112 protein-coding genes (2 of these 112 cut by a window edge) are annotated in these 113,268 nt (G+C 63.9%); 65 read left to right on the forward strand and 47 right to left on the reverse strand.

The window, feature by feature from the left end; genetic code table 11:
• The 5 genes from ahcY to Q8R61_RS11420 form a co-directional block, all read left to right on the forward strand.
• Positions 1-225, forward strand: partial view of an adenosylhomocysteinase gene (ahcY, locus tag Q8R61_RS11400; RefSeq protein WP_305537303.1) — the end only. The gene continues 1,209 nt to the left of window position 1, outside the view; the window shows 225 of its 1,434 coding nt (coding positions 1,210-1,434); its start codon lies beyond the left edge, outside the window; the stop codon is at positions 223-225.
• A 26-nt stretch (positions 226-251) separates the two neighbouring features.
• Positions 252-599: a phage holin family protein gene (locus tag Q8R61_RS11405; protein WP_305537305.1), complete on the forward strand. Its 348-nt coding sequence runs from the start codon at positions 252-254 to the stop codon at positions 597-599.
• A gap of 3 nt (positions 600-602) precedes the next feature.
• The gene (gene metF, locus Q8R61_RS11410; protein WP_305537307.1) at positions 603-1,433 is read left to right on the forward strand and encodes a methylenetetrahydrofolate reductase [NAD(P)H]; all 831 of its coding nucleotides are present in this window, start codon (positions 603-605) and stop codon (positions 1,431-1,433) included.
• Positions 1,434-1,672: 239 nt separating this feature from the next.
• Positions 1,673-2,059, forward strand: coding sequence for an AF1514 family protein (locus Q8R61_RS11415; RefSeq protein ID WP_305537309.1), 387 nt, complete (start codon positions 1,673-1,675; stop codon positions 2,057-2,059).
• A 107-nt stretch (positions 2,060-2,166) separates the two neighbouring features.
• Entirely contained in the window at positions 2,167-2,325 is a 159-nt protein-coding gene (locus Q8R61_RS11420) for a DUF3309 family protein (RefSeq protein WP_305537311.1), read from the forward strand.
• 96 nt (positions 2,326-2,421) lie between these two features.
• On the opposite strand, the gene Q8R61_RS11425 is transcribed toward Q8R61_RS11420, so the two are convergent.
• Together Q8R61_RS11425 and Q8R61_RS11430 are read right to left on the reverse strand one after the other, a co-directional pair.
• Positions 2,422-3,198, reverse strand: a complete 777-nt coding sequence (locus Q8R61_RS11425; RefSeq protein ID WP_305537313.1) for an EAL domain-containing protein — start codon at positions 3,196-3,198, stop codon at positions 2,422-2,424.
• A gap of 103 nt (positions 3,199-3,301) precedes the next feature.
• Complete coding sequence (locus Q8R61_RS11430; protein WP_305537315.1) at positions 3,302-4,417, reverse strand: alanine--glyoxylate aminotransferase family protein; 1,116 nt, start codon at positions 4,415-4,417, stop codon at positions 3,302-3,304.
• Between the two features lie 176 nt (positions 4,418-4,593).
• Between Q8R61_RS11430 and Q8R61_RS11435 the strand changes: the two genes are divergently transcribed.
• Entirely contained in the window at positions 4,594-5,103 is a 510-nt protein-coding gene (locus Q8R61_RS11435) for a hypothetical protein (protein ID WP_305537317.1), read from the forward strand.
• Between the two features lie 10 nt (positions 5,104-5,113).
• Here Q8R61_RS11435 and Q8R61_RS11440 read toward each other — a convergent pair whose 3' ends face one another.
• The 6 genes from Q8R61_RS11440 to Q8R61_RS11465 all read right to left on the reverse strand — a co-directional run bounded on the left by Q8R61_RS11440 (position 5,114) and on the right by Q8R61_RS11465 (position 11,179).
• On the reverse strand, positions 5,114-5,869 hold the full coding sequence (locus tag Q8R61_RS11440; protein ID WP_305537319.1) for an ATP-binding protein: 756 nt from the start codon (positions 5,867-5,869) through the stop codon (positions 5,114-5,116).
• Positions 5,866-7,608: a lipid A export permease/ATP-binding protein MsbA gene (gene msbA / locus Q8R61_RS11445; RefSeq protein ID WP_305537321.1), complete on the reverse strand. Its 1,743-nt coding sequence runs from the start codon at positions 7,606-7,608 to the stop codon at positions 5,866-5,868. The genes Q8R61_RS11440 and msbA overlap by 4 nt, the downstream gene beginning before the upstream one ends.
• Positions 7,605-9,047, reverse strand: coding sequence for a magnesium transporter (mgtE, locus tag Q8R61_RS11450; RefSeq protein WP_305537323.1), 1,443 nt, complete (start codon positions 9,045-9,047; stop codon positions 7,605-7,607). The genes msbA and mgtE overlap by 4 nt, the downstream gene beginning before the upstream one ends.
• An 88-nt stretch (positions 9,048-9,135) precedes the next feature.
• Positions 9,136-9,837: a monofunctional biosynthetic peptidoglycan transglycosylase gene (mtgA, locus tag Q8R61_RS11455; RefSeq protein ID WP_305537325.1), complete on the reverse strand. Its 702-nt coding sequence runs from the start codon at positions 9,835-9,837 to the stop codon at positions 9,136-9,138.
• On the reverse strand, positions 9,834-10,631 hold the full coding sequence (gene aroE, locus Q8R61_RS11460) for a shikimate dehydrogenase (RefSeq protein WP_305537327.1): 798 nt from the start codon (positions 10,629-10,631) through the stop codon (positions 9,834-9,836). Before aroE ends, mtgA begins: the two co-directional genes overlap by 4 nt.
• Positions 10,632-10,723: 92 nt before the next feature.
• A complete protein-coding gene (locus Q8R61_RS11465; RefSeq protein ID WP_305537329.1) occupies positions 10,724-11,179 on the reverse strand; it encodes a rhodanese-like domain-containing protein in 456 nt (151 codons plus the stop codon).
• Positions 11,180-11,453: 274 nt separating this feature from the next.
• Between Q8R61_RS11465 and glnA the strand changes: the two genes are divergently transcribed.
• The 4 genes from glnA (at position 11,454) to ntrC (ending at position 16,075) form a co-directional block, all read left to right on the forward strand.
• On the forward strand, positions 11,454-12,863 hold the full coding sequence (gene glnA, locus Q8R61_RS11470) for a type I glutamate--ammonia ligase (RefSeq protein WP_305537331.1): 1,410 nt from the start codon (positions 11,454-11,456) through the stop codon (positions 12,861-12,863).
• Positions 12,864-12,979: 116 nt separating this feature from the next.
• Positions 12,980-13,447 carry a DUF4124 domain-containing protein gene (locus Q8R61_RS11475; protein WP_305537333.1) on the forward strand — a complete coding sequence of 156 codons (468 nt, stop codon included), beginning with the start codon at positions 12,980-12,982 and terminating at the stop codon, positions 13,445-13,447.
• Positions 13,448-13,598: 151 nt separating this feature from the next.
• Entirely contained in the window at positions 13,599-14,654 is a 1,056-nt protein-coding gene (glnL, locus tag Q8R61_RS11480) for a nitrogen regulation protein NR(II) (protein WP_305537335.1), read from the forward strand.
• 8 nt (positions 14,655-14,662) lie between these two features.
• Entirely contained in the window at positions 14,663-16,075 is a 1,413-nt protein-coding gene (ntrC, locus tag Q8R61_RS11485; protein ID WP_305537337.1) for a nitrogen regulation protein NR(I), read from the forward strand.
• 63 nt (positions 16,076-16,138) lie between these two features.
• On the opposite strand, the gene grxD is transcribed toward ntrC, so the two are convergent.
• The 14 genes from grxD to Q8R61_RS11555 form a co-directional block, all read right to left on the reverse strand.
• Positions 16,139-16,459, reverse strand: coding sequence for a Grx4 family monothiol glutaredoxin (grxD, locus tag Q8R61_RS11490; RefSeq protein ID WP_305537339.1), 321 nt, complete (start codon positions 16,457-16,459; stop codon positions 16,139-16,141).
• Positions 16,460-16,521: 62 nt separating this feature from the next.
• Positions 16,522-17,619 (reverse strand): nucleotidyltransferase family protein, encoded by a 1,098-nt coding sequence (locus tag Q8R61_RS11495; RefSeq protein ID WP_305537341.1) that lies wholly within the window; start codon positions 17,617-17,619, stop codon positions 16,522-16,524.
• A gap of 1 nt (position 17,620) precedes the next feature.
• The gene (locus Q8R61_RS11500) at positions 17,621-18,541 is read right to left on the reverse strand and encodes an HprK-related kinase A (protein ID WP_305537343.1); all 921 of its coding nucleotides are present in this window, start codon (positions 18,539-18,541) and stop codon (positions 17,621-17,623) included.
• Complete coding sequence (locus Q8R61_RS11505) at positions 18,538-18,810, reverse strand: HPr-rel-A system PqqD family peptide chaperone (RefSeq protein ID WP_305537345.1); 273 nt, start codon at positions 18,808-18,810, stop codon at positions 18,538-18,540. The genes Q8R61_RS11500 and Q8R61_RS11505 overlap by 4 nt, the downstream gene beginning before the upstream one ends.
• 4 nt (positions 18,811-18,814) lie before the next feature.
• Entirely contained in the window at positions 18,815-19,453 is a 639-nt protein-coding gene (locus Q8R61_RS11510) for a hypothetical protein (RefSeq protein ID WP_305537347.1), read from the reverse strand.
• 135 nt (positions 19,454-19,588) lie between these two features.
• Positions 19,589-20,431 (reverse strand): peptide chain release factor N(5)-glutamine methyltransferase, encoded by an 843-nt coding sequence (gene prmC, locus Q8R61_RS11515; protein ID WP_305537348.1) that lies wholly within the window; start codon positions 20,429-20,431, stop codon positions 19,589-19,591.
• A gap of 43 nt (positions 20,432-20,474) precedes the next feature.
• Entirely contained in the window at positions 20,475-21,554 is a 1,080-nt protein-coding gene (gene prfA / locus Q8R61_RS11520) for a peptide chain release factor 1 (protein WP_305537350.1), read from the reverse strand.
• A 13-nt stretch (positions 21,555-21,567) separates the two neighbouring features.
• Complete coding sequence (hemA, locus tag Q8R61_RS11525) at positions 21,568-22,821, reverse strand: glutamyl-tRNA reductase (protein WP_305537352.1); 1,254 nt, start codon at positions 22,819-22,821, stop codon at positions 21,568-21,570.
• A gap of 50 nt (positions 22,822-22,871) precedes the next feature.
• Complete coding sequence (locus Q8R61_RS11530; RefSeq protein ID WP_305537354.1) at positions 22,872-23,828, reverse strand: TauD/TfdA family dioxygenase; 957 nt, start codon at positions 23,826-23,828, stop codon at positions 22,872-22,874.
• A 4-nt stretch (positions 23,829-23,832) separates the two neighbouring features.
• Positions 23,833-24,453, reverse strand: coding sequence for a hypothetical protein (locus Q8R61_RS11535; protein ID WP_305537356.1), 621 nt, complete (start codon positions 24,451-24,453; stop codon positions 23,833-23,835).
• 28 nt (positions 24,454-24,481) lie between these two features.
• Complete coding sequence (locus Q8R61_RS11540; protein ID WP_305537358.1) at positions 24,482-25,330, reverse strand: sulfurtransferase; 849 nt, start codon at positions 25,328-25,330, stop codon at positions 24,482-24,484.
• Between the two features lie 91 nt (positions 25,331-25,421).
• Positions 25,422-25,754, reverse strand: a complete 333-nt coding sequence (locus Q8R61_RS11545; RefSeq protein WP_305537359.1) for a TusE/DsrC/DsvC family sulfur relay protein — start codon at positions 25,752-25,754, stop codon at positions 25,422-25,424.
• A 55-nt stretch (positions 25,755-25,809) separates the two neighbouring features.
• Complete coding sequence (gene cas6, locus Q8R61_RS11550; RefSeq protein ID WP_305537361.1) at positions 25,810-26,466, reverse strand: type I-MYXAN CRISPR-associated protein Cas6/Cmx6; 657 nt, start codon at positions 26,464-26,466, stop codon at positions 25,810-25,812.
• Positions 26,463-26,684: a hypothetical protein gene (locus Q8R61_RS11555; protein ID WP_305537363.1), complete on the reverse strand. Its 222-nt coding sequence runs from the start codon at positions 26,682-26,684 to the stop codon at positions 26,463-26,465. The genes cas6 and Q8R61_RS11555 overlap by 4 nt, the downstream gene beginning before the upstream one ends.
• 359 nt (positions 26,685-27,043) lie before the next feature.
• Between Q8R61_RS11555 and dsrA the strand changes: the two genes are divergently transcribed.
• The 16 genes from dsrA (at position 27,044) to Q8R61_RS11635 (ending at position 42,071) form a co-directional block, all read left to right on the forward strand.
• Entirely contained in the window at positions 27,044-28,348 is a 1,305-nt protein-coding gene (gene dsrA / locus Q8R61_RS11560) for a dissimilatory-type sulfite reductase subunit alpha (protein WP_305537365.1), read from the forward strand.
• 82 nt (positions 28,349-28,430) lie between these two features.
• Positions 28,431-29,501, forward strand: a complete 1,071-nt coding sequence (gene dsrB, locus Q8R61_RS11565; RefSeq protein WP_305537367.1) for a dissimilatory-type sulfite reductase subunit beta — start codon at positions 28,431-28,433, stop codon at positions 29,499-29,501.
• A gap of 88 nt (positions 29,502-29,589) precedes the next feature.
• Positions 29,590-29,949: a sulfurtransferase complex subunit TusD gene (gene tusD, locus Q8R61_RS11570; RefSeq protein WP_305537369.1), complete on the forward strand. Its 360-nt coding sequence runs from the start codon at positions 29,590-29,592 to the stop codon at positions 29,947-29,949.
• A gap of 24 nt (positions 29,950-29,973) precedes the next feature.
• Positions 29,974-30,369, forward strand: a complete 396-nt coding sequence (tusC, locus tag Q8R61_RS11575) for a sulfurtransferase complex subunit TusC (RefSeq protein WP_305537371.1) — start codon at positions 29,974-29,976, stop codon at positions 30,367-30,369.
• A 10-nt stretch (positions 30,370-30,379) separates the two neighbouring features.
• Positions 30,380-30,679, forward strand: coding sequence for a sulfurtransferase complex subunit TusB (gene tusB / locus Q8R61_RS11580; protein WP_305537373.1), 300 nt, complete (start codon positions 30,380-30,382; stop codon positions 30,677-30,679).
• Positions 30,680-30,702: 23 nt separating this feature from the next.
• A complete protein-coding gene (locus Q8R61_RS11585) occupies positions 30,703-31,038 on the forward strand; it encodes a TusE/DsrC/DsvC family sulfur relay protein (RefSeq protein WP_011312992.1) in 336 nt (111 codons plus the stop codon).
• Positions 31,039-31,185: 147 nt separating this feature from the next.
• The gene (locus tag Q8R61_RS11590; protein WP_305537737.1) at positions 31,186-31,911 is read left to right on the forward strand and encodes a respiratory nitrate reductase subunit gamma; all 726 of its coding nucleotides are present in this window, start codon (positions 31,186-31,188) and stop codon (positions 31,909-31,911) included.
• A 50-nt stretch (positions 31,912-31,961) separates the two neighbouring features.
• Positions 31,962-33,485 (forward strand): sulfate reduction electron transfer complex DsrMKJOP subunit DsrK, encoded by a 1,524-nt coding sequence (gene dsrK / locus Q8R61_RS11595; RefSeq protein ID WP_305537377.1) that lies wholly within the window; start codon positions 31,962-31,964, stop codon positions 33,483-33,485.
• Between the two features lie 60 nt (positions 33,486-33,545).
• The gene (locus Q8R61_RS11600; protein WP_305537379.1) at positions 33,546-35,504 is read left to right on the forward strand and encodes an NAD(P)-binding protein; all 1,959 of its coding nucleotides are present in this window, start codon (positions 33,546-33,548) and stop codon (positions 35,502-35,504) included.
• 14 nt (positions 35,505-35,518) lie between these two features.
• Positions 35,519-36,004: a hypothetical protein gene (locus Q8R61_RS11605; RefSeq protein WP_305537381.1), complete on the forward strand. Its 486-nt coding sequence runs from the start codon at positions 35,519-35,521 to the stop codon at positions 36,002-36,004.
• Positions 36,001-36,780: a sulfate reduction electron transfer complex DsrMKJOP subunit DsrO gene (gene dsrO, locus Q8R61_RS11610; protein WP_305537384.1), complete on the forward strand. Its 780-nt coding sequence runs from the start codon at positions 36,001-36,003 to the stop codon at positions 36,778-36,780. Before Q8R61_RS11605 ends, dsrO begins: the two co-directional genes overlap by 4 nt.
• A 6-nt stretch (positions 36,781-36,786) precedes the next feature.
• Positions 36,787-37,989, forward strand: coding sequence for an NrfD/PsrC family molybdoenzyme membrane anchor subunit (nrfD, locus tag Q8R61_RS11615; RefSeq protein WP_305537386.1), 1,203 nt, complete (start codon positions 36,787-36,789; stop codon positions 37,987-37,989).
• Between the two features lie 92 nt (positions 37,990-38,081).
• Positions 38,082-39,452 carry a cobyrinate a,c-diamide synthase gene (locus tag Q8R61_RS11620; RefSeq protein WP_305537388.1) on the forward strand — a complete coding sequence of 457 codons (1,371 nt, stop codon included), beginning with the start codon at positions 38,082-38,084 and terminating at the stop codon, positions 39,450-39,452.
• A gap of 19 nt (positions 39,453-39,471) precedes the next feature.
• Positions 39,472-39,798 (forward strand): iron-sulfur cluster assembly accessory protein, encoded by a 327-nt coding sequence (locus tag Q8R61_RS11625; protein WP_305537389.1) that lies wholly within the window; start codon positions 39,472-39,474, stop codon positions 39,796-39,798.
• 4 nt (positions 39,799-39,802) lie between these two features.
• Positions 39,803-41,242, forward strand: a complete 1,440-nt coding sequence (gene cysG, locus Q8R61_RS11630; RefSeq protein WP_305537391.1) for a siroheme synthase CysG — start codon at positions 39,803-39,805, stop codon at positions 41,240-41,242.
• A gap of 7 nt (positions 41,243-41,249) precedes the next feature.
• Complete coding sequence (locus Q8R61_RS11635; RefSeq protein ID WP_305537393.1) at positions 41,250-42,071, forward strand: hypothetical protein; 822 nt, start codon at positions 41,250-41,252, stop codon at positions 42,069-42,071.
• Between the two features lie 17 nt (positions 42,072-42,088).
• Here the strand turns inward: Q8R61_RS11635 and ybaL are convergent, their stop codons facing one another.
• Positions 42,089-43,825, reverse strand: a complete 1,737-nt coding sequence (gene ybaL, locus Q8R61_RS11640; protein ID WP_305537395.1) for a YbaL family putative K(+) efflux transporter — start codon at positions 43,823-43,825, stop codon at positions 42,089-42,091.
• 184 nt (positions 43,826-44,009) lie between these two features.
• On the opposite strand from ybaL, the gene nifJ reads away from it, so the two are divergent.
• The 6 genes from nifJ (at position 44,010) to Q8R61_RS11670 (ending at position 54,704) form a co-directional block, all read left to right on the forward strand.
• Positions 44,010-47,615: a pyruvate:ferredoxin (flavodoxin) oxidoreductase gene (gene nifJ / locus Q8R61_RS11645; protein ID WP_305537739.1), complete on the forward strand. Its 3,606-nt coding sequence runs from the start codon at positions 44,010-44,012 to the stop codon at positions 47,613-47,615.
• Between the two features lies 1 nt (position 47,616).
• A complete protein-coding gene (locus Q8R61_RS11650; protein WP_305537397.1) occupies positions 47,617-48,630 on the forward strand; it encodes a dihydroorotate dehydrogenase-like protein in 1,014 nt (337 codons plus the stop codon).
• 233 nt (positions 48,631-48,863) lie between these two features.
• Complete coding sequence (locus tag Q8R61_RS11655) at positions 48,864-51,881, forward strand: tetratricopeptide repeat protein (protein ID WP_305537399.1); 3,018 nt, start codon at positions 48,864-48,866, stop codon at positions 51,879-51,881.
• Entirely contained in the window at positions 51,878-52,999 is a 1,122-nt protein-coding gene (gene vioA, locus Q8R61_RS11660) for a dTDP-4-amino-4,6-dideoxy-D-glucose aminotransferase VioA (RefSeq protein ID WP_305537401.1), read from the forward strand. The genes Q8R61_RS11655 and vioA overlap by 4 nt, the downstream gene beginning before the upstream one ends.
• Entirely contained in the window at positions 52,999-53,958 is a 960-nt protein-coding gene (locus Q8R61_RS11665) for a hypothetical protein (protein ID WP_305537403.1), read from the forward strand. The genes vioA and Q8R61_RS11665 overlap by 1 nt, the downstream gene beginning before the upstream one ends.
• A complete protein-coding gene (locus Q8R61_RS11670; protein WP_305537405.1) occupies positions 53,955-54,704 on the forward strand; it encodes a WbqC family protein in 750 nt (249 codons plus the stop codon). Before Q8R61_RS11665 ends, Q8R61_RS11670 begins: the two co-directional genes overlap by 4 nt.
• A gap of 26 nt (positions 54,705-54,730) precedes the next feature.
• Here the strand turns inward: Q8R61_RS11670 and Q8R61_RS11675 are convergent, their stop codons facing one another.
• Together Q8R61_RS11675 and Q8R61_RS11680 are read right to left on the reverse strand one after the other, a co-directional pair.
• Positions 54,731-55,699, reverse strand: a complete 969-nt coding sequence (locus Q8R61_RS11675) for a hypothetical protein (protein WP_305537407.1) — start codon at positions 55,697-55,699, stop codon at positions 54,731-54,733.
• A gap of 42 nt (positions 55,700-55,741) precedes the next feature.
• Positions 55,742-56,440, reverse strand: coding sequence for a DapH/DapD/GlmU-related protein (locus Q8R61_RS11680; protein WP_305537409.1), 699 nt, complete (start codon positions 56,438-56,440; stop codon positions 55,742-55,744).
• A gap of 187 nt (positions 56,441-56,627) precedes the next feature.
• Here Q8R61_RS11680 and Q8R61_RS11685 point away from each other — a divergent pair, with 187 nt between their 5' ends.
• Genes Q8R61_RS11685 through Q8R61_RS11705 form a run of 5 tightly spaced genes read left to right on the forward strand, consistent with a single transcriptional unit; the run spans position 56,628 to position 61,362 of the window.
• Positions 56,628-57,644 carry a class I SAM-dependent methyltransferase gene (locus Q8R61_RS11685; protein ID WP_305537411.1) on the forward strand — a complete coding sequence of 339 codons (1,017 nt, stop codon included), beginning with the start codon at positions 56,628-56,630 and terminating at the stop codon, positions 57,642-57,644.
• 18 nt (positions 57,645-57,662) lie between these two features.
• Entirely contained in the window at positions 57,663-58,748 is a 1,086-nt protein-coding gene (locus tag Q8R61_RS11690) for a class I SAM-dependent methyltransferase (RefSeq protein WP_305537413.1), read from the forward strand.
• A gap of 57 nt (positions 58,749-58,805) precedes the next feature.
• Positions 58,806-59,033 (forward strand): acyl carrier protein, encoded by a 228-nt coding sequence (locus Q8R61_RS11695; protein ID WP_305537415.1) that lies wholly within the window; start codon positions 58,806-58,808, stop codon positions 59,031-59,033.
• Positions 59,030-59,782 carry an SDR family NAD(P)-dependent oxidoreductase gene (locus Q8R61_RS11700; RefSeq protein ID WP_305537417.1) on the forward strand — a complete coding sequence of 251 codons (753 nt, stop codon included), beginning with the start codon at positions 59,030-59,032 and terminating at the stop codon, positions 59,780-59,782. The genes Q8R61_RS11695 and Q8R61_RS11700 overlap by 4 nt, the downstream gene beginning before the upstream one ends.
• A gap of 14 nt (positions 59,783-59,796) precedes the next feature.
• Entirely contained in the window at positions 59,797-61,362 is a 1,566-nt protein-coding gene (locus Q8R61_RS11705) for an AMP-binding protein (protein WP_305537419.1), read from the forward strand.
• Between the two features lie 57 nt (positions 61,363-61,419).
• Here the strand turns inward: Q8R61_RS11705 and Q8R61_RS11710 are convergent, their stop codons facing one another.
• The 10 genes from Q8R61_RS11710 to glcF all read right to left on the reverse strand — a co-directional run bounded on the left by Q8R61_RS11710 (position 61,420) and on the right by glcF (position 70,638).
• Entirely contained in the window at positions 61,420-61,908 is a 489-nt protein-coding gene (locus tag Q8R61_RS11710) for a DUF6644 family protein (protein WP_305537421.1), read from the reverse strand.
• Entirely contained in the window at positions 61,908-62,258 is a 351-nt protein-coding gene (locus Q8R61_RS11715) for a DUF6152 family protein (RefSeq protein ID WP_305537423.1), read from the reverse strand. Before Q8R61_RS11715 ends, Q8R61_RS11710 begins: the two co-directional genes overlap by 1 nt.
• 208 nt (positions 62,259-62,466) lie before the next feature.
• Complete coding sequence (locus Q8R61_RS11720) at positions 62,467-63,912, reverse strand: mechanosensitive ion channel family protein (protein WP_305537425.1); 1,446 nt, start codon at positions 63,910-63,912, stop codon at positions 62,467-62,469.
• Positions 63,905-64,315 (reverse strand): DUF4259 domain-containing protein, encoded by a 411-nt coding sequence (locus Q8R61_RS11725; protein ID WP_305537427.1) that lies wholly within the window; start codon positions 64,313-64,315, stop codon positions 63,905-63,907. The genes Q8R61_RS11720 and Q8R61_RS11725 overlap by 8 nt, the downstream gene beginning before the upstream one ends.
• 88 nt (positions 64,316-64,403) lie before the next feature.
• A complete protein-coding gene (locus Q8R61_RS11730) occupies positions 64,404-64,961 on the reverse strand; it encodes a DUF1444 family protein (RefSeq protein ID WP_305537429.1) in 558 nt (185 codons plus the stop codon).
• A 556-nt stretch (positions 64,962-65,517) separates the two neighbouring features.
• Positions 65,518-66,183, reverse strand: a complete 666-nt coding sequence (locus Q8R61_RS11735; RefSeq protein WP_305537431.1) for a response regulator transcription factor — start codon at positions 66,181-66,183, stop codon at positions 65,518-65,520.
• 44 nt (positions 66,184-66,227) lie between these two features.
• The gene (locus tag Q8R61_RS11740) at positions 66,228-67,433 is read right to left on the reverse strand and encodes a GAF domain-containing sensor histidine kinase (protein WP_305537433.1); all 1,206 of its coding nucleotides are present in this window, start codon (positions 67,431-67,433) and stop codon (positions 66,228-66,230) included.
• A 127-nt stretch (positions 67,434-67,560) separates the two neighbouring features.
• Positions 67,561-68,442, reverse strand: coding sequence for a PhzF family phenazine biosynthesis protein (locus Q8R61_RS11745; protein WP_305537435.1), 882 nt, complete (start codon positions 68,440-68,442; stop codon positions 67,561-67,563).
• A gap of 104 nt (positions 68,443-68,546) precedes the next feature.
• A complete protein-coding gene (locus Q8R61_RS11750; RefSeq protein ID WP_305537437.1) occupies positions 68,547-69,341 on the reverse strand; it encodes a transporter in 795 nt (264 codons plus the stop codon).
• Positions 69,331-70,638: a glycolate oxidase subunit GlcF gene (glcF, locus tag Q8R61_RS11755; RefSeq protein ID WP_305537439.1), complete on the reverse strand. Its 1,308-nt coding sequence runs from the start codon at positions 70,636-70,638 to the stop codon at positions 69,331-69,333. Before glcF ends, Q8R61_RS11750 begins: the two co-directional genes overlap by 11 nt.
• A gap of 252 nt (positions 70,639-70,890) precedes the next feature.
• On the opposite strand from glcF, the gene Q8R61_RS11760 reads away from it, so the two are divergent.
• Together Q8R61_RS11760 and Q8R61_RS11765 are read left to right on the forward strand one after the other, a co-directional pair.
• Complete coding sequence (locus Q8R61_RS11760; RefSeq protein ID WP_305537441.1) at positions 70,891-71,358, forward strand: nuclear transport factor 2 family protein; 468 nt, start codon at positions 70,891-70,893, stop codon at positions 71,356-71,358.
• A gap of 3 nt (positions 71,359-71,361) precedes the next feature.
• Positions 71,362-71,922, forward strand: coding sequence for a TetR/AcrR family transcriptional regulator (locus Q8R61_RS11765; protein WP_305537443.1), 561 nt, complete (start codon positions 71,362-71,364; stop codon positions 71,920-71,922).
• Between the two features lie 56 nt (positions 71,923-71,978).
• On the opposite strand, the gene cynR is transcribed toward Q8R61_RS11765, so the two are convergent.
• Entirely contained in the window at positions 71,979-73,085 is a 1,107-nt protein-coding gene (cynR, locus tag Q8R61_RS11770) for a transcriptional regulator CynR (RefSeq protein ID WP_305537445.1), read from the reverse strand.
• 291 nt (positions 73,086-73,376) lie between these two features.
• Between cynR and Q8R61_RS11775 the strand changes: the two genes are divergently transcribed.
• From Q8R61_RS11775 to Q8R61_RS11845, 15 genes are all read left to right on the forward strand, one after another.
• The gene (locus Q8R61_RS11775; protein ID WP_305537447.1) at positions 73,377-74,030 is read left to right on the forward strand and encodes a HupE/UreJ family protein; all 654 of its coding nucleotides are present in this window, start codon (positions 73,377-73,379) and stop codon (positions 74,028-74,030) included.
• Between the two features lie 117 nt (positions 74,031-74,147).
• Positions 74,148-74,588: a cyanase gene (cynS, locus tag Q8R61_RS11780; RefSeq protein WP_305537449.1), complete on the forward strand. Its 441-nt coding sequence runs from the start codon at positions 74,148-74,150 to the stop codon at positions 74,586-74,588.
• A gap of 193 nt (positions 74,589-74,781) precedes the next feature.
• Positions 74,782-75,603, forward strand: coding sequence for a methyltransferase domain-containing protein (locus Q8R61_RS11785; protein WP_305537451.1), 822 nt, complete (start codon positions 74,782-74,784; stop codon positions 75,601-75,603).
• 344 nt (positions 75,604-75,947) lie between these two features.
• Positions 75,948-76,355, forward strand: coding sequence for an SH3-like domain-containing protein (locus tag Q8R61_RS11790; protein ID WP_305537453.1), 408 nt, complete (start codon positions 75,948-75,950; stop codon positions 76,353-76,355).
• Between the two features lie 19 nt (positions 76,356-76,374).
• A complete protein-coding gene (locus Q8R61_RS11795; protein WP_305537455.1) occupies positions 76,375-76,746 on the forward strand; it encodes an SH3-like domain-containing protein in 372 nt (123 codons plus the stop codon).
• 37 nt (positions 76,747-76,783) lie between these two features.
• Positions 76,784-77,512, forward strand: coding sequence for a thiocyanate hydrolase subunit gamma (gene scnC, locus Q8R61_RS11800; RefSeq protein WP_305537457.1), 729 nt, complete (start codon positions 76,784-76,786; stop codon positions 77,510-77,512).
• 31 nt (positions 77,513-77,543) lie between these two features.
• Entirely contained in the window at positions 77,544-77,969 is a 426-nt protein-coding gene (locus tag Q8R61_RS11805; protein WP_305537459.1) for a hypothetical protein, read from the forward strand.
• A gap of 123 nt (positions 77,970-78,092) precedes the next feature.
• The gene (locus Q8R61_RS11810) at positions 78,093-78,881 is read left to right on the forward strand and encodes an ABC transporter ATP-binding protein (RefSeq protein ID WP_305537461.1); all 789 of its coding nucleotides are present in this window, start codon (positions 78,093-78,095) and stop codon (positions 78,879-78,881) included.
• Between the two features lie 201 nt (positions 78,882-79,082).
• Entirely contained in the window at positions 79,083-80,393 is a 1,311-nt protein-coding gene (locus tag Q8R61_RS11815) for an ABC transporter substrate-binding protein (protein WP_305537463.1), read from the forward strand.
• The gene (locus Q8R61_RS11820; RefSeq protein ID WP_305537465.1) at positions 80,390-81,202 is read left to right on the forward strand and encodes an ABC transporter permease; all 813 of its coding nucleotides are present in this window, start codon (positions 80,390-80,392) and stop codon (positions 81,200-81,202) included. The genes Q8R61_RS11815 and Q8R61_RS11820 overlap by 4 nt, the downstream gene beginning before the upstream one ends.
• A gap of 189 nt (positions 81,203-81,391) precedes the next feature.
• Positions 81,392-82,234: an ABC transporter permease gene (locus Q8R61_RS11825; RefSeq protein ID WP_305537467.1), complete on the forward strand. Its 843-nt coding sequence runs from the start codon at positions 81,392-81,394 to the stop codon at positions 82,232-82,234.
• A 56-nt stretch (positions 82,235-82,290) separates the two neighbouring features.
• A complete protein-coding gene (locus Q8R61_RS11830; protein ID WP_305537469.1) occupies positions 82,291-82,677 on the forward strand; it encodes a DsrE/DsrF/DrsH-like family protein in 387 nt (128 codons plus the stop codon).
• A gap of 41 nt (positions 82,678-82,718) precedes the next feature.
• Entirely contained in the window at positions 82,719-82,949 is a 231-nt protein-coding gene (locus tag Q8R61_RS11835) for a sulfurtransferase TusA family protein (protein ID WP_305537471.1), read from the forward strand.
• Positions 82,950-83,029: 80 nt separating this feature from the next.
• Positions 83,030-84,163, forward strand: a complete 1,134-nt coding sequence (locus Q8R61_RS11840) for an NAD(P)/FAD-dependent oxidoreductase (protein WP_305537473.1) — start codon at positions 83,030-83,032, stop codon at positions 84,161-84,163.
• Positions 84,164-84,173: 10 nt separating this feature from the next.
• Positions 84,174-84,596 (forward strand): hypothetical protein, encoded by a 423-nt coding sequence (locus Q8R61_RS11845; protein ID WP_305537477.1) that lies wholly within the window; start codon positions 84,174-84,176, stop codon positions 84,594-84,596.
• 123 nt (positions 84,597-84,719) lie between these two features.
• Here Q8R61_RS11845 and Q8R61_RS11850 read toward each other — a convergent pair whose 3' ends face one another.
• The 7 genes from Q8R61_RS11850 to dusB form a co-directional block, all read right to left on the reverse strand.
• Entirely contained in the window at positions 84,720-87,935 is a 3,216-nt protein-coding gene (locus tag Q8R61_RS11850; protein WP_305537479.1) for a transglycosylase domain-containing protein, read from the reverse strand.
• 3 nt (positions 87,936-87,938) lie between these two features.
• Positions 87,939-88,850, reverse strand: coding sequence for an oxygen-dependent coproporphyrinogen oxidase (hemF, locus tag Q8R61_RS11855; RefSeq protein WP_305537481.1), 912 nt, complete (start codon positions 88,848-88,850; stop codon positions 87,939-87,941).
• On the reverse strand, positions 88,850-89,398 hold the full coding sequence (locus Q8R61_RS11860) for an L-threonylcarbamoyladenylate synthase (protein WP_305537483.1): 549 nt from the start codon (positions 89,396-89,398) through the stop codon (positions 88,850-88,852). Before Q8R61_RS11860 ends, hemF begins: the two co-directional genes overlap by 1 nt.
• A gap of 10 nt (positions 89,399-89,408) precedes the next feature.
• Positions 89,409-90,686, reverse strand: a complete 1,278-nt coding sequence (gene purD, locus Q8R61_RS11865; RefSeq protein WP_305537485.1) for a phosphoribosylamine--glycine ligase — start codon at positions 90,684-90,686, stop codon at positions 89,409-89,411.
• Positions 90,687-90,806: 120 nt separating this feature from the next.
• Entirely contained in the window at positions 90,807-92,366 is a 1,560-nt protein-coding gene (purH, locus tag Q8R61_RS11870; protein ID WP_305537487.1) for a bifunctional phosphoribosylaminoimidazolecarboxamide formyltransferase/IMP cyclohydrolase, read from the reverse strand.
• A 62-nt stretch (positions 92,367-92,428) separates the two neighbouring features.
• The gene (locus Q8R61_RS11875; RefSeq protein ID WP_305537489.1) at positions 92,429-92,668 is read right to left on the reverse strand and encodes a helix-turn-helix domain-containing protein; all 240 of its coding nucleotides are present in this window, start codon (positions 92,666-92,668) and stop codon (positions 92,429-92,431) included.
• Between the two features lie 14 nt (positions 92,669-92,682).
• Positions 92,683-93,735: a tRNA dihydrouridine synthase DusB gene (dusB, locus tag Q8R61_RS11880; RefSeq protein WP_305537741.1), complete on the reverse strand. Its 1,053-nt coding sequence runs from the start codon at positions 93,733-93,735 to the stop codon at positions 92,683-92,685.
• Positions 93,736-93,866: 131 nt separating this feature from the next.
• Between dusB and mscL the strand changes: the two genes are divergently transcribed.
• On the forward strand, positions 93,867-94,289 hold the full coding sequence (gene mscL, locus Q8R61_RS11885; protein WP_305537491.1) for a large conductance mechanosensitive channel protein MscL: 423 nt from the start codon (positions 93,867-93,869) through the stop codon (positions 94,287-94,289).
• 161 nt (positions 94,290-94,450) lie between these two features.
• Positions 94,451-95,662 carry an OmpA family protein gene (locus Q8R61_RS11890; RefSeq protein ID WP_305537493.1) on the forward strand — a complete coding sequence of 404 codons (1,212 nt, stop codon included), beginning with the start codon at positions 94,451-94,453 and terminating at the stop codon, positions 95,660-95,662.
• 65 nt (positions 95,663-95,727) lie between these two features.
• Here the strand turns inward: Q8R61_RS11890 and polA are convergent, their stop codons facing one another.
• Positions 95,728-98,484, reverse strand: a complete 2,757-nt coding sequence (polA, locus tag Q8R61_RS11895) for a DNA polymerase I (RefSeq protein WP_305537495.1) — start codon at positions 98,482-98,484, stop codon at positions 95,728-95,730.
• A 13-nt stretch (positions 98,485-98,497) separates the two neighbouring features.
• On the opposite strand from polA, the gene Q8R61_RS11900 reads away from it, so the two are divergent.
• The 3 genes from Q8R61_RS11900 (at position 98,498) to Q8R61_RS11910 (ending at position 100,442) form a co-directional block, all read left to right on the forward strand.
• Positions 98,498-99,226 (forward strand): TIGR00730 family Rossman fold protein, encoded by a 729-nt coding sequence (locus tag Q8R61_RS11900; protein ID WP_305537497.1) that lies wholly within the window; start codon positions 98,498-98,500, stop codon positions 99,224-99,226.
• Between the two features lie 45 nt (positions 99,227-99,271).
• A complete protein-coding gene (locus Q8R61_RS11905; RefSeq protein ID WP_305537499.1) occupies positions 99,272-99,595 on the forward strand; it encodes a DUF2782 domain-containing protein in 324 nt (107 codons plus the stop codon).
• 70 nt (positions 99,596-99,665) lie between these two features.
• Positions 99,666-100,442 (forward strand): BPSS1780 family membrane protein, encoded by a 777-nt coding sequence (locus Q8R61_RS11910; protein WP_305537501.1) that lies wholly within the window; start codon positions 99,666-99,668, stop codon positions 100,440-100,442.
• Here the strand turns inward: Q8R61_RS11910 and uvrD are convergent, their stop codons facing one another.
• The gene (gene uvrD, locus Q8R61_RS11915; protein ID WP_305537503.1) at positions 100,443-102,563 is read right to left on the reverse strand and encodes a DNA helicase II; all 2,121 of its coding nucleotides are present in this window, start codon (positions 102,561-102,563) and stop codon (positions 100,443-100,445) included.
• Between the two features lie 47 nt (positions 102,564-102,610).
• Here uvrD and Q8R61_RS11920 point away from each other — a divergent pair, with 47 nt between their 5' ends.
• From Q8R61_RS11920 to Q8R61_RS11930, 3 genes are all read left to right on the forward strand, one after another.
• Positions 102,611-102,862: a MoaD/ThiS family protein gene (locus Q8R61_RS11920; RefSeq protein WP_305537505.1), complete on the forward strand. Its 252-nt coding sequence runs from the start codon at positions 102,611-102,613 to the stop codon at positions 102,860-102,862.
• 34 nt (positions 102,863-102,896) lie between these two features.
• Complete coding sequence (locus tag Q8R61_RS11925; RefSeq protein ID WP_305537506.1) at positions 102,897-106,247, forward strand: EAL domain-containing protein; 3,351 nt, start codon at positions 102,897-102,899, stop codon at positions 106,245-106,247.
• Between the two features lie 181 nt (positions 106,248-106,428).
• Positions 106,429-107,967, forward strand: coding sequence for an alkaline phosphatase PhoX (locus tag Q8R61_RS11930; RefSeq protein ID WP_305537508.1), 1,539 nt, complete (start codon positions 106,429-106,431; stop codon positions 107,965-107,967).
• An 87-nt stretch (positions 107,968-108,054) separates the two neighbouring features.
• Here Q8R61_RS11930 and Q8R61_RS11935 read toward each other — a convergent pair whose 3' ends face one another.
• Both Q8R61_RS11935 and Q8R61_RS11940 read right to left on the reverse strand, forming a co-directional pair.
• On the reverse strand, positions 108,055-108,942 hold the full coding sequence (locus Q8R61_RS11935; RefSeq protein ID WP_305537510.1) for a phosphoribulokinase: 888 nt from the start codon (positions 108,940-108,942) through the stop codon (positions 108,055-108,057).
• Positions 108,943-109,207: 265 nt separating this feature from the next.
• Positions 109,208-109,702 carry a heme-binding protein gene (locus Q8R61_RS11940; protein ID WP_305537512.1) on the reverse strand — a complete coding sequence of 165 codons (495 nt, stop codon included), beginning with the start codon at positions 109,700-109,702 and terminating at the stop codon, positions 109,208-109,210.
• 131 nt (positions 109,703-109,833) lie between these two features.
• Between Q8R61_RS11940 and leuS the strand changes: the two genes are divergently transcribed.
• The 3 genes in view from leuS to holA are tightly spaced (each overlapping or abutting the next) and all read left to right on the forward strand, a layout consistent with a single transcriptional unit that may run on beyond the window.
• On the forward strand, positions 109,834-112,464 hold the full coding sequence (leuS, locus tag Q8R61_RS11945; protein ID WP_305537514.1) for a leucine--tRNA ligase: 2,631 nt from the start codon (positions 109,834-109,836) through the stop codon (positions 112,462-112,464).
• Complete coding sequence (gene lptE / locus Q8R61_RS11950; RefSeq protein ID WP_305537515.1) at positions 112,461-112,961, forward strand: LPS assembly lipoprotein LptE; 501 nt, start codon at positions 112,461-112,463, stop codon at positions 112,959-112,961. The genes leuS and lptE overlap by 4 nt, the downstream gene beginning before the upstream one ends.
• Positions 112,958-113,268, forward strand: partial view of a DNA polymerase III subunit delta gene (holA, locus tag Q8R61_RS11955; protein ID WP_305537517.1) — the 5' portion only. 715 nt of this gene lie beyond the right edge of the window; only the first 311 of its 1,026 coding nucleotides appear in the window; its start codon is at positions 112,958-112,960; its stop codon lies off the right edge, out of view. The genes lptE and holA overlap by 4 nt, the downstream gene beginning before the upstream one ends.

The following is a 113,268-nucleotide window of genomic DNA, read 5'->3' on the forward strand; positions in this document are numbered from 1 at the left end:
TCGTTCGCCAACCAGACCATCGCCCAGATCGAACTGTGGCAGGAGCGCGATTCCGGCAAGTATCCGGTCGGCGTCTATACCCTACCCAAGCACCTCGACGAGAAGGTCGCGCGCCTGCAGCTGAAAAAGCTCAACGCGCAGCTGTCCGAGCTGACCGACCAGCAGGCTGCCTACATCGGCGTGCCCAAGACCGGTCCGTACAAGGGCGAGCAGTATCGTTATTGATCGATCTCACCTGAAAGGAGCGCACCGTGCGTTTGCTGCTGCTGTGGATTCTGAATGCCGTCGCCCTGCTGGCGGTGACGTATCTGTTGCCCACCATCCAGGTGGACGGCTTCGGCACGGCACTGATCGCCGCGCTGGTGCTCGGCTTCATCAATACGCTGGTGCGGCCGGTGCTGGCGATACTCACGCTGCCGATCACGGTGCTGACGCTGGGGATTTTCTACCTGGTGTTGAACGGGCTGCTGTTCTGGCTCGCCAGTGCGCTGCTGCCCGGATTCCACGTCGAAGGGTTTGTCTCGGCGATGGTCGGCGCCATTCTTTATGGTGTGATCGCCTGGGCGCTGTCTGCGCTCATCCCGGATAAAAAAGGCTGATTCATGACCGAACGCACTTACAGCTTCGAGTTCTTTCCGCCGAAGACGGCGGAAGGCGCCGAAAAACTGCGCGCCACGCGCAAGCAACTGGCGCAGCTCAATCCCAAGTTCTTTTCCGTCACCTTCGGTGCCGGCGGCTCCACTCGCGACCGTACCCTGGAAACCGTGCGCGAGATCCAGGCCGACGGCAGCGAGGCCGCACCGCACCTGTCGTGCATCGGTTCGACCGAAGAGAACATTCGCGAGATTCTTAACGAATACAAAAGCCAGGGCATCCGCCATCTGGTCGCGTTGCGCGGCGACCTGCCGTCGGGCAGCATGGACGCGGGCGCATTCAACTTCGCCAACGAGCTGGTGGCCTTCATCCGCAAGGAAACCGGCGACTGGTTCGAGATCGAAGTGGCCGCGTATCCCGAAGTCCATCCGCAGGCACGCTCATGGACCGACGATCTGGCCAACTTCAAGCGCAAGGTCGACGCCGGGGCGGACTCCGCGATCACGCAGTATTTCTTCAATGCCGATGCGTATTTCCAGTTTGTCGACAGCGTGCGCGATCAGGGCGTCAGCATCCCCATCGTCCCCGGCATCATGCCGATCGGCAACTATGTGCAGCTGGCGCGCTTCTCGGATGCCTGCGGTGCGGAAATCCCGCGCTGGCTGCGAAAGAAGCTGGAAACCTATGGCGACGACTTGCCGTCGCTGCGCGCCTTCGGCCTCGACGTGGTGACCGATCTGTGTGACCGCCTGCTGGCCGGCGGCGCGCCGGGCCTGCATTTCTACACCATGAACCAGGCGGGGCCGACCACCACGATCTGGCAGCGGCTGGGCCTGTAGGCGCAGTCTCCTTACCCGCGGGCGGGGGTCGTTGACCGCCCGCCCATTTTTTCGGTTTCTCCGCGGGCCGTCCTGGCCACTTCAATACAGTCCGCTTTCAGCGGATGCCTTCCTGCGCATCGGCCAAATCCTACGTACACGCTTCGAACAATCGACCACGATGACAGCGTTCCTCCCTGTGCACGCGCGGGCAGGGCGACCCACCCATCGAACGACTTTAGAGCGCAGAGGAGATCGGCATGCAAACAATCACATTGGCAGATATGGAAGTAAGGGACTTTTCGCAGGCGCGTCGCGCGGCCGTCGATAAGGCAGGGGAAGTGCTGGCCCGTCCCACAATCGTCGCCTGGAAGGATGACAAGAGCGGCAAGATGGCCCCCGAAATCCCCGGCGGGAAAGGGGATCGCTGGCACGACTATGGCGAAAGCAACGAGGGCGTTCTGGAATTGCAGATCGGCAAGGCCTATCACTTCATTTTCACCGACGCGGACGGGTTTACCGAACCCGACATGAACCTCGCCACGCTGGACGACAACGGCAAGGCCTTTCTGTGCCTGAACGACGCCTGTACCGAAGAGGACAAGCAGAAACTGGGCTATTTCCCGGGCGGTGGAATGGGCGGCTAACGCGTGACCCGTCCTGACCCCGTGTCTGAATGCGATGGCAATCGATTCGGATCACGGTCAGCGCATCCCCCGTTTTTTGTTACCACCCTGATAACGAGGAGTAGACCATGAGCATTGGAACCATCCTGTTAATTGTGTTGATCCTGATCCTGATTGGCGCCATCCCCCTGTGGCCACACAGCCGCGCCTGGGGCTATGGTCCCAGCGGCGGCATTGGTCTGATCGTCGTCATCCTGATCATCCTGCTGGTCATGGGCGTGATCTGACGGGTTTTCTTGGGGGCGGTATGGCCGCGGGTCCATGCTCAACGCGGGCTGAGCGGCACGCACCGACGCAACAGACAGCTGCGTCGGGGAGGGTGTTCAAGCCAGGCTGTCGTACGCTTCGACCGGCACTGTCGCCTGCGCACGGAATGCCGGCCGGGCGAAGTAATAGCCCTGAAATAGCACCACGCCAAGGTCGCGCAGAACCAGGACTTCCTCCCGGGATTCGACGCCTTCGGCGATGACGCGAATCGACAGGTCGCTGCACACCTGCATGATCCCGCGGGTGATGGCCTGGCGACCCTTGTGCTTGTCGATGTCGCGGATCAGCGCCATGTCCAGTTTGATCAGATCGGTTTGCAGTTCGGCCAGCAGATTGAGCCCCGAGTAGCCTGCGCCAAAATCGTCGATCGCGGTCAGAAATCCGCGCTGCTTGTAGTGCTCCACGATGTCGCGCAGGTGCTCGTGGTCTTCCACCTTTTCGGCTTCCGTGATCTCGAAAATCATGCGCTCGATCGGAAAGCCGTAAGTCTTGGCGGCCTCCAGCGTCGTGCGGATGCAAAGCTCGGGGCGGTAGACCGCGTTGGGCATGAAATTGATGCTGAGCAGGGAGCGCATCCCAAGCTGCGCGGCAAGCTCAATCGCCTTGACACGGCAGGTCTGGTCGAAGCGGTAGCGGTTGCTGTCGTTGACGTGGGTGAACACCTCACCGGCGGATTCGTTGTTGAGACCGCGCACCAGGGCTTCCTGGGCATAGACCTCGCGGGTATCGATGTTGACGATCGGCTGGAAGGCCATCGTGAACTCGAAATCCAGTCCGGAACCGCCGGCGCACTCCGCGCAGCCGAGTTCCCTGAAATCTTTCTGAACGATCATTCTGTGTCATCCTGAATTTTGGCGGGGCGGGTGGTAAAGGCCCAGTATAGCCAAGCTCATTCGACGTCCTGCCGGGATGGCCCGGCAGGACGTCCGCAGGGGATCAGGACAGGCAGGCTTTCAATGCCTTCAGGCAGTAGTCGACGTTTGCCTGCTTCGCCGAATAACCCATCAGGCCGATACGCCAGATCTTGCCCGCCATGTCGCCGAGGCCGGCGCCGATTTCGAGGTTGAACTCGTTCAGCAGGCGCGCGCGGATCGCCGCTTCGTCGACACCCTCCGGCACGTAGATTGAGTTGAGTTGTGGCAGACGGGCGGATTCTTCGACTACGTATTTGAGGCCCATGCCTTCAAGGCCGGCCTTGAGTTTTTCGTGCATCGCACGGTGGCGTGCCCAGGCGTTTTCCAGGCCTTCCTCTTCCAGGATCACCAGCGCCTCGTGCAGCCCGTACATCGGGTTGATCGGCGCGGTGTGGTGGTAGGTGCGCTTGCCGGCCGATTGCCAGTAGCCGAGCACCAGGTTCAGATCGAGGAACCAGCTTTGCACCGGCGTCTTGCGCGCCTTGATCCGTTCAATGGCCCGCTCGGAGAATGACACCGGCGAGAGTCCCGGGGTGCACGACAGGCACTTCTGGCTGCCGGAATACGCGGCGTCGATGCCCCACGTGTCCAGATACAACGGCGTGCCGGCGAGGCTGGTGACGCAGTCCATGATGGTCAAGGCGCCTGCCTCCTGCGCGATCCTGCCGAGCGTTTCGGCGTCCGACTGCGCGCCGGTCGAGGTTTCGGCATGCACGAAGGCAAGAATCTTCGCGTCCGGATTCGCCTTGAAGGCATCGCGCACTTTCTGCGGATCGACCGGCGCCCCCCAGGCGTCGTCGACGACCACCGGCACGCCGCCGGTGCGCTTGACGTTTTCCAGCATGCGGCCGCCGAACACGCCGTTGCGGCAGACGATCACCTTGTCGCCGGGTTCCACCAGATTGACGAAGCACATTTCCATCCCCGCCGAGCCGGGCGCTGACACCGGGAAAGTCAGCGCGTTCTGGGTTTGGAACGCCATGCGCAGCATGGACTTGATCTGCTCCATCAGGTCGACGAAAGCCGGATCGAGGTGGCCGATGGTCGGCCGTGCCATCGCGTCGAGCACGCGCTGCGGCACGTCGGAGGGGCCGGGGCCCATGAGGATACGTTTGGGGGGGATGAAAGACGCCGTCATAACCTTGTTCTCTTTGTGGAAGGTTCAATTAAAACAAAGGCTTGATTCTACGGGCAAATGGCGTGGTGAGAAACGACTGCCGGAGCCGCGCCACGGCGAGCGCGTGACGGCGATGGCCGCTTGCAGCTGCGCTTGCCGAGTCTATGTTTAGGCTTTGGCAGTGAGGGAGGTGAGGCATGAACAGGCTTTCAGTATCCGTGCTCGGCGGGCTCTGTGTGGTGGGCCTGCTGATGAGTGGAGTGCCGCGAGCAGCGGCGTCCGCGGAATTGACGCTGACCGATGCAGACAAACGGGCGGTGTTCAAGGCGGCGGGCGCAATGCAGCGAAAAGGCATGTGGGTGATGTGCGCCGACGACCCCAACAGCAGCGGCGCGACCATCGACACCGTACGCGACCTCAACGGTGATGGTCGTCCCGAAGCGGTGGTCAGCGAAGGCGGCACGTTTTGCTACGGCCATACCGGAATGGGCTACCAGCTGCTGAGCAAGCAGGCCGACGGAACGTGGCGCGCGATGAGCGGCGGCATCGGCATCCCCGAATTTCTCAAGTCGAAAGGCATCGGCGGCTGGCCGGACATCTCGATCGGCGGGCCGGGCTTCTGTTTTCCGGTCGAACGCTGGAACGGCAAGGCCTACGCATTGCACCGGTACGAGTACGAAGGCAAGCGCTGCAAACCGTCGCGCTGAATGGCCGGTCTCAGGCCGGCGGTTCGCCCATCAGCGGACGCATCGCCGTCAGCAGGCTGTTGAAAATGCGCGGGTGCGTTTTTTCCTGCTCGGCCAGCATCTGCTTCATCGCGTAGCGCTGCTGCGGCTTGGCGAAGCAGGCCGGGCAGTTCTCGAAGATCACCGGCAGGCCGGCATCTGCGGCAAATGCGCGGGTCTGACGCTCGCGCGCGTAGGCAAACGGCCGGATGATGCGCAGGTCGCCGGCGTCGTTCAGATAATGCGGCGACATGGTGCGCAGCTTGCCGCCGAACAGCATCGACATCATCAGCGTCTCGGCAAGGTCGTCGAGGTGTTGCGCCAGCGCGATGACGTTGCAGCCCTGCTCGCGTGCGACGCGATACAGGATGCCGCGCCGCATGCGCGAACAATAGGCGCAGTAGGAATCGGAATCCTTGGTCAGCGTCTTTTGCGCGTCTTCAAGGATGGGCTGCGACTCCAGAAAATAGGGGACGCCAAGCCCGGCCATGTAAGCCTTGAGCGGCGACGGATCGTATTGGTCGGATTGCGGGTCGACGGTGGCTGCCAAGAGTTCGAACTTCACCGGCGCCTTCTGCTGCAGGTGATGCAGCGTATGCAGCAGCGACAGCGAATCCTTGCCGCCCGACAGTCCCAGCAGGATGCGGTCGCCGCTGCGGATCATGCGGTAGTCGCCGATCGCGCGCCCGGCGGCGGTGGCCAGCGAACGGGCGGGCTTGACCCAACCGCTGGGGAGGTCGGGACTCATGCAGAAAACTGCAGCGCGTGCAGCTGCGCGTAGCGGCCTTTTCTGGCGATCAGTTCGGCGTGGCTACCGATCTCGACGATGCGGCCGCCTTCGAGCACCACGATGCGGTGGGCGCGTTCGATGGTGGACAGTCGATGCGCGACGACCAGCGTGGTGCGGTTCTCCATCAGCGTTTCGAGCGCGGCTTGCACGTGGCGCTCGGATTCGTTGTCGAGCGCCGAGGTGGCTTCGTCGAGGATCAACAGCGGCGCGTTTTTTAGAATTGCGCGGGCAATCGCAATGCGTTGACGCTGGCCGCCGGACAGTCGCATGCCGTTCTCGCCGATCAGGGTTTGCAGGCCGTCGGGCAGCGCCTGGATGAACTCCCAGGCGTGCGCCGCGACGCAGGCGGCGCGGATTTCTTCCGCGGTGGCGTCGCGTCGGGTGCCGTAGGCGATGTTGTGCGCCAGCGTGTCGTTGAACAGCACCACGTCCTGCGACACCAGCGCAATGTGGCCGCGCAGATTCTGCAGGCGCAGGTCGCGGATGTCGATGCCGTCGAGGGTGATCGTGCCGTCGTCGGGGTCGTAGAAACGCGGCACCAGATTGGCCAGCGTGGTCTTGCCCGAGCCCGAAGCGCCGACCAGCGCCACGGTTTCGCCGGGCGCGATGTCGAGCGTGATGCCGTCGAGCGCCGGGGTGGTCTTGCCGGGGTAGGTCAGGCTCACGCCGTGCAGTGTCAGGCGTCCCTCGACCCGGTCGAGGCTGCGGGTGCCGCTGTCGCGTTCAGCGTCCTGGTCGAGCAGCGTGAAAATGGTTTCGGCCGCGGCGAGGCCGCGCTGCAGCTGGTCGTTGACGGCGGTGAGCCGTTTCAGTGGCGCGAACAGAAGCAGCATGGCCATGAAGAAGGCAACGAAGCCGCCCACGGTCGTGGTGTTCGCGCTGGCCTGGCCGGCAGCGATGTAGACGATGATCGCCAGCGCCACCGCCGCGATGAACTGGATCACCGGCTCGTACACCGCGTTGGCGGCGACGCGCTTCATTTCAAACACGCGCGCCAGATTCGCGGCGTGGCGGAAGCGCGTCTGCTCGTAGTCCTCGCCGCCGTACAGCTTGACGACGCGGTGTCCACCCACGGCCTCGTCGACCACCTGGGTGAGGTCGCCAATATTTTGTTGCGCCTTGCGCGACAGGCCGCGCAGGCGCGTGCTGGCCATGCGGACGATCCACAGAGTCAGCGGCACCATCGCGAACACGATCAGCGTCAGCTGCCAGTTCAGCCACAGCAGGTAGCCCAAGAGCCCCAGCACCGTGACCGTGTCGCGCACCAGCGTGGTGAGCGAACTGGTGGCCGACTGCGTGACCTGGGTGACATTGAACGCCAGATGCGCAATCAGCTGCCCGCTCGGGTTCTGGTCGAAGTAGCGCGTCGGCAGCGTCATCAGCTTGTCGAACATCGCGGCGCGCAGGTCCATCACCAGCCGGCTGCCGACCCACGCCATGCAATAGGTGCTGACGAAGCTGGTGATGCCGCGCACCAGGAACAGCGCCAGCAGCAGGATCGGAATCCAGCGGATGAAGTCGGGGTCCTTGGCGACGAAGCCCTGGTCCAGCAGCGGCTTGAACAGCGCGGGCAGCATCGGCTCGGTGGCAGCGGTGAGCACCAGCGCGACCAGCGACAGCGCGAACATGCGCCAGTAGGGCTTCACATAGCCCAGCAGGCGCAGGTAGAGGGCACGGCTGTCCGGTGTCGGCGTCACAGCAGCAGCAGGGTGGCGAGCCCGAGAAAGATGAAGAAGCCCATGCTGTCGGTGGTGAAGGTCAGCAGCACCGACGAGCCGACCGCCGGGTCGCGCTTCATGCGCTCCAGCGTCATCGGAATGAAAATGCCGGCCAGCGCGGCGACGATCAGGTTGAGCAGCATCGCCAGCGCCATCACCCCGCCCAGCGCCATGTTGTCGTACAGCAGCCAGGCGAACACGCCGACCACCGAGCCCCACAGCAGGCCGTTGAACAGGGCGACGCCCAGCTCCTTCACGATCAGGCGGCGCGCGTTGGCCTGGGTGATCTGGCCGAGCGCGAGGCCGCGCACGATCAGCGCGATGGTCTGGTTGCCGGAGTTGCCGCCGATGCCGGCGATGATGGGCATCAGCGCCGCCAGCGCCGCCAGTTTTTCGATCGATCCTTCGAAGGCGCCGATCACACGCGAGGCGATGAAGGCCGTGGCAAGATTGATCGACAGCCACATCCAGCGGTTCTTCGCCGAACGCCACACCGTGGAGAACAGGTCTTCCTCTTCCTTCAGACCGGCCATCGACAGCATGTCGGCGTCGGCCGATTCGCGGATGTAGTCGACCACCGCGTCGACCGTGAGACGTCCGATCAGTCGCCCCTGCGCATCCACCACCGGCGCCATCACCAGGTCATAGCGTTCGAAGGCCTGCGCCGCCTCCTGCGCCTCGTCCTCCGGGTGGAACCTGACGAAATCCTCGACCATCACCGCCGCCACCGAGGCTTCGGGGTCGGCGGTCAACAACCTTTTCAGCGGCAGCACGCCGATGATCTCGTCGATCCGGTCCACCACGAACAGCTTGTCGAGCTGGTCCGGCAGCTCGCCCAGGCGGCGCAGGTAGCGCAGCGCGACTTCGAGCGTGACATCGGCGCGGATCGTCACCATCTCGAAATCCATCAGCGCGCCCACCGTGTCCTCCGGATAGGCCAGCGCCGACTGCAGGTGCGCACGCTTTTGCGCGTCGAGACTGATGAGCAGTTCTTCGATCACGTCGCGCGGCAGGTCGGCCGCGATGTCGGCGATCTCGTCGGTGTCGAGTGATTCGGCCGCGGCCAGGAGCTCCGCCTTGTCCATGGTCTGGATCAGCGATTCGCGCACCGAGTCGGAGACTTCCAGCAGAATTTCGCCGTCGTTTTCCGCGTTGACCAGACTCCACACCAGCCGGCGTTCGTCCAGCGGCAGGGCTTCCAGGATGTAGGCGATGTCGGCCGGATGCAGGTCGTCCAGCTTGCGCTGCAACTCCGTCAGGTTCTGCTTGTGCACCAGGTTCTCGACCAGGCTCTGGCGCGGCCCGCCCTGCTTGTGGACGAGCTCCTCCACCAGCCGCATCCGGGCGAGCAGGTCCTGCACCTGCGCGAGGTGGGCTTCGAGGTTGTCCTGCGACTGAGTTTCGAGCGTATCGGTCATGATCGGGCCGGGTGCGAACGCCCGATTGTAGCGCGTTACCGCGGTTATCCGGGTCGAACGCCGGGGTGCGCGCGGTCGGGCCGCGAGGTCAGCGCGGCACCTGCGCGTGATGCATGTAGCGCAGGATGACCGCGACGCGACGCTGATAGGTGCGCGAGCCGCGGTTGTATTCGTACAGCCGCGGGTTGGGCACCATTGCGGCCATGCGGGCGGCCTGGTCGCGGCTGAGCTTGGCGGCCGAGGTCTTGTAGTAGCGGCGGGCGGCGGCTTCGGCGCCATAGATGCCGTTGCCCCACTCGATCACATTCAGATACACCTCGAGGATGCGGCGCTTGCTCCAGGTGGATTCGATCATCAGCGTGATGATGGCTTCCTGACCCTTGCGGATGAAGCTGCGTTCGCCGGAGAGGAACAGGTTCTTGGCGAGCTGCTGGCTGATGGTGGAGCCGCCGGCGACGAGCCTGCCCTTCTTCAGATTCTTTTCGACGGCTTTCTGGATGCCTTCGACGTCGAAGCCATCGTGCTCGAGGAATTTCGCGTCTTCGGCGGCGACGATGGCGCGTTTCAGATGGGGCGAAATCTGGTCGTACGGCACCCATTTGTGACGCAGTTCGGCGTCGGGATTCTTGTCCTGCTGGCGCGCCAGCCCGGCGGCCATGAAAGCGGTCGATTTGGGATTGTGATCGATCCACCACAACACATGGGCGAAGATCCACAGCTGATAGATCAGCACCAGCGCGATCGCCGCCGCCACGCCCTTGCCGAGCCAGCGCAATGCGGTGCGGATCATGTGCGCAAGGCCGCGATGACCGGGGCGGTGTCGGGGCGCACGCCGCGCCACAGGGTGAACGCCTCTGCGGCCTGTTCGACCAGCATGCCCAGCCCGTCGGCGGTGGCGGCGCCGTGGCTGCGCGCGAAATCGAGGAAGGGCGTGTCGCGGCCGTACATCATGTCGTAGGCCAGCGTGTCGGCGGTGAAGACGCGCGGCGACAGCGGCGGCAATTCGCCGGCGAGACTGGCAGCGGTGGCATTGATGACAATATCGAAAGGGGCGTCCGCCGCATCGAAACTGCACGCGCGGACCCCGCGGCCGAACAGCGCGGCCAGGTCCTGTGCGCGGCTGACCGTGCGGTTGGCGATCACCACCTCGGCAGGCTGCTGGGCGAGCAGGGGCTCGATCACACCGCGTGCCGCGCCACCCGCGCCGACCAGCAGGACGCGCTTGCCTGCCAGCACGCAGCCCAGATTGCGGGTGAGGTCGGCCACCAGCCCGGCGCCATCGGTGTTGTCGCCAAAGATGCCATCAGCATCAAAGCGCAACGTGTTGACCGCCCCGGCACGCTCGGCGCGCGAGCTCAAGCGGCCGGCCAGCCGGAAGGCCTCTTCCTTGAACGGCACGGTGACGTTGGCGCCGCGTCCGCCCGCGGTGATGAACGCGGCCACGCTGTCTGCAAAGCCGTCCTTCGGTGCGAGGATCGCCTCATACGTCATGTCCTGCACGGTCTGGCGGGCAAAAGCGGCATGAATCTGCGGGGATTTGGAGTGGGCAATCGGGTGCCCGAATACGGCGTAGCGGTCTGTCATGGCCGCGCTATTTTAATCGAGGCGAGTCTAATCGAGGCGGCTCAAACCGAGGCGGCTCCAATCGCGGCCGATCCAACTGGGGCGCATCTTGATCAGCTTTGTGTCCACGGCAGGCCGTGGAACTTCCAGCCGTTGATTTCGTTGCGGTGGCCGGTGGTCTTGTTGAGATCGCCCTCGAAGCCTTCCAGCATGTTGTAGCAGCTGCCGCGCCCCACTTCGGCGCAGGCTGCAGCAGCCCGATGCGAACGCACGTTGGTGCGGCACATGAAAATCAACAGTGACTCCGGATCGGTGGCCTGGGCCAGCTGAGTGAAAAAATGCGGATTCTGCACCCAGCCCGGCCAGGATTGCCACTCGACATGGACTGCGCCCGGTATCACGCCATTGAGATCGATTTCCGCGCGCGAACGCACATCCACCAGGCGCGCGCCGGGGGCCAGCTGCAGCAGTTCGTGCGCCTCGTGCGGCAGGAGGGCGCCGGCATACGGCCAGGCGTGATCCTGGCTGCGCCCGTGAGCGGTATCCAGCAGCGCGGTGATGCGTCCCATGATGATTTCCTTGTAGGGCTCAGTTCAGTATATGAAAGACGCTCTCCGATGCAATCCGCACCAAAATAGTGCGGTAGCGGTCTCCGGCGCACGATTAAAGTGCAAGCTAAAGGGCGCGCGCTGCACTATCCTGCTGCATGGGCCTTATGGCACAATGATTTGCGTCCGCATTCGTACATGGCATGGTTGCTGCTAAGTTAAGTTCATCACGGCACGCAGGCAGGTGCCGTCAATAGTTTCGTTACCCTTTTTATTCAGATCGAGGAGATTCAGCATGGCCGTGGCCGATGTGCTCAAAAGAATTCAGGACGATGAAGTCAAGTTCGTCGACCTGCGCTTTACCGATACCCGTGGCAAGGAACAGCACGTTTCGATTCCCGCCCGCATTGTGACCGAAGACTGGTTTGAGGACGGCCATCCCTTCGATGGTTCTTCGATCGCCGGCTGGAAGGGCATTCAGGCATCCGACATGCTGCTCAAGGCAGATCCGGATACAGCCTACATGGATCCCTTCTTCGATGAGCCCACGCTGATCCTGACCTGCGACGTGATCGAGCCGTCCGACGGCAAGGGTTACGAGCGCGATCCGCGTTCGGTGGCGCGTCGTGCCGAGGCCTACCTGAAGTCGACCGGCATCGCCGATACCGCCTACTTCGGCCCCGAGCCCGAGTTCTTCATTTTCGATTCCATCACCTGGCACGACGACCTGTCGGGCTGCGGCGTGAAGATCAATTCCGAGGAAGCCTCGTGGTCGTCCGCTGAAAAATTCGAGAACGGCAACACCGGTCACCGTCCCGGCGTCAAGGGCGGCTATTTCCCGGTGCCCCCGGTCGACAGCCTGCAGGACATTCGTGCCGCCATGGTGCTGGCACTGGAAGAAGCCGGCGTCCCGGTCGAAGTGTTCCACCACGAAGTGGCGACCGCCGGCCAGTGCGAAATCGGCACCATGTTCAGCACGCTGACCAAGCGCGCCGACTGGACGCAGATCCTGAAGTACATCGTGCACAACGTCGCCCACGCCTACGGCAAGACCGCGACCTTCATGCCCAAGCCCATCGTTGGCGACAACGGCTCCGGCATGCACGTTCACATGTCCTTGTGGAAAGACGGCAAGAACCTGTTCGCGGGCAACGGCTACGCCGGACTGTCCGAACTGTGCCTGTACTACATTGGCGGCGTCATCAAGCATGCCAAGGCGCTGAACGCGATCACCAACCCGTCGACCAACTCGTACAAGCGTCTGGTGCCTGGTTTCGAAGCCCCGGTGATGCTGGCCTACTCGGCCCGCAACCGTTCGGCCTCGATCCGCATCCCGATCGCCGCTTCCGAGAAGGCGCGCCGCATCGAGACCCGTTTCCCGGACCCCACTGCTAACCCGTATCTGTGCTTCGCTGCACTGATGATGGCCGGCCTCGACGGCATCCAGAACAAGATCCACCCCGGCGATCCGTCGGACAAGGATCTGTACGACCTGCCGCCGGAAGAGGACGCCAAGGTTCCGAAGGTCTGCCACAGCCTGGAAATGGCGCTGGACGAGCTCGACAAGGACCGCGAGTTCCTGACTCGTGGCGGTGTGTTCACCAACGACATGATCGACGCCTACATCGAACTGAAGATGCAGGATGTCACCAAGTTCCGCATGACCACGCACCCGGTCGAATTTGCGATGTACTACTCGCTGTAAGGCCTGCGCAAGCAGCACAGAAGGGCGGCCGTCGGCCGCCCTTTTTCATGGGCGGCCGACGGTCAAGATTGCCGCCCTGTGTCCGTTAAATGAGGGGTACGCTACACTCGTTGCCCATGCCCATTGTCCGCCTTTCCCTTCTGCTGAGCCTGATTCTGTCTGCCCCTGCGCAGGCGGAAATCTATAAATACGTCGACGAGAACGGCCAGGTGACGTTTACCGATGTCTACAAGAAGGGCGCCCAGCGGATCGATCTTCCGGGCGCGCCGAAGCCGCTGGCGCCCGCCGGCAAGGCACCGGCCCGGGCCTCCACGCCCAGTCCCGCGAATTTCCCGCGCATCGATGCCGGCACCCAGAAGCGCCGTGACGACATCCGCCGCCAGGTGCTGCAGGACGAAATCGACGGCGAGCGCCGCAATGCCGAAGAAGCGCGGCGTCAGCTGACGCTGGGCGAACGCCTGCAGCCGGGTGAGCGCGCCAACGACACCAGCTATGTCAATCGGGTGAACCGGCTGCGCGCCGCGCTGCAGCAGCACGAACAGAACGTCACCGCGATCCAGCGCGAACTCGCCAACCTGCGCTAGCCTGAGTGCCTCGCAGCGCGGGGGCACTGCCTGATCGATCCGGCCGCATTCTGCCGTATGCGGGGCGCTGCGCCGGCCCGCCCGTCATCATCCGTAGCAGTCCGACACCCGCAATACGCACGCTGGCACAATCAGTGCTTCAATAGAGTGCATGAGCATGTCGTCCTCCCCCCCAACCGACTTTTCCGGGCTCGATTGCCTGTCGACCGGCACCCTGGTGCTCGATGCCGAAGACGGCATCGTCTACGTCAACCCGGCGGCGGAAACCCTCTTGGGCATGTCCGGCGTGCTGCTGGTGGGCGACCACGCGGACCGCGTGTTCGAGCGCAGCCCCGAGCTCCTGGCCGCGATCCGGACCGTGCGCGATGCGCAGGAAACGGTGATCGAACATGAACTCGACGTGGTGGTGGGCGGGCATCCGCCGATCCGCCTGGGCTGCAACCTGTCGCCGCTGGAGGCGCCGCAGCTGGGCGTGCTGATCGAAATGCGCGCGGTCGATCCGCACCTGCGTATCGCCCGGCTGGAGCAGGCGCGCCTGCAGCAGGAGGCCAATCGCGAATTGCTGCGCAATCTGGCTCACGAAATCAAGAATCCGCTCGGCGGCATCCGCGGCGCCGCACAGTTGCTGGAGCACGAACTGCCGCGCGAGAGCCTGCGGGAATACACCCAGGTCATCATCAAGGAATCCGACCGCCTGCAGTCGCTGATGGAGCGCTTGCTGACGCCGCACCGAATGCCCCGTTTTGGTGCGGTCAATATTCACGAAGTACTGGAACGGGTTCGCAGCCTGATTCTGGCCGAAACGCCAAGCGTGACGCTGCGGCGCGACTATGACATCAGCCTGCCCGAAATCCGCGCCGACGCCGAACAGCTGATCCAGGCCACGCTGAACATCGCGCGCAACGCCGTACAAGCCATGCACGGTAACGGCGAGATCATCTTCAAGACCCGGGTCGCGCGGCAGATCACGCTGGAAAGCCGGCGCTACCGGCTGGGCCTGCGAATCGAGATCATCGACAACGGCCCGGGCATTCCCGATGACATCCGCGAGCAGATTTTCTATCCGCTGGTCTCGGGCCGTGAAGGCGGCAGCGGACTCGGTCTCGCGGTCTCGCAAACCCTGGTTGCGCAGAACCACGGCACCATCGACTGCGAGAGCCGCCCGGGCCGCACTGTGTTTGCCATTTTTCTTCCCTTGCCCGACTGAACCCCGCCATGACGAAATCAAGCTGTGTCTGGATCATCGACGACGACCGTTCCATCCGCTGGGTGCTCGAAAAAGCCCTGCTGCGCGAGGACATTCCGTGCATGACCTTCAGTGCGGCGAGCGACGCGCTGCGCGAGTTGGAACGCAGCACGCCTACCGTGGTGCTGTCCGATATCCGGATGCCGGGCGTCACCGGTCTGGAGCTGCTGCAGGCCTTGAAGGAGCGCCTGCCCAAGGTGCCGGTCATCATCATGACCGCGTATTCCGACCTCGACAGCGCGGTGGCGGCGTTCCAGGGCGGGGCGTTCGAATACTTGCCCAAACCCTTCGACGTCGACCAGGCGCTGGAACTGGTGCGGCGTGCTCAGGCCGAGAGCGCCAGCCGCGACACGCCGGTACCGAGCGAAGCGCCGATGACTGAAATGCTCGGTCAGGCGCCGGCCATGCAGGAGGTGTTCCGCGCGATCGGGCGCCTTTCGCAGTCGCACGCCACCGTGCTGATCACTGGCGAATCGGGCAGCGGCAAGGAGCTGGTCGCGCGCGCGCTGCACCGGCACAGTCCGCGTGCCAGCGGGCCGTTCATTGCACTCAACACCGCGGCGATTCCGAAGGATCTGCTCGAATCCGAACTGTTCGGCCACGAGCGCGGCGCCTTCACCGGCGCGGCGGCGCAACGGCGCGGCCGCTTTGAGCAGGCCGACGGCGGCACGCTGTTCCTGGACGAAATCGGCGACATGCCGTCCGAACTGCAGACGCGCCTGCTGCGCGTGCTGTCGGACGGCCAGTTCTATCGCGTCGGCGGGCATACGCCGATCAAGGTCAACGTGCGGGTGATCGCCGCCACCCACCAGGACCTCGAAGTACGGGTGCGTGAAGGCCTGTTCCGCGAGGACCTGTTCCACCGCCTCAACGTGATCCGTCTGCGCCTGCCGGCGCTGCGCGAGCGGCGCGAGGACATTCCTTTGCTGGTGCGGCACTTCATGCAGAAGAGCGCGCGTGAACTGGGGATGGAAGCCAAGGGCGTGTCGGATGCGGCGCTGAAGACGCTGGTCGGTCTGTCGTGGAGCGGCAACGTGCGTCAGCTCGAAAACGTCTGCCATTACCTCACCGTGATGGCGCCGGGGCAGGTGGTCGAAGTGGGCGATCTGCCGTCCGACCTGATGCAGGGGCCGGCCGAGCCGGTGGGCGGCGACTGGCTGCAGAGCTTGGCGGCCGAGGCGGGGGCGCGTTTGGCGCGCGGGGAGGCGGCGATTCTGGACGAGCTGACCCAGGCCTACGAGAAAACGCTGATCGAAGTGGCGCTGCGCCATACCGGTGGGCGCCGCATCGAGGCCGCGCATCTGCTCGGCTGGGGGCGCAACACCCTGACCCGCAAGATCCACGAGCTGGGCATGGACGGCGATGCCGAGACGGACGCCTGATGCTGCGTGCAGCAATAAAAAAGCCGACCCTGTGGGTCGGCTTTTTTACGCGTGTGGGTTGCTTCAGGCGGCTTGCGCTTCTTCCAGCAATTTCTGGATTTCGCCCTTCTGGTACATCTCGATCATGATGTCGGACCCCCCGATCAGCTCGCCCTTGACGTAGAGCTGCGGGAAGGTCGGCCAGTTGGCGTAGTACTTCAGGTTCTCGAAAATTTCCGGATCGGCGAGCACGTTCACCGCCAGAAAATCCTTCACGCCGCAGGCCTGCAGCACTTGGGCCGCGCGCGACGAAAAGCCGCACTGCGGAAACTGGGGGGTGCCTTTCATATACAGCACGACGGTATTGCTGGTGACTTGCTCACGAATGCGGTCTAGCGCGGTCATCTTGGGCTCCTGATAATACTTGACTGGAATAGTCGGGAATTATACCCGTGACGGGGCTGCCGTCAAGCGGCTTTGGGGGTGCGCTGCAACGGGCTGATGAACGCCTTGTGGAACAGATGCGGAATCAGCAGGTACGCGGGCATGCGCAGCCAGTGGGCACGGACGAAGGCGGCCAGCCGTGCGGCGGGGGTGTAGGCATCGGCGCAGCTCGCATGGTCGGGCGCCAGCACGCGGGTGAAAATGCGGTCCATCAGCGCGCGGGTGACGCGGCCGGGCGCATGGACATCGAGTGCGACTATCACGCTGTCGGGCACCGGCGTATCGAGGAAATGCCGCGCATAGCGCAGCGCGTAATACAGCGAACGACCGAGCTGCAGTTCATCGGCGCGCGTGACCAGGCGCGTCCAGAAGCCCGCGTCGTCGGACGCATCGCGCAGCAGCAGATCGAGGTCGGTCAGGTCGCGCAGGCCGTGCGGCAATTCGCCGTCATGGAACACATGGGTGGCCGAATGCAGGATGCGGTCTTCCGGTGCCAGCACCTGGACGCCCGGCAGGCCGTCGACGGGGACGGCGCGTCTGTGCAGCAGTGCCGTGTCCGGGTGGTAGCGCGCGGTCTCGGGCAGGATGGCATGGTGCAGGTCGATCACGGTGTCGCGCTGCACATGCTGCAGCGGCGGGATTTCATGCATCCAGCGGCGGTAGTAGCGCTTGTCGTATTCGGACAGGCCGCTGGCGTGCCAGCCGGCCAGCATCAGCGCCGACTCTGCCCGCGCCAGCTGTTCGCGCGGCACCAGCAGGTCGATGTCATTGAACAGGCGGCCCTCGGCCGCGGGCAGGCCGGCGGCGACATAGGCTGCGCCTTTCAGCACGATCAGCGGACAGTCGAGATCACGCAGCGCGCGGCGCACTTGCTGCAGTTCCCAGCGTACGGCGACTTGCTGCTTGGCGGCCAGCGTTTCGGCGGCCTCGAAATGCCAGCGTGCCGCCGCCGGAATGGCGGACGTCAGTTCGTTCCGGCGGAAGCGATGCGCCAGCCGCGCCAGCAGGCCGGCAGCGCGCGCCTGCCGCACCAGCACGTCCCACTCGCTCATGGAATAGCGGGCGATCGACCCGGGCGTGCGCAGCGTACGGGCCAGCAGGGTGTCGGAGAGGGGCAACATGTCAGGGGGCGCGCCGCTCGGCAAGGCGATCAAACTCGGCGACCGCCTCGCTCAGATCGCCATAGTGGAAATCGAAGCACTGCGTCTGGTCGATCAGGGCGGCGCCGACGCGGAAACCGTCGGCGCCCAGGTGGCTGTAGTTGAACGCGTTCTGCGCCAGAAACATGAAGGTCTGCGCCTGCGAGCGCGGTGTGAGCGTGGCCGGTGCGCCGGCTTCCCATTTTGGAAAGATCACCCAGCCGGGACGCGCCGTTTCGTGCTGGCGCAGCACGCTGTCGCGTGGCGGACGCATGTGGGCGACCGTGCCCTTGATGGTGTCGTGTGAGGCGCGGTTGATGTAGACGTTCGGCTCAAACTGGCGGATTACGTCAATCGACTGGTTCTTCAGGCTGACCGGACGCGGCAAGGGCTGGATCAGGCCAGTCTTGCGATTGATCAGGGTCAGTTCGTCGGAGAGCAGGCGCCAGCCCGACAGCACCAGACCTGCGGTCAGCGTGCTTTTGCCAGATCCGGGTGGCGCCGGCAGGATCGCCGCCATGCCGTGCTTCTCAACGACGGCGGCATGAATGATGAGGTACTGGTGCGCCTGGGTCGACACGCACCAGTTGAGCCCCCATTCCAGCATCGGAAACGCCTGGTCGCGCGGCAGCGGTTTGAACGGCTGCCTGCCGTCAAAGTTGAACGCAACCTGCGGCCGCAGCCAGCGGCGCAGCGTGGGCGGCGGGTTCACGCTGACGTGAAAATCGGCGAAGGCCTCGTGGGCGTTGCGCACCTCGAATTGGCCGTAGAGTTCGGTCAGGCCTTCGGCTACAAAAGGAATGCGCGACTGCACGCGCAGCGAGAATGGTCCGGTGCGCAGCCAGACACCGGCGCCGGCCAGTTGCCGACGCAACTCGGCAGGAGGCAGTTGCAGCAGTTTCATGCGGATTCCAGCAGACCGGCTTTGCGCAGGCTGTCGAGTGTGTCTGAAACCACCTCATGCAGCTGCGGCGTGTTTTCCACGCTCAGCCGTTCTGCAAGCAGCCCGGCAAGCATTGTTGCATGGCAGCCGGGGTGGTCGCGACAGATCTGGTAGAGCGTCAGGGTCAGCGGCTTGAGATAGTGGGTGTCGCCCGACGCCGCATCGTAGACGACCGCTTCATCCCCCCAGCATTTCAGCAGGCGTGGCGGGGCCGTTGCAGCCTGCGTCATCGCATCAGTTCAGCGGGCAGCCGCGCTCGTTCAGCATCACGAGCGAATCCATCAGTGCTGCGCCGTTGTGCATGTTGGCTTGGAACAGGTTGATGATTTCACCGGAGGTGTAGCCGTAATTGACGTTCGGGTGCGCAGCATTCAGCAGCGCGGCCACGGCATGGAATCCCAGGTTGGGGGAAATGGGATCGGGGCCGATCTTGCCGATCGCATTGCCATTCGGCTTAGCCTGGCAATTGCCGCCATCGGCGTCGCCGTAACCTTCGCCGCCGCCACGCAGCCCCAGCACCTGAAGCAGCGTATAGGGCTTGTTGTTTTGGGGGTTGATGTATTGCGTCACCCCAAACACCGTATTGAAGATGTCATCCGGGCTGAAACCGGTGGCAGCCCAGGAATCGAGGTGCTGGCATTGCATCCAGTAGCCCGGGGTGCAGCCATCGCAGGTGACCTTGGGTGCCGACAGGTTGCCGGATGCCATGCCGGAGATGGTGCACTGGTTGGCCCACACCGGCCGGCTGGCCAGCGTGAACACGGCGCCGGCGCCGAGCGCAGCGCCTGCCAGTTTGCGGCGACCGGGGTTGATGGCGTCGCTTTGCGGTGCCTCGGACGGGTTATCCTGGTTTTCGGGTGTGCGGTCAGACATGACTAGCCTCGATATGATCTTGGGTTCAATGTAGATGCAGCAAGAATCGCACCAATATACAGTGAACCGTCCAAAATGCCCATTACACGCGGCCTTGATCGGTGCGAACCGGATCGGCAGCGGATCAAGTGTAAATTATTCCGACACTACCGCGCCGCTGACGCGCAGGATGCCAGCGAGGTCCGGCCAGCTCTGCACGCAGACGTAGCCGCCACACTCCAGCAGGGCGACGACCGCCTCCGCCTGGTCGTGACCGTGCTCCAGCAGCAGGGTGCCGCCGGGTTCGAGGTGGGTCCGCGCGGCGGTAATCAGATGTCGCAGGTCGTCGAGCCCGTCATTGCCGGCGGCGAGCGCGCCGATTGGCTCGAAACGCACGTCGCCGCGCGTCAGATGCGGGTCGGCGGCAGGGACGTAGGGCGGGTTGCTGACAATGAGGTCGAAGTGCCGGCCGGCGAGCGCGTCAAACCAGTCGCTGGCCAGAAACGCGACGCGGGCGTCGAGGATTCCGGCATTGTGTCGGGCGATGGTCAGCGCCGCTGCCGAACGGTCCACCGCCGTCACACGCGCATGCGGACGTTCCAGCGCCAGCGTGATGGCGATGCAGCCGCTGCCGGTGCCGAGATCGAGCACGTTCAGGGCCTGGTTGGCCGGAATGCGCGCCAGTGCGAGGTCGACCAGCAGTTCGGTGTCGGGGCGTGGAATCAGCACGTCGGGCGAAACCTGGAAAGGCCGCCCATAGAACTCGCGTGTGCCCACAAGGTAGGCAATGGGTTCGCCCGCCAGTCGACGGGCCAGCAGGCCCTCGAAGGGCGTGATCTGCGTTTCGGCCAGCGGGTCGGTGTCGTGCGCGATCAGCCAGGCCGGCGTCACATTCCAGGCAAACGCCGCCAGCACGCGGGCTTCCAGCCGCGCTGTCCGTGTGTCCAGACCGAGCGCAGCGGCGAGTTGACGGCTGGCGGCGCCGAGGCAGTCGGCCACCGTTAGCGGCCCTGACCCCTGACCCCTGACCCCTGAATCCTGCTTACTCACCCGACAGCGTGGCCAGCAGCTCGGCCTGATGCTCGGCCGCCAGCGCATCGAGCAGCTCGGTCAGGTCGCCGTCCATCACTGCGTCGATCTTGTACAGCGTGAGGTTGATGCGGTGGTCGGTGATGCGGCCCTGCGGAAAATTGTAAGTGCGGATGCGGTCGGAGCGGTCGCCGCTGCCGATCAGGCTTTTGCGGGCGCTCGCCTCGGCGGCGTGCTGCGCCTGCAGTTCGCGGTCCTTCAGGCGCGCGGCCAGCACGCTCATGGCTTGCGCCTTGTTCTTGTGCTGCGAGCGGTCGTCCTGGCATTCGACCACCAGCCCCGTGGGCAGGTGGGTGATGCGCACCGCCGAATCGGTCTTGTTGATGTGCTGGCCACCCGCGCCGGACGCGCGGTAGGTGTCGATGCGCAGGTCGGCCGGATTGATGTCGATTTCGCCGACCTCGTCGGCTTCCGGCATCACGGCCACGGTGCAGGCCGAAGTGTGGATGCGGCCCTGCGATTCGGTTTCCGGCACGCGCTGCACGCGGTGGCCGCCGGATTCGAACTTCAGCCGCGAATACGCGCCGTGGCCGACGATGCGGATGATGGCTTCCTTGTAGCCGCCGACTTCGCCGGGGTTATCCGACACGATCTCGACCTTCCAGCCGCAGCGCTCGGCGTAGCGGGTGTACATGCGCAGGAGGTTGCCGGCGAACAGCGCCGACTCGTCGCCGCCGGTGCCGGCGCGGATTTCCAGGAAGATGTTGCGCTCGTCGTTGGGGTCTTTCGGCAATAGCGCGGTTTGCAGTTCAGTTTCCAGTCGGCCGATTTTTGCCTCGCAGTCGGCCAGTTCGGCTTCGGCGAGTTCGCGCATGTCCGGGTCTTCGAGCATGCCGCGGGCGGATTTCTGGTCCGCTTCAAGCTCTTTGTAAGTGCGGTAAAGCGCCACCACCGGGGTGAGGTCGGCGTGCTCGCGGGTCAGCTTGCGGTAGCGGTCCATGTCGCCGGCGATTTCCGGTTGCGACAGCAAGGCGTCGAGTTCCTCCAGTCGCTCGTCGGCACGAGCGAGCTTGTCGGCCAGCGAGGCCTTCATTTCTCAGTCTCCCTCAATTGTCTCGGCTCAGCCCGTACAGCTGGCTGATCAGGCGGGCGATCTGGTCGCGCTCGTCGCGCGGGGCGTGGCTGAGCGCGTGGGTCGGCGCGTGCAGCAGCTTGTTGGACAAGGCGTGGCTCATCGCCTCGATCACCGCGCGCGGGTCTTCGCCGCGCGCCAGCGCCTTTTCGGCCTTCTCGATTTCATGGCGGCGATGACGCTCGGCGCTGTCGCGCAAGGAACGGATCACCGGCACCAGTTCGCGGCCTTCCATCCAGTGCACAAAATTCTCGACGCTGGTTTCAATAATGGCCTCGGCCTGCGCCACCTGCGCCACGCGGTTGTCCATGCCTTCGCGCACCACCTGGCCGAGGTCGTCCACGCTATACAAAAACACATCATCCATGTCGGCGACTTCGGCCTCGACGTCGCGCGGCACGGCGAGGTCGACGATGAAGATCGGCCGGTGGCGGCGCTGCTTGATCGCACGCTCCAGCATGCCCTTGCCGAGGATGGGCAGCGGGCTCGCGGTCGAGGTGATGATGATGTCGTAATGGGGCAGCTCATCCGGCAGGTCGGTGAGCGGAATGACTCCGGCGTTGAAGCGTTCGGCCAGCGGGCGTGCGCGCTCGGCGGTGCGGTTGGCGACGGTCATCTTGCGCGGATGCTGCCCGGCGAAGTGGGTGATGCACAACTCGATCATCTCGCCGGCGCCGATGAACAGGCAGGCCTGGTCCCGGATGCTGGGGAAGATGCGCTCGGCGAGCCGCACCGCGGCGGCGGCCATCGACACCGAATTGGCGCCGATTTCGGTGCTGCTGCGCACTTCCTTGGCGACCGAGAAGGTGCGCTGAAACAGCTTGTGCAGCAACAGGCCCAGCGTGCCGGCGTCCTCGGCCGCCTGCACGGCCTGCTTCATCTGGCCGAGGATCTGTGTTTCGCCGAGCACCATCGAGTCGAGTCCGGCGGCGACGCGGAAGGCGTGCTGCGCGGCTTTCTCGCGCGGCAGCGCATACAAGTAAGGTGCGAGCTCGCGCCGTTCGATATGGTGGAAATCGGCCAGCCATTGCGCCACCTCGTCGGGGGCGGGCGTGTTGACATACAGCTCGGTGCGGTTGCAGGTCGACAGGATCGCGACTTCGGACGCGCGCCGGCTTTGCGTCAGTTCATGCAGCGCCTGCACCAGCTTTTCGGGGCCGAACGCGACCTGCTCGCGGATCGCGAGCGGTGCGGTGTGGTGGTTGACCCCGAGGGTGAGAAGCTGCATGACGGCAGATGGCCGAAAAATGAAGACCGCTATTTTACTTTACCCGCCGCCTAAGCTGGGCGCGCAGGGAAGTTCAGGCGGTCGTAATAGCGGCCGCGATAGAGCAGGCGGCGGTGTTCCGGCGAATCGGAAAATGCGCTACGGGTGTGCAGCACGTTGTTGCAGAGGAGGCCCATGCCGGGTTGCAGGCGCGCGGTCAGGATGTATTCGGAGCCGGCGAGGATGTCGGCCAGGACCTTGACTGCCGCTTGCGTCGCCGTGTCGGCCTTCCACACGATCGAGCGGGTGCGTGCAGTGTAGCGCATGGTCAGAAAGCCCAATTCGGGATCGACCGCGAACACCGGGCCGCTCTGCTCGGCACGGGCAATTGATGGATTATGGCCCGGCGATTGCTCCCTCGCCCCCTGGGAGAGGGTTGGGGAGAGGGGTGACTCGTCCATGCGCGCGGGAATGGTCATCGCGTCGGGCTGCATCAAGGCGGCGATGTAATCGGGATTGGCGTCACGCAGCTGGATGTAGGCGATCTCGTGGTCGAGCAGCGCGTTCTCACCGCCAGCCTCGGCGTCCTGCACGCAGTGCAGCATCATCCCAAGAATGCGGCGGTCGAGCGTGTTGTAGTAGCCGTCGGTGTGCCAGTTGATCGGCTTGTGGGTGTAGGGAATAAAGTCGCCGCGCACGCCGCTGTCTTCGTCGGCGGCCGGGGTGATGCTGGACAGCCCGTCTTCGTCGGCCAGGTAGTTGCCTTCGAGCCGCACCAGGCCGAGTTGCTGGCCGAGTTGTCTGGGGATCGACTTGTCGGCGGCGGCCAGGTGCGGCGCGCTGTAGATCACCATGTTGGCGCGTGCGCAGCACGCTTCGAGGGCGGAAATTTCCGCGGTCGTGAGATGGCGTGGATCGGCCAGCGGCACGATCAGTTCGTCAACGCTGCGCGGATATGCGGCGAGCCTGGCGTCGCGCCAGGCGCGGTAGCCGGATTCGTTGGCGAGATCGAAAGGGGACGCGGCCAAGGATTTATTCCGGCGGCAGCATGTCCGGTGAACCAAAGCCCCGCTTGACTGGTGCATCGGACAGCAGGCCCTTGAAGCTTTTGCGCACCGTGCCCATCATTTCGGGCATCTCGATGTCCATGATCTGGTCCATGATCCAGGTCTTGTCGCTATCGCCCATCTCGTCGCGGATCTGCAGGCTGAGGAAGCGCAGCGCCGGGAAGCTGGCTTTTTCCTCATCCGGGAACTCGAACTCGGCGTAGTCGTTGAAGCGGCGGTTCAGAAAGTCGATGAACTCCGCCTTGAAATTGCGATTGCCGTCCGGGCCGACCACGCTGATGATGTTTTCTTCCATCAGTTCGCCCAGCCGCTTGGCCACCGCCTGCAGCACCGCGGTGCGGCGCTCCGGCGTCAGCGTAGCGTAGGCCATACGGTCGCAGTAGTGCACCAGGAAAGCGAGGAATTCGGCGATCAGCTTGAAGCCGCGCGCCGGCGTGATGATGTCGTAGTTTTCGCGGCCGAGGTTGTCCACCGCCTTGTCGGCGACGCGCCAAGTGGTGGTGGCCACCGCAGTGGCGATTTCCTCGGCGCTGCGCTCGCCGTCTTTCTTGAACCAGATGGTGCGGACTCTGACGGGTTTGACCATGGTGTGCTCCTTACTATGCAGCGGTGCGTTATTCGCCGGTGGCGACGGGGCGGGCGGGTTCGGTGATCCACTCGCTCCACGAGCCGGGATACAGCCGTGAACCGGGAAGCCCGGCGATTTCCATCGCCAGGATGTTGTGGCAGGCGGTGACGCCCGAGCCGCACATGTGGAGCACCTGCCAAGCCGGCTTGCCCTTGAGCAAAGCCTGGTAGTTCTCGCGCAGCGCCTCGGGCGGCAGGAAGGTGCCGTCGACGTCGAGATTCTCGTCGAACGGGTAGTTGATGGCGCCGGGAACGTGGCCGGCAACGGGGTCGAGCGGCTCGAACTCGCCGCTGAAGCGGCGATCCGGTCGCGCGTCGATGATGAGTTGTTCGCCGGTCTTCGATGCGTGCAGAACGTCATCGGCGGCCACGATTTGAGTCGGCTCGGGCAGGCAGGCGCAAGCGCCCCGGTGCGTTGCCGGGATGTCGGCATCGACCGGGCGTTTTTCGCGTGTCCATTTCGGGTAGCCGCCGTCCAGCAGGGCGACGCCGGGGTGGCCGAGCCAGCGCATCATCCACCACAGGCGGACGGCCATGGCGCCGTAGCTGTCGTCATACACCACCACCTGCTTGTTGACGCCGACGCCCCACGCGCAGAGTTTTTCGGTCAGCACGCGCGGATCGGGCAGCGGATGCCGTCCGGTGCCCGATCCGACGGGGGCGGACAGGTCGTCGTCCAGATGCACGTAGCGTGCACCCGGGATGTGTGCTTTCTCGTAGGCCTGTCGACCGGCGCTGGGGTCGGTGAGGGTGAAACGGCAATCCAGAACGATCCAGTTCGGATCATCCAGATGCGCGGCCAGGTCTTCAGTGGTAACGAGGGTGTTGGAAAACATAGGTTGGGAACTAGGCGCTAGGAAATAGGAATTAGGGGCTAGGGCCAGCGCTGAGCCCCCTGGATCCTAGCCCCTAGATCCTAGTCCCTAATCAGTATCCGCCCTTGCCGAAAGGCTTGGGCAGGCCGGCGACGCGGCAGCCCTGGCGGGCAGGCATGTTGGGGAACAGCTCGTACAGCTTCTTCTTCCAGTCCACGCCTTCATGCATCTCGTCGAGTTCGGCGACCATGTTGCGGAAGTTGGGGGTCTGGCCGTCTTCACGGTACTTGTCGCGCAGGTAGTTGATGACCTGCCAGTGCTCGTCGGTCAGCGTGATTTTTTCAGCCTCGGCGATGACCGGGGGGACATCGTCGCTGAAGTTGGCTTCCAGCAGGAAGTTCTCTTCACCGGTTTCGAGCTCTTCGCCGTTAACAACATAAGACATGCTTTCTCCTTTCAGGGTGGGTGGTTAAAGATTCGCCGGCAAGCCGGCTAGGGGTTTAATGGTTGACCGGCATGACCGGTGCAATGGATTTATGCGGGATGAAAATCCCGCAGCCTAACAAACGGTTGCGTCCCATGCCTTCGTCCTGCAGCTGCAGGGACTTGTGCGGCGGCACGTCGTGCAGCATCAGACTATAGCCATGGATCGGGCCGGACGTGGTTTGCAGGGTTTGCAACCTGCCGCAGATAAACCCGCAGCGGATCTGGAAATGGCCGTCCAGTTCGCGCATCACGTCCTGCACGAATTGTTCTTCAGTGGCGCTGCCGGTGTCAACGAAATGCGCGTAGATATTGGCGAACGCGGTGAACGCGCGGGTCTTGAAGCTGCCGAGCTGCAGGGTATGCCCGGCCAGATCGAGCGTCTGCCCGATCATTTTCTGCATGTCGTCGACCCGGGTCTTGGGCACGCGCAGGTACAGCTTGGTGCGCCGGTTGATGTTCAGCGTCGCGTCGCCTTTGTTGGTTTCGGCGCCTTTCAGGTGCTGGATGCCGGTGCCGCCCTCTTCGCCCAGCCATGGCAGCAGGTGCAGCAACGCGTCGGACAGCAGTTGCGCATTGTCGGTCGGGATGGTCGTGCCGACCAGATCGAACTGCAGGTCGATCATGTGGGGGGTGTATTCCTCCGGCTTGTTTTCAGGCCAGTCCCAGGTCACGGTGCATCCCCGGCGTTGTCCTTCGCCCAGGCCTGCATCAGGTCGGCCCACTTCTGTGCGCTGACCGGGTCGACGTCGAAAATGGTGAAACGCTTGTTTTCGCGGATGCGGATGCGCAGAAACGGCACCCCGCCCGACTCGTGGGTCAGGTGCTGGAACTCGATTTCCTGACCGCCAAACGGCAGTCGCATCTTGTCTAGGGGCGTAATTTCGGGCATGGATTCAATTCGTGTCGCGTCTAAAGGTGGCGGATGCACTGCATGCCATGCGTCCAGATGGGTGCAGCGCCCGGCGCTTCAACCCTGCTGAGCACAGGGGCTTGCGTTTGCAACAATATTTTAATACTCTTATCGATTCTTGTGACCGGGCTGTAATGTCTCACCCTTTGCGAGAATGAGGCATTACCGCGTTGGGGCAAATGATCTACTCCTTTTGGGTAGGTTCATACCTACCTCAAGGGAGTAACCGATTTACCCATGAGAATGATGGTGGCGTCGGTGCCAAGTCAATACGATGTTGGAATACCGTTGGGCCATTCGGCTGAGCGGGCATTTCGAAATGTTCTAGGAGAGAAGAGATGGCAAAGCAAATGATTGATACGCCCAATCTGGACGAGCTCGAGAAAGGCCCGTGGCCCAGCTTCGTGACCGGCCTCAAGCGTCTGGCTAAAGATAACGACATGATGGTTGACCTGATGGGTCAGCTGGAAACCTCCTACAAGACCAAGTTCGGTTACTGGAAGGGCGGTACGGTCGGTGTGTTCGGCTACGGCGGCGGCGTGATCCCCCGTTTCACCGAACTGAAGGACGAGAACCACAAGCCCCTGTTCCCCGAGTGTGCTGAGTTCCACACGCTGCGTATCCAGCCGCCTGCCGGCATGCATTACAGTTCCGACCTGCTGCGCAAGATGTGCGACGTCTGGTCCGCCACCGGTGGTTCGGGCCTGATCGCGTTCCACGGCCAGTCCGGCGACATCATGTTCCAGGGCATCAAGACTGCTGACGTGCAGCCCGCGTTCGACGCCTTCAACGAAATGGGTTTCGACCTCGGCGGTGCCGGTCCCGCACTGCGTACCTCGATGTCCTGCGTTGGCGCTGCCCGCTGCGAAATGTCCTGCTACGACGAAGCCAAAGCTTTGCGCACCGTCATCAACAACAACCTGGACGACATGCACCGTCCGTCCCTGCCGTACAAGTTCAAGTTCAAGTTCTCCGGCTGCCCGAACGACTGCGTCAACGCGATCCAGCGTTCCGACATGGCAACGATCGGCACCTGGCGCGACAACATCCGCGTCAACGAAGGTCAGGTTCAGGCCTACTACAAGGCCCACGGCATGAACGATCTGGTCAACGACGTGATCAGCAAGTGCCCGACCAAGGCCATCACCCTGGTGGCTTCCGACAAGTTCAAGGCCAGCGCAACCGTTTCCGCTGCCAGCCTGGGCGACGGCAACACCCTGTGCATCGACAACAAGAATTGCGTGCGCTGCATGCATTGCCTCAACGTGATCCCCGGCGGCCTGCTGCCCGGTAACGACAAGGGTGTGTCGATCCTGGTCGGTGGCAAGGGCGTGCTGAAGATCGGCGCGACCATGGGCACCGTGGTGATCCCGTTCATGAAGCTCGAGTCCGACGAAGACTTTGAAAAGCTGAACGAGCTGGCCCGCAACATTCTCGACTTCTTCGCGGAAAACGCGCTGGAGCACGAGCGTACCGGCGAAATGATCGAGCGTATCGGCCTGACCAACTTCCTCGAAGGTCTGGACATCCCGGTTGATCCCAACATGATCAAAGAGCCGCGTTCCAACCCCTACTTCCGTTCCGACGACTGGGACGAGCAGGTCGAGAAATGGAACGAGTACAAGCAGTCGACTGCTGCTTGAGTTTCGCTTGCCGCGGGTCTCGGTGCGAGCCCGGACCCGCGGATTAATTAGCTTCGCGCATTAAACCAGTTGGAGATAAATCATGGCAGAACTACGTCCGCCTATCGAATCCGGCGCACCGGATCCGATGCCCTACATGCACCCCGTGATGGTGAAGAACTATGGCAAGTGGGCTTTCCACAGCCATCCGAAGCCGGGTGTCCTGTATCACCGCGCTGAATCCGGCGACGAAATCTGGACCGTCAAGGCCGGTACGGCACGCCAGATGGACCACTACACCATCCGCGAGCTGGCCGACATCGCCGACCAGTTCGGTGACGGTTTCGTGCGTTTCACCGCGCGTTCCAACATCGAATACATGGTTGCCGACGGTTCCAAGGTCGAGCCGCTGATCAAGGCACTGAACGACAAGGGCTACCCCATCGGCGGTACCGCCAACTCGGTGTCGATGATTGCGCACACCCAGGGCTGGCTGCACTGCGACATTCCCGGCACCGACGCTTCCGGCGTGGTGAAGGCGCTGATGGACGAACTGTACGATGACTTCGTCAAGTGCGAGATGCCCAACCGCGTCAAGCTGTCCACCTCCTGCTGCGAAATCAACTGTGGCGGCCAGGCCGACATCGCGATCATCGTTCAGCACACCAAGCCGCCGAAGATCAACCACGATCTGGTCGCCAACGTCTGTGAGCGTCCCTCCGTCGTGGCACGTTGCCCGGTGGCTGCAATCCGTCCCGCACTGGTGAACGGCAAGCCCTCGCTGGAAGTCGACGAGAAGAAGTGCATCTGCTGCGGCGCCTGCTTCCCGCCCTGCCCGCCGATGCAGATCAACGATCCCGAGCACTCCAAGATTGCGATCTGGGTGGGTGGCAAGAACTCCAACGCCCGTTCCAAGCCGACCTTCCACAAGCTGGTCGCTGCCGGCCTGCCGAACAACGCACCGCGTTGGCCGGAAGTGGGCGAAGTGGTCAAGAAGATCCTCGCCACCTACAAGGAAGACGGCAAGCCGTGGGAGCGCATGATCGACTGGATCGACCGCATTGGCTGGCCCGCATTCTTCGAGAAGACCGGCCTGCCCTTCACCAAGTATCACATCGATAACTGGCGTGGTGGTCGTGCCAACCTGAACGCGTCCGCGCACATCCGCTTCTAAGCGATTTGGATGCTGTCAGCGCCGCCGCAGCCTGTCTGCGGCGGCCGCTTGATAACAATGACTGGATTTTTCGGAGTTAGAGCTAGCCATGCAATTCGGCATTCTTGTAAACGAAGGGCCTTACACCCATCAGGCCAGTGACACCGCTTATCTCTTCGCCCGTACGGCGATCGAGAAGGGCCACACCGTCCCGCGCGTTTTTTTCTACCACGACGGCGTGAACAACTCCACGCGTCTGGCAACGCCCCCGCAGGATGATCGCAACGTTTCGGCACGCTGGTCCAAGCTGGCTGCAGAACACGGCGTCGATCTGGTTGTCTGCGTGGCGGCTGCGCAGCGTCGCGGCATTAACGACGATGTGCTGGCACCGGGTTACCGGATTTCCGGTCTGGGTCAGCTGGTTGAAATGGGCATTCAGTACGACCGTCTCGTGACGTTCGGCGATTGATGGCCAAAGATTGAGATATTCGAAATGAGCGATATGGACGAAATGGACGACGGCTCCGGCATCGTCAAGAAATTCATGTTCCTGAACCGCAAGGCGCCGCACGGTACCGTGTATGCGCTGGAAGGTCTGGAAGTGGTTCTGATTACGGCTGCTTTCGATCAGGATGTAAGCATGGTCTTCACCGATGACGGTGTCTTCCAGCTGATGAAGGGCATCGACAGCAAGGGCATCGAGGTCAAGGATTTCTCCAAGACCTACCGTGCGCTGGAAGGCTACGACATCGAGAAGCTGTATGTCGACCAGGCGTCGATGGATGCACGCGGCCTGACCGAAGATGACCTGATTGTGGATGTGACGGTGCTCTCCGTCGATGAGATGGCAAATCTCATGGCCGAGCAAGACGTCGTGATCAGCTTCTAAGGGGATAGACATGCTGCATATTGTGAATAAATCGGCCACAGAGCGCAGTTCGCTGGACAGCTGCCTGCGCATGGCCACCAAAGGTTCTGCTGTATTGCTGATCGAAGACGCGGTGTACGCGGCGACGAACGGCAACACGGCAGCGGCGAAAATCCAGGCGGCGGCGGCTGACCTCAAGATTTACGCACTCGGTCCTGATCTGGCGGCGCGCGGCATGGCCGGGCGCGTGCTGGACGGAGTCAATGTCGTGGATTACGGCGGTTTTGTGGATCTGGTCGCAGAGCACAGCAACTGTCAGTCTTGGCTGTAACTTTTAATCAAAGGAGTATTGCTATGCCCATGGTGAACATCGCCGGTAAGGAAGTCGAAGTCGACGAGGAAGGCTATCTGGTCGACCTGTCGCAGTGGAACGAAGACATCGCCAAGTACATGGCTGTCGAAGAGAAGGTCGAACTGACCGACAGCCACTGGGAAGTGGTCAACTTCCTGCGTGAGTACTACGCCGAATACCAGATCGCTCCCGCTGTTCGCGTTCTGACCAAGGCAATCGGCAAGAAGCTCGGCCCTGAGAAAGGCAACAACAAGTACCTGTACGAGTTGTTCCCCTACGGCCCCGCCAAGCAGGCTTGTAAGATCGCCGGCCTACCCAAGCCGACTGGCTGTATCTAAGTTCCAGTAATGCCTTCGGGTCGCCCCGGTCTGTTCGGGGCGATTCGATTTTCGGGCTGTGTTTCCCAATCGAATGCGGACGGCCATGTCAGGTCGTGCGTTTGATTCGCAAACACAACGTTGTTTAGGGGATAGCGCTTGTCTACAGTGACGATGATTTATGCCGGGATGTTCTACATCGCCACCCTCTTGCTGGTGGTCGGCCTGGCTTACAAGATTTTCGACTACAGCCGCACACCTGCGCCGCTGAAGATCCCGACCACGCCTGCGCCGACGACGCAAACAGGCGTGGTGTACCGGATGGCGAAGGAAGTCGTGCTGTTCGAGTCGCTGTTCAAATCCAACAAGTGGATCTGGGTGTTCGGCTGGCTGTTCCATTTCGGACTGCTGCTGGTGCTGCTGCGTCATCTGCGCTATTTCACCGAGCCGGTATGGTTCTGGGTCGGCATCATCCAGCCGTTCGGCAAATACGCCAGCATCATGATGGTGGTGGGTCTGCTGGGTCTGCTGGCACGCCGTTATCTGGTCGACCGCGTGCGTTACATTTCGACGCCGTCCGACATCCTGATGCTGGTGCTGCTGATTGCGATCGGCGTGACCGGCATGCTGATGACCTTTGTCGTGCATACCGACATCGTCGCGCTCAAGGCCTTCTTCATGGGGCTGATGTACCTGGATGTGCAACCGGTTCCGCAGGATCCGATCCTGCTGATTCATCTGGCCCTGGTGGCGCTGCTGATGGTGATTTTCCCGATCAGCAAGCTGCTGCATGCGCCGGGCCTGTTCTTCAGTCCCACGCGCAACCAGGCGGACAATCCGCGCGAGCATCGCCATGTGGCGGCGTGGGCAGCCCGTCTGGATCAGAAAAACTGATTCGTTGACATCGATTAACGAACACCGAAGTACGGACAGAGGACTCTCAAGTGGCTGCTGCTGAATTTGACATTCCGGAAATCAAGGACGAGATCGAGATTCCCAAGCTGCGGGAAGGCGCGACTGCGCACGCGAAGAGCTTCATCGCGCCGCAGGCGGTCCAGGATGCAATGGGATACCCGCACGAACTGGGCGAGGACTGGAAAGAGCGTGCCATCGACAAGATGGGCGATCTGCTGGGCAAGTACCGTTCGCTCAAGGTCTTCCTCGACGCCTGCGTGCATTGCGGCGCGTGTACCGACAAGTGCCATTACTACCTCGGCACCTCCGATCCCAAGAACATGCCGGTGGCGCGCCAGGATCTGATGCGCCAGGTCTACCGCCGCTACTTCACCACCGCGGGCAAGCTGTTCCCCAAGCTGGTGGGCGCCAAGGACCTGACCAAGGACATCCTCGACGACTGGTACAACTACTACCATCAGTGTTCGGAATGCCGTCGCTGCTCGGTGTTCTGCCCGTACGGCATCGACACCGCCGAGATCACCATGGCCGGCCGCGAGATTCTCAACCACGTCGGCATGGGGCAGAAGTATTCCAACGAAATCCTGAACAAGGTTCACCGGATCGGCAATAACCTCGGTCTGCCCGGCCCCGCGCTGGAAGACACGCTCGAAGGTCTGGAAGAAGACATCGAAGCCGACACCGGCGTGGCGGTGAAAATGCCGATTGACGTCAAGGGCGCCGAAGTGCTGCTGGTCACCCCGTCGGCCGACTTCTTCTCAGAACCGCACGTCGAGTCGCTGATCGGCTACGCCAAGGTGTTCCACGCCGCCGGCATCAACTGGACGCTGTCCTCGCATGCATCGGAAGCCGGCAACTTCGGCCTCTTCAACGGCAACTACGAGAACATGCGCAAGGTCGCCCTGCGCATTCGCGATGCCGCGCTCGAACTCGGCGTCAAGCGCATCGTGGTCGGCGAGTGCGGCCATGCCTGGCGAGTCGCCTACAGCTTCTGGAACACGCTGACCGGTATCGGCTATGGCGGCAACGACCCGTTCTCGATCGAACTGCAGAAGCAGCTCGACCCGACCTACCCGCAGCCGCAGCACATCTGCGAGCTGACCAACGACCTGATCAAGTCGGGCAGGATCAAGGTCGATCCGTCGCTGAATGACGATCTGATCGTGACCTATCACGACTCGTGCAACGTCGCCCGCGCCTCGCGCATGGGCACCGAGCCGGGCGGTCAGTTCACGATTCCGCGCGAGCTGATCCAGTCGGTGGTGAACAACTTCCACAACATGGCGGATGACACCATTTACGAATCCACCTTCTGCTGCGGCGGCGGCGGTGGCCTGCTGACCGACGACCTGATGGAAGTCCGGGTCAAGGGCGCACTGCCGCGCGCCACGGCGCTGAACAACGTAGTCAAGGAACACCAGGTCAATTTCATGGCCACCATCTGCGCCATCTGCAAGGCGCAGTTCACCAAGGTTTTGCCCAAGTATGGCTTCGACATGAGCATGGTGGGCGGTGTGCATCAATTGGTTAGCAAAGCGATCAAGCTGGACTAAGTCCGGGGCCCTGATTGCGATTTATCTATCTTTAGTAACGTAGGCGTTAGGAGAACCAACATGGCTGTCACGACGAACAAAGCAAAAACCGAAGGCTTGGAATGGCGTCGCTATAAGGAAGGCGAGAAAGAAGGCAGCTTCCGCTCTTCCCAGGACAAGATTTTCCAGTCGAGCTGGACGCACAAGTGTCCGGAATACATGCTTTCCACGCCGCCCTGCCAGGGCTCCTGCCCGGCCGGTGAAGACATTCGCGGTTACCTGAACATCGTGCGCGGCATCGAAAAGCCGCCGGCAGGCGTGACCTGGCAGGAATACGCCTTCCGCCGCGTCACCGAAGCCAACCCCTTCCCCGGCGTGATGGGCCGCGTCTGCCCGGCACCGTGTGAATCCGGTTGTAACCGCAACATGGTCGAAGACCATGTCGGCATCAACGCAGTCGAGCACTTCGTGGGCGACTGGGGTATCGAAAACAACATGACCTACACGTCGACCGCTGCCGAAACCGGCAAGAAAGTCGCGATCATCGGCGCCGGTCCTGCCGGCCTCGCCGCTGCCTACCAGCTGCGCCTGCGCGGCCATGGCGTGACCATTTTCGACGAGCACGAAGAGCTCGGCGGCATGATGCGCTACGGCATTCCCGGCTTCCGCACCCCGCGTGAAATGCTCGATGCCGAAATCAAGCGCATCATCGACCTCGGTGTCGAAACCCGTCTGAAGACCCGCATCGGTTCTGACGTGACCTTCGACGAGATCGAAAAGCAATACGACGCCATCTTCATGGCGATGGGTGCACAGGCGGGCCGTCCGCTGCCGGTGCCCGGCGCCGAAGCCCCCAACTGCGTGACCGCCGTCGCCTTCCTGCGCGCCTTCAACGAAGGCCGCCTGCAGCATGTCGGTAACCGCGTCGTGGTCATCGGCGGTGGCGACACCTCGATCGACGTCGCCACCGTTGCCCGTCGTCTGGGCAATGTCACCAAGAGCGGCACCCATGACGACCGTCCGGAAGCCGTCATCGCCGGCCACATGGCGTCCGACGTCGCCTCGATCTCCGCCCGCGAAGGCGCCGAAGTGGTGCTGGTGTCGCGTGCCACCATCGACAAGATGGCTGCGAACAAGCACGAAGTCGAACATGCCCAGCAGGAAGGCATCGAAATCATCGGCGGCGTCACCCCGGTCGGTGTGGTGGTCGACGACAAGGGCCGTGCCACCGCCCTGCGCGTGGCCGACTTCGTGATGGAAGGCAAGGAAACCAAGATCGTCGAGGGCACCGAGCGTGACCTGCCGGCCGACCTGATCGTGTCCGCAATCGGCCAGGGCGTCGACTTCACCGGCCTCGAGCAGTTCAACAACAACAACGGCCTGATGAAAGCCGACAAGAACTACCGCTTCCCCGGCAAAGAGCACATCTTCGTCGGCGGCGACGTGCTGCGTCCGCACCTTTTGACCACCGCAATCGGCCATGCTTCGATTGCTGTGGACGGTATCGATGCCTTCCTGAAAGGCAAGGAACTCGACAAGCGCCCGAAAGTGGACGTTCACCACTTCGACGAAATCCGCAAGTGGCTCGAAACCGGTCACGAGTACAAGGAAGTCAAGGGCCAGATCTGGGGCACCGATGACCGCAAGGACATCCTGCACAACTTTGAAGACCGCTCGGCGCGCCACATCATTCCGCACGACGACCTGTTCCTCGGCCACTTCCCCAACGTGCCGCGCAACATCCGTGAGGTGACCGTGCTCGACAAGGAAGGCGCGCTGGGCAACTTCGAGGAGCGTCTGCACGCACTGTCCGAAAAGGACGTGGTTGTCGAAGCCAAGCGCTGCATGTCCTGCGGTCAGTGCTTCGAATGCGACAACTGCGTGGTGTACTGCCCGCAGGTCGCGGTGTTCAAGGTGAAGAAGAAGGACAACCCCACCGTGGGTCGTTACGTCGACACCGATTACGCCAAGTGCATCGGCTGCCACATCTGTGCCGACGTCTGCCCGACCGGCTACATCATCATGGGTATGGGTGACTAAGCGTGGCAGGCAAAATGAAACGTCTCCTGGTGCTGGGCGCGGTCGTTCTGACGACTGCGGCGCTGGCCTGGGCCGGGTCCGAGACCCAGCCGAAGGCCGGCGGCGCGCCCAAACCGGTGATCGAAAAAGCCGTCAAGGGCGAGCAGTGCGTTGAAGACACCGACTACATGCGGCGCAACCACATGAAGGTTCTCGACGGGCACCGCGACAAGACCGTGCACGAGGGGATTCGCACCCCGAAGCACAGTCTCAAGGAGTGCATAAACTGCCACGCCAGCGAAACGACGGGCAGTGTTGCAGCGTCGAAGGACGATTTCTGCATCAGCTGTCACAGCTATGCATCGGTGAAAATCGACTGTTTCGATTGCCATTCCACCAAGCCACAAGGCTCGGCGGCGATGCATCCGCTGAATGCCGAAACGGCACACTACAAGCACAAGCTGGCTGCACAGGCGGCAAGCAAGATCAGTGCTGAAGAGATGGCGGGGGTAGCACCATGAGCGAATTGAAACCAATGTCCGAACAGGCGCCGGCATCGCCCGAGCGCCGTCGTTTTGTGGGAACGGCTGCGGCAACCGCGGCCGGTCTCGCGATCGCGCCCGGCGTCGTCCTGGTCCAGGTGGCGCATGGCCGCCCCGAAGATCAGGCTGTCAGCAGCGCGGTGCGCTGGGGCATGCTGATCGACGCGACAAAATGCGCCAACGGCTGCAACGACTGCGTCACCGCATGCAGCACCGAAAACGGCTGGACGCCGGTGGCCGAAAGCAAGCATCCGAGACAGGCGCCGCAATGGATCCGCAAGCTGGAACTGCAGGACCCGCTGACGCAGATGGAAACCAGCCTGCCGATGCTGTGCCAGCACTGCGCCGAACCGCCCTGCGTGGACGTGTGCCCGACCGGCGCGTCGTTCAAGCGCGCCGACGGCATTGTGCTGGTCGACCGCCACACCTGCATCGGCTGTCGCTACTGCATGATGGCCTGCCCGTACAAGGCGCGCTCGCTGGTGCACGAGCACCTGAACGACACGCAGAAGGCCGACGTGCCGCGCGGCATCGGCTGCGTCGAGTCGTGCACGTTCTGCGTGCAGAAGGTCGATCGCGGCGACGGCAACACGGCGTGCGCCGAGGCGTGTACCGCCGCCGGCCACAATGCGCTGCTGTTCGGTGACATGAATGACCCCGACAGCGAGATTTCCAGGCGCCTGCGCGAACTGCCGACCAAGCAGGTGCGTGCCGACCTCAATCTCAATCTTGGCGTTCGCTACCACGGAATCTAAATCAACATGGCAAGCATCACTTTCCGCGAAGTAGAAGGCAGCAGCATGAAATACTGGCTGCTGCTCGGGGGCCTGGGTCTGTTCGTGCTGTTCGGCGCACTGGCCTGGAACCACATGCACCACTACGGCCACGTCGTCACCGGCATGGACAACCAGATCGTCTGGGGCCTGCCGCACGTGTTCGCGGTGTTCCTGATCGTCGCCGCCTCCGGTGCGCTCAACGTCGCCTCGATCGCCTCGGTGTTCAACAAGCCGATGTACAAGCCGCTGGCGCCGCTGTCCGCGATCCTGTCGCTGGCGCTGATGCTGGGCGGCCTGCTGGTGCTGGTGCTCGACCTTGGCCGCTCCGATCGCCTGATCGTGGCGATGACGCACTTCAACTTCAAGTCGATGTTCACCTGGAACGTGTTCCTGTATTCCGGGTTCTTCGCGCTGGTCGGCATCTACCTGTGGACCATGCTCGACCGCAACGTCAAGTCCTGGTCCAAGGCGGCGGGCACCGCGGCCTTCATCTGGCGCCTGACGCTGACCACCGGTACCGGTTCGCTGTTCGGCTTCCTGATCGCGCGCGACCTGTACGGCTCCGCGATGCTGGCGCCGATGTTCATCATCATGTCGTTCGCCTACGGCCTGGCGATCTACCTGATGGTGCTGGCCGCGTCCTATGCCTGGACCAGCCGTCCGCTCGGCGACGTGGTGATGATGCGCCTGAAGACCCTGCTGGTGGTATTCGTCTCGGCGGTGCTGTATTTCGTCGTCGTCCACCACATGACCAACCTCTACTTTGCCAAGTACCACGCGGTGGAAGCCTTTGTCCTGCGCGACGGCGGCATCATCACCGCGCTGTTCTGGGTGGGCCAGATCCTGATCGGCTGCGTCGCGCCGCTGGTCATCCTGCTGAGTCGCCTCGGCAGCCAGCGCAACTGGATCATGATTGCGTGCGCGCTGGTCATCCTCGGCGGCATGGCGCAGATGTATGTCACCATCATCGGCGCACAGGCCTTCCCGCTGGACATGTTCCCGGGGTTGATCGAGTCGAGCAGCTTCTATGACGGCGTCGTGCACAGCTACGCGCCGAGCATGGCCGAACTCTTCCTCGGTCTCGGCGGCGTCGCGATTGCACTCCTGGTGACCGTGTTCGCGATCAAGGTGCTGCGCCTGCTGCCGGCCAGCCTGGACGACGCGACAGTCGCCAAGCTGGAGCACTGATCCATGGCCCTGCCGGGCGAACGCCGGGCAGGGGATTGCCTGGCATGAACCAGCAGACCGGATCAAACGACATGGCAAAACGCGGGGCTCGCATGCCCCGCGTCTTCATTTCGGCTGCGCATAAATCGTCCGGCAAGACCACGCTCACGCTTGGCCTGGCGGCCGCCCTGCACGCGCGGGGCCATGCGGTGCAGCCGTTCAAGAAGGGCCCCGACTACATCGATCCGCTGTGGCTCGGCATGGCGGCGCAGCGGCCCTGCTACAACCTCGATTTCCACATGATGCAGCGTGCCGAAATCGAACAGCAGTTTGCCCGCGCCGCGGCCGACGCCCGCATCAGCCTGATCGAGGGCAACAAGGGCTTGTACGACGGGCTTGATCTCGACGGCAGCAACAGCAATGCTGCGCTCGCCAAGCTGCTGGATGCACCCGTGGTGCTGGTGATCGACGCGCGCGGCATGACACGCGGCGTCGCGCCGCTGATCCTGGGTTACCAGGCCTTCGATCCTGACATCCGCATCGCCGGCGTCATCCTCAACAATCTTGGTGGCAGCCGTCACGAATCCAAATTGCGGGCGGTCATCGAGCATTACACCGATGTCGACGTGATCGGCGCCGTGCAGCACGACGCCAGCATGCAGATCGCCGAGCGCCACCTCGGGCTGGTGCCGGCCAACGAGCAGAACGCCGCGCGCGCGCGCATCCAGCACGTCGGTGAGCGCGTGGCCGCGCAGGTCGATCTGGCGCGGCTGCTGGCGATTGCCGACAGCGCGTCGGCAATGCACGTTTCACCGCCGGCCGACACGGCTTCTACCGCCGCACCGGTGCGCATCGGCATTGCGCACGATTCGGCCTTCGGCTTTTACTACAGCGAGGACCTCGACAGCCTGCGCGCCGCCAACGTCGAGCTGGTCGACATCGACACCCTGCATGCGCAGGCATTGCCCGACGTCGACGGCCTCATCATCGGCGGCGGTTTTCCGGAAATGTTCATGGCCGAACTGGAAGCGAATGACCCGCTGCGCAAGGCGATACGCTGCGCCATCGAAGCGGGGCTGCCGACCTATGCCGAGTGCGGCGGCCTGATGTACCTGTCTCGGCAGCTCAGCTGGCAGGGGCAGACGCACGAGATGGTGGGCGTGGTGCCGGGCGACACCGTGATGCACGAGCGGCCGGTGGGACGCGGCTATGCGCGTCTGCAGCCGACCGGCGCCGACCGCTGGCAGGAGACCGCGCCGATTCCCGCACACGAATTTCACTATTCGTCTCTGGAAAACCTGCCGGCCGACGCCATCTATGCTTATCAGGTGACGCGTGGCCATGGCATCGACGGCCGGCATGACGGCTACCAGCAGCACAATCTGCTGGCCGCTTATGTGCATCGCCGAGGCAGTGGCGCGCAGGGCTGGATCGCGCCGTTTTTGAACCAGGTGCGTGCGCACAAGGCGCGCGCCGCCGCTTAACCACTTTGAGGGAACACCCATGATCAAGATCACCGACGCCGCAGCCGAGCAGATTCGCGTTGCCAACAACAACCCCGACGTGTTCGACATGGTCTTGCGCGTTGCTGCCTATCAGGAAGACGACGGCAGTGTGAACTACGGCATGGGCTTCGACATCGAGCGCGAGGCCGACGAGCACCTGATCATCAACGGCATCGAAGTCCTGATCGCCGCATCCAGCACGCCCTACCTGCAGGGCGTCACGCTCGATTTCGTTGAGATGAATCCGGGCGACATGCGCTTCATTTTCATCCCACCGCTGTCCGCCGAACCCGAACCCGAAGACGACACCCCCGCCGCCGAGTGAACCCATGAACTACCTGCCCATCTTTCTCGATCTGCGCGACCGCCACTGCCTGGTGGTGGGCGGTAGCGAAACCGCTGCACGCAAGTCCGAGCTGCTGCTGCGCGCCGGTGCCTATGTCGACGTTGCTGCACCCGCGCTGCACGAAGGCTTTGCGCGGTTGCCGCATGCCGATCATCTGAAGCGCATCGCGGATGCCTTCACGCCCGCGCTGCTCGACGGCAAGGACGCGGTGATCGTGGTCGAGGAGGACAAGGCTGCTGCCAAAGTCATCGCCGATGCAGCGCGCGCGCGCCACATTCCGGTCAACGTGGCCGACAAGCCGGCGCTGTGCAGCTTCATCCTGCCGTCGATCATCGACCGCTCGCCGATCATGGTGGCGGTCTCCAGCGGCGGCGAATCGCCGGTGCTCGCGCGCATGCTGCGCGCACGGCTGGAAACGATGATCCCCGCCGCCTACGGTCGCCTCTCTGCGCTGGCGTCTCGTTACAAGGACCGCGTGCGCGCCGTCATCAAGCCGGAACAACGCCGCGCCTTCTGGGAAAAAGTCTTCCTGTCGCCGGTTGCCGAAATGGTGTTCTCCGGACGCGACGTCGAGGCCGAGCAGGAACTCGACGCCATGATCAAGGACGGCGCCGAACACGACATCCCGCGCGGCGAGGTATATCTGGTCGGCGCCGGCCCCGGCAATCCTGACCTGCTGACCTTCCGCGCGCTGCGCCTGATGCAGCAGGCCGACGTCATCGTTTACGACCGTCTGGTCTCGCAGCCGATACTCGACATGTGCCGACGCGATGCCGAGCGCGTCTACGTCGGCAAGGAGCGCGACGACCATGCTGTGCCGCAGGAAGAGATCAACCTGATGCTGGTGCGCCTGGCCAAGGAGGGCAAGCGCACGCTGCGCCTGAAAGGCGGCGACCCCTTCATCTTCGGCCGCGGCGGCGAGGAAATCGAAACCCTGGTCGAGCACGGCGTGCCCTTCCAGGTGGTGCCGGGCATCACCGCCGCCGCCGGCGTGGCGTCCTACGCGGGCATCCCGTTGACGCACCGCGACTACGCGCAGTCGGTCGCCTTCGTCACCGGCCATCTGAAGGAAAACACCTTCAACATGAACTGGGAAGGCATCGCGCGCCGCGACCAGACCATCGTCATCTACATGGGGCTGAAAGGCCTGCCGCTCTTGTGCGAGGCGCTGATCAAGCACGGCCTCACCGCCGACACTCCGGCCGCCATCATCCAGCACGGCACGCTGCCCACGCAGCGCGTCATCACCGGCACCCTCACCACGCTGCCGGCGCTGGCGGAAGCGGCCCAGCTCAAGGCCCCCACGCTGATCATCGTCGGCAATGTCGTCAAGCTGCGCGAAAAGCTCGGCTGGTACCAGCCCGAACTGCACAGCGAGCAGGCCCACCGCACGCCGCTCGAAACGCCGGACCACCTGCGCTGATCGCGGGATGAACTCCGCCGCCCTGCAGCTGGCCAGCCGGGCCGATATCGAAGCAGAAATCGCGACCCTGCGGCAGTCCGGGCGCCACATCGTGCCGGTGCGCTGGCAGGGCCAGCCCGCCTGGCTCAAGCTCAGCGTGCCGCAGCCGCCCGCCTGGCGTTATCAGCTGCTGGCCGGCATGGCCCGGCTGCTGCAGCATCCCGCGATGCAGCCGGTGCGGCCGCACGGCGGCGCCACCGGCATCCGCAACGAAGCGCGCCGCCTCGACAGCCTGGCCGATGCCGGCCTGCGGGTGCCGCAGCTGCTGGCGCATGACGAGCACTGGCTGCTGATCTCCGACATCGGCCACACCACGCTCGAAATGCTGCTGCGCCGCAGCGAAGCGGAAACACAAATGGAACACTGGCAGCACGGCGCCGGCTACATCCTGCAGGCGCATCGGGCGCGCCAGTATCTGAGTCAGGCGTTTGCGCGCAATCTGGTGTGGTCGCCCGAACACGGCTTCGGTGCGATCGACTTCGAGGACGATCCGATCAGCGCGATGACGCTGGCGCAGGCGCAAATCCGCGACTGGCTGCCGTACTTCTTCTCCACCGCCATTCACTTCAAGGATCGGCTGCCCGAACTGTGCGCAGCGATCCAGTCGGTGCTGGCGCAGGAAGACAGCACCGTGCGCGCCGGCGTGATCACCGCGCTGCGTCGCACCGCCTGGCTGCGCGCATTGCGCTGGCTGCCGGCGCGGATGCAGCGGCGCGACGTGTTGAAGACCCAGTGCTATGGCGAGCTGGCGCGCCTGTGCAGCAGGGCGTCCGCCTCCGCGCCGGCATAAACCCTGCGCCGCCACGTTCAGGAGTGGGACGGCGCGGTCTCCTGCGCCGCTTCCTTCGCCCGCATCTGGATTTCGATGTGTTCGCCGACATGGCGCACCATGCTGTCGGCCAGCTCGCGTTCGCCCACCCGCACTTCGACCGCATGCTCGCGGCGTAGCAGGTCGGCTTCGTCCTCGCTGTGGCTGCGCACCACGATATGGATGCGCGGGTTGAGCGTGCGCGCAATCTCGATCATCTTGCGTGCCTTGAAGGCGTCGGGCGTGGCAATCACCAGCATCTGCGCGCGGGCGACATGCGCCTGGATCAGCACCGCTGGCTCGAACGCATCGCCGACCACGGCGTGGATGCCGCGGCGGCGCAGCTTTTCGACCGCCTCGCGCTGCTGCTCGGCCACCACATAGGGCACGCCGCGCGCATCAAGCGTTTCGGCAATGCGCTGGCCCACGCGGCCATAGCCCACCAGCACCACGTGGCCGCTCAGCGTATGCGAGGCCACGTCGGCAGGCAGCTCGGACAAGGGGTCGTCGGGATGCTCCAGCTTGCGCGCCAGCGCCGAATAGCTGCGAATCCAGGCCTGCGCCGGCTCCACCGCCTGGAACAGCAACGGGTTGAGCGCAATCGAGATCAGCGCACCGGCCAAGATCAGGCTGTGGCCTTCGACCGGCAGCACGCCGAGTGCCATCCCGAGGCCGGCCAGAATGAAGGAGAACTCGCCGATCTGCGCCAGGCTCGCCGAGACGGTCAGCGCAGTATTGAGCGGATAGCGAAACGCCAGCACCAGCAGAAACGCTGCCAGCGACTTGCCGAACACGATAATGGCCACCACCGCCAGCACCTGCAGCGGCTGTTCCAACAGAACATTGGGGTCGAACAGCATGCCGACCGAGACGAAGAACAGCACCGCAAAGGCGTCGCGCAGCGGCAGGGATTCTTCGGCTGCGCGATAGCTCAGCGCCGATTCGCGCAGCACCATGCCGGCGAAAAACGCCACCACCGCAAACGACACGCCGAACACCGCCGACGAACCATAGGCAATTCCCAGCGCTGCCGCCACCACGCATAGCGTGAACAATTCGCGCGAACCGGTGCGCGCCACCTGCCACAGCAGCCAGGGAAACACGCGCCGCCCCACCACCAGCATCAGCACAATGAACAGTGCCACCTGGCCGAGCGTGATCGCCAGCGTGGTCAGCAGCGAGGATACGTCGGTTGCGCCGGCGGCGCTGCCCAGCGTCGCGGCCAGCGGCGGCAGCAGCACCAGCACCAGCACCATCACCAGGTCTTCCACCACCAGCCAGCCCACCGCAATGCGGCCGTTCGGCGTGGCCAGCACGCCGCGGCTTTCCAACGCCTTCAGCAGCACCACCGTGCTCGCCACCGACAGCGACAGCCCGAACACCACGCCCGCCATCAGGTCCCAGCCCCACCAGTGGGCCAGGCCCATGCCCATTGCGGTGGCCACGGCAATCTGCACCACCGCCCCGGGCAGCGCGATCTTCTTCACCGACAGCAGGTCGTCTAGCGAGAAATGCAGTCCCACGCCGAACATCAGCAGCATCACGCCGATCTCGGCCAATTGCCCGGCCAGCGCGGTGTCGGCCACAAATCCCGGGGTGTAGGGCCCGAGCACGATGCCGGCCAGCAGATAGCCGATCAGCGCAGGCAGCTTCAGGCGCACCGCAACGAAGCCGAAAATCAGCGCCAGCCCGAGCGCGGCGGCAATCGTGGTAATGAGGTCGACGCTGTGGGGCATGGTTGGGAAGAGGCGGGCACCTATGACTTTCGACGCTGCGATTTTACAGGACGCCTGATGTCGCCGACTTGAGACGACTCATTCCCGAGTCGGGACTAGAATGAAAGATGAACCTGTCAGGTAAATGCCCGCCATGACCATCAAGCTCCACCCGCAAGGGGTAGGCCGTGGTTTTAAAGACGCTATCCCAAGGGATACACCTTCGGATAAAGCGTCAACAACCACGCTCACCCTCGATGGCAACGAAGCCGTCGCCCGCATGGCCTATCTCGCCAACGAGGTGATCGCGATCTATCCCATCACGCCGGCGTCCGCCATGGGCGAATGGGCCGACGAATGGGCCGCCCAGGGCAAGCCCAACCTGTGGGGCGCGGTGCCGAAAATCATCGAGATGCAGTCCGAAGGCGGTGCCGCTGGCGCGCTGCATGGCGCGCTCACCGCCGGTGCGCTGGCGACCAGCTTCACCGCGAGCCAGGGTTTGCTCCTGATGATCCCCAACCTCTACAAGATTGCCGGCGAGCTCACGCCCTTCGTCCTGCACGTCGCCGCGCGCGCGGTCGCCACCCACGCGCTGTCGATCTTCGGCGACCAGTCCGACGTCATGGCGTGCCGCGCTACCGGCTGCGCGCTGCTCGCGTCCAATTCGCCGCAGGAAGCGCAGGACATGGCAGTCATCGCGCAGGCGGCGACGCTCGCCGGGCGCATCCCGGTGATCCACTTCTTCGACGGCTTCCGCACCTCGCACGAAGTGGCCAAGATCGCCGCGGTCGAGGCCGACACCGTCGCCGCCCTGCTCGACGCCGAGCTGATTGCCGCGCACCGCGCCCGCGCGCTGTCGCCCGAGCATCCGGTGCTGCGCGGCACCTCGCAGAACCCGGACGTGTTCTTCCAGTCGCGCGAGCGCGCCAACCCCTACTACGATGCGTTTCCGCAGATCGTGCAGGATGCGATGGACCGCTTCGGCGAACTCACCGGCCGCCATTACACGCTGTTCGACTATGTCGGCGCGGCGGATGCCGAGCGGGTGATCGTGCTCATGGGATCGGGCGCCGAAACCGTGCACGAGACGGTCGAGCACCTGCTTGCCCGTGGCGAAAAAGTGGGCGTGCTGAAGGTGCGCCTGTACCGGCCGTTTTCGCCCGGCGCGCTGCTCGCTGTGCTGCCCGCCACGGCAAACGCCATTGCCGTGCTCGACCGCTGCAAGGAGCCGGGATCGGACGGCGAGCCGCTGTACAAGGACGTGGTGACGGCGCTGGCACAGGCCGCGGCGGATGGCGTTCGCGTTATGCCGCGCGTGATCGGCGGCCGCTACGGCCTCGCCAGCAAGGAATTCACCCCCGGCATGGTCAAAGCCGTTTTCGACGAACTGTCGAATGCCGCGCCCAGGCGCGAATTCACGGTCGGCATTCTCGACGACTTGACGCATCTCTCGCTGCCGTGGGATGCGGACTTCCGCACCGACGCCTCGTGCCAGTTGCAGCACGCTGTGTTCTGGGGCCTGGGCGCCGACGGCACGGTGTCGGCCAACAAGAACTCGATCAAGATCCTCGGCGAAGCGACCGATCTGCAGGCGCAGGGCTACTTCGTCTACGACTCGAAGAAATCCGGCGCAGTCACCGTGTCGCACCTGCGCTTCGGCCCGGCGGTGATCCGTTCCACCTATCTGGTCGAGCCCGGCATGGCCGGCTTCGTCGCCTGCCACCAGCCGATGTTCGTGGACCGCTACGCACTGCTTGAACACGCCGCGCCCGGTGGGGTTTTCCTGCTCAACACCCCGGCCATGCCCGATGCGGTGTGGGATACGCTGCCGCACACGCTGCGCGTGCAGATCGTCGAGAAGCACCTGCAGCTGTGGGTGATCGACGCCTACGCTGTCGCCGCCGAGGCAGGCATGGGACGGCGCATCAACACCATCATGCAGACCTGCTTCTTCGCCATTTCCGGCATCCTGCCGAAGGAGCAGGCGATTGCCGCGATCAAGCAGGCGGTCGACAAGACCTATGGCAAGAAGAGCAAGCGACTGGTCGAGCTCAACTACAAGGCAATCGACATGACCCTGGCGGAGCTGCATCAGGCCAGCATCCCGGCAGAGACGGAAAGCGTCGAAACAGAGCGCGCTTCCGCCGCAACGGTGGATACCCCCGACTTCGTGCGCGACCTCACGCTGCCGATCTACCACGGCGACGGCGACGCGCTGCCCGTGTCGCGCTTTCCCGCCGATGGCACCTATCCCCTCGGCACCGCGCGTTTTGAAAAGCGCAACATCGCGCTGGAAATCCCGGTGTGGGACGCCGACCTTTGCACCCAGTGCGGCAAATGCGTGTTCGTCTGTCCGCACAGCGCGATCCGCGCGCGGGCCTTCAAGGCCGAGGACGCGGCCGAGGCACCGCCGACCTTCAAGCACGTGCCGGCGAAGAGCAAGGACTTCCCCGCCGGCACCCATATCAGCTATCAGGTGGCGCCGGAGGATTGCACCGGCTGCGGCGATTGCGTCGAGGCCTGTCCGATCCACGACAAATCCAATGTCAGCCACCGCGCGGTGAACATGGCGCCGATCGACCCGCTGCGCGATCCCGAGCGCGACAACTTCGCCTTCTTCCTGCGCCTGCCCGAATTCGACCGTAGCGCGATCAAGCACGGCACCATCCCAGGATCGATGCTGCTCGACCCACTGTTCGAGTTTTCCGGGGCCTGCGCCGGCTGCGGCGAGACGCCCTATATCAAGCTCGCCACGCAACTGTTCGGCGACCGCATGCTGATCGCCAACGCCACCGGCTGCTCGTCGATCTACGGCGGCAACCTGCCGTCCACGCCCTACACGGTGAACGGCGCCGGCCGCGGCCCGGCGTGGAGCAATTCACTGTTCGAGGACAACGCCGAATTCGGTCTCGGTATGCGGCTCAGCTCAGATCAGTTGATGGACTACGCGAAGCAACTGGTGCGTGAACTCGCCACGGACATCGGCGGCGATCTCGTCGAAGCGCTGGTCAACGCCGACCAGCGCGAGGAAGCCGGCATCGTCGACCAGCGCGGTCGCGTCGCGGCGCTGGTCGACAAACTGGCGGCCTCCCAGCACCCGCGCGCGAAGGAACTCGCCAGCGTCGCCGAATGGCTGATCCGCCGCTCGGTGTGGATCATCGGCGGTGACGGCTGGGCCTACGACATCGGCTACGGCGGCCTTGACCATGTGCTGGCGCTGCCCTACGACGTCAACATCCTGGTGCTCGACACCGAGGTCTATTCCAACACTGGCGGGCAGACCTCCAAGGCCACCCCGATCGGCGCCGTCGCCAAGTTCTCCGCCGGCGGCAAGGCCACCGCGAAGAAGGATCTGGCCAAACTGGCATCCGACTACGGCCACGTCTATGTCGCCACCGTCGCCTACGGCGCCAAGGACGTGCAGACCCTGCGCGTGTTCCACGAGGCCGAGGCCTACCCCGGCCCCTCGCTGATCGTCGCTTACAGCCCGTGCATCGCCCATGGCTACGACATGCTCTACAACCAGCGTCAGCAGGAACTCGCGGTGAAAAGCGGCCACTGGCCGCTGATCCGCTTCGACCCGCGGCTGGCGGAGGCGGGCGGCAATCCCTTCAAGCTCGATTCCGCCGCGCCGAGCCAGCCGATCAAGACCTTCATGGAATCCGAAACCCGCTTCGCCATGCTGCAGCGCAGCCATCCGGAGGCGGCGCAGCGTTTCCTCGAACAGGCGCAAGCTGACGCCGAGCGGCGCTTCAAGGCCTACCAGGACATGGCAGAGGGCCATGCCGACGCATCCAAAAAGGACGCCTGACATGATCGACCTCTCCACCGATTACCTCGGACTCAAGCTGAAGAACCCGCTGGTGCCTTCCGCCTCGCCGCTGTCGCGCGACCTCGATACCGCGCTGCGGCTGGAGGATGCCGGCGCCGCGGCGCTGGTGATGTATTCGCTGTTCGAGGAGGAACTGCAGGCGGAGGACGCGATGCTCGACCGCTTCCTCACGCACGCCGACCTCGGTCACGGCGAAGCGGACAGCTTTCTGCCCGACCACGGCGAATTCCGGGGCGGGCTCGAGCGTTACCTGTCGCACCTGCACCAGCTCAAGCGGCGGCTCGAAATTCCCGTGGTAGCCAGCCTCAACGGCGTGTCGCCCTCGGGCTGGGTGGCGCTTGGCCGCGAACTGGAGTTGGCTGGCGCCGATGCGCTGGAACTCAACGTCTACCATGTCGCCGCCGACATGCAGCAGTCCGGCCACGCAGTGGAAGCGCGCTACCTGGAGCTGCTGGCCGACCTGCGCCGCGTCGTCAGCCTGCCGATCGTGATGAAGCTCTCGCCCTATTTCTCGTCGCTGCCCAATTTCGTCAAGCAGCTGCAGACCGCCGGGGCGCAGGGTGTCGCGCTGTTCAACCGCTTCTACCAGCCTGATATCGACCTCGACGAATTGCGCATGACCGACCAGCTGCATCTGTCGTCCGCCGACGAAGCGCTGCTCCGCATCCGCTGGATCTCCATCCTGCATGGCCGCACGCAACTCACGCTCGCCGCCACCGGCGGCGTTCACAGCGAGAGCGAGGCGCTCAAGCTTTTGCTGGCCGGTGCCGACGTCGTGCACCTCGCTTCCTGCCTGCTCGCGCACGGCCCCGGCAAGCTCACCGACATCCTGGCGGGCCTGCAGCACTGGATGGAGGAAAGGGAATATGAATCGGTCGCCCAGATGAAGGGCAGCATGAGCCAGCAGAACCTGCCCGACCCCTCGGTTGTCGCGCGTGCCAGCTATCTAAGGGTATTGGACAGCTTCACGGCGAAACCGGGCGTGTGGTCATAGGGTTTGGGGCAGGGCTGTCGCAGAAGGAGTCGGCAGTGTCCTGCAGGCAAGCGTGAACGCGCGTGCCCTCCACGCTAGATCCGATCCGGACCGTCGCGCCCTCGAGGGCGGAGCCAGACCGCGCTTCGTAGTGAGCCTGCGTGCAAAGCAAGACAGGAAAAGCACTGTAAAAACAGGGCTTTTCTCTGTTTGGGCTACGTCTCAGGTCCCCATAATACAAATGGAATTCCACTATGACCGAGCCAAGCCCGATGCCGACCCATGCCACCCTGCAGCATTCCGAGCCCGATGCGATCGCGCAGCTGCTGCAGCAGGCGCTCACGCATCATCACGCTGGCCGCTTGCTTGAGGCCGGGACGCTTTACCAGACCCTGCTGCAAAGCCAGCCCGATCACGCGGAGGCCAATTACAACCTGGGCGTAATCGCAGTACAGGCGCAGCAGCCCGAGGCCGGCTTGCCGTATTTCGTGGCGGCACTGAATGCCGATCCGACGCATGGGCGCTACTGGGTGAATTACATCGATGCCCTCGTGCAGGCCGGCCAGCAGGACGAGGCGCGTACCGTGCTGGCGCTCGCCCGGCAGCAGGGTCTGGAAGGCAGCGAAGTGGATACGCTGGCGGCGCGGCTGGGCGACGACGCATTGGTCACAGCACAAGCGGGCCCGGTGGGGCAGGCCGCGTCAGGCGCTGCACCGACCGGTGCTGCATCCGGCGACAGCCCCGGGCGCGAGGACATGGAAGCACTGATGGCGCTGTATGCGGAAAGGCAGTACGCGGCGCTTGCAGAACGCGCACAACGCATGACTGCGCAGTATCCGCTACACGCGTTCGGCTGGAAGATCCTGGGCGTTGCGCTGAAGCTGCAGGGCAAGGGCGAGCAGGCACTGGAACCCTTGCAGCAGGCTGCGGCGCTGGCGCCCGCCGACGTCGAAGCTCACTACAACCTGGGCGTCACCCTGCAGGAACTGGGTCGTCTCGACGCAGCCGAGGCCCGCTACCGTCAGGCGCTGGAGATCGAACCGGTCTACGCCGACGCCTACCTCAATCTGGGCGTGACGCTGAGCAAACTGGGCCGGCTGGACGAGGCCGAGGCGCGTCTGCGACAGGCACTCCTGCTCAGGCCGAATTACGCCGAAGCGCACAGTAACCTCGGTGCCACGCTGCTGGAACGGGGCCGGCTCGACGAAGCCGAGTCGAGCTACCGGCAGGCGCTGCAACTGGCACCGGACAATGCGCGGGCGCACACCAATCTGGGCATCACCCTGCAGCGGCTCGAACGATTGGATGAGGCCGAAACCAGCTGCCGGCGGGCCGTGCAGCTCCTGCCGGACGATGCCGAGGCGCACGGCAATCTGGGTAACGTCCTCCGGGAAGGCGGGCGTCTGGACGAAGCCGAGGCGAGCTTCAGACAGGCGCTGCGCATCCGTACGGACGATGTCACGATGCACAATAATCTGGCGATCACGCTGCAGGAACTGGGCCGGCTGGACGAAGCGGATACGCATTTTCAGCTCGCGCTCTACCTCGACCCGAATGATGCCCGCAGCTACGAGAACCGGGCCAACCTGCTGCGCTTCATGGAACGCCTGGACGAAGCCGAAACAAACTATCGCAAGGCCCTGCAGATCGCGCCGGAGGATGCCGGGCTGCACCTGAATATGGGCAAGCTGATGCGCGTCATGAACCGGCTCGACGCGGCCGAGGCCAGCTTCAGGCGCGCGCTGGAAATCCGCCCGGATGAGGTCAACGCGCTCAACAACCTGGGCGTCACGCTGCAGTACCTGGGCCGGCTGGACGAGGCGGTGGCCTGTTATCGACGCATTCTGCAGGTCAAGCCGAACAACGCCGGTGCGCTGGCCAATCTGGGCGCGGCCCTGCTGAGCCTGGGCCGGCTGGACGAAGCCGAGGCGTGCTCGCGGCAGGCACTGCAGATCAACCCGGACCATGCGACGCTGCACAGCAATCTGCTGTATTACCTCTCGCTCAGCGCGTCGACTGATCCGCATGCGCTGTTCCTCGAGCATGTCAGGTTTGGCGAGCAGTTCGAACCCGCGCTCAGGCCGCACTGGCCGGCGCACACGCAAACACGCGATCCCGAACGCCGCCTGCAGGTCGGCTTTGTCTCGGCCGATTTCTACAACCATGCGGTCGCCACGTTCATCGAGCCGATGATCGCGCAGCTGTCCGGCCATCCGCAGTTGTCGCTGCATGCCTACTACAACAATTTCTTCGACGACGAGGTGACAGCGCGCCTGCGCGGGCACTTTGCCCACTGGAACCCGATCGCCGGCCTGTCGGATGCGACGCTGGCAGACAAGATCCACGCGGACGGCATCGACATCCTGATCGACCTTTCGGGGCACACCGGCGAGAATCGCCTGCTGGTCTTCGCGCGCAAGCCGACGCCGATTCAGGCCACCTGGATGGGCTATCCCGGCACCACAGGCATGCGCGCCATGGACTACTACCTGGGCGACCGGCTCTTCCTGCCGCCCGGTGAGTTCGAAGATCAGTTCACCGAAAAGATCGTGTATCTGCCGGCCAACTCGCCTTACCTGCCAGTCAAGGATGCCCCACCGATCGGCAGGCTGCCTGCACTCGACAATGGCCATCTCACCTTCGGCAGCTTCAGCCGGCCGAACAAGCTCAGCCCGACCGTCATTGCCGTATGGGCGCAACTGCTGCGGGCATTGCCCGATTCCAGAATGCTGTTGGTCGGGATTCCCGAAGCGGGCAGCTGCGAGACCCTGATCGAATGGTTCGCGGCGGAAGGCATCGCGCGCGAACGTTTGAGCCTGCATCCCCGCTGCAAGCTCGATGTCTATCTGGCCCTGCACCACCAGGTCGACATCTGTCTCGATACCTTCCCCTGCAATGGCGGCACCACGACCCTCAATGCATTGTGGATGGGCGTGCCGACGCTCACCCTTGCGGGCAGCACGGCAGCGGGGCGCTCAGGCGCATCGATTCTCGGCCACGCGGGCCTGGAATCGTTCGTGGCCCACGACACCGCCGACTTCCTGGCGAAGGGGGTGTCGTGGAATGAACAGCGTGCCGAGCTGGCGGACATCCGGGCAGGCCTGCGGGAACGCTTTGCGCAGTCTGTCCGCGGGCAGCCGGCGCTGGTTGCAGCGGGGGTGGCGCGCGCCCTGCGCGTGATGTGGCAACGCTGGTGCGCGGAACTGCCGGTGGAATCGTTCGAAGTGACGCTGCAGGACATCCAACACGCGACGCCGGAGAACCATGCATGAAGCGATCACCAGATGCACAGCCGATCTACGTCACGCAGCCGTCGCTGCCGCCGCTGGAGGAGTTCATCCCCTATCTGCAGCAGATCTGGGACAGCAAGCGCCTGACCAACGGCGGCCCGTTTCACCAGCAACTGGAGCAGGCCCTGTGCGACTACCTGGGCGTGCAGCATATCGCCCTGTTCGCCAACGGCACCCTCGCGCTCGTCACCGCCCTGCAAACCCTGCGCATCACCGGCGAGGTCATCACCACCCCCTACTCATTCGTGGCGACCGCGCATTCGCTGCTGTGGAACGGAATCCGGCCGGTGTTCGTGGATATCGATCCGCTCACGCTCAATATGGACCCGGAACGGATCGAAGCCGCGATCACCCCGCAAACGACCGCCATCATGCCGGTGCATTGTTATGGGCATCCGTGCGATGTCGAACGCATCGAAAAAATTGCCGACAACTACGGGCTCAAAGTCATCTACGACGCGGCGCATGCCTTCGGCGTGCACTGTCGCGACGGCAGCGTGCTCGACCATGGCGACCTGTCGGTGCTGAGTTTTCACGCCACCAAGGTCTTCAACACCTTCGAGGGCGGCGCCATCGTCTGCCACGACGCCAAGACCAAGCAGCGCATCGATCACCTGAAGAATTTCGGTTTTGTCGATGAGGTGACGGTCGTCGCGCCCGGCATCAACGGCAAGATGAGCGAGATCATGGCCGCCTTCGGCCTGCTGCAGCTCAAGGGCATCGACGCCGTCCTGCAAAAGCGCCAGGCTGTCGATGCCCGCTACCGCGAAGCGCTGGCCGGAGTCGTGGGGATCGATTGCCTGCCCGCGGGCGACGAGCAATCCAACTACGCCTATTTCCCGGTCCTGGTGCGCCCCGACTACCCGCTCAGCCGCGATGACCTGTATCAAAAGCTGCAGGACCACGACATCCATGCGCGACGGTATTTTTACCCCTTGATCAGTGACTTCCCGATGTACCGGGGCATGCCGTCTGCCGCGCCGGCCAACCTGCCGGTGGCGCGCGCCGCGGCCGAGCAGGTGATCTGCCTGCCGATCTATCCGGACCTCAGCGCCGACCAGGTGGATGTCATCGTCGCAGTGATCGCAGGGCAGCGTTGATGCAGTGGAAAAAACTCGGGAAGATTTTCGATCCCACCCAGGTCAGCCTGCCGCATGGCTGCACGGCGTTTTCGCAGGCGCCCCAGGCGCTGGTGTTCGAGGATTTCGTGCGGATCTATTTTTCCACCCGGTTCCGCGAGCCCGACGGAAAATACCTGAGCCATATCGCCTTCGTCGATATGAAAAAGAATTTCCGCGACATCATTGCCGTGTCCGCCCATACCGTCATCGAACTGGGCAAGCTCGGCTGCTTCGACGAGCACGGGATTTTCCCGATGAACGTGGTGCGTCACGGCGACCTGGTTTACGGCTATACCTCCGGCGTCAACCGGCGGGTCTCGGTGCCGGCGGACGGCGCCATCGGGCTGGCGATCAGCCGCGATGACGGCTTTAGCTTCCAGCGCCTCGGCGACGGCCCGGTGCTCGCTCCCTCGCTGCACGAGCCCTGCATCGTCGTCGATCCTTTCGTCAAAATCTGCGGCGACACCTTTCACATGTGGTACGTCTTCGGGCTTGGCTGGAAGCGGCTCGCACCGGACGCCGCACCGGACCGCGTTTACAAGATCGGACATGCCACCTCGCGCGACGGCGTCCACTGGACCAAGGAAGAGGGGCGGCAGATCCTCGGCAACCGGCTGGGCGACGACGAATGCCAGGCACTGCCGACCGTGATCGCGATCGACGGCCGCCATCACCTGTTCTTCTGCTATCGCCAGTCGTCCGACTTCCGCACCAATCGCGACCGCGCCTACCGCATCGGCCACGCCTGGTCCGACGACCTGGTCGACTGGGTGCGCGACGACGACACGCTGGCGCTCGACGTCAGCGCGGGCGACTGGGATTCCGACATGCTGTGCTACCCGCATGTGTTCGAATGCGACGGTCGAATTTACATGCTCTACAACGGCAACGCGTTCGGCCGCGACGGCTTCGGCCTGGCGGTGCTGGAGCAGCCATGACGCCGGATTTTCAGACGTTCTCGCACAGTGAGGCCGCGACACCCGGCACGTCCCGGATCGTCGGCATCATGCAGCCCTATTTCTTTCCCTACTTCGAGCAGTTCCGGCTGATCGCCGCGTGCGACCTGTGGGTGGTGTTCGACACCGCGCAGTTCTCGCGCAAGTCGTGGATGACGCGCAACCGCATCCTCAATCGCGACAAGGGCACCGCCTACGTTTCGGTGCCGGTGCAGCACACCGGCCTCGATACCAGCATCCGGGACGCGCTGATCGACCCCGCCCAGGACTGGCGCGGCCGCTTGCTGGACAAGCTCAAGGTCTACCAGGCCGAGGCCCCGCACTACGCTGCGGTGCGCGCACTCGTCGGCGACAGCCTCGCCGGACCCCACGACAGCCTCGCCGCGCTGAACACCACCATACTGCGCGCGGTGTGCCAGCATCTGGGCATCGCCACCCCGATCGAGGTGGCCTCAACCCTCTCCATCGAGCTGCCGGCCGCGTGTGCACCGGGCGAGTGGGCGCTGCATATTTCAAAACAGCTGGGGGCGACCGAATACCGCAACGCCTCCGGCGGCCGGGCGCTGTTCGACGAGGCGCTCTACGCCCGCCACGGCATCGCGCTGAGTTTTCACGAACACCGCCCGCAACGCTACGCCACCGGCAGCTTCGAATTCGTCGCCGACCTCTCGGTCATCGACTGGCTGATGTGGAACGACCGCGAGACTTTGCAGGCATGGCTGGACTGAGCCGGATGCTTGCCCGGAGGGCGGGCTCAGCGCCCGCTGCGGCCCGTCATTTCGGCGATGCCGAAGCCCTCGCGGCCGAAGTTGTTGCCGCAGTAGAAGAGCAGGATGCGTCCGTCCAGCTCGATGGTCTGGGAGGACGCCATCATCTGCGAATCCCAGCCCGCCGCCGAGACGTCGATCCCCACCTGGGCGTCGTCGCGCACCCACTCGATCAGGTCGTCGGACCACGCATACCCCAGGCGGTACATGGACGCGGGATCGCTGCGGAAGCCGACGGGCTTGCGGTAGCCGAACACGGCATGCCATCGTCCGTCGAGAAAAAAGGGCAGGAAGATGTCCTGGCACTCGTCTTCCGAACGGGTCGGGACGATCGGCCTGCCGTCGCGCGTCCAGACGATGCCGTCATCCGAGGTCGCGTGCACGATCGGGAAGACCGCTTCGGGCTGCCCTTCGTGAATCAGCCATTTCGTCCCGGTCATGTACCACATGTGCCAGATGCCATCGATGATGCGCACCGCCGGGCTGTTCACCAGATAGGGCTCGTTCAGCGTCAGACCGAGGACCGGCCCTTCGCCCAGCTTGCTGAACGTCTCGCCGCCGTCGTGGCTGACGGCCAGCCCGATTGCGGTGGTATAGGGCACGGACGCCATTCTCGACCACCCGGTGTAATACAGATACACCGCATCCCCGCTGCGCACCACGCTGCTCGGCATGATGCCGAATTCGTCGAAGGCGCCCGCGCCGCCGAGCGGAAGCAGCGGCGCGTCAGCGATCTTCACCACCCGCGTGAGGTCGTCGCGTGCCAGGTCGACATAGCCGGGGTAGGAGACGTACTGCAGGTCGGCGTCCCGCTGCGGCCGACAGGCGAAGTAGACGCGCAGCGTGGCGTCGTCCCGCACGAAGGGCGTCGGGCACTGCGCGTATTCCTGCATCCACGGATGCGGCCGGCGCACGGTCGGATTGAACACGTTACCGAGTTTTTTCCAGGCGAACATGGGCCTACGCCTGCCGCATGCGGACGACCCGGGCGCGCCGCATTATTTGCGGCCGGGGCCGATCGCCGCCATGCGGGTCATGCGCAGGAATTCGTCGCTCGCCAGCCGGAACTTCTCGGTGCCGGGGGCGATGAACACGCTGCGCGCCGGTGTGCTCTTGAGCACCAGGGTGGCCGCCCCGAGGAAGGAATCGGCGCCGATCGACAGCTCGCCGCCGACGGTGGCGTTGAGGCCGACGAAGCAGCGCTCGCCCAGCGTGGCGACGCCGCCGAGCGTTGCCCCGGCGGCGATCCAGCAATGGTCGTGTACCGTCGAATGGTGGCCGATCAGGACGTTGTTCCACAGCGAGACGTTGTGGCCGATCTTCGCGCCGGGCTGGATGCCGACGCCGTCGAGGATGAGGCAGTTCTCACCCACCTCGACCCAGGGGCCGAGGTCCGCGCGCGGGCTGACGTAGCTCGCCAGCGTGTAGCCCTTGGCCTTGGCTTCCGCGCATTTTTGCGCGCGCACGGCGTTGAGCTCGTGATAGCCGATCGCCGCGAACAGCGCGACCGACTCCGGCGGATAGTGGCGCTCGATCGTTTCGAAAGGCACGACGGGGAGCCCGTAGTGCGTGCCCGAGGGCGGCAGCCACGCCGCGTCGCAGGTGAAGCCCACCACCTCGTACTCGCCGTCGCGGATGAAGTGGTGGTAGGCGACGTCCGTGATCTTGCCCACCCCGAAAATGACCAGCCGTTTCATCGTTCGCCCCCTGTGTTCGGTCGGACTTCACGCCTGGCCGGGGCCGCGCGGAAGACCCGCGAAGCGTATCAGCAGCCCTTCCGGATGTGCAAAAATTTTTGCCCGGGCCTGCACATTGCAAGGATGATGGCCGAAATAAACCTGAAACCGCGAGCCGGCAAAGCGCCGGCCCGCCCAAGGAGACAACGTGCGCTTAGGTGAAGAACAGTTCTATGTCGACCCCGCCACGCTCGAGCCGCTGACGCTCGAGCAGGCGGCGTGCGAGGGCGACCAAGTCGTCTCGGGTGTGCTGCGGAGTCCGTCCGGACACCGCTTTGAAATCGCCGGCGGCGTGCCCAATTTCGTTTACCCGTTCGAACTGCCGAAGGCCGACCGCGAGGCGCGCCAGCAGTCCGAGGACCGCGTCGAGGGTTATGACCGCTACCTGCCGCTGACCTTCCGCACCTATGGCGAGGACGAACAGGCGGTGCGCAATGCCATGGTCGACAAGCTCGACCTCAAGCCCGGCGCCGTCGTGCTGGAGACCGGGTCGGGAACGGGGCGCGATTCCGAAATCATCGCGCAGCGGCTCGGCGCCGACGGCAGGCTCTACATTCAGGACATCGCACCGTCCTTCCTGGCGAAGAACATCGAGCGCATGCGCAGCGCCACGCCGCACGTCGAGCCGGCGCTGGCGAACGGCTATTACCTGCCCTTTGCCGACAACAGCTTCGATGCCTGTTTCCATTTCGGCGGCATCAATGCCTTCGCCGACATCCAACGCGCCTTCTCCGAAATGGCGCGCGTCACCAAGCCCGGCGGCAAGATCGTGGTCGGCGACGAGAACATGCCGCCGTGGCTGCGCGAGACCGAATTCGCCCGCATCCTGATCAACTCCAACCCCGAGTTTGCCTACACGCTGCCGCTCGACAAGTTGCCGGTCGAGGCGCGCAAGGTGCGGCTGGAATGGATCATCGGCGGCGTCTTCTACGTCATCGACTTCGTCGTTGGCGAGGGCGAGCCCGTGGCCGACTTCGACTTCGCCATCCCGGGCGTGCGCGGCGGCACCCACCGCACCCGCTACCACGGCCACCTCGAGGGCATCACACCGGACGTCAAGCGCCTGGCCTACGAAGCGCGCGCGAAGACCGGCAAGAGCATGCACCAGTGGCTCGACGACGTGGTGCGCGAAGCCGCGCAGCGCGATCTCGGAAAGCCGGACTGAGCGGCCGCGCCACCGATCATGCAAGCCCCGATGGCGTGTGCAACGCTGATCTTCCCCGCAGTCAACCAGGCCGCGCTCGACTATCTGGAGCAGGCACGCAGCCACGGCGAGCAGGTGGTTTGCGCTGCCTCGGTGGCCAACGACGAGGTCGCCGCCGCAGCGGGCGCGCTGCACCGCCTGCCATCGATTCACGATGCCGAGTTCGCCGCGCGTTTTATCGCACTGGCGGACGCGCATTCAGTCTGCCGCCTGCTGTGCCCGGTCTCCACCGTGCATGCCTTCATGGCACGCTTTCTGGCCGCGCATCGCCCCGACATCACCCTGATCGGGGAATCGCCGGTTCAGCAGCAGATCGAGCGCCATCGCCAGCTGATGGCGCGCACCCAACGGCTGATGCCGCTGGTGACCCTGTGCGCGGTAGGCCACAGCGCGCTGTCGCCGCTGGAAGTGGCGGGGATGCTGCGGCAAGCATCGCTGATCTACGGCGAATCGAACGACGACAAGCTGGCCGCGATGATGGGCATCTTTGCCAGCGCGCCGGCGGGCGACGTGATCGAGATCGGCTCGCTGATGGGACGTTCCGCCTTCGTGCTGCTGTATCTGGCCTGGCGCCATCGCACCGGGCCGGTGCTGACGGCCGATCCCTGGCGCGCGGCCGACTGCGTGCAGCGCGAATCGCCCGACGCCCTGCAGAACGTGACCGACGAATGGGACTACGAAGTGCTGAGCGAGGGCTTCATGGTGAACATGGTGCCGCTTCGTGCCGACGACCACGCCCATCTGCGCCTGCCTTCCGAGCGGGCCTTCGCTGTCTATGCCGGGGGCGAGGCCATCCTGTCGCCGCTCGGCCGGCGCGTCGACTATTCGGGCCGGATCGCGGTCATCCATATCGACGGCAACCACGACTACGCCTGCGTGAAGCAGGACTGCGAGCTGTGGCTCGGGCGGATGGTGCCGGGCGCCTGGCTGATCCTCGACGACTACGTCTGGGCGCACGGCGACGGCCCCCATCGGGTGGGCGACGAACTGCTGCGCGACCAGCCCGACCGCATCGAATGCGCCTTCACGTGTGGCAAGGCGCTGTTTGTCAAACTACGTTACTGAGGTGAAATCCCCCATGTTGAGCCCGTCCGTTTTCTGCCGAGATCGCACAATACTGCCATGAGCCTAGAAAAGAACATTGCCGACGTTTTTGCCCTGCCCGAATCGTCCGTCGTCGATTCCCTCACGCTGATTGATATACCGACCTGGGATTCGCTCGCGCACATGATGCTGATCGTGCGGCTCGAGGAGGCCTACCAGGTCCAGTTCACCGGCGACGAGATCGCCGACCTGAAGTCCGTCGGCGACGCGCGGGCCATCCTGCAGGCGCACGGAGTCGCGCCATGAAGATCGCCGGCACGCGCATCCTGGTGACCGGCGGCGGCGCGGGGATCGGGCGCTATCTGGCGGAGCAGCTGCTTGCCGAGTCGGCCGACGTTGCCGTGCTGGAACTGGACGCGGCGCGCTGCGCCGAGCTGTCCGCGGCATCCGGCGGGCGCATCCGGGTCCAGCCCTGCGACGTCAGCGATGCCGCTGCCGTCGACGCGGCGCTGCAGGCTCTGGCCGACGCCGGCTTCGAGCCCGACGTGCTGGTCAACAATGCCGGCATCATCCACAGCGAGCCGCTGGTGAACATGCTGTCGCGCGGCGAGCGGGTGCATGCGCGCGAGTCTTGGCAGCGCGTCATCTCGACCAATCTCGATTCCGTTTTCTTCGTTACCGGGCGCGTCGTCGACCGCATGCTCGCGCGCCGCTGCAAGGGCGTGGTGATCTCGATCAGCTCCATTGCCGCCAACGGCAACGCCGGGCAGTCGGCCTACGCCGCCGCCAAGGCCGGCGTGAATGCGCTCACCCGCACCTGGGCCAAGGAGCTGGGCGCGATGGGCCTGCGCTTCGTCGCGATCGCACCGGGCTTTATCGACACCCCGTCGACACGCGCCGCACTCAGCGAAGCCACGCTTGCGCGCCTGCAGCAGCAGATTCCGCTGCGCCGCCTGGGCGAGCTCGAACACCTCTACCTGGCGCTGCGCCATGTCATCGAGAACGACTACCTGACCGGCACCGTGCTCGAAGTCGACGGCGGCCTGGTGATCTAGCCGGCACGATGTCCATGCCTGTCGCCACCCCGCTCGGCATCGCCTTCCGGGACGTCGTGGCGCAGCACGCGGCGCGGCCCGCGCTGATCTACCCCGAAACCGGCGAACGCGTTAGTTACGCCGAACTCGCCCTATTGGTCGAGCGCATCGCCGCCGAATTGCGCGCGAGGGGGCTGCGCGAGGGCGACGTTGCCGTGCTGTTCCACGACAAGTCGCCTGCCGCGTACGCCGCCATGCTGGCCTGCCTGCGGCTGGGCGTGATCTACGTCAACCTCGACCCCGACAGCCCATGGGAACGGCTGCACCGCATCCTCTCCACCTGCCGGCCGCGGCTGGTCGTTAATGCGTTTGCGGCGCTGCCCTATGCGGCTGAACTGGAAGCGGACGGCTATCGCAACACGCTGCATCTGCGCGATCTGCCGCCGCCGGCCGCACTACCAGACGGGCAGCCGGCCGCGCCGCCGGAGGGCCAAGTAATCGACGGCGCCAGCCCGGCCTACATCATGTTCACCTCCGGCTCGACCGGCATGCCCAAGGGCGCGGTCATGTCGCATGCCAACCTGCTGGGGTTCATCGCCTGGGCGCAGACGCGTTTCGGAATCACGCCGGGCGACGTGCTGACCAACGTCAATCCGATCTACTTCGACAATTCGGTGTTCGATTTCTACTCGGCCCTGTTCTCGGGCGCAGCGCTGGTGCCCGTCACTGCCGAACAGGTGCGCGACACACGCCGCCTGGTGCGGCTGGTGGGCGTTGCGGGTTGCACGATCTGGTTCTCCGTGCCTTCGCTGCTGGTCTACCTGCTCACCACGCGCGCGCTCGCGGCGTCGGATTTTCCGGCGATCCGAAAAATCGTCTTCGGCGGCGAGGGCTTCCCCAAGACCAAGCTGCGCCAGCTCTACGACCTATTCGGCGCACGCGCCGGTCTGGAAAACGTCTACGGCCCCACCGAGTGCACCTGCATCTGCTCGGCCCATGCCATCGGCGCCGCCGATTTCGATGACATGCAGAACCTTGCCCCGCTGGGCCTGCTGGCCGAGAACTTCGATTACGAGATCCTGCCGCTGGACGCGCGCGACCCCGATTTCGGCGAGCTGTTCCTGCGCGGTCCGCAGGTCGGCCTGGGCTACTACAACGACCCCGAGCGCACCGCCCGCGCGTTCATCCAGAACCCGCACCAGGCACACCCCACCGACATCGGCTACCGCACCGGCGACCTGGTGCAAAGGGATGCCCGGGGCTGGCTGCACTTCAGGGGGCGCGCCGACTACCAGATCAAGCACATGGGCTACCGCATCGAGCTGGAGGAAATCGAGGCCGCGTTCAACAGCGTGTCCGGCGTCAAGGAATGCGCCGTCATCTACCAGAAACTGGGCGACGGGCTGGGGCAGATCCTCGCCTTCGCCGCCACCAATCCGGCGCTATCGTCGCAAGACCTGTTGCAGCGGGTGGCCACCATCGTGCCGCCCTACATGGTGCCCCGTCGCGTGCGGCTCATCGATCCGCTGCCGAAAAACGCCAACGGCAAGATCGACCGGCCCGCCCTGCAGGCGCTCGCGGCCTTGCCCGGAGCGCCGTAGGCCGGGTGCTGTTTCAGCCGCCGCGCGCGGCTCGGTGTGCGGTCGCAGGGCAGGGCTTCACAGGTAGGCCAGCAGTCGCCCGCAGCCAATCACCCCCACCCACACCAGCAGCGAGATGCCGGCCGCAAGGCGCGCGCGGCGCGGCGTTGCACCGCCCCACGCAGCGGCCCCGCGCATCACGCCACGGTGGAACCACCAGGCGTTGAGTCCGGCCGCAAGGATCAGCGCGAGCTTCAGCTGGAACGCGGGGTTTACGATCATCTCGGTCGCATGCGCGGAAAACAGCAGCAGCCCGCTCGGCACCACCACCGCCAGCCCGGTGCGCGACCAGGGCAGCAGAAAGCGCGCCAGTGCATTCAGGTCCAGCCCGCGCGCCACGCCCAGCAGCCGCAGGTCGAACATCGCCGCCGCGCCCACCAGCAGCACAAAGCCCAGGATGTGTACCACCTCGACCGCCGGATAGAGCCACAGCGCTTCGCGCATCGCCGCGGCCGGCGCCGTCGTCTCCAGCCACACCAGCAGCACCGGCCCGACCGGCTCGGGCATCAGCGCAATTCGACCGTGTTGCCGGCCGCGGTAATTCGCTCGGCGCGCAGCTCGGCCGCGGTTTCACGGTGCGGATGGCCCACCACCGTCACCGTCGACCCCACCGCGATCGCCTCGCGCACCAGGCCGCGGCGCTCCATCCGTGAAGGCGGTGCCAGCACCACGATCCAGGTCTTGTCGGGGGTTTTCAGCTTCACGTAGCCATGCGGATGCATATAGCCCGACTCGGCCACCTCGCCGGTGAGCGTCAGCGTCTGGCCGGCGTCATAACCGCTCCAGCCGTGATGGGCCTGCGCCGTGGCCGACAGGGTCAGCGCGGCGCCAAAAAGCAGAGCATTCAATCGGTTCATGGGGGGTCTCCTTTCCAAAAACTGCATGCGTCTTTGGTACAGCCGCGGAGGGCTGTCCGGTGGGGCCGGGTGGGGTCACGCGGCTTGGGGTGTGACCGGATTTTTTAGCGGGAGTGCCGTGGTGTTGCAATCAGGCAGTTGCCTGATTGCAACACCATGTATCTCGACCTGATGCAGGGAGGATTGGGTGATCGACGCCCATGTGCCTTCAACTGTTATCTGCAGACGACGACGGCGTTAAGAGATTCTCCCCAGGGGTCCAGGATCTGCGCGCCTGTTCTTTGATTTCCCCGGCTTCGCTTTGCAGGCCAGCTTCTCCCTTGGTCGCGACTGTTTCGGGCTCGGCGGTCGGCTTCGCCAGGGCTCGGTCGGCGGGTTCCGCAGCGCCTTCGCTTTCCATCATGCGGACAGGCACACCGTGAGGGAAGATGAGTTCGCGGGCTTCGTCCGGCAGCGAGATTCCCGCATCCTGGAAGGCCCGTTTGACGAGCCGAATGACCGACGATTTCACTTTCGCCCAGCTGTGTCGACTGCCATCGAGCCAGAAATAAACACGCAGGTTGACCGTGGACGATCCGAGGTTGTCCACGAGCGCCAAGGGTTCGGGATCATTCAAAACGGCCGGATGTTCAGCGAGCACCTTCAAGACAACTTCCTGGGCAAAAGAGATGGAATCGTCATAGCCGATCCCCACCATGAAATCCTCGCGGCGATTGGGATTGCTTGTGAAGTTGCGGATCGTGCTTTTGAAGACGGTCGAATTGGGGATTTGCACTTGATTGCCGTCGGGTGTCGTAACTACAGTCGTGCGAGAGGTCAGCCGCTGAACGTAACCCGTGATGTTTGCTACTTCAATCAAATCACCCTCACGAAACGGTTGCTGCAAGCTCAGAAAGAGACTGGCGAGAAAATTTTCGGTGATGTCGCGGAATGCGATGCCCAGCACCAAACCGATCAGGCCTGTGCCGCCCACCACCGTAAGCGCGAGTTGCGTGAGCCCGGCGATACGGAGCACAAGGTATAGGCCGACAAGCATTACAACCAATCCGCCAGCCCGGGCCAGTACTTCGCGCAAAAGCCGGCTGAGGGATCGGCCTAGAAGCCGGCGACGCAGTACGAACACCGTTAACCTGGCGAAGATCCACGAAATAACAATTACGACCACCGCCACCACGGTCAGGGGCAACATTCGAACGAGACCGCGTGCTAAATCATTCAGTACCTGAAAGCTTGGCTCGAAATCCCAAACCGTGGTGGGGGCCACTTCGATTTGATTGACGACGGCAACCACGCCCTCCGTGTTCTTCGCTAAATCTCCGGCCCACTGCCTGGATTCATCGTTTTCCGTCGTTCCTTTCAGGAAAACGATTCCTTGCTGGACAGTGACCTGGGGCTCGCCGAACCAGTTTGTTGCTACAAGAATATCTGCGATGCGTTGGCTGATCTCGTCATCCTTGGCGACGGGTCGGACGTCGACTTTACCCGGGGACTCGGGTTTGCCATCAGGCACTTTCGCCTGCGCCGGCTTATCCTCGCTACCGAATAGCTGTTGGGCAGCAACTGAGTTGAACGCAAAGACGGCGCAGCAGAGGAACGCGGCGCAGAGGAGTCTGGCCGTTCGAGAGGGGAGCGCCTTGACTAAAGGGTTATTCATTTACGCGACTTTTTAACTCGGCGACGAATGCTAGCCACGTTTCAAATTCATCACTTTCCTGCCACAGCTCTTTTAATTCTGAGTTCTCGGCCAAGATGCGCTCAATTACCAGATGGGCTTTCTTCGCAAGGGCCGCAGACGGTTGGAGTTTCGTTTTCTCAACCCACTCGTCAACCGGCTCGGTGTACGGGTTGCGCTCGCCCCAATTACCTTGTAGCCGAGCGATGGCTTCGATTGCGGCCAGTGCTTCGCTAGCTTCCGGGGCCTCAACGTATTCAGTGCCTTGGGAAAGCACAGTCTCCAAGGTGCTTTCGACTAACGAGAGGTCGTTTGCATCCTCCAGTCCAAACGCCCAATCACAAGCATCGTCGTTTCCAAAGACATCAGCTGACCATGCCCCCATAAGTTTCTCCTTGAATGACTAACGTAGAGCTAACCGGCGGCGCTTTAGCGCCGTCCAGCGACCGAAGGGAGCGAGGTTGAGCGCCGTGTTAGCCATGCGGTTGCCACGAGCCACTAACGTATGAAAAAATCTGTGTTGTAAGCGGGTGGTCAACGTCTGTGCTGCACCTTGAACATAATTCTTTTAGCTCAGTAATACCTTGTTCGTTTGAAGAATCAGTAAATGCCAAAATATCTCTGGCCGGGAATGCTGCCACGAAATTATTTGGTGCGAGTTGGCTATACCACTCTGTCCAGAACTCACTCAGAAGAATGAGACTTGCCTCAAAATTCCCGCCCATGAGAACTACATAGATGTTGCCGTGCTGTTGAACCTTGGTATCTACCTCTGCCAATGAAGCAAGGTTCTGAACTGCTTTTTTATGCAGCTCGTCTTGTGTGACCTCGGACGCCACTAAATGCCGCTGTTGGACGTATGAAAAATGTGTGCCCATGTCAACGATATACCCAACCAGCAGCCCATGACCTATGTCTATTAGAACTGGGCTGTCTTCTGCTGTGAAGTTGAAGACTGGCCCTCCGTCAGGTGCCACGACCTTTAAGTAGGCAATTGCTTGTAGGCAAAAATCACGGTCAGAGGTGTTCACAGTTTTTAATGGCTAACGTGTTCGAGTTGAGTGACACCCCGAAGGGGCGTAAGCCGGGAGCGAAGCGAGCGGTGTTCGCTCGAACGAGGCGTTAGGCGCAGATGGCCATGCATCCACGGAACTGGTTTGGATCACGCTTCCCCCTCCCTTTGTTTGTGTATGCGGCGATCGCAAAACTCGCCTCCGCAAACTTGTTATTCAGCGCGAAGCGTAGTGAACGTCGTCCGCATCAACGTCTTTGAGTTATGCGGCGAACGTTGCACTACGCTTCGCTCAATAGCATTTTTATAAGTCGTTGTAAATTTATCAAATTCCGTTCCACATCATCCGTCACGACGGGTGTGAAAATGCTCGCGAAGAAATCTCGCGGTCGTGCAAGGCTATCTGAGCTTAACGTTAAGTAGCCATCCTAAATGACGCTTTATAAGCCGTCATTCGAGATTCTGTTTTTGAAAATTGATTAGAAAACAGTTTCTTATTCATTTTTAGGGCGTCCTAATACGAAAGCAAATGGGGCGATTCTGGACGGTGGGGATGCACGCTGCATTCCAAGCATTCACCGCCCCTCGCCGCGCCCCCCGGGCGCCACCCGATGTTCCACAGCAAACACCGCCGCTTCCACCCGCGACGACAGGTTCAGCTTGGCCAGAATATGGCGCACGTGCAGCTTGACGGTGTCGTGGCTGATGTCGAGGGTGCGGGCGATGGCCTTGTTGGATTCGCCGCGCGACAGGTGGGAGAGGATTTCGCGTTCGCGCGGGGTCAGGGCGTCGAGCAGGGAGGTGGAGTCCTGGCCTTTTTTGTCGTACAGGTTGACGAGCTTGGCGGTCATCGCCGGGGCAACGACGGTTTCGCCGCGCTGGGCGCGCTGGATGGCGTCGACGACTTCGTCGGGCTCCATGCTCTTCAACAGGTAGCCGTTGGCGCCGGCGCGTAGCGCGCGGGCCAGGTCGTCTTCGGCTTCGGACAGGGTGAGGATCAGTACCGGCATTTCGAAGCCGTCGGTGCGCAGCTGCTGCATCAGGGTGATGCCGTCGGTGCCGGGCATGTTGAGGTCGAGGATGAGCACGTCGGGGCGGTGCGCGCGCAGCAGCATTTCGACTTCGTCGGGATTGCCGGTGAAGGCGGTGACTTCGATGCTGCCGCTTTGTTCGAGCAGTTCGGCCAGGCCCTTGCGAAACAGGGTGTGGTCGTCGACGAGGATGATGCGGGTGTGGCTCATGCGGTGGGCTCGGATGCGTTGTGGTCTACGACTTTACACGGGCTTTAGCCCGTCGTGGCGCGGAGTCCGTTGTCGGGAAACACCAGGCGGATGACGGTGCCGCCTGCGGGACGGGATTCGACGATGAGCTTGCCGTTTAGCCGGGCGGCGCGTTCGCGCATGATGGTGAGCCCGAAGCTTTTGCCCATGGTGGAGGATTCGTCTTTCTTCTTTTGCACCCCAACGCCGTCGTCGGCGACGTTGACGATGTACTGGCCGTCTTCGCGGTCGAGGGTGATGACGACATGACGCGCGCGGGCGTGCTTGGCGATGTTGTAGAGCGATTCCTGGATGATGTGGAAGACCTGGATTTCCTCGTCGGGCGACAGCGAAACGTCCTGTACCAGGTTGAGAAAATCCACGTCGGCGTTGGCCTTTTTGCGAAAGCTCTTGGCCAGTTCCTGGATCGCCGGCACCAGGCCGCGCGGGTTGATGCGGTCGCGGTACTGGGTGATGAGGTCACGCAGGTCGGCGTAGGCGAGGTCGACTGCTTCCTCGACGTCACCCAGGTAGCGGTTGGCCTTGGGGTAGTCCTCGTGGCGCATCGCGTCGGACAGCACGGTGAGCCGCATCTTGGCATAGGCCAGCGTCTGCGCGAGCGAATCGTGAATCTGGTTGGCCAGCATCTGGCGCTCGTTCATCAGCGAGATGCGCATGTTCTCGCGCGTCAGCCGCGCGTTTTCCAATGCAATACCCAAGTGCTCGCTGATCGAGCGGAACAACAGGCGCACGTCCTCGGGCACGGTGTGCCCCTCGTCGAGGAACAGGTTGTAGACGCCCATGACCTGGTTCTTGTGCATCAGCGGCACCGCCACCACGGTGTTGCAGTTGCCGCTGAAATAGGCGTCGTTGGCCTGGCGCTTGCAGAAGGCGACGTTGTTCCAGCTGCTGACCGTGACTTCGCGCGCGGCCTTGCCGCACACACCGCAGTCGACGCTGACCAGCGTCTCGCTCTCGACCAGATGTGCGGGCAGGCCGACCGAACCGATCAGCCGCAGATGGGTGCGGTCGTCGGTGATCACGCGTACGGCGCCGGCCTGCGCGCCCGCAAGCCGGATCATGGTCGACAGAAAACGTCCCAGCAGCTGTTCGACGTTGGAATCGGTCGACAGGCTGGTGGTGATTTCCGACAGCACCCGCAACGCCGGAATGCTGACGTTGCCCGCATCGGCAGGGGTGTGCTGGATCAGCGGCTGGATGGTGTCTTTCATGGCACGGGGGGGAAGGTGCAGCGTTTCGGCATACCCGTATTATGCGCGATCCCCACGGTCCATTGCGCTTTGCGGCCGGTCCGGGCAGGGCGGCGCGGACCGGGCGTCGAGGTCGGGAATGCCGGGCTTACAGCTGTAACGCGTTCTGGCTGACCGGAACGACCCGCCCCCCCACCTGCACTGCACGTCCGCCGGCCGTCGCCTGGGCACGCAGCATCACCAGCGAAGGCCGGTTCATCTCGTGTCCCTGCTCGATCCGCAGCGACAGGCGGGCATAGTGCCGGTGTTCCAGCAAGTAGGCGCCGAGGAAGGCGGCGCCGTTGCCGGTGGCCGGGTCTTCGCGCACGCCGTGGGCCTCGAAGAAAAAGCGCGCGCTGAAGTCGCTGAACCGGCCCAGGGTCTCGCTGCAGAACAGATAGACCAGCGGAGGAAAACCCTGCGCGGCCAGCGGGGCATAGGCAGCGAGGTCAAGCCGGCTGCGGCGCAGCGCATCGAGGCTGCGCAGCGGCACGATCATCGCTGCGGTGCCGGCCGACACCTGCTGTATCGGCCCGCAGGTGTCGATGTCGTCCGGCGAAATGCCGAGCGCGCGGGCCATCGGTTCGGGCGCGCAGGTGGCGCCCAGCGTCATCGGCGGCGCCTCGAACCACACGACCGCGTCGCCGTCGTGGGTGGGCTCGAATGCGACGGCCACCTGTCCCACTGCGAGATTGAGCCGGATCGGGCCGGATGTATTCGCGGCGAGCTGCTGGCGGACCACCCAGGCGGTGCCGAGCAGGGGGTGGCCGGCGAAGTCGATTTCGCGCGCCGGGGTGAAGATGCGCACGGCGTAGCCGCCGTTCTGTTCGGGAACCGCGTTGACGAAGGTCGTTTCCGAATAATCGGTTTCGGTCGCGATGCGCTGCATCGTCGCATCGGGGATCGGGTCCGTCCCGACCACGACGGCCAGCGGGTTGCCCCCGTTGCGGCGTTCGGCAAATACATCGACGATGGTCAGGCGGTGTGTCATGGCTGTGCGGCGCTCGGTGGCCGGTGCGTCGGGGATAGGCGACGCACCCGGGTAGTGGGAAGCCGCAGACCGGTGCATACCGCGCGGCGGGCGGGGATCTGTGTTCAAAATCGCAGGGCCAGCCCGGCCAGCCAGGTGTGGTCGGCTGCCGGCTCGGTGAGGCCGTGGCGATAGCCGAGGTCGATGTCGAAATCGGGCGTCACCGAGTACACCAGACCCAGCACCAGCGACCCCACATTGGCATGGCCGGCCAGTTCGGGGTTGCTTTCGGTGCTGGCATCCGCCACCAGCCGCAGCGACTCGCTCACGCTGTATTCGGCAGCCACCGAGGCGTGGTAGATGTGGTTGCGCTGCCCCGGGCCGTCATGGAAATTGCGGGTGTAGCCCAGGTGCAGGTGCAAGGCCCAGGGGTCGACGGCGTGGGTCATCACGGCAAACAGGCTGGGGGCGCTGTGGCCCGAGCCGAGGCCGCGGTCTTCATTGCCGGTCGGCAGGCCCAGCCCCGGACGCAGCGCGATGCTCAGCGGCCCCTCTTCGTAGAAGCGCCACTTGGCCGCGATTTCCATGTCGGCATAGCCTTTCACCCGCGTATTGGTGGCGCCGCGCTCGCTGATGCGCTCGTAGGGCAGGCCGGCGATCAGATCGAGCGTGTCGGTGAGGCCGTAGGACAGCACGACGGTGAGGTGTTGCCCGCGCGTCCGGGTGTCAGCGGCTCGGGTTGTGCTTTGGTCGTAGGTGATTTCCAGTTGGGTGCCTCCGGCGCCCTGGGTGCCGGTGTCTTCGGTCAGCAGCGGATGGGCGGCGTGCGCCGGCATGGCCCAGTGCGCACACGCGGCCAGGGCGAGCGTATTCATGGTGCGGGTCATTGCGTTCGGGTTCGGGCGGACTTCAGTGCGCATCAGCGGCGGCTCCAGGGGTAAGTGTGGTGTCCAGCATTTCGATCCAGTGGCGGACCGGCACCGGCGACGCCTGGGCCAGGTGCGTGAGGCAGCCGATGTTGGCCGTCGCAATCGCCTGCGGGCGGCCTGCCAGCAGCGTGCTCATCTTGTTGGCGCGCAGCGACTGCGCAAGCGTCGGCTGCAGGATCGAATAGGCGCCTGCCGACCCGCAGCACATGAAGGGATAGCGCACCGGCAGCAGCTTGAAGCCGGCGCGTTTTAACAGCGACTCGACCACCCCGTTCAGTTTTTCGCCGTGCTGCAGGCTGCACGACGACTGGAACGCGATGCGTTGTGCGGGTTGCGCCGGGGCCACTGCCGGCAGCGTGTCGTCCTGCCATTCGGCGGCGACGACTTCGGCGATATCGCGTGTCATGTCGGAGACGCGCTGCGCCTTGTCGCGATAGTTGGGATCGTCGTGCAGCAGCTGGCCGTAGTCGCGGAAATGCGCGCCGCAGCCGCTGGCGGTGACGACGATGGCCTCGGCGCCGGCCTCGAGATGCGGCCACAGCGCATCGATGCTTTTACGCATGAAATTGCGCGCCTCGTCGGTGGCGGCCATGTGATGGCTCAGCACGCCGCAGCAGCCGTCGCGCGCGGCCAGCAGCTGGATGCCAAAGCGGTCCAGCACACGGGCCGCGGCGGCGTTGATGTCCGGCGCCAGCGACGGCTGCACACAACCCTGCCAGACCACCATGCGGCGCGCGTGCGCGCGGGCAGGCCAGACGCCGGCCGCGCGTCGCGCTGGAATCCGGGCGCGCAGGTCCTGCGGCAGGAAACGGCGCAGCGCCTGGCCTGCGCGCAGCAGGGCGGTGAAGCGCATCGGATGCGGCACCACGGCACGCAGCGTGCGGCGCGCCAGTTGCTGTTTCAGCGGGCGCGGCGCAATTTTTTCGACCAGCGCGCGCCCGATGTCGAGCAGGCGGCCGTAGCGCACGCCTTGCGGGCAGCTGGATTCGCAGGCGCGGCAGGTGAGGCAGCGGTCGAGGTGCAGCTGCAGGTTGGCGGCCAGATTTTTGCCTTCCAGGGTTTTCAGCGTGTAGGCGGGCGGCAAGCTGTCGACGCTCGGCTCCTTGCCCTCGAACAGCTGCTTGATCAGGTAGATGCGTCCACGCGGCCCATCCCATTCGTCGTCGAGCAGCCGGAAGGTGGGGCAGGTGAAGGTGCACTGCCCGCATTGCACGCACGGGCCCAGCAGCGCTTCCGCCTCGCGACCGAGGTCGGTATCACGGTAGGTAGCGGCCAGCTCGATGTGCATGGGGGTCCCGGGTGAATACGCTGTAACGGCGGGCGTTTGCGTGCACGGCCCCGCCGTCGTTGCGTGTCACTATGGAACGGGGCCGGCCCACTGTCCAAGACGGGTTTCCGATTGCATCGATAGAAATCGGCTATGGCTGTCGTCTGTCGGTCATGCTTCAGCCGGGTTTTGCGGACGTAGCAATCGGTCCTTGCATTTAAAAACGGACTGGTCTACGTTGTACCGATCAGTACATAACCCGGAGAAACGACCATGACTGACCGCCCGCCGCTGCCCCCTTTCACGCTGGACACCGCCACCCAGAAGGTCCGCATGGCCGAGAACGCCTGGAACACGCGCGATCCGGTCAAGGTGTCGCTCGCCTACACCGAGGACAGCCGCTGGCGCAATCGCGCCGAGTACCTGCAGGGACGCGAGGCCATCGTGGCTTTCCTCACGCGCAAATGGGCGCGCGAGCTCGACTACCGGCTGGTGAAAGAGCTGTGGGGGTTTCGCGAAAACCGCATGGCGGTCCGGTTCAAGTACGAATGGCGCGATGATTCCGGCAACTGGTATCGCGCGCACGGCAACGAACTATGGGAGTTTGACGCGCACGGCCTGATGCGCCGGCGCGAGGCCAGCATCAACGATGCGCCCATCCTGGAATCCGAGCGCAAGTTCCTGTGGAGCGAAGGCCCGCGTCCGGACGACTATCCCGGGCTGACGGAGATGGGCCTGTAGGCTGTGACACGGAAGCCGGTCGAACGCGGCGACGTGATCCCGTTGCTGGGCGAGATTTTTCGCGAACACGGCTATGCGGGCGCCAGCCTGTCCGCGATCACCGAGCGCACCGGGCTGGGCAAGGGCAGCCTGTACCACTTCTTTCCCGACGGCAAGGACGAGATGGCCCGCGTGGTGCTGGACGACGTGGCGGACTGGTTCGAAACCCAGGTCTTTGCGCCGCTTCGCGACAGCGAGGATGCGGCCGCGGGCATCGACCACATGTTCAGAGCCGTGGTGCAGTTTTTTCATTCGGGCCGGCGCGTCTGCCTGGTGGGGACCTTTGCACTGGACGAGACGCGCGATCGCTTCGCGGTGGAGGTGCAGTCCTATTTTTCCGCGTGGACCCGTGCCCTCGCGTCAGCGCTGCGGCGCCGCGGCCTGAAAACCCGGCACGCGCGCGAAACTGCTGAGGACGTGGTGGCCGGCATCCAGGGCGCGCTGGTGCTTGCGCGCTCGCAGGACGACCCGGCGCTGTTCGTGCGCGCAATGAAACGGCTGCAGCAGCGGACGCGTGCCGTTTGACTGCGCTCGATTGGATACTTGAACAGCTGTCCCGGACGGGACGCACGGTCTGACTGCTAGGCCGCCGGCTTGCCGGTTCTTGGGCCGTTGTGCCGTTTACTGGTGGTGGGGTTCTTGGTGACCAGCGGTATGGCATCGGATGCGTCTGCCGCGGGACCATCGAAACCCGCTTCGCTGTCCGATGGGGATTTGCTGCGCAGGCAGGTGTCGGTCAGCGGGCAGGGCCGCAGGCGCTTGCTGCATTCCAGCTGGCAGCGGAGGGCGGACCATTCCGCCGCCAGCTCCGCAAAGGCCTGACAGGCCGGGCTCTGATACGCGCCCTTGCGACAGATCAGCGAGATCGTGTGGTGTGGCAGCTCTGGAAGCAACGGGATCGAATGAAAACCGTGCTGCGCGCAGGCAATGGCGTCGGGCAGGATGGTGGCCAGCCGGCCAAAGCGAACGATTTCCATGATCACGCTGAGTGAGGTGGACTCGATCGCAATGGGCGGCCGGATGCCTTGCTCCAGGCAATACATGTCGATGTGCTGGCGCAGCGCGTAATCTGGGCTGAACAGCACCATCGGTTCCTGCTCCAGCGCATGCTTGCTCAGCGAGCCGCGCTGCGTGGCCAGCGGGTGGTCCTTGCCGACCGCGAGGCTGAGCGGTTCGATGAACAGGATGTGGCTGTCGACTTCATCCGAGGGTTCTTCGGCCGTGAGCGTGCTGCTGAAGGCGATGCCGATGTCGACGCGGTCTTCGGCCAGCGCGTCCTTGATGTCGTTCTGCGGCATTTCCAGCGTGCTCAGTGTGATCCCGGGATAGCGCGCGTTGAACTGCTCCAGCAGCGGGCTGGCCAGATAGTCGGTGATCGGCGTCATGCCGAGGCGGATCGAGCCGCGGCTGAGGTCCTGCAATTCGTGAATGGCGCGCTTCGCGGTGTCGAGTTCGCCCAGCGCACGACGGGCGTGGTGCACATACAGCTCACCGGCCGCAGTGAGTCGCACGCTGCGACCGGTGCGGTCGAGCAGCTGCACGTCGAGCAGGTCTTCCAGCTGCTTGATCTGCTGCGACAGCGTTGGCTGCGAAACATACAAAACCTCTGCTGCACGCGTGAAGCTGTGGTGTTCGGCCACCGCCATCAGGTAGCGGATCGAGCGCGGAAAAACGATGTTTCTATCCATAGCCAACCCCTATAGAACTCATCGGAATTTGATCTTTGAAAACCATCGTCGCATGGTACATAGTTCAGCGCAACAGCAGCCGTGGCCCGTCGCGCCGTCTTCGCCAGCATGCTCAAGGGTTGACCGGGTCGACCGCGATTAGTGCCGTGCGCTGTACGTAAAGTAGGTTTGTGTGTGCGATTCATGGTCCGTACGGGGCCGGGGATCGGATGGATGGAAACGTGCCGCATGGGATGTCGAAATGCGGCGTGCGAGTCGGGTAGCAAACTATCAACAGCGAGGACACTTACCATGAAATTTGCAAAGTACATGCCGGAAATCCATTCTCACGGGGCGCTTGCCGCCACCGCCGGGCTGTTGCTGGTCGCATCAACGTCGGCGCTCGCTCACCACCCAATGGGCGGCATGACGCCGCAGACGCTGAGCCAGGGCTTGCTGTCCGGCCTTGGCCACCCGGTCATCGGGCTCGATCACCTGGCGTTCCTGGTGGTGGCCATGCTGCTGGCCAGCATGCTCAAGGGCGCGGCGCGCTTTCTGGTGCCGCTGGCCTTCATCGGCGCGACCGTCGCGGGCACGGTGCTGCATCTGGGCGCGGCGAACATTCCTCTGTCCGAAACCCTGGTGGCGCTGACCGTGGTGATCGGCGGCGTGCTGGCATTGACCCGGCACAACGCAGGCGCGCTTGCACTGGGCGCGCTGTTTGCCGTCAGCGGCATCTTCCATGGCTATGCCTACGGTGAAGCCATCGTCGGCGCCGAAGCCACACCGCTGCTGGCGTATCTGGCCGGCTTCGCGGCGATCCAGTATGCCCTGATCGTCGGCGGCGTGCTGGGCCTGGAAAAGATCGCCCGCTACTCCGAGAAGGCACGCCTGATTGCCGCGCGTGTCGGCAGCGCGGCGGCGCTGATGACGGGCGGACTGTTCCTCGCGCTGAGCTTCGCCTAAGCGCACGCACCTGCCGCCGGGGTGTTCCCGGCGGGCTTTACTGAAGCCTGATCACGCGGGACACAAGCACGTCCTCGGTCCCGCGCTGCCCGCACGCTGTCCAACGGAGCCACACCCATGAACAAGACGGCAATGAAGGACGCGATTCTCGAGGCCAAATTCGCCAAAGGCCTGAAGTGGGCCGAGATCGCCGGGGCCGCGGGCCTGTCCGCCGAATATGTCTGCTCGGCCTGTCTTGGCATGAACCATCTGGACAAGCCACAGGCCGATGCGGTGGCCGCGGTACTGGATCTGGATTTGGAGGTATCGGCTGCCTTGCAGCGCTTTCCGCACAAGGCCTGGGATCGGCCGATACCGACCGACCCGGTGATCTACCGCTGGTACGAAATGCTCAACGTCTACGGCGAGACCATCAAGGAAATGATCCACGAGAAATTCGGCGACGGCATCATGAGCGCGATCGATTTCACGATGAACATCGACAAGCAAACAGACCCGAAAGGCGACCGTGTGGTGGTCACCATCAGTGGCAAGTTCCTGCCGTACAAGTCATGGTGACCCGCATGCATGCGGCGTCTGCATTGCAAGGCTCGAAGCGCGCGATGCGCGCCGGTCGGGCGATGTCGGACACCTGCACGCGGACTGACTGCAACAGGTTTGGCCTCCTCAATCCGGCATCCTCCTGTGCCGGAGGCCAGTGTGCCGCCTCTTAGTGGGGCGGCTTTTTTTACAGACCGGCGCGAGGTGAAGCATGGCGGCGCGTGACCCCCACCGTTTCGTCAATGAACTGGACGAGACCGCGATTGACGGACTGATTGCCCGGCTCGAGAGCCGTGCGCAGGACAGCGTCTTTGCCGGACTGCTGGACAAATATGTGGCGCGTCTCGATCTGCCGCCGTCTGCCCGGGTGCTGGAGATTGGCTGCGGCACCGGCGCTGCGCTGCGCGCGCTCGCGCATCGCGGCGATTTTGCGGGCAAAGCGATCGGCGTGGACCAGTGCCGCGCCTTCATCGAGGCGGCGGCCCGCTTCGCCGACGCCGAGCGGGTCGGCGACCGGCTCAAGTTCCAGCTGGGTGATGCCCATTGCCTCGATTTCCCCAGCGCGAGCTTCGATGTGGTGATCGCGCATACGCTGGTCAGCCATGTGACCGCCCCGCTGGCGGTTCTGGGCGAGATGGCGCGCGTGGTGCGTCCGGGCGGCATGGTGGCCATTTTCGACGGCGACTACGCCTCGCTGACCTATGCCTTTCCGGACCACAGCTTCGGCCACAAGATGGATGTGGCGCTGGCGAATTCGACCTTCAACAATCCCCGCATCATGCGCGACCTGCCGCGATTGCTGCCCGAGCTCGGCCTGAAACTGGCGGAGGCGTGGGGCGACGCGGTGGTCGAAATCGGAACGGCCAGCTATTTCCGCTCGTTTGCGGAGACCTACGTGCCGTATGTGAAACGCGCCGGCCTGCTGCCGACCCAGGCGGTCGAGCTCTGGCTCAAGGAGCAGCGGCAGGCGATGAGCAACGGCACCTTTTTCGCCGCATGCAATTACTACACTTACCTGGCTCGACGCGTATGAGCCCGGATAACCCCGTTGTCTGGCCGGATAGCGGCTGCAGCATTGCGGCCGGATTTATCCATAACCAACCCCTATTGAACTTATCAGGATTTGGTCTTGGAAATGCGCAATCACAGGGTCCATAGTTGTGAACATCAATGGCCTCAGCTGAAGAATCGATAGCGTACCGGGCCGTTGCTGGATGGAAGTAGCGCAGTGTAGTGAGTTTCTTCGAACATGCTGATGGACCGTTTGCGATAAGCCGATGTGTTCGTCATCCACCTAAGGAGTCCGAAACAATGTCATCGTCTACCCGAGAAGAAGTGCTCCGGCATCTCAATACGGTCGGCCAGTTGCAGCCAGCTTTGCACAAGCAAACCCATGCGCCTGCCCCCACTGAAATCGACCATACGCTCTTCCGTGCCTACACGCGGACGCCCCACGATGTCGGTGGCGAGCCGGATGTGCCCATCGTGTACCAAGAGAAGGAAGAGGAAGTGTGGGAACTGAATACCTTCGCGACCTGTGAATGCCTCGCCTGGCGCGGCGTGTGGACGGCGGAAGAGCGTCGTCGCAAGCAGAACGTCGACGTGGGCCAAACGGTATACCTGGGCATGCCCTATTACGGTCGTTGGCTGATGACCGCGGCGCGCATCCTGGTCGACAAGCAGTACTGCACGCTCACCGAGCTGCACAACAAGATCGTCGAACTGAAGGAGCGCGCGAAGTCTGGACAGGGTCTGGGCGAGTACCTCCCCGCAAAGACCAAGTAACCATACGAGGAAAAACGCCATGAGCAACAAGCCGCATTACGACAGAACGCATCACGCCAAGATGGCCACCGGCATTGGCGACCCGCAGTGCTTCAAGGGTCAGGCTGGCAAGGCCCGATTCAAGGAAGGCGACCGTGTCCGCGTCAAGGACCTGCCCGACCTGTTCTACACCCGCACCATGACCTATACCCGCGGCGCGGTGGGCACGATCGTCAGGCTGGTATACGAAAGCCCGGCGGCGGAAGACGAGGCCTTTGGCAACGAAGACCACTCCGAGTGGTTCTACAGCATCGTGTTCCCACAGAACGAACTTTGGCCCGAGTACAGCGATACCTTTTCCAACGATACCGTCGAAACCGAGATTCCTGAACGCTATCTCGAGTCGGCCTGAGTCGACCCCCGGAAATTATTTAAGAGAGGAAATGCAGATGTCAGATCATGATCATGACCATGACCACGGGCACAGCCACAAGCCTGCGCCGATGGTCGACGAAGTCAGCGATTTCGAAATTCTCGAAATGGCCGTCCGCGAACTGGCCATCGAGAAAGGGCTGTTCTCCCTTGAAGACCACCGCGTCTGGAAGGAATACGTGCACACCCTCGGCCCGCTGCCCGCAGCACGTCTGGTCGCCAAGGCCTGGCTCGATCCGGAATACAAGAAGCTGTGTATCGAGGATGGCGTCGAGGCCAGCAAGGCCGTCGGCGTGAACTGGGTGACCAGCCCCCCGACCCAGTTCGGCACCCCCAGCGATTACTGCAACTTGCGCGTGCTGGCGGATACGCCCACGCTGAAGCATGTCGTGGTGTGCACCCTGTGCTCGTGCTATCCGCGACCGATTCTGGGCCAGTCGCCCGAGTGGTATCGCACCCCGAATTATCGGCGCCGCCTGGTGCGCTGGCCGCGCCAGGTGCTGGCCGAGTTTGGCCTGCAGCTGCCGCCGGAAGTTGAGGTTCGTGTGGGCGACTCCAACCAGAAGACCCGCTACATCGTGATGCCCCTCCGTCCGGAAGGTACCGATGGCTGGACCGAGGATCAGTTGACCGAGATCGTGACGCGCGACTGTCTGATTGGCGTTGCGGTGCCGAAACCCGGCATTACCGCAAATGCGAAGCGACCCGTGATCAAGGCGAATCGGCCGGTCCACCACGACCATTGAGTTCAAGGCTGTCTTTAGCAAGGAGTGAGTCATGGCCATAGTTGAAAAAAGCGGTCTCGGTGCGGCAGGTGGATGGCAGGGCACCGATCTGACACCGATAGGTGTGCTTGAGGATGTCCGCGGTCGCGGGCGGGTTTGGGAGGATCTGGCAGCGCAATACGGCGTCACCAATCCCGATCCGCCCTGGAAGATCGACCTGGAGGCGACCTGCGACATGCTTGCCGCCGATTCGTGTGACAAGCCCTACGATCAGGTCGAGCCGGGTTCCTGTGCGCTGCCTTCGCTTGAGCGCAGGGCTGAAGAGGACGATTTGTCTGAAACGCTCTATGAGGATGTGCCCTTCCCCGAGCGCCAACTGCTGGCACTGGCGCATTCGATGATCAAGCGCGGCCTCATCGACGAAGCGGATCTTGCCCGCCGGATGGAGGAAGTGGGCAAGCGGCTCAACAGTGCCTGACCGCAATGCCCGGCACTCGCCGGGCTTCCCGTCATCGATGTTGATGTGAAAACAGAGAAATGCGCACACCCGCCGCACGTCCCTTTCGACGCGGCACCCTGGCAACAGTCTAAGGAAGAGTAGATGGCAATCCGCGGAACAGAAATCAAGATAGAGGGCCTGACGCACCGCTATACGCCGCGCAGCCCGGTGACCTTCAATCGCGTCGACCTGGTCTCGCCGCCCGGTGAGGCGCTGGCCATCATCGGTCGTTCAGGCTGCGGAAAATCGACGCTTCTGCATATTCTGGCGGGCATCCTGAAGCCCACCGAAGGCCGGGTCCTGCTGGATGGCACGGCGATCGAGGCGCCGGCGCCGCGCTGGGTGATGATGTTTCAGGCGCCGCACCTGTTTCCCTGGATGACGGTTTCGCAGAATGTCGGGGTGGGCCTGAGCTTCGGGCGCTGGTCCAAGCAGGAAACTGCGGAGCGCGTCACAGAAGCGATCAAGCTGGTGGAACTCGAGCCCTGGGCCGACAACAACGTGCAGGATCTCTCGGGGGGGCAGCAGCAGCGCGTGGCGCTGGCCCGCTCTCTGGTGATGGAACCCGAACTGCTGCTGCTCGACGAGCCCTTTTCCGCACTCGATGCCTTCACCCGATCATCGCTGCAAAAGGATGTGCGCTCCATTGCCAAACGCAAGGGTTTCAACATTGTGTTTGTGACCCACGACATCGATGAGGCCGTCATCATGGGCGATCGTGCCGTGATCATGGCGGGCTCGCCTGGCAACATCGTCCACGAGCTGGACATCGACCTTCCCGACCCACGTGAACGCACCGACGCCGCTGTTCAGGCGTTGCGCACACGTCTGATGACCATGTTCCAGGAAGCGGCTAACTACAAGAAACCGGAATCAGCAACCTTGGCTTGAATCGATCAACGGCATTAAAAAATTTGCTCTTCGTCGCAGCTACTGCAGGGCAAACACCGGTCGGGACAACCGACCTCCTCACTTAGGAGACCGAAAATGAAGAAATATCTATACGAAGAGCAAGGCCAACAGCGTCCGCTGGTGCACGTAGATGGATGTTCATGTGGGTCGTGTGGAAAAACAAAATTGATTGATCCGCGCATGCAGATAATGCCGAAGAATCCGGATATTGCCGACGGCATGGTGGATCCGAATCTGGCGATTGATTACGACCCGCTATTCGGTTCTGTCCTCGGCACCAGTGTCAGCCGCCGCAGCATGCTGAAGGGGCTCGCCGCACTGGGCGGGATGGCCGGCCTCGGCGGCATGATGTCTTCGTCGGCCTTCGCGCAGGGGAAGAAATTCACCAAGCCGTTCGACCCGGTGTTGAAGATCGGTTATATCCCGATTACCGATGCGGCGACCCTGCTGGTTGCGCATGAAATGGGATTTTTCAAGAAGGAGGGCATCAAGTCGGAACCGCCGACGCTGATTCGTGGCTGGTCGCCACTGGTCGAAGCCTTCTCGGCCCAGCGCTTCAACCTCACGCACATGCTGATCCCGGTGCCGATCTACATGCGCTACAACAACAAATTCCCGGTGAAAATCACGGCATGGAACCATACCAACGGTTCCGGCATCATCGTCAGCAAGAAAGCCGGCATCAAGACCCTGAAGGATTTCGGCGGCAAACAGTTCGCCGTGCCGTACTGGTACTCGATACACAACATCATCGGGCAGAAACTGCTTCGCGATGCAGGCATCACGCCAGTGATTCGCCCACAGAATGCGAAGCTGGCAGCCAATGAATGTAACTTCCTGGTGTTGAACCCGCCGGACATGCCGCCCGCGCTGGCGGCAGGCCAGATCGATGCGTACATCGTCGCCGAGCCCTTCAACGCACTCGGCGAACTTCGCGCCGGCGGCGAAATGTTCCGCTTCACCGGTGATGTCTGGAAAGGCCACCCCTGCTGCGTGGTCGTCATGCATGAAGACGATGCGATGGATCCGGCGCGCGCGAAGTGGGCACAAGGCGTGCACAACGCGATTGTTGCAGCGCAGCTCCACCTGACCAACAACCGCCAAGCCATGGCCGAGATGCTGTCCAAGGATGGCAAGAAATATCTGCCGTTCCCGAAGGAAGTGGTGGAGCGCGCAATGATGGCGTACTCGGTTCCCGATTACACCAATCCGCCGGCAATCCAGCATCCGGAATGGGGTCAGTCGCGGATCAACTTCCAGGGCTGGCCATTCCCGAGCGCAACCCGCCAGGTTGTGACCGAGATGAAACAGACCCTGGTCGGCGGCGAGCTGGCTTTCCTCAACGATCTGACGCCCGAGTTCGTCGAGAAGGATCTCGTCAACTACACCTATATCAAGAACGCACTGAACAAGAATCCGAAGTGGAAGCTGGACAAGAGCGTCCCGCAAACGGGTGATCCCTTCGTGCGTACCGAGGTGATCGAGTTATGAGCAGTGCAACAACGCCCGCCGCAGGTGGCGGGTTTTATCGTCTCGCTGAACGTTTTGGCTGGGCAGTGGCCGGCATTGGCCTGGTTGCCGGCGTGTGGTTCCTCGCAGGCCTCTGGCTTGCGGCCAACCCGACGACCAAGACCTTTACCGCGTTCGGCCTGATTCCCACGCTCCAGGCATTTCCGGAGCTGTGGGCGGCGGGCAAGATCCAGGCAGCGGCTGCCGCCAGCGGATATCGCCTCGGCATGGGGTTGTTGATCGCCATCGCAATCGGGGCGCCCATCGGCGTCCTGATGGGGCGAATCAAGTGGTTCAACAACTACACCAATTCGCCTTTCCAGTTCCTTCGGATGATCAGTCCGCTTGCCTGGATGCCGCTTGCCGTGCTGGTGTTTTCGACATGGAACGGGTCGATCATTTTCCTGATCGCGATTGCTTCGGTGTGGCCGGTGATGTTTGCAACCGCGGCCGGTCTGGCCAAGGTGGATCCGGCGTGGTTCAAGGTGGCTCGAAACCTTGGCGCCAAACCGTGGCACATGCTGACCAAGGTGATCATGCCGGCCATCATGTTCGATGTGCTGTCCGGAATCCGGCTCGCACTGGGTGTTGCCTGGATTGTGCTTGTGCCCGCGGAATACCTGGGCGTGACGTCAGGTCTGGGCTATGCCATTGAAGATGCGCGCGAGACGCTGTCGTACAACCACCTGACGGCGCTGGTGGTCACGATCGGCATCATCGGTTACTTCCTCGACGGCATTCTGGTTGCGCTGATCAAGCGTGCCAGCTGGCATCGTGGCGGCGTCAGCTGAGTCTGTGAACGCGTGCGCAAAGATGATGCCATGTTGAGCAGATGCATGCGCTGCGGCTTGGCGATCAGTCATCGCACGGTTCCTGCGGCGTTTCACTCAGGCAGTCGCCCGCCGCGGGTCGCCCATATAGAAATGAATGAACGCCCAAACGGGGGTTCGCCATACCCGGTAACCGGGGGGAGTCAATAGATGAATGGCAAAGTTGTGACTGCCGATAATGGGGTGATCAGTGCCGGGATCAGTGGCAACTGTTTCACCCGCAACATGAAGAATCTGTCGGACAAGAGTCTGCACTTTTTTGTAGGCCTGACCGTGCTGCTCGGTTTGTGGTGGCTGGCCATCTACCTCGTCACCCTCGATCCGGCCAAGTCGACGTTTGCTGAATTTTCGCCCTTGTCGGCCTTTGGGGCGCTTCCGGATCTGTGGGGTGACGGCACCATCCCGGATGCGCTGGAGTCGACCGGATATCGCCTGGGGACGGGCTTGTTTCTAGCGATCCTGATCGGTGTGCCGATCGGCATCCTGATGGGACAGGTCAGATGGTTCCAGCGGCTGACCAATGTGCCGTTCCAGTTTATGCGAATGATCAGCCCGCTCTCCTGGGAGCCGATCGCGGTCGTCGTGTTTGCCGGATGGAATGAGGCCATTGTCTTCCTGATTGCCATTGCCGCGGTGTGGCCGATTGCCTTTGCGACCGCATCGGGCCTCGCCAAGGTTGATCCGGCCTGGTTCAAGGTTGCGCGCAACCTGGGCGCCAAGCCGTGGCACATGGTGTCGAGAATCATCCTGCCCGCGATCATGTTCGATGTGATCACCGGTATCCGGCTTGCGCTGGGCGTGGCGTGGATTGTGGTGATTCCGGCTGAATTCCTTGGTGTGACATCAGGCTTCGGCTACGCCATTCAGGATGCCCGTGAGAGCCTGGAGTACGCCAACCTGATGGCGATGATCCTGATGATCGGCGTGGTCGGATTTGTGCTCGACACCCTCTGCGTAATGCTGATCAAGCGCTTCAGTTGGCACCGTGGCTGATTAAAGGCAGTCCGCCGGACGTAACGAACTGCATGACTTAACGAGGTAGAACCAGCATGGCGAAAATCAGTATTGTGTGCACCACGGGAACACGCGAGAAGCTTCAGATGGCTTCAATGATCGCATCGGTTGCGGCAGCCACGGGCGACGATGTGTCGGTGTTTCTGTCCATGAATGCCATGCCTTATTTCGTGAAGGGCTACAGCGGTGAAGCGCCCGTCGAAGGCGAAATCGGAACGCTGATGTCGCAGAAGGGGGTGCCGCCTTTCAAGCAGCTTTTCCAGCAGGCCGTCGAACTGGGTGACGCCAAGTTGCTGCCCTGCTCGATGGTGCTGGATATTTTGAAGCTTGATAAGGATGACCTCGATCCGGAGCTGGGACCGCCCACCGGATTGACGCGCTTTCTGAGCGATGCCGAAGGCGGGCAAATCCTTACGTTCTGAGCGGCAGCACATCGAACATCTATTCAGTTGGAGAAACAGTGATGAGTGATACCAAAATTGTAGACGCACGCGACACGTTCTGTCCCGGCCCGCTGATGGAGCTCATTACGCACATGAAGCGGAGCAATGTGGGTGACACGCTGGAACTGCTGTCCACCGATGAAGGCTCCGGCGCCGACGTGCCGGAGTGGGTCAACAAGGTCGGGCACGAAATTCTCAGCAACGAGAAAGTCGACGGGGTTTGGCACATCAAGATTCGCAAGGTGAAATAGCGCGCGACAGACTGTGTCGAGACCATCGTTTAGCCAGCGGCCAGGGCGCCACGGGAGAGAATTGTGAACAGGAGAATGCAATGAGAATCTTAGTTGTCGGCGGTGGCACGGGGGGGACGATTGTGGCCAACAATCTGGCGCGGCGACTGTCTGCCGAGATTCGTGCGCGCAAGGTCCGGATCACGCTGCTCTCGGCATCGGACAAGCATATGTACCAGCCCGGGCTGCTGTATGTTGCGTTCGGCCAGATGACGCCCGACCAGCTTTATCGTGACCAGGCGAGCCTGCTCGAGGGAAGCATCAATTTTCACGTGGACCCGGTCAAGAAATTTGAACTCGACCAAAACAAGGTCGTCACGGAAAGCGGCAAGGTTCATGATTACGACATCCTGGTGATTGCCACCGGTTCACGCATCGTTCCCGAGGATATTCCAGGCATGGTCAAGGGGGCGGATACCTTCTATACGGAAGCGTCCGCGGTCAAGATGTTCAAGCGCCTGCGCGAAATCCAGGAAGGCACGGTTGCCGTTGTCGTCGGGGTGCCGCACAAGTGTCCGATCGCGCCGGTCGAGCTCGTTTTTGGCTTGCACGATTACTTCAAGGCGCGCGGCATCCGCGACAAGATCAAGATCAAGTACCACTATCCGATCGGCCGCATCCATACCATCAAGGAAGTCGCCACCTGGGCCAAGCCCGAGTTCGACCGCATGGGCATCGAGTACGAGACCCTGTTCAACGTCAGCGAAGTGGATGCGGAAAACAAGGTGGTGCGGAGCGAAGAGGGCACCGAGACCCATTATGAAATGCTGATCGCCATCCCCCCGCATCGCGGCATGGAGGTGATCGAGCGAAACAATATGGGAGAGGGGGGCTGGATTCCGACCGATCGTTTCAAGCTCACCATGACCGGCCATGACAACGTGTATGTGCTGGGCGACACGACCAACCTGCCCGTCAGCAAGACCGGATCGGCGGCGCATTTCGAGGCCGAGGTGGTTTCCGAAAACATTGCCTCGATCATCAAGATTGGAACGCCGGTGCGCGACTACGACGGCAAGGTGTACTGCTTCATTGAGACAGGCCACGACAGTGCGACCTACGCAATGTTCAACTATCAGAACCCGCCAGACCTGAAGCCGCCCTCGAAACCGATGCACTGGTTCAAGATGGCGTACAACCAGATGTACTGGACCAGCGTTCGCGGATTGCTCTAAGGAAGCCAAAATGACGACACCCACTGAAACGCCCCTCAACCCGATGGCCACCGAAGATCTGCAGCGACTCGTCGAATTCGCGCAGCTCGTGACGGCCGGTCGGGACGCGATGTCGGACGAAATTGTCACCCGACTGGCCGGCGCGATGAGCGAAGGCCTGACGCTACTCGACCGCCTGACCCGCAACGAGGGGCTGATGCACCTGCTGAAGGTGCTCGATCGCCAGGAAACGCAGTACTTGCTGGTTGCCCTGTCCGATGCGATCCACGCGGCGAGCCAGGAAATCCCGGCTGCCCCGCCGGCAACCGGGGGCCTGGCCTGCATGATGCGGGTGGCCCGTGATCCGGGTACGCAGGAAGGCTTGCGCTTGCTGTCGGTGTTCGGCAAGCACCTGAGTCACAGCATGCGCGAGCAGCACCGACACGGCGGCTAGCGCGTCATTGCAGTCCGAAAAAAACGGGGGCGGCATCAGCCGCCCCCGTTTTTTTCGCGCCCGTGCGGCGCGCTAGCCAGCTGTTGATGCAGTGCCGCGCGCGCCGCCGGATCGCGCCCGGTGTCAGGGTACGGGGTCGGCGGGCGCCTCGCTGGCGGGTGGTGTCACCGGGATCGGCAGCACCACGCTGGGTTCGAGGTCCTCGGGAAAGCCGCCATGGACGGGCGCCGGCTGCTTGACCGGCGGGTCGGCCTGGCTGGTGGCGCCATCGGGTTTTTCGCGGGGCGGCACGGGCGGGGCAACGGGCGCCGGCACGGGCTCAGGCTCGGGCGGTGCGGCGGGTGATGTCTTGGGCACGGGCGGCGGCTTCAGGCCCAGATACGGCTGCAGCTGCGGCAGCAGGGTTTTCAGGATCTGCGCGGTCAGCGAACTGGTGTAGCCGAACTGGCCCGCCTGCTCGCCCTGCACCAGCGCGGTCAGGGTGCCGAAGTGGCGGTCGCCCAGATAGAAGACAAAGGTGGCGGTGCGGTTGACCACGCGCGATTCGAGCAGCTGGCCGCCCTTGCCATAGCGCTCGAAGCGGTGGTCGCCAGTGCCGGTCTTGCCGCCCAGCGTCAGCGCGTGGCCGTCGGCCAGCTTGACCGCGCCGGCCAGGCGCACTGCGGTACCGGATTCCACCACCTGCGCCAACGCGCGGCGCACGGTGCGCGCAACCTCGGCGGGCATCAGGCGTTCGCCTGGATTCAGCTTCGGCGACAGGCGCGTGTCGTAAGGCGTGTCGGCAGCGAAGTGCAGTCCGCTCAGGCTGACCATCGGCGCCCGCACGCCGTCGTTGACCAGGATGCCCATCAGCTCGGCCAGCGCGGCCGGGCGATCGCCGGAGCTGCCGATCGCGGTGGCGTAGGACGGCGTGATGTTGTCGAACGGATAGCCGACGCGCTTCCAGTCTGCCAGCAGGCCGTCGAAGGCTTCGACTTCGAGCAGCGACTGGATGCGGATGTCCTGCGCATTCTTGCGGCTGGTCTTGAACAGCCAGTCGTAGACTTCCAGGCGCACCCCGGCGCTGGCTTCGTACAGCGCGCGCAGATCGGCTTTCGGCGTGGCGCGCAATGCCCGCACCATCCACAGTTCCAGCGGATGGATCTGCGCCGTGTAGGCGCGATCGGTCAGGCTGAGGGCATCGGGCCCATGTGCCCGGTACAGCGATTCGAGCGTGCCGCGCGAGAGGCTGGCGCTGGCGGGCACCTGTGCGTGCAGGGCGGCGACATAGGCATCGAACTCGGCTTGCGGCTCAAGGTAGCGGTACACCGTGGTGAAGCGACGCGGGTTGCCACGCACGCGCGTGTACAGATCGTCCGCCATCTGTTGCGGCGTGAGCTGCCGATGACGCTTGTAGAAGCGGTTGATGAAGATGCGGCTTTCCTGGTCGATGAAGCGGGCGAGGTAGCTGTCCCGCATCGGATTCTCGGCATCGTCCATGATGCGCGCCGCCGCGCCCGGCGTGCTGCTGGCGTAGTGGCGGATGATGTCGCGCATGATGCGGATGTAGACCAGGTTGACCGAGTTGCGGGTGGCTTCCCACACATCCATCACGCGGCTGTTGTCCTTGACGTCGAAGTTGGCGAAGTTGTGGATGCCGCCGCCGGTGAAGAAGGTTTCCGGTGTGGCGGAATACGAGCGGCCCATCGCGGCGTCGAGGGTGACCGCCAGCGGCTCGCTGCGGCTGTCGAGCAGGCGCGCGGCGACCCACTGTGCCAGCACGTCGCGTTGTGGCTGCGCCTTCTGTTCAAGCGCCGCGGTCTCGAGCGTACGATATTCGGCATGCAGCCGCGCGATGATTTCCAGGTAGGTGACCAGCGTGCGCAGCTTGGCAGTGGAGCCGAGATCGAGCCGTGCCTGGCTGTTGATGTCGAAGGGCTGGTTGAGGTTGTCGGCCTGAATGCGCAACTGGTTGCCGTAGGGCGTTCTTTCATACAGCGTGAAGCTGTAGATCACCTTGTCCAGCGGGTTGGCTGGACTCAGCAGGCGATGGCCGATCAGACCCGAGGCGGCGGCCGCTTCCGGCTTGGCCAGACCCTGCAGATAGCGGCTGACGATTTTCTGCGCCGGCTGGTGGATGGTGGTGTCGACCGTGAGGTCGAGCCGGTCGAGGTCGTACAGGCGCGATTCGCCGATCAGCTGCGCCACGCGGATGCGCAGGGCGTTGGCGGCTTTCTGGTCGACGAAGCGCGGCGGCGGCGGGTCGACGCGCTGGCTGGTGGTGCGCAGTTTTACTTGCTTGGCCTGGTCGGCCAGCGTGCGCGAAATCAGTCCGGCGTTGGCGAGCAGATCGAGGTGATCGTCGGTCAGCGCATCGAGCGCCTTGCGGTTGGCCGCCAGGTAATACGAGGGACGGCGCTCGGCGACGATCAGCGACAGCGCGTGCTTGAACGCGTGGGCATAGGCGGCGTCGCGCGCGCGCGGCGCCCGTGTCAGGACGCGGTTGGTTTCGTCGAAATCGAGGCCGTACCACGCCCACAAACCGTCGCCGATGCCGCTGACCTCGCCATAGCGCGGCGCGGCGGCGAGCGGCACGGTGTTGAGATAGGCCGTCACGGTCTTCTTCCGCATCGGCAGCGTATTGGGGCCGTCGAGGTAGGCGCGCAGGCTGGCAGTGCCCATCTGCCGCAGCTTCTCGCTCATGCTGGCGGTCATGCCCTCGGGCGAGTGGCGGTATTTCTCGATCTGCGTCGGCAGCGTGCTGCCGCCTGGCACGTTGCGATTGGTGTCGACCAGGCTGATGCCTTTTTCCAGCAGTGCCTGCGCCAGTCGGTCCCACTCGATCGCCGGATTGCGGGTGGGGTACTGCTCGGTCAGCAGTTCGCGGTTTTCGATATAGAGCAGGGTATCGACCAGCACCTTGGGGATGTCCTCGAAGCGACCGTAGACGCGCGACGGATGCATGCCCTGATACAGCGTCTCGCCATTGCTGTCGCGCAGCGCAAGGCCGGCCTGGTCCTTTTCGTGATACGGCAGAAACAGCCCGAGGTCGGCCACCCGCGCCATCTGGATCGTGATGTGCGCCTGCTGGTCGATCTGCCAGCCGGCCTTGTCCAGCCGCTGCAGATAATCCGGCAGCTTGCTGTAGCCGAGGCGGATATCGTATGGACCCTGGCCGGGATAACGGATGCGCTCGGACGCCCCCATCCGCATCTGCCAGGTCATTTTCTGCGCGGTCTTGGCGAGGTATTTGGCTTCCAGCGCCGACGACAGCAGCTCCCAGGCGACGAGCGCAGCCAGCGCAAGCGTCAGGATCAGCAGGCCGAGGCCGATGAGAATGCGGCGCGGAACTTTGCGCATGGCCTAGACCCAGTCGCGCGCGGTGAGGAAATCGGTGTAGAGCCGCGCCTCCGGCGTGCCGGGTTCGGGGTGCCAGTCGTAGCGCCATTTGACGATCGGCGGCAGCGACATCAGGATCGACTCGGTGCGGCCGCCCGACTGCAGGCCGAACAGCGTGCCACGGTCGTACACCAGGTTGAATTCGACGTAGCGTCCGCGCCGGTAGGCTTGGAAGTCGCGCTCACGCTCGCCGTAGTCGATATCCTTGCGGCGCTGCAGGATCGGCAGGTAGGCATCGAGGAAGGCGTTGCCCACGCTTTGCATCATGCCGAAGGCCTGCTCGAAACCGCCCTCGGCGTAGTCGTCGAAGAACACGCCGCCGATGCCGCGCGGCTCGTTGCGGTGCTTGAGAAAGAAGTAGGTGTCGCACCACTGCTTGAAGCGCGGATGCAGATCGGCGCCGAAGGGGTCGAGCGCGGTCTTGCAGGTGGCGTGGAAATGCTGCGCGTCCTCCTCGAAGCCGTAGTAGGGCGTGAGGTCCATGCCGCCGCCGAACCACCACACCGGGTCTTCGCCGTCCTTCATCGCGACGAAGCAGCGCACGTTCATGTGGACCGTCGGCGCGTAGGGGTTGCGCGGGTGCAGCACCAGCGAGACACCCATCGCTTCCCAGCGGCGGCCGGCGAGTTCGGGCCGGTGTGCGCTGGCCGACGGCGGCAGCTGGCTGCCGAGCACGTGCGAAAAGTTCACCCCGCCGCGCTCCAGGACATTGCCTTCCTCGATCAGCCTCGAAATGCCGCCGCCGCCTTCGGGTCTTTGCCAGGCATCGGTGCGAAAAAGCAGACCGTCGGCGGCTTCGAGCGCGGCGACGATGCGGGCCTGCAAGTCGGTCAGATAGGATTTGACGGCGGCGGTATCGAAAGGCGTGGCAGGCATCAGGGGCGGAGAACGGTTCCGGTGGCAAGATCGATCAGGGTGGACGGACGGCGGCGCTGGCCGATGCGGCCTGCAATCACGCGCACCCGCGTACCGAACATTTTGCGGCATTCCGCCGCGGTTTTGGCAGGTTTTTTGCCGCTGGGATTGGCGCTGGTGGAGACCAGCGCCATGCCGAGGCTGCGGCACAGGCGCGCGGCGCCGGCATGGGCGGTGACGCGCACCGCAATCGTCGGACGATGACCGGTGAGCAGCGGTGGGCAGGCCGAGGACGCCGGCACCACCCAGGTGACCGGGCCGGGCCAGCTGCGCTGCAGCCGTGCGCGGTCGGCGGGCGTGAGCGGACGGATGAAGGGCTGCAGACGCTTGAAATGGTCGGCGATCAGCAGCAGGCCCTTGGCGGCGCTGCGGCCCTTCAGCCGGATCAGCCGCTTCAGCGCGCGGACATTGCGCGGGTCGCAGCCGAGGCCGTAGCAGGATTCGGTCGGGTAGGCGACGAGGCCGCCACGCCGCACGTGTGCGCGGATCGCGTCCGCCTCACTCTTCACCCCTCACGCCTCACTTCTTCCGGTCCAGCGCACGCCAGCCGATATCGCGGCGGTATTGCATGCCGTCGAAGCGGATCGCTGCCACCGCTTCATAGGCGCGCTTCTGCGCCATGCGCACGCTGTCGCCCAGCGCGGTCACCGCCAGTACGCGGCCGCCGCTCACCACGGTGCGGTCGTCCTGGGTTGTCGTGCCGGCGTGGAAGACATGCAGGTCGTCGGCGGCGGCCGGCAGCGGGCCGAGGACGGCGCCTTTTTTCGGCGCGTCGGGATAGCCTTCGGCCGCAAGCACCACGGCGAGCGCGGTGCGGCGGTCCCATTCGGCTTCGACCTGGTCGAGCCGGCCGTCGACGGCGGCGTCCAGAAGCATCACGAGATCGGACTTCAGCCGCAGCATGATCGGCTGGGTTTCCGGGTCGCCCATGCGGCAGTTGAACTCCAGCACCTTGGGCGCGCCATCCGCACCGACCATGATGCCGGCATACAGAAAACCGGTGAAGCGGATGCCGTCGGCCGCCATGCCGTCGACGGTGGGGTGGATCACTTCGCGCATGATGCGCGCATGCAGTTCGGGGGTGACCACCGGCGCCGGCGAGTAGGCACCCATGCCGCCGGTGTTGGGCCCGATGTCGCCGTCGCCCAGGCGCTTGTGGTCCTGGCTCGACGCCAGCGCCAGCACGTGCGCGCCATCGACCATGACGATGAAGCTGGCTTCCTCGCCGATCAGGCATTCCTCGATCACCACGCGATGGCCGGCGTCGCCCATGCTGTTGCCGGCGAGCATGGCGTCGACCGCGGCGTGCGCTTCGTCGGCGGTCATCGCCACCACGACGCCCTTGCCGGCGGCCAGACCGTCGGCCTTCACCACGATGGGCGCGCCTTTTTCATTGATGTACGCATGCGCCGCGGCGGCATCGGTGAAGGTGCCGAAGGCGGCGGTGGGAATGCGATGGCGTGCCATGAACTGCTTGGCGAAATCCTTCGAGCTTTCGAGCTGCGCGGCCGCCTGCGTGGGGCCGAAAATCCGCAGGCCGGCGGCGCGGAAGGCATCGACCACGCCGGCCGCCAGCGGTGCTTCCGGTCCGACCACGGTGAGCATGATGTCGGCGTCGGCGCGGACGAATTCGACCAGCGCCGGAATGTCCGTCAAGTCGACATTGACGATGCCGTCTTCGGTCGCCGTGCCGCCATTGCCGGGCGCGACGAAAACCTGGGAAACCTTGGGGGACTGCACGAGCTTCCACGCCAGAGCGTGTTCGCGTCCGCCGGAGCCGATGACGAGGATTTTCATGTGTGTGTGAGGGGCTAGGAGCTAGGAGTTAGGGGCTAGAGAGAGGGACATCGAATTTAGGGGCGCGGCCGATGGCCGCTCATTCCCTAATCCCTAGCCCCTAGATCCTAGCCCCCGGAATCAGTGTCGGAAATGCCGCGTACCAGTGAACACCATCGCGATGCCGTGCTCGTTGGCGGCGGCGATGACTTCGTCGTCGCGCATCGAGCCGCCGGGCTGGATCACGGCCTTGATGCCGGCTGCCGCGGCTTGGTCGATGCCGTCGCGGAAGGGGAAAAAGGCATCACTCGCCATCACCGAGCCGGGCACCGGCAGGCCGGCGTGCTCGGCCTTGATCGCGGCGATGCGGGCGGAGTTGATGCGGCTCATCTGGCCCGCGCCGACGCCGACGGTCATCCGATCCTTGACGTAGACGATGGCGTTGGACTTGACGAACTTGGCGACGCGCCAGGCGAACAAGAGGTCGTCCATTTCCTGTGCGGTCGGCGCGCGGTTGGTGACGGTCTTCAGCTCGCCGTGCAGCAGCACGTCGGCATCCTGCACCAGCAGGCCGCCGGCCACGCGCTTCATGTCGAGCTGGGCCAAGCTACCCGACCACTGGCCGCATTCGAGCAGGCGCACGTTTTTCTTCGCGGCGACGGCGGCGGAGGCTTCGGGGCTGACTTCGGGCGCAATGATGACTTCGACGAACTGGCGCTCGACGATGGCAGCGGCGGTCTCGCCGTCGAGCCGGCCGTTGAAGGCGATGATGCCGCCGAAGGCCGATTCGGGATCGGTCTGGTAGGCGCGGTTGTAGGCCTCCAGCAGGCTGCTGCCGTAGGCCACGCCGCACGGGTTGGCGTGCTTGACGATGACGCAGGCGGGTGCGCTGTCGAACAACTTGACGCATTCGAGCGCGGCGTCGGTATCGGCGATGTTGTTGTAGCTGAGTTCCTTGCCCTGGATCTGGCGCGCGGTCGCAATCGTGCCGGCGGGGGCGTTTGCCTCGACGTAGAAGGCACCGGCCTGGTGCGGGTTCTCGCCGTAGCGGCAGGTCTGCGCGCGGGCGAACTGCAGGGTCAGCTGCTCGCCGAAGGTTTCGTGCTCGCCGGCTTCGTTCAGCGCAGTGAGGTAGTTGCTGATGTGGCCGTCGTACTGTGCGGTGTGGGTGAAGGCCTTCTTCGCCAGCTTGAAGCGGGTGGCATCGGTCAGCGTGCCGCCCTGGGCCTGCATTTCGGTGACCAGTGCCGGATAGTCGGCGGGGTCGGTGACGATGGCGACGTGGTGATAGTTCTTGGCCGACGAGCGCACCATCGCCGGGCCGCCGATGTCGATGTTCTCGATCGCGTCGTCGAGCGTGTGCGGCTTCGACACCGTGGCGACGAAGGGATAGAGGTTGACGCACACCAGGTCGATGTAGGGCATGCCGTGCTTTTCCATGGTGGCGACGTGCTCGGGCAGGTCGCGCCGCGCAAGGATGCCGCCATGTATTTTCGGGTGCAGCGTCTTGACGCGGCCGTCGAGCATTTCGGGAAAGCCGGTGTATTCGCTGACGTCGATCACCGGGAGACCGGCGTCGCGCAGCGCCTTGGCGGTGCCGCCGGTGGACAGCAGTTCAACGCCGCCACCGGCGAGCGCGCGGGCGAAATCGACGAGGCCGGTTTTATCCGATACGGAGAGCAGGGCGCGCTGGATTTTCATTGGGCGATTTTCAGGGAAGCTTTAATCGGAGAGACTGTGTTCGCGCATTTTCTTGCGCCTGTTTAATCGGAAAGGCCATGTTCGCGCATTTTCTTGCGCAAGGTGTTGCGGTTGATGCCGAGCATGTCGGCGGCGCGCGTCTGATTGCCTTCGGCGCGATCGAGGATGTAGGCCAGCAGGGGTTTTTCCACCGCGCTCAGCACCATGCCGTAAATCTCGCTCGGCGTTTCGCCGTCGAGGTCCTTGAAATAGCGGTTGAGCGATCGCCGCATGCACGCGGCGATTTCGTTTTCTTCGATCATGTTGAAGTTCCCCTTTATGCCGCGAGCCGCGAGGCGGGCAGCATGTCTTCCGCGTTGTTGTTGTGGTGTTCGGTTTCGTAGCGCAGCCGGGTGTTGGCACGCGCGGCCTGCGCGAAGTAGTCGTTGACTACGGTGAGCTGTTCGGCCACCGAGTCGAGCCGATTCATGGTGTGGCGGAATGCGCTGCTGCCGACCAACCCCCGGGTGTACCAGGAAATGTGCTTGCGCGCGATGCGCACGCCGGTGACGTCGCCATAGAACGCATACAGGTCATGGATGTGTTCGAGCAGCACTTCATGGATTTCGGCGACTTGCGGCTGCGGCAGGTGCGCACCAGTCTGCAGGAAATGCTCGATCTCGCGGAAAATCCACGGCCGGCCCTGCGCGGCGCGGCCGATCATCACGGCGTCGGCACCGGTATAGGCCAGCACGAATTGCGCCTTTTCTGGCGTGGTGATGTCGCCGTTGGCGATGACCGGAATTCTCGCCGCCGCCTTCACCGCGCGAATGGTGTCGTATTCGGCTTCGCCGGAGTAGCCGCAGGCGCGGGTGCGGCCGTGCATCGCCAGCGCCTGCACCCCGGCATTCTCGGCGATGTTGAGAATGTTCAGCGCATTCTTGTGCTCGCGGTCCCAGCCGGTGCGGATCTTCAGCGTCACCGGCACCTCGGGCACCGCCTTCACCACTGCGTCGAGAATGCGTCCGACCAACGCCTCGTCCTGCAGCAGCGCCGAGCCGGCCATCACGTTGCATACTTTCTTGGCCGGGCAGCCCATGTTGATGTCGATGATCTGCGCGCCGCGCTCGACGTTGTGGCGCGCGGCTTCGGCCATCATCGCCGGGTCAGCGCCGGCGATCTGCACGCTGATCGGGTCGACCTCGCCTTCGTGGTTGGCGCGGCGTGCCGTCTTGGCCGAACCGTACAGCAGCGAATTCGACGTCACCATCTCGGACACGGCCATGCCTGCGCCGAGCTTTTTGCAAAGCTGGCGGAAGGGCCGGTCGGTCACCCCGGCCATGGGGGCGACGACGAGACGGTTCTTGAGGACGTGGTGACCGATACGCATAAGGAGGGGCATTTTACCCTCCCTGCGGCCGCCCACCAAGCCGGACATGCGCGCGTGCGCGGGCTGGAATCGCGCAGGCGGATCGACTAGGATGCGAAGGTAGCACCCATCAAACACTGCAGGAGGAATGCATGAGCATCGTGTCTGAATTCAAGGAATTTGCGGTCAAGGGCAATGCGATGGACCTGGCGGTCGGCGTCATCATTGGCGCCGCCTTCGGCAAGATCGTCGACTCCATCGTCAAGGACCTGATTATGCCGATCGTCGGTGCGGTGTTCGGCGGCTTTGACTTCTCCAACCTGTTCGTTGCCCTCGATTCCGTGCCGGCCGGCACGGTGATGACGCTGGAGGGCTTGAGGGAGGCCAATGTGCCGGTGTTCGCCTACGGCAATTTCCTCACCATCCTGCTCAATTTCATCATTCTGGCCTTCATCGTCTTCATCCTCGTCAAGCAGATCAACCGCCTGAAGAAAGAGGCGCCGCCTCCCGCGCCTGCGGCCACGCCGGAAGACATCGTGCTGCTGCGCGAGATAAGGGACAGCCTGAAAAAATAAATCCCATCCTGTTGTGCGGGCGCAACCGGGCCGCGCGTACCCGGTTGCGCCCGGTCTTTTTTGGATCAGGCCACGCCCGGATACCGTTACAATCGTACTACTTGTGGGCGGCCGGATCGGCGGCCTGATTTTCTGACTTGGTTGATGCGGGAGTAGTCAAAATGAAGCGAGCATACGCGGCGGGTTTCCTGGCGGGTTTCTGTGCGTTCGGCAGCGCGGTGGCGCAGGCGGCCGAGATGCCGGAACGCGAGTTCGGGCTGCTGTTCGGCGGCGGCTGGGCGGACAGCAGCCTGGTTGGCGACAAGAACGACGAGGCCAACCCCCTGTTCGGCGTGCGCTACGGCCATCGCCTGGGCAGCAGCAGCAATTTCTTCAGCGACCTGGTCTATGGCCCCTATGACGGCAATCGCACCGGTGTCGGCGACGCCGATGTCACCACGCTGCGCGGCGGCCTCGAATGGCTGTTCTCGAAACAGCAGCGCTACAACTGGTTCATGTCCGGCGGACTGGGCCTGATGAACGTCGATACCGACAACGGCCCCAACTTCACTCGTCCGATGGCCTCGCTGGGCATCGGGCAGGCCTGGGAAGTGGGCGCGAACGATGCGTTCCGCTGGGAAGTGCGCGCCGACCAGTCGTTCGGCAACGACAGTCTGCCGCGTGCCGGCCTCACCAACTTCCAGGCCTTGCTGGGCTATTCCTGGGGCCTAGGCGCGCCGCCGGATTCCGACGGCGACGGCGTGCCGAACCGTCTCGACGAGTGCCCCAATACCCCCCGGGGCGCACAGGTCGACAGCAAGGGCTGCCCGCTTGATTCCGATGGCGACGGCGTCTTCGACGGCCTCGACAAGTGCCCTGGCACCCCGGCCGGCGTGAAGGTCAACGCCGATGGCTGTCCGCTGGACAGTGACGGCGACGGCATCCCCGATTATCTCGACAAATGCCCGAACATGCCCGCGCCCGGCACGGCCGACGGCTGCCCGCCCAAGGCGGCCGAACCCGAGCCGGCACCGGCCGCCGAGCCGCTGGTGCCGCGCAAGCTGACGCTGGAAGGCGTGAACTTCGACAACGACAGCGCCACGCTGCGTCCCGATTCGATTGCGACGCTGGACGCGGCCGCCGCCACGCTGAAGGAGTGGGGCGAGGTCAAGATCGAAGTGGCCGGCCACACCGATTCGGTGGACACCGATGCCTATAACCTCAAGCTGTCGCAGCGCCGCGCCGACGCCGTGCGCGCTTTCCTGATTGAGAAGGGGATTGCCGCGGAACGCCTGTTTGCCAAAGGCTACGGCGAAGCCCAGCCGGTGGCCGACAACCGCACGCCGGAAGGTCGCTTCAAGAACCGTCGCGTCGAACTGATTCAAATGCAGTAAGCGGTTCGCGCAACGCAAAAAAACGGGCACCCTGCGGTGCCCGTTTTTTATGGTCCGGCCGCGCGTCAGTGCGCCGCTTCCCAGTTGCGGCCGGATCCCACGCCCACCCGCAGCGGCACCTTGAGCTCGGCGACGTTGCACATCTGTGCGGGCAGTTCGGCGCGCACGCGGTCGAGTTCGTTTTCCGGCACTTCGAGGATGAGTTCGTCGTGCACCTGCAGCAACAGGCGGCTGGCCAGCTTTTCGGTATCGAGCCAGCCCTGCACCGCGATCATCGCCAGCTTGATCAGGTCGGCCGCGGTGCCCTGCATCGGCGCATTGATCGCGGCGCGTTCGGCGCCCTGACGGCGCTGCGGATTCTTGGCATTGATTTCCGGCAAGTACAGGCGGCGGCCGAACACGGTTTCGACGTAGCCCTGGCTGCGCGCCGCTTCGCGCGTGCGCTGCATGTAGTTGGCCACGCCGGGATAGCGCGCGAAATAGCGGTCGATGTAGGCCTGCGCGGCGCTGCGATCGAGGTTGAGCTGGCTGGCCAGACCGAAGGCCGACATGCCGTAAATCAGGCCGAAATTGATCACCTTGGCCATGCGCCGCTGGTCGCTGCTGACTGCGTCGAGCGGCGTGCCGAACACTTCGGACGCGGTCGCGGTATGGATGTCGCGGTCCTCGGCAAAGGCTTTCAGCAAGCCGGCATCATCCGACAGGTGCGCCATGATGCGCAGTTCGATTTGCGAATAGTCGGCCGACACCAGCAGGTGCCCCGGCGGCGCGATGAAGGCCTCGCGAATGCGGCGGCCCTCGGCGGTGCGCGCAGGAATGTTCTGCAGGTTGGGGTCTGAACTCGCCAGTCGCCCGGTGACCGCGGTCGCCTGCGAATAGCTGGTGTGCAGGCGGCCGGTTTTCGGATGCACCATCTGCGGCAGCTTGTCGGTGTAGGTCGATTTCAGCTTGGCCATGCCGCGGTAGTCGAGAATCGCCCGCGCGATCGGGTGGTCGAGCGCCAGCAGTTCCAGCGTTTCCTCGTCGGTCGAAGGTGCGCCGCCGGGGGTTTTCTTGACCACCGGCAGGCCCTTTTGCGTGAACAGGATGTCGCCGATCTGCTTCGGCGAGCTCATGTTGAACGGCTGCCCGGCTTCCTGGTAGGCGCGCTGTTCCAGGTCCAGCATTTTCCTGCCGAGCTCGCCGCTTTGCACCGCCAATAAATTTCGATCCAGCAGCACGCCGGTGCGCTCCATGCGGAACAGGATTTCAGCCACCGGCAGTTCGATCTTGCGATAGACGAACTCCAGCGTGTCGGACGCTTCGATCTGTGGCGCCAGCGCATCGCGCACGCGCAGCGTGACGTCGGCGTCTTCCGCCGCGTATTCGCTGGCGCGGGCGATGTCGACCTGCTCGAAGCCGATGCGCGACGCGCCCTTGCCGGTGACGTCGTCGTAGCTGATTGTGGCGAGCCCGAGATGACGCGACGCCAGATTGCCGAGTTCGTGCGACTGGTGCGCTTCCAGCACGTAGGACTGCAGCAGCGTGTCGTCGACCACGCCGCTGCCTTCGATCCCACCCAGCGCGATGCCGTGGTTGGCAAAGATGTGGCGGTCGTACTTGAGGTGCTGGCCGATGATTTTAGGTTGAGGGTTTTCCAGCAGCGGCTTCAGTTTCGCCAGCACGGCGGCGCGATCGAGCTGCGCGGGCGCGCCGGCATAATGATGCGCCAGCGGCAGGTAGGACGCCTCGCCGTGGGTGATGGCAAACGACATCCCGACCAGCTCGGCCTGCATCGGGTTGAGCCCGGTGGTTTCGGTGTCGAGCGCAAAGCATGTCGCTGCGTCGAGCCGGGCGATCCAGGCGTCGAGCTGGGCCTCGGTGAGGATCGTTTCGTAGCAGGCGCGGTGATCGCCGCTGCAATCCTGTTCCGGCGGGGCGGTCTCGCCGGTGGCGGCGGCGTCGAGTTCGCGCAGCCAGCTGCGGAATTCGTAGCGTTCGAACAGCGCGCGCAGCGCGGCGGAATCGCGCGGCTTCAGCACCAGGTCGTCAAAATCGAAAGGCAGTGCGACATCGCACTTGATGGTGATCAGCACGCGCGCCTGCGGCAGCCAGTCGCGCGCCGCGCGCAGGTTGTCGCCGACCACGCCCTTGATCTCGTCGGCATGCGCCACCAGGTTGTCGAGCGTACCGTATTCGGCGAGCCACTTGACGGCGGTCTTGGGGCCGCATTTGGCGACGCCGGGCACGTTGTCGACCGCGTCGCCGACCAGCGTGAGATAGTCGATGATGCGCTCGGGCGGCACGCCGAACTTGGCGGTGACGCCGGTCGGATCCAGCGTTTCCTCGCTCATGGTGTTGACCAGCGTCACGTGGTCGTCGACCAGCTGCGCCATGTCCTTGTCGCCGGTGGACACGATGCTGCGGATGCCTTTCCGGGTGGCGTGCTGCACCAGCGTGCCGATCACATCATCGGCCTCGACGCCGTCGATGACGACCAGCGGCCAGCCCTCGGCACGGATCACTTCATGCAACGGCTCGATCTGGCTGCGCAGGTCGTCCGGCATGGCCGCGCGCGTGGCCTTGTAGTCGGGATAGAGGTCGTCGCGGAAGGTCTTGCCCTTCGCGTCGAACACGCAGGCGATATAATCGGCCGCATGGTCCTTCTGCAGCCGGCGCAGCATGGAGAGCACGCCCTTGATCGCATTGGTCGGCTCGCCCGCCGCGTTGCGCAGATCGGGCAGCGCATGGAAGGCGCGGTACAGATAGGACGAGCCGTCCACCAGCAGCAGGGTTTTTCTGGATTGACTTACACTGGGCGGGTTCAAACTGGAATCGTTCACGAGGCGCTCGAAAATGCATTTTGATAAATTGCCTGCCAACGCCGACCCGGGGCGTACCGCCGAGATCAACTACTCGGCGCGCGAATCGTGGCGGATGCTGGGGATTATGGCAGAGTTCGTCGAGGCGACCGAACGCCTGGCCTCGATCCGGCCGGCCGTATCGATCTTCGGCAGCGCGCGCACGCCGCCCGACCATCCGTATTACACGCTGACCGAGGACATCGCACGCAAGCTGTCCGATGCGGGCTTCTCGGTCATCTCCGGCGGCGGCCCCGGCATCATGGAAGCGGCCAACAAGGGCGCCTACTTCGGCAAGTCGCCCAGCGTCGGCCTCAACATCCAGCTGCCACACGAGCAGAGCGCCAACGCCTATCAGGACATCAGCCAGACCTTCCAGCATTTCTTCGCGCGCAAGGTCATGTTCGTCAAGTTCGCCGCGGCCTATGTGGTGATGCCCGGCGGCTTCGGCACGCTGGACGAGCTGTTCGAGGCGCTGACGCTGGTGCAGACCGGAAAAATCGCGCATATTCCCATCATCCTGGTCGGATCGAGTTTCTGGTCGGGATTGGCCGACTGGGTGAAAGCCTCGCTGATCGGCGAAGGCATGATCTCGCCGGGGGATATCGATTTGCTGCACATCACCGACAAGCCTGAAGAGGTGCTGGAGGCCATCTTCAGCCATTATGAGAATCGCGGCTTCATGCCGTCGCAGGCCGAGCGCGAAATCCAGCTCAGCCTGTAAGTTGTGTGTCGCCTGCCCGAAAAGGCAGGCCTTCCGGAGTCCACTATGCGTTATGCCGTTTTATTGCTGACCCTGCTGATGAGCGGCCTCGTTGCCGCCGCCTCGCCCTCCGATCGTCCGCCGGATCTGAAGCCGGTGCCCGACGGCGCCCCCGGCCCCGACGATGCGCCCGCAGTGACAATCACGCCGAGCAGCCAGGGGCGTGTCGTCGAATATCGCGCCAACGGCAAGCTGTACATGCTGAAAGTCATCCCCCGGGTCGGCAAGCCGTATTACCTGATCGACTCGAAAGGCGACGGCCAGTTTGCCCGGCAGGAGGGTCTCGATTCCGGCATGCGGCCGCCGATGTGGGTGGTCAAGGAATTCTGATCGCGGTGCGCGCGTGTTCTGTTACAAGCGCGCACCTGAATCGTCGTGCGCGTCGGTTAAAATCCGCCGCATGAATACTCCCTCCAACGAAGACATTCCGCGCAAGGTCGCGGCCAGCCAGGGCTTCCACTGGGTGGTCGAAGGCTTTCGCCTGTACCGCAAGACGCCCCTGCTGCTGTCCGCCGCATTCGGTGTGCTGTTCGGCATTGTGATGGCGCTCGGCTTGATCCCTGTGGTGGGCGCTTCGCTGTCCGAACTGGCCTCGCCGCTGATGGTGGCCGGCTTCATGGCGGCATACCGCATGCTCGACGATGGCCAGGAACTCGAACTGCCGCATTTTCTGGCCGGCGTGCAGGGGCCGCTGATTCCGCTGATGGCCGTCGGCGCGGTGCAGTTGCTGGGCGCGCTGCTGATCGGTCAGGTCATGTTCGGCATGGGCTTCGACCCGCAGGCCGTGATGGAGGCGGCCAAGCGGGGCGATGCCACGCCGCAGGAGATGCAGGCGATCCTGAACCAGTCCATGCCTGCCATGCTCACCGGTCTCGTCCTGTTCACCCCGCTGATCATGGCGACCTGGTTTGCCCCCGCGCTGATCCTGTTTGGCGGCGCGCGCGCCGCCACCGCGCTGGGCGTCAGCCTGCGGGCCGTCGCCCGCAACTGGGCGGCGATGATCGTCCATGCCATGACGCTCGGCCTGTTGCTGGTTCTCGCGTCGCTGGTGCCGATGCTGCTGGGGCTGCTGGTGGCGATGCCGATCCTGTTCGGCTCGCTGTATGCCTCGTATCAGGCGATCTTTGCGGTGTGGGCGGACGACGCGCCTGCGCCCGACAACGTGGCCTCGCTGTAGTCAGGCTGGCGACAATTTGGCGTAGGCCAGCGCCAGCCACTTGGTGCCGGCTTCGCGAAACTTCACCTGCACCCGCGCGTCGGATCCGCGCCCCTCGAAATCGATGATGATGCCGGTACCGAACTTGGCGTGCGCCACGCTCTGGCCGACGCGGTATCCGGTGTCGTTGCCGCTCTGCGGGCTGCGCGGCGCCGCCGGTGCGCTGTAGCCTGACGGGCTGGCAGGCGCGCTGCGGCGATTGAGGTGCATCAGCACCTGCTCCGGCAGTTCGTCCAGAAAGCGCGACGGCAGGCCGTAGCGGATCTGGCCGTGCAGCATGCGCGACTGCGCGTGCGACAGGTAGAGCCGCCGCCGCGCGCGGGTAATCGCCACGTACATCAGCCGTCGCTCTTCTTCCAGGCCGTTTTCTTCATGGGTACTTTGTTCGTGCGGGAACAGGCTTTCCTCCAGCCCGGTGATGAACACCGCGTGGAATTCCAGCCCCTTGGCGGCGTGCACCGTCATCAGCTGCAATGCGTCGTGACCGGCGCCGGCCTGGTGCTCGCCGGCTTCGAGCGCGGCGTGGGCCAAAAAGGCATCGAGGGTGTTCTCTTCCGATTCCTCGGAGAACAGCGCGGCGGCGTTGACGAGTTCGTTGAGGTTTTCCAGGCGGTCGGCGCCTTCCTTGTCGGCGCGGTAATAGTCCGCCAGGCCCGAAGCCTCGATCACATGGTCGATCGCTTCCGTCAGCGGCAGGTCGCGTGTGGTGGATTTGATGTCCTCGATCAGCTTGGCGAAGCCGGCCAGTTTTCCGCTGCTGGTGCACGCCGCCTGCCACAGGCTCGCCCCCGAGCGCGCGGCGGTGTCGGCCAGTTGCTCCAGCGTGCGCGCGCCGATGCCGCGGGTAGGGAAGTTCACCACGCGCAGAAAGGCGCCGTCGTCCTCCGGATTGGTCAGCAGACGCAGGTAGGCGAGCGCGTGCTTGATTTCCTGGCGCTCGAAAAAGCGCAGGCCGCCATAGACCCGATACGGCACGCTGGCCGAGAACAGCGCGTGTTCCAGCACCCGCGACTGCGCGTTGGAGCGGTACAAGAGCGCCATGTCGGACAGGTTCACGCCCTCGCGGTTGAGCGCGCGCACTTCGTCGACCACGAAGCTCGCCTCGTCCTGGTCGGAGTAGGCATCGAAGATGCGGATCGGCTCGCCGTCGCCTTCCGCGGTCCACAGGTTCTTGCCTAGCCGGTGCGCGTTCTGAGCGATCAGCGTGTTGGCAGCGGTAAGGATGTGGCCGTGGCTGCGGTAGTTCTGCTCCAGCTTGATCACGTTGCCGTGCGCGAACTCGCGTTCGAACTCGGCCATGTTGGCGGTGTTGGCACCACGAAAGGCATAGATCGACTGGTCGTCGTCGCCGACGGCAAACAGCGCCGTGTGCGGGCCGGCCAACAGCTTCAGCCAGCGGTACTGCAGCGTGTTGGTGTCCTGGAACTCGTCGACCAGGATGTGGCGGAAGCGGTCCTGGTAATGCTGCCTGAGCGGTTCGTTGCGGTACAAAAGCTCGTAGGCGCGCAGCAGCAGCTCGGGGAAATCCGCCACCCCCTCGCGCTGGCATTGCGCGTCGTAGGCCTCGAAGAGCTCCGCCATGCGCATCGAGTATTCGTCGAAGGCCTCGGCGTCGCGCGCGCGCCGCCCGGCTTCCTTGTGGCTGTTGATGAACCACTGCACTTTCTTCGGTTCGTATTTCTCGGTATCGACGTTCAGCGACTTCAACAGCCGCTTGATCGCCGACAGCTGGTCGGCGGAATCCAGAATCTGGAACGACTGCGGCAAGCCCGCCTCGCGCCAGTGCGTGCGCAGCAGTCGGTTGGCCAGGCCGTGGAAGGTGCCCACCCACATGCCACGCGTGTTGATCGGCAGCATCGCCGAAATGCGCGTCATCATTTCCTTCGCTGCCTTGTTGGTGAAGGTCACTGCGAGGATGCCGTGCGGCGACACCTGGCCGGTCTGGATCAGCCACACGATGCGGGTGGTCAGCACGCGCGTCTTGCCTGAGCCTGCACCCGCCAGAATCAGTGCCGATTCGTGCGGCAGCGTGACGGCGGCGCGCTGTTCGGGGTTGAGGTTTTCCAGCAGATGGGCGGACATACGGGGGTAAAATCGGGCGATCAATGACGAATTATAAGGGGGGAGCGATGGTGAGAATCCTGTTTTTCGGCGATCTGGTGGAGTCGCTCGGCATGGCCTCGGACGAAATCGAGCTGCCGCCCGACGTCACCGATGTCGAGCGCCTGCTGTTCGTGCTGTCGCAACGCGGCGAGATGTGGAAGAAGATGCTGCTCGGCAACCCCAAGCTCAACGTCACCCTCAACAAGCAGTTTGCCGAAAAATCCTCGCCGGTGAAGGACGGCGACGAAATCGCGCTGGTGGGATTCTCGGTGATCTGAACCCGACCGCGTCCCGCTTGAAAGTCTGACCGACATGATTCTTTCAACCCTGCGCCGTCCACGCCGCTCGCTGCTGGCGGCCGGCCTGGTGTTTCTGCTCGCCGCTGTGCTGTCGGCGCTAATCGTCTGGAAGCTGGAAGCGAATGCGCGGGTTACCGAGCGGGCGCGTGTGGCGCATCTGACCGCCAACCATGCCCACGCCATCGAGCACACCATCGAGCGCGCCCTGTCCGCGACCCAGGCCTTGGCGGCGCTGGTTCGCCAGGGCAATGGCCAGGTGCCCCATTTTGAAAAAACGGCCCGTTCGATCCTGCCGTTTTATCCCGGTGTCTCCGCACTGGCGCTGGCGCCGGATGGCGTGATCCGCCACATGGCGCCCATGCGCGGCAACGAAGCGGCCATCGGACTGGACCTGTTCACCCTCCCGGCACAGCGCAGCGAAGTGGAACTTGCCCGCGACAGCGGCAGGCTCACCCTGGCCGGTCCCCTTGAGCTGGTGCAGGGCGGAATGGGGATGGTCGGGCGGCTGCCGGTGTTTCTTGATGACACCCGTGGCCAGCCCGTCTTCTGGGGTTTTACGCTGGTCGTGATGCGCCTGCCCGGCGCGTTGGACCTCGATTATCTGGCCCACCTGGACGAGCAGGGCTTCGCCTACGAGTTGTGGCGCCTCCATCCCGACACGAAAGAGCGGCAGACGATTGCGCGCGCCCCGGCCGCTGCGCTGATCGAGCCGGTGGAGCAGGCCCTGCAGGTGCCGAATGCAACCTGGACGCTGAGCGTGGCACCGGTTCGTGGCTGGGGCCGCCCGTTTGACCTGGCGTTGAAGGCCACGCTGGGGCTGGTCATCAGCCTGCTGCTGGCGTATCTGACCCGGCTGTTGGTCGAGCTGCAGTTGTACCGGCAGCAGCTCGAGGCGCGCGTGGCCGAGCGCACGGCCGACTTGCAGCGTGAACAACGCAAACTGCAGGCCACGCTCGACGCCATCCCCGACCTGGTCTGGCTGAAGGATGCGGACGGCGTCTATCTGAGCTGCAACCCGATGTTCGAACGGTTTTTCGGGGCCAGCGAGGCAGACATCGTCGGCAAGACCGACTACGATTTTGTCGACCGCGAACAGGCGGACTTCTTTCGCGAGCACGATCGTGCGGCGATGGCCGCCAGCAAACCCAGCATCAACGAGGAATGGCTGCGCTTTGCCGACGATGGCAGCCGCAGGCTGTTCGAGACGATCAAGACGCCGATGATCGATGCGGCCGGCAAGCCCATCGGCGTGCTGGGCATCGCCCGCGACATCACCGCGCGGGTGCAGGCGCAGCGCGAACTGCTGGAGGCCCAGCAGCGGGCGCAGCAATACCTGAGCATCGTCGGCGTGATGCTGATCGCCCTGGATGCGGAAGGCCAGGTGCAGCTCGTCAACCGCAAGGGCTGCGAGATGCTGGGCGCCACCGAGGCTGAGATCGTCGGCCGGGACTGGATTGACCATTTCCTGCCCGAGCGCATCCGCGACACCGTGCGGGCCAATTTCATCCAGATGGTGCAGGGCAACATCGCCCCGGTCGAGTATATGGAAAACGCCATCCTGACTCGCAGTGGGGAGGAGCGCATGGTCGCGTGGCATAACGCCGTCATGCGGGACGAGGAGGGCCGGATCACCGGCATCCTCGCGTCGGGCGAGGACATCACCGAGCGCAAACGGTCCGAGGCGCAGCTCCGCCTGGCCGCCCAGGTGTTCGAGCAAAGCGGCGAGGGCATCCTGATCACCGATGCCCAGCTCAACATCATCATGGTCAACCAGGCGTTCACCGCCATTACCGGCTATAGCGAGGCCGAGGCGCTGGGCAAGACACCGCGCCTACTGTCTTCCGGGCGACATGAACCGGAATTTTTTCGCGTGATGTGGGATGACATCCGCACGCAGGGGCGCTGGCAGGGCGAGGTCTGGAACCGTCGCAAGGACGGCAGCCTGTATCCGGAGCAGCTCTCGATCATCCGGGTGCTCGACGCGCAGGGCGAGGTCATCCATTACATCGGCATTTCAAGCGATATCACCCAGCACAAGGAAGCGCAGGCTCGCATTCAGCGGCTGGCGCATTTCGACCCGCTCACCGGCCTGCCCAACCGGGCCCTGCTCAACGACCGGGTGAACCACGACCTCAGCACGGCCCAGCGCAATCATGCGCCGCTGGCCGTGCTGTTCGTCGACCTCGACCATTTCAAGAACGTCAACGACACACTGGGCCACCGCGTCGGCGATGAGTTGCTGGTCGCGGTCGCTGGCCGACTGAAGGCCGTGGTACGCGATGTGGATACGGTGTCGCGCCAGGGCGGCGACGAATTCATCCTGATCCTGCCCGATACCGGTGCCGACGGGGCCGGGCATGTGGCGGGAAAGCTGCTGGAAGTTTTTGCGAAGCCCTATCAGATCGAGGACTTCGAGCTGACCATCACGCCGTCCATCGGCATTGCCCTGTATCCCGGGGATGGTGAGGATTTCGAGGCGCTGTCCCGCAGCGCCGACGCGGCCATGTACCGTTCCAAGCACGACGGCCGCAACACCTTCCGCTTTTTCACCGCGGAAATGCAGGCGCGTTCGGCCCACAACCTGCAAATGGAGAACGCGCTGCACCGCGCACTGGAACGCGACCAGCTGCTGCTGCACTTTCAGCCGCAGCTTTCCCTGCCCGACAATCGTCTGATTGGCGTCGAGGCGCTGCTGCGCTGGCAGCATCCCGAGCTGGGCATGATCGCGCCGGCCGACTTCATCCCCATTGCCGAAGAGAGCGGACAGATCCTGCCGATCGGCGAATGGGCGCTGCGCACGGCTGTGCAACAGATGAAAGCGTGGATGGATGCCGGCCTCGCGCCGATGACGATGGCGGTCAACCTGTCGGCCGTGCAGTTTCGCCATCCGCAGCTGCCGGAACGGGTGGCGCAGATTCTCGATGAAATGAAACTGCCGCCGCAGTATCTGGAGCTGGAACTGACCGAAAGCGTGGCCATGGACGATGCCCCGACAGCGATCGCAATCATGGATCTGTTGCACGCGCGTGGCGTCCGCATGTCGATCGACGATTTCGGCACCGGCTATTCCTCGCTGAGCTATCTCAAGCGCTTCAAGGTCCACCGGCTCAAGATCGACCAGTCCTTCGTGCACGACATCGGCGAGGATCCGGAGGACCGGGCCATCGTCAGCGCCATCATCAGCCTGGCGAAGAGCCTCGGCCTGCATACCATCGCCGAAGGCGTCGAGACCGAGGCGCAGCTCGCCTTCCTGCGCGAGCAGGGCTGCAACGAGGTGCAGGGCTATTACTTCAGCAAGCCGATGCCGGCCCACGCATTCGAGGCCTTCGTGCGCGCCCGCCATCCCGCGGCCTGGCGGGCGTGAACGCGGCGGGGCACGACGCAATCCGTTTCGCGCAGAGGTTTAACAAAGGCTTCATCCGACTGTCACCCTGAATCGCGATACTCCCCCGCGTCAGGTCTCCGTGCCCGGCACCCATATGGCCCCGGCGCGGGCCGCACGAGCGGAACGCGCCGACATCCAACAATATTCAGAGAGGAAACCCATGTTCAAACTTAGCCCCATCGCGCTCGGCATCAGCCTGGCGCTTGCCGCCGCCGCGGTTCACGCGCAAACCCATACCGGCCCGCAAAGCTCGCAAAGCCCCTACATCGTTCCCACCGCAGCCGGCTGGGAAGTCACCTCGCTGATCACCGTCGGCGATTCCGCCAAGAACGTCGACTACCGCATGGTCGGCATTCCCGACGGCATGGGCGCGCTGCCCGGCAAGTTCGCCGAGAACGGCACCTATGTCGCCGACAAGGCCTTCATGACCATCTTCCTGAGCCACGAGCTGGGCGCCACCGCCGGCATTCCGCGTGCCCACGGCGCCACCGGCGCTTTCGTGTCGCAATGGACCATGCACCTGAACAGCAAGCAGATCATGTTGGGCGAGGATCTGATCACCAAGGTCATGGGCTGGGACAACCTCAACAAGCAGTTTGTCGACGCCACCGGCGCGACCCAGTTCGGCCGCTTCTGCTCTGCCGACCTGCCCGCCAAGGCCGCCTTCTTCAACCCGGCGACCGGCCGCGGCTTCGATGGTCGCATCTACATGAAGGGCGAGGAAGCCGGCGCCGAAGGCCGTGCCTACGCTACCATCGTCACTGGCGACGAAAAGGGCACGACCTACCAGCTGCCCTATCTCGGCCGCTTCTCCTGGGAGAACTCGGTCGCCCATCCCAACGCGGGTGACAAGACCCTGGTCGTCGGCCTCGACGACTCCAGTCCCGGCCAGGTCTATCTCTACGTCGGTGACAAGCAGACCTCCGGCAATCCGGTCGAGCAGGCCGGCCTGCAGTACGGCAAGCTTTATGGCGTTCGCATCAACAACGGCGGCGCCAACTACGCCAACGGCCTGGTGAAGCTGGAGACCGGCGCGATCAACGGCACGTTCGACCTCGTCGACATGTCCGACATCGCCGCGCTCGACAGCGGTGCCCAGATGCAGACCCAGTCGACGGCGCGCGACGTGACCGAGTTCGCCCGCCCCGAGGACGGCCACTGGGACACCAAGAACCCCAACGTGTTCTACTGGGTGACCACCGGCCGCACCGGCGCGACGGCCCGCTTGTACAAGTTCACCTTCGACTCGATTGCCAACCCGACGGGCGGCACGGTCGAGACCGTGCTCGACGCGGCCACGATGGTCGGCACCGACGGCCAGGTCGCGCGTTCCTTCGACAACATGGTGGTCGACGGCGACGGCAACATCCTCATCCAGGAAGATCCGGGTGGCAGCGATTACATCGCCAAGACCTGGAAATTCAACCCCGTCACCGGGGTCGCGGTGCAGATCTTCGAAAACGACCGTGACCGCTTCCTGCCGGGCGCACCGAACTTCCTGACCCGCGACGAGGAAAACTCGGGCGTAATCGACGTCACCGACATCGTCGCCAATGCCAACTGGTACGAAGCGGGCCGCCGCTACTACCTCACCAACACCCAGGCGCACTACAGCATCCCGGGCGAACTGGTGCAGGGCGGCCAGGTGCAGATGATCGTTTCGCCCAAGGTCGCCGGCGCCGGCAAAGGCAAGCGTTGAACCCGGTCCGGCCCACACGGGCTGGATAAAGGCAAAAAAGAAGGGCGGCCCGCGGGCCGCCCTTCTTTCGTCTGCCAAGCGTGCTGCTTATTTTTTCTTATTGGCGATCATGTCCTGGATGATCGGCGCCAGGATCAGTTCCATCGCGAAGCCCATCTTGGCGCCCGGCACCACGATGGTGTTGCGGCGCGACATGAAGGAGTTCTGGATCATGTTCAACAGGTAAGGGAAGTCGACGCCCTTGGGCTCGCGGAAGCGGATCACGATGAAGCTTTCGTCAGGCGTCGGGATGTCGCGCGTGATGAACGGGTTGGAGGTGTCGACGGTGGACACGCGCTGGAAGTTGATGTCGGTGCGCGAGAACTGCGGGGTGATGTAGTTCACGTAGTCCGGCATGCGGCGCAGGATGGTGTCGACGATGACGTCGGCCGAATAGCCGCGCTCGGCGCCGTCGCGGTGGATCTTCTGGATCCACTCGAGGTTGACGATGGGCACCACGCCGATGCCGAGGTCGACGTGCTTGGAAACGTCGACCTCGTCGGTTTTCACCAGGCCATGCAGGCCTTCGTAGAACAGCACGTCGGAACCGGGGGGCACGTCTTCCCACGGGGTGAATTCACCCGGGTTGAGGCTGGTTTTAAGGCGCTTGTTGTGCTCGGCGGCTTCTTCGTCGCTGTGGATGTAGTAGCGCTTCTTGCCGCTGCCGGTCTTGCCGTAGGTTTCGAACAGCTCGGCCAGCTTGGCGAAATGGTTGGCCTGCGGGCCGAAATGGCTGAACGACATGTTGCCTTCGGCTTCGGCTTTTTTCACGGCTTCCTTGAAGTCGACGCGGGCCAGGCTGTGAAAGCTGTCGCCTTCGATCACGGCAGCGTTGATTTTTTCGCGGAAGAAGATGTGCTCGAACGCGCGCTTGACGGTGGTGGTGCCGGCGCCGGACGAACCCGTGACCGCAATGACGGGATGCTTCTTGGACATGCTGGGACTCCCTGAAGGATGGGTGAAAATTGGGCGAAAACGCCGCATTTTACCCGCAAGGGGCAGGCCGTGGTAGTAGAGGCGCTGAAGCCCTAAAGGACTCCGATCCACTATGAGCTTAAGCTCATGTGGAGTCGTATGCCCTAAAGGACTCCGATCCACTATGGGCTGAAGCCCATGTGGACTCGTATGCGCCAACAACCACGCACTACCCGCGCGGGGGAGGGCTTGTCACTCGCACAGGCCTACCCCGTCAGGTGAGCACTCACATCGCGAACTCCAGCCGCTCCTGCACTTTCTGCAATGCGGCAGCGGCGCAGGCCCGGTCCTTGTCGCCGCCGGGTGCGCCGGAGACCCCCACCGCGCCGATCAGGCTGCCGGCGGCGCGAATCGGCAGTGCACCGTCCATCACGATCAGGCCGTCGATGTGGTTAAGCTCGGGCCGGATATCGCCGCGCGCGGCGCGGAATTCGCCCGAATCGCTGCCCGACATCACCGCCATGCCGGCCTTGCGCTCGGCGATCTCCAGCGTGTGGCGCGCCGCCAGACTGTCGCGCATCGCCACCTGCAGGTTGCCGGCGCGGTCGATCACCACGGCTGACACGTTGTAGCCGTCCTTGCGGCAGGCCTCGACCGAGGCCATGGCAATGTCGCGCGCCAGTTCCAGACCGATCTGCTTGACCGGCAGGATATCGGGCTGGGCGGCGGCCAGTGCGGGCACGGTGGCGGCCAGCAGGGGGAGTATACGCAGCGTTTTCATGGGGTCTCCTTGGGTGGCTATGAGTGCACGGATCGTGGCGCGCGGCACGTGTTTCCGTTGGACAGCGTCGGCAAGCGGCGTACGCGGGGCGGGCGGTATAATCGCCGGCTTGATTCTAAGCGGTTGTTGCGATGCAAGAAAAATACCTTCCCACGGAAATCGAGCATGCCGCCCAGCAGAAATGGACGGCCAGCCAGGTCTACCGCGCGCGCGACGATGCCGATCGTCCCAAGTACTACTGCCTGTCGATGTTTCCCTATCCGTCCGGCAAGCTGCACATGGGCCACGTGCGCAACTACACCATCGGCGACGTGCTGGCGCGCTACCACGCCCTGCGTGGCTTCAACGTGATGCAGCCGATGGGCTGGGACGCCTTCGGTCTGCCGGCGGAGAACGCCGCGATCGCCAACAACGTGCCGCCCGCCGCCTGGACCTACGCCAACATCGACCATATGCGCACGCAGTTGCAGGCGCTCGGTTTCGCGATCGACTGGTCGCGCGAGCTCGCCACCTGCAAGCCGGATTACTACCGCTGGGAGCAGTGGCTGTTCACCCGCCTGTTCGAGAAGGGCGTGATCTACAAGAAGATGGCCACGGTGAACTGGGACCCGGTCGACCAGACCGTACTCGCCAACGAGCAGGTCATCGAAGGCCGCGGCTGGCGCAGTGGTGCCCTGGTCGAAAAGCGCGACATCCCGATGTACTTCTTCCGCATCACCCAGTACGCGGATGAACTTCTGTCCGGCCTCGACACTTTGCCGGGCTGGCCCGAGCGGGTGAAGACCATGCAGGCCAACTGGATCGGCAAGAGCGTCGGCGTGCGCTTTGCTTTCCCATATCAGCTGGATGGCAAGAATGAAAAGCTGTGGGTGTTCACCACCCGCGCCGACACCATCATGGGCGTGACCTTCTGCGCCGTGGCCGCCGAGCATCCGCTCGCGACCCGCGCGGCTGAAAACAATCCGGCGCTGGCCGCCTTCATCGCCGAATGCAAGCAGGGCAGCGTCGCCGAAGCCGACATGGCGACGATGGAAAAGAAGGGCATGGATACCGGCTTCAAGGTGACGCATCCGCTCACCGGCGAGCAGGTCCCGGTGTGGGTTGGCAACTACGTGCTGATGAGCTACGGCGAAGGCGCGGTGATGGCGGTGCCGGCGCACGACGAACGCGACTTTGAATTTGCGAATGCGCACGGTCTTCCGATTAAGCAAGTCATTCAGAACACATTGGTCCATACGGACGTATTGCGTGCACAGCGCCCAGAATCAGACTATCCAGAGTTGTATTTCGACGCTACGCGATGGAAAAGTTGGTATGCATCGAAATCGAGAGACGAAGTTCTAGTTTTTAACTCCGGAAAATACGATTGGATGTATACCGATGATGCGGTCGACGCCATCGCCGCCGACCTCGCCGCACTGAACCTCGGCGAGAAGAAGACCCAGTTCCGCCTGCGCGACTGGGGCATTTCGCGCCAGCGCTACTGGGGCTGCCCGATCCCGATCATCCATTGCGACACCTGCGGCGACGTACCGGTGCCGGCCGAGCAACTGCCGGTGGTGCTGCCGGAGGACGTGGTGCCGGACGGCGCCGGCAACCCGCTCAACAAGCGTGCCGATTTCGTCAACTGTGCCTGCCCCAAATGCGGCGGTGCGGCGCGGCGCGAGACCGACACCATGGACACCTTCGTCGAGTCCTCGTGGTACTACGCGCGCTACGCCTGCCCCGATTTCGAAGGCGGCATGCTCGACGCGCGCGCCAACCAGTGGCTGCCGGTCGACCAGTACATTGGCGGCATCGAGCATGCGATCCTGCACCTGCTGTACGCGCGCTTCTTCCACAAGCTGATGCGCGACGAGGGCCTGGTTTCCAGCGACGAACCCTTCGCCAACCTGCTGACGCAGGGCATGGTGATCGCCGACACCTATTACCGCGAAGCGGCAGACGGCAAGAAGACCTGGTTCAACCCGGCCGACGTCGAACTGCGCGACGGCAATGCGTTCCTCAAATCCGACGGCCAGCCGGTGGACATTGGCGGTACCGAGAAAATGGCGAAGTCGAAGAACAACGGCGTCGACCCGCAGGCGCTGATCGACCAGTATGGCGCCGACACTGCGCGGCTGTTCACCATGTTCGCCGCGCCGCCGGAACAGAGCCTGGAATGGTCGGACGCCGGCGTCGAGGGCGCGCACCGTTTCCTGAAAAGACTGTGGAAGCTGGCGCACGACCACGTGCAGGGTGGCGCGGTCGCGGCGTTTGCCGGCGGTGAGCTGCCGGAAGCGGCAAAAACCCTGCGCCGGCAACTGCACCAGACCCTGCAGAAGGTCAGCGACGATATCGAGCGCCGCAAGCAGTTCAACACTGCAATCGCGGCCGTGATGGAACTGATGAACGCGCTGGCGAAGCTGGAGGGCGACGATGCCGTGACCCGCAGCGTGCGGCAGGAAGTGCTCGAAGCGGCGGTGACGATGCTCGCCCCCATCGTGCCGCATATCGCCGAGGCGCTGTACGCCGAACTCAAGCCGGGCGCCACGATGGCCTGGCCGAAGGTGGACGAATCCGCGCTGGTGCAGGACGAGATCGAGCTGATGCTGCAGGTCAACGGCAAGCTGCGCGGGCAGATCCGCGTGGCGGCCACGGCCGACAAGGCGGCGATCGAGGCCGCTGCGCTGGCGAGCGAGGCGGCGCAGAAATACCTGGAAGGCCAGGCGCCGAAAAAAGTCGTGGTGGTGCCCGGCCGTTTGGTTAATATCGTCGTATGAACCGCCGACTCTTCCTCGCCGCCCTGCCTGCGGCACTCGTTGCGGGGTGTGGCTTCCAGCTGCGCCGGCTGGACGGCATCCCGTTTGCCAACCTGTATCTCGCTGCGCCCTCCGGCAGCGTGGTGGGGCAGCGCATCCGCAATACGCTGATTTCGAGCAAGACCACCCGCCTGACCGCGACGCCCGACCAGGCGGAGGCCACGCTGAGCATCGGCCCGGAAGAACGCAGCAAAACGATTCTGTCGCTGTCGGGCGCGGGCCGGGTCACCGAATACCGTCTCGGCTTGCTGCTGACCTACAGCATCACCAGTCGCGATGGAGGTGTCATAGCCGAGCCGGAAACCATCGATCTCAGCCGCGACCTGACCTACGACGATTCGCAATTGCTGGCCAAGGGCGCGGAAGAACAGCTGCTGTATCGGGACATGGAAGAAAGCGCCACCCAGCGGATTCTGCGCCGGCTGCGCAACCTCAAGCCCGGAAACGGCGCTTCTTGAACATTTCCGCCGACCGTCTGCCCGATCAGCTGTCGCGGGGTCTCGCCGCGCTCTATGTGGTGGTGGGCGACGAGCCGCTGGCAGCGCAGGAGGCGGCCGACGCCATCCGCGCGGCGGCGCGCGCAGCCGGGCACAGCGAACGCACGGTCCATACCGTGCAGGGGCGCTACAACTGGCAGGGCATCTTTGCCAGCGGCGACAATTTTTCGCTGTTCGCCGAGCGTCGGCTGACCGAAATCCGTATCCCGTCTGGCAAGCCCGGCGTCGACGGCGCCAAGGCGCTGGAAACCTATGCCTCCCGCTTGCC

Source organism: Thiobacillus sp., assembly GCF_030696885.1.
In the GTDB taxonomy this organism is placed as follows: Bacteria; Pseudomonadota; Gammaproteobacteria; order Burkholderiales; family Thiobacillaceae; genus Thiobacillus.

Bases quoted from the DNA above. Each gene is read 5' to 3' on its own strand.
- metF (WP_305537307.1), top strand. From the start codon at position 603: ATGACCGAACGCACTTACAGCTTCGAGTTCTTTCCGCCGAAGACGGCG.
- Q8R61_RS11415 (WP_305537309.1), top strand. From the start codon at position 1,673: ATGCAAACAATCACATTGGCAGATATGGAAGTAAGGGACTTTTCGCAG.
- Q8R61_RS11420 (WP_305537311.1), top strand. From the start codon at position 2,167: ATGAGCATTGGAACCATCCTGTTAATTGTGTTGATCCTGATCCTGATT.
- Q8R61_RS11425 (WP_305537313.1), bottom strand. From the start codon at position 3,198: ATGATCGTTCAGAAAGATTTCAGGGAACTCGGCTGCGCGGAGTGCGCC.
- Q8R61_RS11430 (WP_305537315.1), bottom strand. From the start codon at position 4,417: ATGACGGCGTCTTTCATCCCCCCCAAACGTATCCTCATGGGCCCCGGC.
- Q8R61_RS11435 (WP_305537317.1), top strand. From the start codon at position 4,594: ATGAACAGGCTTTCAGTATCCGTGCTCGGCGGGCTCTGTGTGGTGGGC.
- Q8R61_RS11440 (WP_305537319.1), bottom strand. From the start codon at position 5,869: ATGAGTCCCGACCTCCCCAGCGGTTGGGTCAAGCCCGCCCGTTCGCTG.
- mgtE (WP_305537323.1), bottom strand. From the start codon at position 9,047: ATGACCGATACGCTCGAAACTCAGTCGCAGGACAACCTCGAAGCCCAC.
- mtgA (WP_305537325.1), bottom strand. From the start codon at position 9,837: ATGATCCGCACCGCATTGCGCTGGCTCGGCAAGGGCGTGGCGGCGGCG.
- aroE (WP_305537327.1), bottom strand. From the start codon at position 10,631: ATGACAGACCGCTACGCCGTATTCGGGCACCCGATTGCCCACTCCAAA.
- Q8R61_RS11465 (WP_305537329.1), bottom strand. From the start codon at position 11,179: ATGGGACGCATCACCGCGCTGCTGGATACCGCTCACGGGCGCAGCCAG.
- glnA (WP_305537331.1), top strand. From the start codon at position 11,454: ATGGCCGTGGCCGATGTGCTCAAAAGAATTCAGGACGATGAAGTCAAG.
- Q8R61_RS11475 (WP_305537333.1), top strand. From the start codon at position 12,980: ATGCCCATTGTCCGCCTTTCCCTTCTGCTGAGCCTGATTCTGTCTGCC.
- glnL (WP_305537335.1), top strand. From the start codon at position 13,599: ATGAGCATGTCGTCCTCCCCCCCAACCGACTTTTCCGGGCTCGATTGC.
- ntrC (WP_305537337.1), top strand. From the start codon at position 14,663: ATGACGAAATCAAGCTGTGTCTGGATCATCGACGACGACCGTTCCATC.
- grxD (WP_305537339.1), bottom strand. From the start codon at position 16,459: ATGACCGCGCTAGACCGCATTCGTGAGCAAGTCACCAGCAATACCGTC.
- Q8R61_RS11495 (WP_305537341.1), bottom strand. From the start codon at position 17,619: ATGTTGCCCCTCTCCGACACCCTGCTGGCCCGTACGCTGCGCACGCCC.
- Q8R61_RS11500 (WP_305537343.1), bottom strand. From the start codon at position 18,541: ATGAAACTGCTGCAACTGCCTCCTGCCGAGTTGCGTCGGCAACTGGCC.
- Q8R61_RS11505 (WP_305537345.1), bottom strand. From the start codon at position 18,810: ATGACGCAGGCTGCAACGGCCCCGCCACGCCTGCTGAAATGCTGGGGG.
- Q8R61_RS11510 (WP_305537347.1), bottom strand. From the start codon at position 19,453: ATGTCTGACCGCACACCCGAAAACCAGGATAACCCGTCCGAGGCACCG.
- prfA (WP_305537350.1), bottom strand. From the start codon at position 21,554: ATGAAGGCCTCGCTGGCCGACAAGCTCGCTCGTGCCGACGAGCGACTG.
- hemA (WP_305537352.1), bottom strand. From the start codon at position 22,821: ATGCAGCTTCTCACCCTCGGGGTCAACCACCACACCGCACCGCTCGCG.
- Q8R61_RS11535 (WP_305537356.1), bottom strand. From the start codon at position 24,453: ATGGTCAAACCCGTCAGAGTCCGCACCATCTGGTTCAAGAAAGACGGC.
- Q8R61_RS11540 (WP_305537358.1), bottom strand. From the start codon at position 25,330: ATGTTTTCCAACACCCTCGTTACCACTGAAGACCTGGCCGCGCATCTG.
- Q8R61_RS11545 (WP_305537359.1), bottom strand. From the start codon at position 25,754: ATGTCTTATGTTGTTAACGGCGAAGAGCTCGAAACCGGTGAAGAGAAC.
- Q8R61_RS11555 (WP_305537363.1), bottom strand. From the start codon at position 26,684: ATGCCCGAAATTACGCCCCTAGACAAGATGCGACTGCCGTTTGGCGGT.
- dsrA (WP_305537365.1), top strand. From the start codon at position 27,044: ATGGCAAAGCAAATGATTGATACGCCCAATCTGGACGAGCTCGAGAAA.
- dsrB (WP_305537367.1), top strand. From the start codon at position 28,431: ATGGCAGAACTACGTCCGCCTATCGAATCCGGCGCACCGGATCCGATG.
- tusD (WP_305537369.1), top strand. From the start codon at position 29,590: ATGCAATTCGGCATTCTTGTAAACGAAGGGCCTTACACCCATCAGGCC.
- tusC (WP_305537371.1), top strand. From the start codon at position 29,974: ATGAGCGATATGGACGAAATGGACGACGGCTCCGGCATCGTCAAGAAA.
- tusB (WP_305537373.1), top strand. From the start codon at position 30,380: ATGCTGCATATTGTGAATAAATCGGCCACAGAGCGCAGTTCGCTGGAC.
- Q8R61_RS11585 (WP_011312992.1), top strand. From the start codon at position 30,703: ATGCCCATGGTGAACATCGCCGGTAAGGAAGTCGAAGTCGACGAGGAA.
- Q8R61_RS11600 (WP_305537379.1), top strand. From the start codon at position 33,546: ATGGCTGTCACGACGAACAAAGCAAAAACCGAAGGCTTGGAATGGCGT.
- Q8R61_RS11605 (WP_305537381.1), top strand. From the start codon at position 35,519: ATGAAACGTCTCCTGGTGCTGGGCGCGGTCGTTCTGACGACTGCGGCG.
- dsrO (WP_305537384.1), top strand. From the start codon at position 36,001: ATGAGCGAATTGAAACCAATGTCCGAACAGGCGCCGGCATCGCCCGAG.
- nrfD (WP_305537386.1), top strand. From the start codon at position 36,787: ATGGCAAGCATCACTTTCCGCGAAGTAGAAGGCAGCAGCATGAAATAC.
- Q8R61_RS11620 (WP_305537388.1), top strand. From the start codon at position 38,082: ATGCCCCGCGTCTTCATTTCGGCTGCGCATAAATCGTCCGGCAAGACC.
- Q8R61_RS11625 (WP_305537389.1), top strand. From the start codon at position 39,472: ATGATCAAGATCACCGACGCCGCAGCCGAGCAGATTCGCGTTGCCAAC.
- cysG (WP_305537391.1), top strand. From the start codon at position 39,803: ATGAACTACCTGCCCATCTTTCTCGATCTGCGCGACCGCCACTGCCTG.
- Q8R61_RS11635 (WP_305537393.1), top strand. From the start codon at position 41,250: ATGAACTCCGCCGCCCTGCAGCTGGCCAGCCGGGCCGATATCGAAGCA.
- ybaL (WP_305537395.1), bottom strand. From the start codon at position 43,825: ATGCCCCACAGCGTCGACCTCATTACCACGATTGCCGCCGCGCTCGGG.
- Q8R61_RS11650 (WP_305537397.1), top strand. From the start codon at position 47,617: ATGATCGACCTCTCCACCGATTACCTCGGACTCAAGCTGAAGAACCCG.
- Q8R61_RS11655 (WP_305537399.1), top strand. From the start codon at position 48,864: ATGACCGAGCCAAGCCCGATGCCGACCCATGCCACCCTGCAGCATTCC.
- vioA (WP_305537401.1), top strand. From the start codon at position 51,878: ATGAAGCGATCACCAGATGCACAGCCGATCTACGTCACGCAGCCGTCG.
- Q8R61_RS11665 (WP_305537403.1), top strand. From the start codon at position 52,999: ATGCAGTGGAAAAAACTCGGGAAGATTTTCGATCCCACCCAGGTCAGC.
- Q8R61_RS11670 (WP_305537405.1), top strand. From the start codon at position 53,955: ATGACGCCGGATTTTCAGACGTTCTCGCACAGTGAGGCCGCGACACCC.
- Q8R61_RS11675 (WP_305537407.1), bottom strand. From the start codon at position 55,699: ATGTTCGCCTGGAAAAAACTCGGTAACGTGTTCAATCCGACCGTGCGC.
- Q8R61_RS11680 (WP_305537409.1), bottom strand. From the start codon at position 56,440: ATGAAACGGCTGGTCATTTTCGGGGTGGGCAAGATCACGGACGTCGCC.
- Q8R61_RS11690 (WP_305537413.1), top strand. From the start codon at position 57,663: ATGCAAGCCCCGATGGCGTGTGCAACGCTGATCTTCCCCGCAGTCAAC.
- Q8R61_RS11695 (WP_305537415.1), top strand. From the start codon at position 58,806: ATGAGCCTAGAAAAGAACATTGCCGACGTTTTTGCCCTGCCCGAATCG.
- Q8R61_RS11700 (WP_305537417.1), top strand. From the start codon at position 59,030: ATGAAGATCGCCGGCACGCGCATCCTGGTGACCGGCGGCGGCGCGGGG.
- Q8R61_RS11705 (WP_305537419.1), top strand. From the start codon at position 59,797: ATGCCTGTCGCCACCCCGCTCGGCATCGCCTTCCGGGACGTCGTGGCG.
- Q8R61_RS11710 (WP_305537421.1), bottom strand. From the start codon at position 61,908: ATGCCCGAGCCGGTCGGGCCGGTGCTGCTGGTGTGGCTGGAGACGACG.
- Q8R61_RS11715 (WP_305537423.1), bottom strand. From the start codon at position 62,258: ATGAACCGATTGAATGCTCTGCTTTTTGGCGCCGCGCTGACCCTGTCG.
- Q8R61_RS11720 (WP_305537425.1), bottom strand. From the start codon at position 63,912: ATGAATAACCCTTTAGTCAAGGCGCTCCCCTCTCGAACGGCCAGACTC.
- Q8R61_RS11725 (WP_305537427.1), bottom strand. From the start codon at position 64,315: ATGGGGGCATGGTCAGCTGATGTCTTTGGAAACGACGATGCTTGTGAT.
- Q8R61_RS11735 (WP_305537431.1), bottom strand. From the start codon at position 66,183: ATGAGCCACACCCGCATCATCCTCGTCGACGACCACACCCTGTTTCGC.
- Q8R61_RS11740 (WP_305537433.1), bottom strand. From the start codon at position 67,433: ATGAAAGACACCATCCAGCCGCTGATCCAGCACACCCCTGCCGATGCG.
- Q8R61_RS11745 (WP_305537435.1), bottom strand. From the start codon at position 68,442: ATGACACACCGCCTGACCATCGTCGATGTATTTGCCGAACGCCGCAAC.
- Q8R61_RS11750 (WP_305537437.1), bottom strand. From the start codon at position 69,341: ATGCGCACTGAAGTCCGCCCGAACCCGAACGCAATGACCCGCACCATG.
- glcF (WP_305537439.1), bottom strand. From the start codon at position 70,638: ATGCACATCGAGCTGGCCGCTACCTACCGTGATACCGACCTCGGTCGC.
- Q8R61_RS11760 (WP_305537441.1), top strand. From the start codon at position 70,891: ATGACTGACCGCCCGCCGCTGCCCCCTTTCACGCTGGACACCGCCACC.
- cynR (WP_305537445.1), bottom strand. From the start codon at position 73,085: ATGGATAGAAACATCGTTTTTCCGCGCTCGATCCGCTACCTGATGGCG.
- Q8R61_RS11775 (WP_305537447.1), top strand. From the start codon at position 73,377: ATGAAATTTGCAAAGTACATGCCGGAAATCCATTCTCACGGGGCGCTT.
- cynS (WP_305537449.1), top strand. From the start codon at position 74,148: ATGAACAAGACGGCAATGAAGGACGCGATTCTCGAGGCCAAATTCGCC.
- Q8R61_RS11785 (WP_305537451.1), top strand. From the start codon at position 74,782: ATGGCGGCGCGTGACCCCCACCGTTTCGTCAATGAACTGGACGAGACC.
- Q8R61_RS11795 (WP_305537455.1), top strand. From the start codon at position 76,375: ATGAGCAACAAGCCGCATTACGACAGAACGCATCACGCCAAGATGGCC.
- scnC (WP_305537457.1), top strand. From the start codon at position 76,784: ATGTCAGATCATGATCATGACCATGACCACGGGCACAGCCACAAGCCT.
- Q8R61_RS11805 (WP_305537459.1), top strand. From the start codon at position 77,544: ATGGCCATAGTTGAAAAAAGCGGTCTCGGTGCGGCAGGTGGATGGCAG.
- Q8R61_RS11810 (WP_305537461.1), top strand. From the start codon at position 78,093: ATGGCAATCCGCGGAACAGAAATCAAGATAGAGGGCCTGACGCACCGC.
- Q8R61_RS11815 (WP_305537463.1), top strand. From the start codon at position 79,083: ATGCAGATAATGCCGAAGAATCCGGATATTGCCGACGGCATGGTGGAT.
- Q8R61_RS11820 (WP_305537465.1), top strand. From the start codon at position 80,390: ATGAGCAGTGCAACAACGCCCGCCGCAGGTGGCGGGTTTTATCGTCTC.
- Q8R61_RS11825 (WP_305537467.1), top strand. From the start codon at position 81,392: ATGAATGGCAAAGTTGTGACTGCCGATAATGGGGTGATCAGTGCCGGG.
- Q8R61_RS11830 (WP_305537469.1), top strand. From the start codon at position 82,291: ATGGCGAAAATCAGTATTGTGTGCACCACGGGAACACGCGAGAAGCTT.
- Q8R61_RS11835 (WP_305537471.1), top strand. From the start codon at position 82,719: ATGAGTGATACCAAAATTGTAGACGCACGCGACACGTTCTGTCCCGGC.
- Q8R61_RS11840 (WP_305537473.1), top strand. From the start codon at position 83,030: ATGAGAATCTTAGTTGTCGGCGGTGGCACGGGGGGGACGATTGTGGCC.
- Q8R61_RS11845 (WP_305537477.1), top strand. From the start codon at position 84,174: ATGACGACACCCACTGAAACGCCCCTCAACCCGATGGCCACCGAAGAT.
- Q8R61_RS11850 (WP_305537479.1), bottom strand. From the start codon at position 87,935: ATGCGCAAAGTTCCGCGCCGCATTCTCATCGGCCTCGGCCTGCTGATC.
- hemF (WP_305537481.1), bottom strand. From the start codon at position 88,850: ATGCCTGCCACGCCTTTCGATACCGCCGCCGTCAAATCCTATCTGACC.
- purD (WP_305537485.1), bottom strand. From the start codon at position 90,686: ATGAAAATCCTCGTCATCGGCTCCGGCGGACGCGAACACGCTCTGGCG.
- purH (WP_305537487.1), bottom strand. From the start codon at position 92,366: ATGAAAATCCAGCGCGCCCTGCTCTCCGTATCGGATAAAACCGGCCTC.
- Q8R61_RS11875 (WP_305537489.1), bottom strand. From the start codon at position 92,668: ATGATCGAAGAAAACGAAATCGCCGCGTGCATGCGGCGATCGCTCAAC.
- dusB (WP_305537741.1), bottom strand. From the start codon at position 93,735: ATGCGTATCGGTCACCACGTCCTCAAGAACCGTCTCGTCGTCGCCCCC.
- mscL (WP_305537491.1), top strand. From the start codon at position 93,867: ATGAGCATCGTGTCTGAATTCAAGGAATTTGCGGTCAAGGGCAATGCG.
- Q8R61_RS11890 (WP_305537493.1), top strand. From the start codon at position 94,451: ATGAAGCGAGCATACGCGGCGGGTTTCCTGGCGGGTTTCTGTGCGTTC.
- Q8R61_RS11900 (WP_305537497.1), top strand. From the start codon at position 98,498: ATGCATTTTGATAAATTGCCTGCCAACGCCGACCCGGGGCGTACCGCC.
- Q8R61_RS11905 (WP_305537499.1), top strand. From the start codon at position 99,272: ATGCGTTATGCCGTTTTATTGCTGACCCTGCTGATGAGCGGCCTCGTT.
- Q8R61_RS11910 (WP_305537501.1), top strand. From the start codon at position 99,666: ATGAATACTCCCTCCAACGAAGACATTCCGCGCAAGGTCGCGGCCAGC.
- uvrD (WP_305537503.1), bottom strand. From the start codon at position 102,563: ATGTCCGCCCATCTGCTGGAAAACCTCAACCCCGAACAGCGCGCCGCC.
- Q8R61_RS11920 (WP_305537505.1), top strand. From the start codon at position 102,611: ATGGTGAGAATCCTGTTTTTCGGCGATCTGGTGGAGTCGCTCGGCATG.
- Q8R61_RS11925 (WP_305537506.1), top strand. From the start codon at position 102,897: ATGATTCTTTCAACCCTGCGCCGTCCACGCCGCTCGCTGCTGGCGGCC.
- Q8R61_RS11930 (WP_305537508.1), top strand. From the start codon at position 106,429: ATGTTCAAACTTAGCCCCATCGCGCTCGGCATCAGCCTGGCGCTTGCC.
- Q8R61_RS11935 (WP_305537510.1), bottom strand. From the start codon at position 108,942: ATGTCCAAGAAGCATCCCGTCATTGCGGTCACGGGTTCGTCCGGCGCC.
- Q8R61_RS11940 (WP_305537512.1), bottom strand. From the start codon at position 109,702: ATGAAAACGCTGCGTATACTCCCCCTGCTGGCCGCCACCGTGCCCGCA.
- leuS (WP_305537514.1), top strand. From the start codon at position 109,834: ATGCAAGAAAAATACCTTCCCACGGAAATCGAGCATGCCGCCCAGCAG.
- lptE (WP_305537515.1), top strand. From the start codon at position 112,461: ATGAACCGCCGACTCTTCCTCGCCGCCCTGCCTGCGGCACTCGTTGCG.